This is a genomic window from Bradyrhizobium sp. SZCCHNR2028 (genome assembly GCF_032380995.1).
Lineage (GTDB): Bacteria > Pseudomonadota > Alphaproteobacteria > Rhizobiales > Xanthobacteraceae > Bradyrhizobium.
Map to the genome: position 1 here is coordinate 1 of NZ_JAUHJF010000022.1, position 80834 is coordinate 80834.

77 protein-coding genes are annotated in these 80834 nt (G+C 65.3%); 38 read left to right on the forward strand and 39 right to left on the reverse strand.

Going from position 1 to position 80834, the window contains the following annotated elements; genetic code table 11:
• Positions 1-285: 285 nt before the first annotated feature.
• Positions 286-2787, reverse strand: coding sequence for an outer membrane protein assembly factor BamA (gene bamA / locus QX121_RS26540; protein WP_315813438.1), 2502 nt, complete (start codon positions 2785-2787; stop codon positions 286-288).
• Between bamA and QX121_RS26545 the strand changes: the two genes are divergently transcribed.
• From QX121_RS26545 to QX121_RS26560, 4 genes are all read left to right on the forward strand, one after another.
• Complete coding sequence (locus tag QX121_RS26545) at positions 2738-2926, forward strand: hypothetical protein (protein ID WP_315716967.1); 189 nt, start codon at positions 2738-2740, stop codon at positions 2924-2926. The genes bamA and QX121_RS26545 overlap by 50 nt on opposite strands.
• Before the next feature lie 648 nt (positions 2927-3574).
• A complete protein-coding gene (locus QX121_RS26550; protein WP_315813439.1) occupies positions 3575-4789 on the forward strand; it encodes an aminotransferase class I/II-fold pyridoxal phosphate-dependent enzyme in 1215 nt (404 codons plus the stop codon).
• A gap of 11 nt (positions 4790-4800) precedes the next feature.
• Positions 4801-7275: a DNA translocase FtsK gene (locus QX121_RS26555; RefSeq protein ID WP_315813440.1), complete on the forward strand. Its 2475-nt coding sequence runs from the start codon at positions 4801-4803 to the stop codon at positions 7273-7275.
• Between the two features lie 123 nt (positions 7276-7398).
• Positions 7399-8232: an outer membrane lipoprotein carrier protein LolA gene (locus QX121_RS26560; RefSeq protein ID WP_409999129.1), complete on the forward strand. Its 834-nt coding sequence runs from the start codon at positions 7399-7401 to the stop codon at positions 8230-8232.
• Positions 8233-8251: 19 nt separating this feature from the next.
• Here QX121_RS26560 and QX121_RS26565 read toward each other — a convergent pair whose 3' ends face one another.
• Complete coding sequence (locus QX121_RS26565) at positions 8252-9322, reverse strand: DUF2336 domain-containing protein (RefSeq protein ID WP_315813441.1); 1071 nt, start codon at positions 9320-9322, stop codon at positions 8252-8254.
• 229 nt (positions 9323-9551) lie between these two features.
• Between QX121_RS26565 and QX121_RS26570 the strand changes: the two genes are divergently transcribed.
• On the forward strand, positions 9552-11093 hold the full coding sequence (locus QX121_RS26570) for a YifB family Mg chelatase-like AAA ATPase (RefSeq protein ID WP_315813442.1): 1542 nt from the start codon (positions 9552-9554) through the stop codon (positions 11091-11093).
• A gap of 514 nt (positions 11094-11607) precedes the next feature.
• On the opposite strand, the gene QX121_RS26575 is transcribed toward QX121_RS26570, so the two are convergent.
• The gene (locus QX121_RS26575) at positions 11608-12174 is read right to left on the reverse strand and encodes a Panacea domain-containing protein (RefSeq protein ID WP_315813443.1); all 567 of its coding nucleotides are present in this window, start codon (positions 12172-12174) and stop codon (positions 11608-11610) included.
• A 295-nt stretch (positions 12175-12469) separates the two neighbouring features.
• Between QX121_RS26575 and QX121_RS26580 the strand changes: the two genes are divergently transcribed.
• Positions 12470-12697: a hypothetical protein gene (locus QX121_RS26580; protein ID WP_315813444.1), complete on the forward strand. Its 228-nt coding sequence runs from the start codon at positions 12470-12472 to the stop codon at positions 12695-12697.
• A gap of 127 nt (positions 12698-12824) precedes the next feature.
• Positions 12825-15065: a PAS domain-containing hybrid sensor histidine kinase/response regulator gene (locus tag QX121_RS26585; protein ID WP_315813445.1), complete on the forward strand. Its 2241-nt coding sequence runs from the start codon at positions 12825-12827 to the stop codon at positions 15063-15065.
• Between the two features lie 48 nt (positions 15066-15113).
• Here QX121_RS26585 and coaA read toward each other — a convergent pair whose 3' ends face one another.
• From coaA to hisB, 7 genes are all read right to left on the reverse strand, one after another.
• Positions 15114-16070 carry a type I pantothenate kinase gene (gene coaA, locus QX121_RS26590; protein ID WP_315740433.1) on the reverse strand — a complete coding sequence of 319 codons (957 nt, stop codon included), beginning with the start codon at positions 16068-16070 and terminating at the stop codon, positions 15114-15116.
• A 33-nt stretch (positions 16071-16103) separates the two neighbouring features.
• The gene (locus QX121_RS26595; protein ID WP_257167618.1) at positions 16104-16427 is read right to left on the reverse strand and encodes a phosphoribosyl-ATP diphosphatase; all 324 of its coding nucleotides are present in this window, start codon (positions 16425-16427) and stop codon (positions 16104-16106) included.
• 78 nt (positions 16428-16505) lie between these two features.
• Positions 16506-17282 (reverse strand): imidazole glycerol phosphate synthase subunit HisF, encoded by a 777-nt coding sequence (hisF, locus tag QX121_RS26600; RefSeq protein WP_315813446.1) that lies wholly within the window; start codon positions 17280-17282, stop codon positions 16506-16508.
• A gap of 11 nt (positions 17283-17293) precedes the next feature.
• Positions 17294-18028 carry a 1-(5-phosphoribosyl)-5-[(5-phosphoribosylamino)methylideneamino]imidazole-4-carboxamide isomerase gene (gene hisA, locus QX121_RS26605; RefSeq protein ID WP_315813447.1) on the reverse strand — a complete coding sequence of 245 codons (735 nt, stop codon included), beginning with the start codon at positions 18026-18028 and terminating at the stop codon, positions 17294-17296.
• A gap of 60 nt (positions 18029-18088) precedes the next feature.
• A complete protein-coding gene (gene hisH, locus QX121_RS26610; RefSeq protein WP_315813448.1) occupies positions 18089-18739 on the reverse strand; it encodes an imidazole glycerol phosphate synthase subunit HisH in 651 nt (216 codons plus the stop codon).
• Positions 18736-19260 carry a DUF2628 domain-containing protein gene (locus QX121_RS26615; protein WP_315813449.1) on the reverse strand — a complete coding sequence of 175 codons (525 nt, stop codon included), beginning with the start codon at positions 19258-19260 and terminating at the stop codon, positions 18736-18738. Before QX121_RS26615 ends, hisH begins: the two co-directional genes overlap by 4 nt.
• A gap of 25 nt (positions 19261-19285) precedes the next feature.
• Positions 19286-19879, reverse strand: coding sequence for an imidazoleglycerol-phosphate dehydratase HisB (gene hisB, locus QX121_RS26620; protein WP_315813450.1), 594 nt, complete (start codon positions 19877-19879; stop codon positions 19286-19288).
• Between the two features lie 195 nt (positions 19880-20074).
• Here hisB and hslV point away from each other — a divergent pair, with 195 nt between their 5' ends.
• The 4 genes from hslV to QX121_RS26640 all read left to right on the forward strand — a co-directional run bounded on the left by hslV (position 20075) and on the right by QX121_RS26640 (position 23936).
• On the forward strand, positions 20075-20635 hold the full coding sequence (gene hslV, locus QX121_RS26625; protein ID WP_315813451.1) for an ATP-dependent protease subunit HslV: 561 nt from the start codon (positions 20075-20077) through the stop codon (positions 20633-20635).
• Between the two features lie 3 nt (positions 20636-20638).
• A complete protein-coding gene (locus tag QX121_RS26630; protein ID WP_315813452.1) occupies positions 20639-21238 on the forward strand; it encodes a DUF2585 domain-containing protein in 600 nt (199 codons plus the stop codon).
• Positions 21239-21289: 51 nt separating this feature from the next.
• On the forward strand, positions 21290-22594 hold the full coding sequence (gene hslU, locus QX121_RS26635) for an ATP-dependent protease ATPase subunit HslU (protein WP_315740425.1): 1305 nt from the start codon (positions 21290-21292) through the stop codon (positions 22592-22594).
• A gap of 220 nt (positions 22595-22814) precedes the next feature.
• Positions 22815-23936, forward strand: coding sequence for a hypothetical protein (locus tag QX121_RS26640; RefSeq protein WP_315813453.1), 1122 nt, complete (start codon positions 22815-22817; stop codon positions 23934-23936).
• A gap of 3 nt (positions 23937-23939) precedes the next feature.
• On the opposite strand, the gene QX121_RS26645 is transcribed toward QX121_RS26640, so the two are convergent.
• From QX121_RS26645 to QX121_RS26655, 3 genes are all read right to left on the reverse strand, one after another.
• On the reverse strand, positions 23940-24515 hold the full coding sequence (locus QX121_RS26645) for a Smr/MutS family protein (RefSeq protein WP_315759078.1): 576 nt from the start codon (positions 24513-24515) through the stop codon (positions 23940-23942).
• Positions 24516-24527: 12 nt separating this feature from the next.
• Positions 24528-26162 carry a murein transglycosylase A gene (locus QX121_RS26650; protein WP_315813454.1) on the reverse strand — a complete coding sequence of 545 codons (1635 nt, stop codon included), beginning with the start codon at positions 26160-26162 and terminating at the stop codon, positions 24528-24530.
• A 164-nt stretch (positions 26163-26326) separates the two neighbouring features.
• Entirely contained in the window at positions 26327-27028 is a 702-nt protein-coding gene (locus QX121_RS26655; RefSeq protein ID WP_315813455.1) for a Tim44/TimA family putative adaptor protein, read from the reverse strand.
• 385 nt (positions 27029-27413) lie between these two features.
• Between QX121_RS26655 and secB the strand changes: the two genes are divergently transcribed.
• Positions 27414-27902, forward strand: coding sequence for a protein-export chaperone SecB (secB, locus tag QX121_RS26660; RefSeq protein ID WP_315740420.1), 489 nt, complete (start codon positions 27414-27416; stop codon positions 27900-27902).
• 58 nt (positions 27903-27960) lie between these two features.
• Here the strand turns inward: secB and dnaQ are convergent, their stop codons facing one another.
• Genes dnaQ through QX121_RS26680 form a run of 4 tightly spaced genes read right to left on the reverse strand, consistent with a single transcriptional unit; the run spans position 27961 to position 30799 of the window.
• Complete coding sequence (dnaQ, locus tag QX121_RS26665) at positions 27961-28659, reverse strand: DNA polymerase III subunit epsilon (RefSeq protein WP_315759081.1); 699 nt, start codon at positions 28657-28659, stop codon at positions 27961-27963.
• Between the two features lie 42 nt (positions 28660-28701).
• Entirely contained in the window at positions 28702-29301 is a 600-nt protein-coding gene (coaE, locus tag QX121_RS26670; protein WP_315813456.1) for a dephospho-CoA kinase, read from the reverse strand.
• 38 nt (positions 29302-29339) lie between these two features.
• Positions 29340-29948: a Maf family protein gene (locus QX121_RS26675; RefSeq protein WP_315740417.1), complete on the reverse strand. Its 609-nt coding sequence runs from the start codon at positions 29946-29948 to the stop codon at positions 29340-29342.
• A gap of 11 nt (positions 29949-29959) precedes the next feature.
• Positions 29960-30799, reverse strand: a complete 840-nt coding sequence (locus QX121_RS26680) for a pyruvate, water dikinase regulatory protein (RefSeq protein WP_315740416.1) — start codon at positions 30797-30799, stop codon at positions 29960-29962.
• A gap of 414 nt (positions 30800-31213) precedes the next feature.
• Here QX121_RS26680 and hemJ point away from each other — a divergent pair, with 414 nt between their 5' ends.
• From hemJ to QX121_RS26715, 7 genes are all read left to right on the forward strand, one after another.
• Entirely contained in the window at positions 31214-31636 is a 423-nt protein-coding gene (gene hemJ, locus QX121_RS26685; protein ID WP_315740415.1) for a protoporphyrinogen oxidase HemJ, read from the forward strand.
• Positions 31637-31876: 240 nt separating this feature from the next.
• Entirely contained in the window at positions 31877-33142 is a 1266-nt protein-coding gene (gene rho / locus QX121_RS26690) for a transcription termination factor Rho (RefSeq protein WP_315740414.1), read from the forward strand.
• A 179-nt stretch (positions 33143-33321) separates the two neighbouring features.
• A complete protein-coding gene (gene mnmE, locus QX121_RS26695; protein ID WP_315813457.1) occupies positions 33322-34659 on the forward strand; it encodes a tRNA uridine-5-carboxymethylaminomethyl(34) synthesis GTPase MnmE in 1338 nt (445 codons plus the stop codon).
• 236 nt (positions 34660-34895) lie between these two features.
• Positions 34896-36773, forward strand: a complete 1878-nt coding sequence (gene mnmG, locus QX121_RS26700) for a tRNA uridine-5-carboxymethylaminomethyl(34) synthesis enzyme MnmG (protein ID WP_315813458.1) — start codon at positions 34896-34898, stop codon at positions 36771-36773.
• Between the two features lie 10 nt (positions 36774-36783).
• Complete coding sequence (gene rsmG / locus QX121_RS26705; RefSeq protein WP_409999376.1) at positions 36784-37452, forward strand: 16S rRNA (guanine(527)-N(7))-methyltransferase RsmG; 669 nt, start codon at positions 36784-36786, stop codon at positions 37450-37452.
• Between the two features lie 34 nt (positions 37453-37486).
• Entirely contained in the window at positions 37487-38338 is an 852-nt protein-coding gene (locus QX121_RS26710) for a ParA family protein (protein ID WP_315759087.1), read from the forward strand.
• A gap of 153 nt (positions 38339-38491) precedes the next feature.
• Positions 38492-39388, forward strand: coding sequence for a ParB/RepB/Spo0J family partition protein (locus QX121_RS26715; protein ID WP_315813482.1), 897 nt, complete (start codon positions 38492-38494; stop codon positions 39386-39388).
• Positions 39389-39774: 386 nt separating this feature from the next.
• Here the strand turns inward: QX121_RS26715 and holA are convergent, their stop codons facing one another.
• The 3 genes from holA to leuS are packed head-to-tail and all read right to left on the reverse strand — an operon-like array spanning position 39775 to position 43984.
• The gene (holA, locus tag QX121_RS26720; protein WP_315813459.1) at positions 39775-40803 is read right to left on the reverse strand and encodes a DNA polymerase III subunit delta; all 1029 of its coding nucleotides are present in this window, start codon (positions 40801-40803) and stop codon (positions 39775-39777) included.
• 18 nt (positions 40804-40821) lie between these two features.
• On the reverse strand, positions 40822-41373 hold the full coding sequence (gene lptE, locus QX121_RS26725; protein ID WP_315813460.1) for an LPS assembly lipoprotein LptE: 552 nt from the start codon (positions 41371-41373) through the stop codon (positions 40822-40824).
• Positions 41360-43984 carry a leucine--tRNA ligase gene (gene leuS, locus QX121_RS26730; RefSeq protein ID WP_315813461.1) on the reverse strand — a complete coding sequence of 875 codons (2625 nt, stop codon included), beginning with the start codon at positions 43982-43984 and terminating at the stop codon, positions 41360-41362. Before leuS ends, lptE begins: the two co-directional genes overlap by 14 nt.
• A 323-nt stretch (positions 43985-44307) precedes the next feature.
• On the opposite strand from leuS, the gene QX121_RS26735 reads away from it, so the two are divergent.
• A complete protein-coding gene (locus QX121_RS26735) occupies positions 44308-45294 on the forward strand; it encodes a GGDEF domain-containing protein (protein ID WP_315740505.1) in 987 nt (328 codons plus the stop codon).
• Between the two features lie 23 nt (positions 45295-45317).
• Here the strand turns inward: QX121_RS26735 and QX121_RS26740 are convergent, their stop codons facing one another.
• Positions 45318-47015: a diguanylate cyclase domain-containing protein gene (locus QX121_RS26740; RefSeq protein WP_315740406.1), complete on the reverse strand. Its 1698-nt coding sequence runs from the start codon at positions 47013-47015 to the stop codon at positions 45318-45320.
• 112 nt (positions 47016-47127) lie between these two features.
• Between QX121_RS26740 and QX121_RS26745 the strand changes: the two genes are divergently transcribed.
• Positions 47128-47811, forward strand: a complete 684-nt coding sequence (locus tag QX121_RS26745) for a YggS family pyridoxal phosphate-dependent enzyme (protein ID WP_315813462.1) — start codon at positions 47128-47130, stop codon at positions 47809-47811.
• A 25-nt stretch (positions 47812-47836) separates the two neighbouring features.
• Here the strand turns inward: QX121_RS26745 and QX121_RS26750 are convergent, their stop codons facing one another.
• Both QX121_RS26750 and QX121_RS26755 read right to left on the reverse strand, forming a co-directional pair.
• On the reverse strand, positions 47837-48622 hold the full coding sequence (locus QX121_RS26750; RefSeq protein WP_315813463.1) for a fumarylacetoacetate hydrolase family protein: 786 nt from the start codon (positions 48620-48622) through the stop codon (positions 47837-47839).
• Between the two features lie 20 nt (positions 48623-48642).
• A complete protein-coding gene (locus QX121_RS26755) occupies positions 48643-49164 on the reverse strand; it encodes a L,D-transpeptidase (protein WP_315813464.1) in 522 nt (173 codons plus the stop codon).
• Positions 49165-49438: 274 nt separating this feature from the next.
• Here QX121_RS26755 and QX121_RS26760 point away from each other — a divergent pair, with 274 nt between their 5' ends.
• On the forward strand, positions 49439-50125 hold the full coding sequence (locus tag QX121_RS26760) for a response regulator transcription factor (RefSeq protein ID WP_315716813.1): 687 nt from the start codon (positions 49439-49441) through the stop codon (positions 50123-50125).
• Between the two features lie 66 nt (positions 50126-50191).
• The gene (locus QX121_RS26765) at positions 50192-50635 is read left to right on the forward strand and encodes a cyclic nucleotide-binding domain-containing protein (RefSeq protein WP_315740402.1); all 444 of its coding nucleotides are present in this window, start codon (positions 50192-50194) and stop codon (positions 50633-50635) included.
• 33 nt (positions 50636-50668) lie between these two features.
• On the opposite strand, the gene QX121_RS26770 is transcribed toward QX121_RS26765, so the two are convergent.
• The 4 genes from QX121_RS26770 to rsmI all read right to left on the reverse strand — a co-directional run bounded on the left by QX121_RS26770 (position 50669) and on the right by rsmI (position 53934).
• Positions 50669-51487 carry an exodeoxyribonuclease III gene (locus QX121_RS26770; protein ID WP_315784980.1) on the reverse strand — a complete coding sequence of 273 codons (819 nt, stop codon included), beginning with the start codon at positions 51485-51487 and terminating at the stop codon, positions 50669-50671.
• A gap of 115 nt (positions 51488-51602) precedes the next feature.
• A complete protein-coding gene (gene gshB, locus QX121_RS26775) occupies positions 51603-52544 on the reverse strand; it encodes a glutathione synthase (RefSeq protein WP_315813465.1) in 942 nt (313 codons plus the stop codon).
• A 33-nt stretch (positions 52545-52577) separates the two neighbouring features.
• The gene (locus QX121_RS26780; protein WP_315740399.1) at positions 52578-52988 is read right to left on the reverse strand and encodes a YraN family protein; all 411 of its coding nucleotides are present in this window, start codon (positions 52986-52988) and stop codon (positions 52578-52580) included.
• Complete coding sequence (gene rsmI / locus QX121_RS26785) at positions 52975-53934, reverse strand: 16S rRNA (cytidine(1402)-2'-O)-methyltransferase (protein ID WP_315798586.1); 960 nt, start codon at positions 53932-53934, stop codon at positions 52975-52977. The genes QX121_RS26780 and rsmI overlap by 14 nt, the downstream gene beginning before the upstream one ends.
• 303 nt (positions 53935-54237) lie before the next feature.
• Between rsmI and QX121_RS26790 the strand changes: the two genes are divergently transcribed.
• The gene (locus tag QX121_RS26790; protein ID WP_315784974.1) at positions 54238-55446 is read left to right on the forward strand and encodes a penicillin-binding protein activator; all 1209 of its coding nucleotides are present in this window, start codon (positions 54238-54240) and stop codon (positions 55444-55446) included.
• A gap of 13 nt (positions 55447-55459) precedes the next feature.
• On the opposite strand, the gene hemW is transcribed toward QX121_RS26790, so the two are convergent.
• From hemW to rph, 3 genes are read right to left on the reverse strand one after another with little or no spacing between them, the layout of a single operon-like run.
• Complete coding sequence (gene hemW / locus QX121_RS26795; RefSeq protein WP_315813466.1) at positions 55460-56617, reverse strand: radical SAM family heme chaperone HemW; 1158 nt, start codon at positions 56615-56617, stop codon at positions 55460-55462.
• A complete protein-coding gene (rdgB, locus tag QX121_RS26800; RefSeq protein ID WP_315784968.1) occupies positions 56604-57248 on the reverse strand; it encodes an RdgB/HAM1 family non-canonical purine NTP pyrophosphatase in 645 nt (214 codons plus the stop codon). The genes hemW and rdgB overlap by 14 nt, the downstream gene beginning before the upstream one ends.
• Positions 57245-57958 carry a ribonuclease PH gene (gene rph / locus QX121_RS26805; RefSeq protein WP_315759102.1) on the reverse strand — a complete coding sequence of 238 codons (714 nt, stop codon included), beginning with the start codon at positions 57956-57958 and terminating at the stop codon, positions 57245-57247. Before rph ends, rdgB begins: the two co-directional genes overlap by 4 nt.
• A gap of 184 nt (positions 57959-58142) precedes the next feature.
• On the opposite strand from rph, the gene hrcA reads away from it, so the two are divergent.
• Both hrcA and grpE read left to right on the forward strand, forming a co-directional pair.
• Positions 58143-59231, forward strand: a complete 1089-nt coding sequence (gene hrcA, locus QX121_RS26810) for a heat-inducible transcriptional repressor HrcA (protein ID WP_315784965.1) — start codon at positions 58143-58145, stop codon at positions 59229-59231.
• Between the two features lie 132 nt (positions 59232-59363).
• Positions 59364-59984 (forward strand): nucleotide exchange factor GrpE, encoded by a 621-nt coding sequence (gene grpE / locus QX121_RS26815; RefSeq protein WP_315740392.1) that lies wholly within the window; start codon positions 59364-59366, stop codon positions 59982-59984.
• Between the two features lie 164 nt (positions 59985-60148).
• On the opposite strand, the gene QX121_RS26820 is transcribed toward grpE, so the two are convergent.
• Entirely contained in the window at positions 60149-61084 is a 936-nt protein-coding gene (locus QX121_RS26820; RefSeq protein ID WP_315778145.1) for a hypothetical protein, read from the reverse strand.
• 208 nt (positions 61085-61292) lie between these two features.
• Positions 61293-62801 carry a hypothetical protein gene (locus QX121_RS26825; protein ID WP_315813467.1) on the reverse strand — a complete coding sequence of 503 codons (1509 nt, stop codon included), beginning with the start codon at positions 62799-62801 and terminating at the stop codon, positions 61293-61295.
• Between the two features lie 421 nt (positions 62802-63222).
• On the opposite strand from QX121_RS26825, the gene dnaK reads away from it, so the two are divergent.
• The 8 genes from dnaK (at position 63223) to QX121_RS26865 (ending at position 70490) form a co-directional block, all read left to right on the forward strand.
• Positions 63223-65118 (forward strand): molecular chaperone DnaK, encoded by a 1896-nt coding sequence (gene dnaK, locus QX121_RS26830; RefSeq protein ID WP_315740389.1) that lies wholly within the window; start codon positions 63223-63225, stop codon positions 65116-65118.
• Positions 65119-65262: 144 nt separating this feature from the next.
• A complete protein-coding gene (gene dnaJ, locus QX121_RS26835; RefSeq protein ID WP_315813468.1) occupies positions 65263-66393 on the forward strand; it encodes a molecular chaperone DnaJ in 1131 nt (376 codons plus the stop codon).
• A gap of 236 nt (positions 66394-66629) precedes the next feature.
• Positions 66630-67232 (forward strand): class I SAM-dependent methyltransferase, encoded by a 603-nt coding sequence (locus QX121_RS26840; RefSeq protein ID WP_315740387.1) that lies wholly within the window; start codon positions 66630-66632, stop codon positions 67230-67232.
• A gap of 45 nt (positions 67233-67277) precedes the next feature.
• A complete protein-coding gene (locus QX121_RS26845) occupies positions 67278-67856 on the forward strand; it encodes an NAD(P)H-dependent oxidoreductase (protein ID WP_315813483.1) in 579 nt (192 codons plus the stop codon).
• A 6-nt stretch (positions 67857-67862) separates the two neighbouring features.
• On the forward strand, positions 67863-68594 hold the full coding sequence (pyrF, locus tag QX121_RS26850) for an orotidine-5'-phosphate decarboxylase (RefSeq protein ID WP_315813469.1): 732 nt from the start codon (positions 67863-67865) through the stop codon (positions 68592-68594).
• A gap of 32 nt (positions 68595-68626) precedes the next feature.
• Complete coding sequence (locus QX121_RS26855; RefSeq protein WP_315813470.1) at positions 68627-68929, forward strand: DUF1330 domain-containing protein; 303 nt, start codon at positions 68627-68629, stop codon at positions 68927-68929.
• Between the two features lie 94 nt (positions 68930-69023).
• Complete coding sequence (gene dapB, locus QX121_RS26860) at positions 69024-69842, forward strand: 4-hydroxy-tetrahydrodipicolinate reductase (RefSeq protein ID WP_315813471.1); 819 nt, start codon at positions 69024-69026, stop codon at positions 69840-69842.
• Positions 69843-69866: 24 nt separating this feature from the next.
• Positions 69867-70490, forward strand: coding sequence for a 2,3-bisphosphoglycerate-dependent phosphoglycerate mutase (locus QX121_RS26865; RefSeq protein ID WP_315778141.1), 624 nt, complete (start codon positions 69867-69869; stop codon positions 70488-70490).
• A 308-nt stretch (positions 70491-70798) separates the two neighbouring features.
• Here QX121_RS26865 and QX121_RS26870 read toward each other — a convergent pair whose 3' ends face one another.
• From QX121_RS26870 to QX121_RS26895, 6 genes are all read right to left on the reverse strand, one after another.
• Positions 70799-71182 carry a hypothetical protein gene (locus QX121_RS26870; RefSeq protein ID WP_315813472.1) on the reverse strand — a complete coding sequence of 128 codons (384 nt, stop codon included), beginning with the start codon at positions 71180-71182 and terminating at the stop codon, positions 70799-70801.
• A gap of 368 nt (positions 71183-71550) precedes the next feature.
• On the reverse strand, positions 71551-72393 hold the full coding sequence (locus QX121_RS26875) for a DUF3800 domain-containing protein (protein ID WP_315813473.1): 843 nt from the start codon (positions 72391-72393) through the stop codon (positions 71551-71553).
• Between the two features lie 176 nt (positions 72394-72569).
• Positions 72570-73286 carry a type VI toxin-antitoxin system SocB family DNA replication inhibitor toxin gene (gene socB, locus QX121_RS26880; RefSeq protein WP_315813474.1) on the reverse strand — a complete coding sequence of 239 codons (717 nt, stop codon included), beginning with the start codon at positions 73284-73286 and terminating at the stop codon, positions 72570-72572.
• Entirely contained in the window at positions 73264-73815 is a 552-nt protein-coding gene (gene socA / locus QX121_RS26885; RefSeq protein WP_315813475.1) for a type VI toxin-antitoxin system SocA family antitoxin, read from the reverse strand. The genes socB and socA overlap by 23 nt, the downstream gene beginning before the upstream one ends.
• Positions 73816-73993: 178 nt before the next feature.
• Complete coding sequence (locus QX121_RS26890; protein ID WP_315813476.1) at positions 73994-74893, reverse strand: bifunctional helix-turn-helix domain-containing protein/methylated-DNA--[protein]-cysteine S-methyltransferase; 900 nt, start codon at positions 74891-74893, stop codon at positions 73994-73996.
• Between the two features lie 320 nt (positions 74894-75213).
• Positions 75214-75747 carry a DUF2244 domain-containing protein gene (locus QX121_RS26895; RefSeq protein WP_315813477.1) on the reverse strand — a complete coding sequence of 178 codons (534 nt, stop codon included), beginning with the start codon at positions 75745-75747 and terminating at the stop codon, positions 75214-75216.
• Positions 75748-75769: 22 nt separating this feature from the next.
• Here QX121_RS26895 and nth point away from each other — a divergent pair, with 22 nt between their 5' ends.
• The 4 genes from nth to QX121_RS26915 all read left to right on the forward strand — a co-directional run bounded on the left by nth (position 75770) and on the right by QX121_RS26915 (position 79975).
• Positions 75770-76594 carry an endonuclease III gene (gene nth / locus QX121_RS26900; RefSeq protein ID WP_315813478.1) on the forward strand — a complete coding sequence of 275 codons (825 nt, stop codon included), beginning with the start codon at positions 75770-75772 and terminating at the stop codon, positions 76592-76594.
• A 209-nt stretch (positions 76595-76803) separates the two neighbouring features.
• Complete coding sequence (locus QX121_RS26905) at positions 76804-77856, forward strand: type III polyketide synthase (protein WP_315770652.1); 1053 nt, start codon at positions 76804-76806, stop codon at positions 77854-77856.
• Complete coding sequence (locus QX121_RS26910; protein WP_315813479.1) at positions 77853-78359, forward strand: isoprenylcysteine carboxyl methyltransferase family protein; 507 nt, start codon at positions 77853-77855, stop codon at positions 78357-78359. The genes QX121_RS26905 and QX121_RS26910 overlap by 4 nt, the downstream gene beginning before the upstream one ends.
• Positions 78356-79975, forward strand: a complete 1620-nt coding sequence (locus QX121_RS26915; protein WP_315813480.1) for a DHA2 family efflux MFS transporter permease subunit — start codon at positions 78356-78358, stop codon at positions 79973-79975. Before QX121_RS26910 ends, QX121_RS26915 begins: the two co-directional genes overlap by 4 nt.
• Here QX121_RS26915 and QX121_RS26920 read toward each other — a convergent pair.
• Complete coding sequence (locus QX121_RS26920; RefSeq protein ID WP_315740375.1) at positions 79913-80665, reverse strand: sulfate transporter family protein; 753 nt, start codon at positions 80663-80665, stop codon at positions 79913-79915. The genes QX121_RS26915 and QX121_RS26920 overlap by 63 nt on opposite strands.
• Positions 80666-80834 lie beyond the last annotated feature (169 nt).

The window sequence follows — 80834 nt, forward strand, 5'->3', positions numbered from 1 at the left end:
GAGACAACACAGCAGTGATCGAATAGTGTCAGGGATCAGCCCGGTCCAAAATGTCAGGGATCAACCCGGTCGGTCAGGGCGCTGACTTCAGTGGCGTGAACGCCGGGCGAACAGCAAGCGGCGCTATCGCCGATATCAGGGCATGGGCTTTGACTCTCATGTCGAGCATGATTCGTGGACCCCCACCCCCGACCCCTCCCCGCAAGGGGGAGGGGAGCGCACCGCCGCTGGCGTCAAGGCGAGATTCCAACGCTCGCAGATCAATCAAGCCTGCTTCATCCGCACTCAGAACGACGTGCCGCCGCCGAATCTGAACTCCTGGACGGTGTCGTATTTGCCCTTGGATAGCGGCACCGCGTAGTCGAAGCGGAGCGGGCCGAAGGGCGAGGCCCAGATCAGGCCGACGCCGACGGAGGAGCGCACCACCTTGCTGTCATCGTACAGCAGGCCGCATTTGCAGGTCGCGGTGTTGACCTCGCCGGTCGCCGCCCAGGAGGTCGGGCCCTGATAGCCCCACAGCGAACCGGCATCGGCATAGACGGCGCCCTTCAAGCCCACTTCCTTCGGCAGGAACCAGAACGGCATCTGCAGCTCCGCCGAGGCGCCCCAATATTTGGTGCCCCCGAGCGCGTCGCCGGTCGCGCCGAGGCTCGCATAAGTGATGTCGCGCGCCCCGATTCCGTTCGAGGCGAAGCCGCGCACCAGGCTCGGTCCCATCTGGAAGTGGTCGAGCATCCGCAGATCCTTGTCGCCGATCTTGTTCAGCATGCCGCCCTGCAGATGGATGATGCCGACGATGTCGGCCACCAGCGGCGAGTAATACTTCGCATCGACCGCCGACTTGAGGTAGCTGACGTTGCCGCCGACGCCGGCGAAATCCTGCTTCCAGTCGATCAGCAGACCATCCGTCGGGTTCTTGTTGTTGTCGAGCGTGTTGTAGCTGAGCGTGTAGCCGAGCGCGGAGGTCAGCGCGGCGCCGTCGCTCAGCTCCTTGCGGACCGGCAGGCTCGACTCACCATCGCCGTAGCAGCCCCAGCCATAATAGCCCGAGCTGGTCGAATTGGTCGGATCGACGCCGCCGAGCACGCTCTTGATGTACGCCGGGGTCGGGTTGAAGGCGAGCAGGCTGTTGGCGGTATTGTTGTTGCAGTTCTTATAGTAGGACGGCAGCGATATCTCCTGGCGATAGAGCGAGTATCGCAGCTGGAGCGAGAGGTCTTCGCGCAACTGGAAGCCGAGCCGCGGGCTGAAGCCGATCGTCGTCACGCCATAGCTCGTATAGCTGTTCGCCAGCTGCTGCTTGTAGTAGACATCCAGGCCGAGCGCGATCCGGTTGTCGAGCAGATAGGGCTCGACGAAGGACAGCGAGATGCCTCTGCTGTATTGGCCGTAGCTCACGGACGCCTTGGCGTACAGACCGCGGCCGAGGAAGTTGCGCTCCGAAATCGAGACCTCACCCAGCGCGCCATCGGTGGTCGAATAGCCGCCGGAAACGGAGAGGTCGCCGGTCGACTTCTCCTCCAGATTGACCACGAGGATGACGCGGTCGCTCGACGACCCCGGCTCCGCCGTGATCTTCACCTCCTTGAAGAAGTCCAGATTCTTCAGCCGGCGCTCGGCGCGGTCGACCAGCGCGCGGTTGTAGGCGTCGCCCTCGGACAGATCGAACTCGCGCCGGATCACGTAGTCGCGGGTGCGGGTGTTGCCGCGGATGGTGATGCGCTCGATATAGGTGCGCGGACCCTCGTCGACCTGGAACACGATCGCCACCGTGTGGGCTTCCAGATTGCGGTCGCCGCGCGGACGCACGACGGCGAAGGCAAAGCCGCGACGCGAGGCCTCGATCTGCATCTCCTCGACCGACTTCTCGAGCTGCTCGACGTTGTAGAGCGCGCCGACATTGACGCGCGAATAGCCGCGCAGCGTGTTGGCGTCGAGCGCCGCGACGCTCGACTGGAACTGCACCGAGCTGACGCGGTATTGCTGGCCCTCCTCGATCTGGAACGTGACCAGGAAGCCCTTCTGGTCCGGGTCATATTCGCTGAGCGCCGCGACGACCTGAACGTCGGCATAGCCGTTCTTCAGATAGAAGCGGCGGATGAGGTCGCGGTCGGCCTCGACGCGATCGGGGTCGTAGACGTCGTTGTTGCCGAGGAAGCTGAGCCAGTTCGTTGCGTGCGTCTTGATGACGTCGCGCAGGCGCGCGGCGGAATAGGTGTTGTTGCCGACGAAGCTGATCGACTTCACGCCCGTCTTGACGCCCTCTTCGATGGTGAAGACGAGGTCGACGCGGTTGTTGGGCTGCTCGATGATCTCCGGCGTGACGCGCACGTCGTAGCGGCCGGAGCGGCGATAGATCTCGGCGATGCGCTGCGCGTCCGACTGCACCATCGGACGGGACAGCGTGCCACGCGGCTTCGACTGCACTTCCGCCGTGAGCTGTTCGTCCTTGACCTTCTTGTTGCCCTCGAAGGCGACGCGGCCGATCACGGGATTCTCGACCACGCGCACGATCAGCCGGCCGCCCTGCCGGTCGATCTTCACGTCGGCGAACAGGCCGGTCTGGACCAGGGCCTTGAGGCCGTCGTCGACCTGGCCGGCATCGAGCGTGCCGGTGGGACCCGGCTTGAAATAGGAGCGGATGGTGTCGGATTCGACGCGCCTGTTACCCTCGACGGTGATCGCGCTGGCGACGGCGGGTGCCGCCGCGGCCATGCGGGGCAGCGAGGAAACGGGCATGGCCAGCAGCATCAGGGCAAGCACGCCCGGCAGTCTCAGACGCATCATCGACGCTCTTTCGAAAGTCAGAGTCCTCGGCGCGCAGACGTTCGTCGGCACGCCACCGGAATCGCTGATGCCCGTCAAAGATGGTCGCGATGCGCCGATCTCGTTTCGTGAAATGTCTGATGATGCTGGATGTGACTGAGTGTTTCCGGTCAGACAAGATTCTCGGGCCAACCGAGCGGCAGAGGGCATGAGCAGCTAATAAGTGCGTCGCCCGCGCTGCGACCGGAAAGCCACGGCCGAGACGGACATCTCCGTTAAGCAATCGGCCCGGCCGCGCCGCATTCGGTGGCTTCCGAAATCAAATTCTACAAATCTTCGGAAGTTGGCAATACGAGGGAAAACCGAGGGTGCTAATTGATCGTCATCCGAACTAAGCCCCCAAGTAGTTCGGCCAAGGCCCGGTGCGCGTAGATTCCCATTGATATTCCGGCGCACCGGGCCGCCCGTTTTCCCTCGCGCGCGAGCCGATGGCCCGTAGGATGGGCAGAAGCGCGGCGGTGCCGCGGCTCCATCCGAGGTCGCGGCAGCGCCATGCCCACGGTCTGACCGCGAATGCGCTGCTCGGCGGTCGCCTTGCCCTCCTACGGTTCCCGCCGCCCCACCCGAATCACCATAATGTCCGCCGCTGTTGCGAAATTGCCTCTGGATCGGGCCGGAAAAACCGATCAAAACGGGCGGCAGCGCCGATGGTTAATCGCGTCTTAACCTCGCCCCACCTATGGTGACCACAAAGGCACCGGTTCATGGGCGATCGGCGGCTTCCACTGGTTTGGCGCGCGTTTTACGTATGGCAATGACCGCTTCATCCCCCGCGCCCGCTGGCGCCAGCCATTCGGAGAGCGAACGCTCGCCGTTTGCGCGGCTGAACGAGCTGCTCGCCCCCTACAAGCCGGGCAAGCCGATGATCACGCTCGCCGTTGGCGAGCCGCAGCATCCGGTGCCGGACTTCGTCGGGCCTGTATTGGCCCAGCACATCGCCGAGTTCGGCCGCTACCCGGCCGCCAAGGGCATCGAGCCGTTCCGCAAGGCGGCCGCCGGCTGGCTGGCGCGGCGATTCGCACTGCCGCGCGCGATCGATCCCGAGCACGAGGTTCTCGTCCTGAACGGCAGCCGCGAGGGCCTGTTCTTCGCCGCCCATGCCGCGCTCCGCCATGTCGGCCCGCGCCGCGGACGGCCCGCGATCCTGATGCCGAACCCGTTCTATCCGGTGTATGGCGTCGGCGCCCGCACCGCCGGCTGCGACTCCATCTATCTGCCGACCACGCGCGACAACGGCTTCCTGCCCGATCTCGATGCGATCGACGAGACGACGCTTTCGCGCACTGTCGCGTTCTATCTCGCCACGCCCGCCAATCCGCAGGGCTCGGTGGCCAGCCCGGACTACATGCGCAAGCTGGTCCGGCTCGCCGACCGCTGGGGCTTTCTGATCTTCAGCGACGAGTGCTATTCGGAGATCTACACGCGACAGGCGCCCGGCAGCATGCTCGAGCATGCCGGGCCCGACTACACCAACGTCGTCGCGTTCCAATCGCTGTCGAAGCGCTCCAACGTGCCGGGCATGCGCATCGGCTTCGCCGCCGGCGACGGCAAATTCCTCGCCGCCTTCCACGAGCTGCGCAACGTCGCGGCGCCGCAAGTGCCGGTGCCGCTGCAGCACGTCGCGGTGGCCGCCTATGGCGACGAGGCACATGTCGAGGACAACCGGCGGCTGTACCGCGCCAAGTTCGACCTCGCCGACCAGATCATCGGCAACCGTTATGGCTACAGGCGGCCCGATGGCGGCTTTTGCGTCTGGCTCGACGTCGCCGATCGCGGCGGCGACGAGGAGGTGACGCTGCGGCTGTATCGCGACGCCGGCGTGCGGGTTGTGCCCGGCAGCTACCTGGCGCGGCCGCAAGCCGACGGCTTCAATCCAGGCGTCGGCTATATCCGGCTGGCGCTGGTGGCCGATGCCGACTCCACCGGTGAGGCGTTGCACCGGCTGGTCGAGGTCCTGGGATAGTCGCGGGGCTGATGCAGATGCCGGCGATCGAACGAGTCATTCCCCTGGTCAACCACCTGCCGACGTCGCTGCGCGACGCGCTGGTGCGGCGGCTGCGCGAGCTCGCGGGCCTCGCGCTGATCGGCCTGTCCGGCATCGCCGCGGCGGCGCTGATGACCTGGTCGGTGCAGGACCCGAGCCTGAGCCACGCCACCTCGCGCGCGATCCGCAACATCGTCGGCTATCCCGGCGCGATCGGCGCCGATCTCCTGATGCAGATCTTCGGCCTCGGCGCCATCATGGTCATCCTGCCGATCGCGATCCGCGGCTGGCGCATGATGACGCATCGGCCGTTCGATCGCGAGGCGCTGCGCTTCGGCGCCTGGGTGCTCGGCGCCGTCATCGCCGCCGGACTTGCCAGCTGCTGGCCGCGCTCGCACGCCTGGCCGCTGCCGACCGGTCTCGGCGGCGTGGTCGGCGACGCCCTGGTGCGCGCACCGGCCGTAGTGTTCGGGCCGCCCGGTGTGATCTATCGGCTGGTGCTCGGCGCCCTTCTTCTGGTTGCGATGATCGGCTGCCTGCTGGTGGCCGGCGGCATGGGCGCGAAGGAAGCCGATCCGAGCCTGCTCGCGGATGAGGACGACGACACGCCGCTGGCCGACCCCGAGGACGACGACGACCGCAAGGCGATCCGGCTCGGCTGGGTGTTCCACGCCATCATGAGCGCCAAGGCGCAGGTCGTCTGGTTCCTGAGCACGGCCTACCGCGCACTGGTGTCATCAGGCCCGCAGCCGCGCGCCGCCGCCGCAAGCCGGCAGGAGCCGAGCCTGGGCCGCGGCCAGGGCAAGCCGACGCTCGCGCCCGAGATGGACGAGCACGGCGGCGACGAGGACGAGGCCGACGAAGGCGAGGACGAAGAAGAGGAGGAGGAGCCCGCTCCCCGCGCCCGCAAGAAGCCCGCGGCCAAGACGCCGGCGCGCAAGTCCAACGACAAATACGACCTGCCCTCGGTCTCGATGCTGGCGGCGCCGAAATCCTCCGACCGCCAGCCGCTGTCGAAGAGCGAGCTGGAGGCCAATTCGCGCGCGCTGGAAGGCGTGCTGCAGGACTTCGGCGTGCGCGGCGAGATCGTCAAGGCGCATCCCGGCCCGGTCGTCACGCTGTACGAGCTGGAGCCGGCGCCGGGCATCAAATCGTCGCGCGTCATCGGTCTCGCCGACGACATCGCCCGCTCGATGAGCGCGCTGTCGGCGCGCGTCGCCGTCGTGCCCGGCCGCAATGCCATCGGCATCGAGCTGCCCAACGCGCATCGCGAGAAGGTGTACCTGCGCGAGTTGCTCGTCGCCAAGGAGGCCACCGAGAGCGTCGCCAAGCTGCCGCTGTGCCTCGGCAAGAACATCGGCGGCGAATCCATCATCATCGATCTCGCCCGCACCCCGCACATGCTGATCGCCGGCACCACCGGTTCGGGCAAGTCGGTCGCCATCAACACCATGATCCTGAGCCTGGTCTACCGGCTGCGGCCGGACCAGTGCCGGCTGATCATGGTCGATCCGAAGATGCTCGAATTGTCGGTCTATGACGGCATTCCGCATCTCCTCACGCCGGTCGTGACCGATCCGAAGAAGGCCGTCGTCGCGTTGAAATGGGCCGTGCGCGAGATGGAGGAGCGCTACAAGAAGATGGCCAAGCTCGGCGTGCGCAACATCGACGGCTACAATGCCCGTCTCGGCGAAGCGCGCGCCAAGGGCGAGGAGCTGACCCGCACCGTCCATACCGGCTTCGACAAGGAGACCGGCAAGGCGATCTACGAGGAGGAGAAGCTCGACCTCGATCCCCTGCCCTACATCGTCATCATCGTCGACGAGATGGCCGACCTGATGATGGTCGCCGGCAAGGACATCGAGGGCACGGTGCAGCGCCTCGCCCAGATGGCGCGCGCCGCCGGCCTGCACGTCATCCTGGCGACGCAGCGCCCGTCGGTCGACGTCATCACCGGCACCATCAAGGCGAACTTCCCGACCCGCATCTCCTTCCAGGTCACCTCCAAGATCGACAGCCGCACCATTCTCGGCGAGATGGGCGCCGAGCAGCTGCTCGGCCAGGGCGACATGCTCTACATGGCCGGCGGCGGCCGCATCAGCCGCGTGCACGGCCCGTTCTGCTCCGACGAGGAGGTCGAGAAGGTCGTCAAGCACCTGAAGACACAGGGCTCGCCGGAATATCTCGAGGCGGTCACCGCTGAGGAGCCGAGCGAGGAGGATGGTGCCGTGTTCGATGCCACCGGCATGGGCGGCGGCGGTGGCGACGACCTGTTCTCCCAGGCGGTCGCCGTGGTCAAGCGCGACCGCAAGGCCTCGACCAGCTACATTCAACGCCGGCTGCAGATCGGCTATAACAAGGCCGCTTCGCTGATGGAGCGGATGGAACAGGAAGGCATCGTCGGCCAGGCCAACCACGCCGGCAAGCGCGAGATCCTGGTGCCCGAGGAGGAAGGCGGATTCTGACGGCCCCGATGGCCGCAGAAACGCCGTTTCGGTGCCCGATCTTCACGCGATTACGATCACGCTGCCCGCCCGATCCGGGATAGAACGCGTAAAACTCAGGACGTCGTTTTGAAAAGCTCCTTGTTGAACAGCACGTTTTCGTATCACGCAGCTTCGCGCGGGCGCCGGATCTGCGCCTGGCTGGTCGCCTGCGCCGTGACGACATGCTCTGTCGCCGGTGCGTCCGGTCACGCCGCCGCGCAGGGCACGCCGGCTCCGAAATCAGGCCCGAAGAGCGGCTCCCAGCTCAGCGCCTCCGACCAGCAGCGCTCGGGCCAGAGCCCCTCGACCACCCAGACCGCCCCGCCCAACCCGATCATTCCCGATCCCCGGCGCAACGTGCCGGCCAGCATCTTCACCTCGTTCGACGCCAACCAGAAGGCGCAGGCGGCCAAGGTCAGCGCCTATCTGTCGTCGCTGCAGACGCTGGTCGGGAACTTCGTCCAGGTCGGCCCGGACGGCAGCAAGACCAAGGGCGATTTCTACATCCAGAAGCCGGGCAAGGTCCGCTTCGAATACGAGCCGCCGACGCCGATCGACATCATCGCCGACGGCTCCTCGCTGGTCGTGCGCGACCGCAAGCTCGCGACCCAGGACGTCTATCCGCTGTCGCAGACGCCGCTGCGCTATCTGCTGTCGGACCGCATCGACCTGCTCAAGGACACCAACGTGATCGCGGTCGCGGCCGACGACCTCTACGTCACGATCACGATCGAGGAGAAGCAGGCGCTGATCGGCACCAGCCGGCTGATGCTGATGCTCGGCGTCAAGGACGGCCAGCTCAAGCAGTGGACCGTGACCGATCCGCAGGGCTACGACACCACGATTGCCGTCTACAATCTCGATACGACCAAGAAGCTCGATCCGGCGATGTTCAAGATCGACTTCACGGCCTATCCGAGCACGCCGCCGGGCTGACGCCGCCTCTCGCGCTCGCTCAGCGCGATTCGAGCCCGCGCACCTTCCATTGCGCTTCGGACAATGCAAGCTTCTCGAAGCGCTTGCGCGCCTCCTCGAGGTCATCGGCCGGAAGCGCGTCGCAGCCGGGCCGGCCGCGCAGGATCATCGACGTCGTCGCCCAGCTCAACCGCGCCGCCTTGCAGGCCAGCAGCAGATCCGTGAGACGGTCCTCCTCCAGCAGCGCTTCGATCGTCTCGATGGTGACGACGCAGAGCAGCGCCAGCGCTGCGATCACGGCAGGGAAATCGCCGGTGGCGCAGAAGCGGTTGACGGCGGAGTCGCCGAGCTTTCCGGTGCGGCTGAGGGCGGCAACCTCGGCCTTGACCTGCTGATAGTCCCAGATCGCGCGCATTGCCGCGCCGGGCGAGCGGGTCGGCGTCGCCTGCAGGGTGGCGCGGGTCGCCGGCGGTGCGGCCTTGATGAAGCGGGCGCGGGCGCCCTCGCTCGCCGCGGCGACGAAGGCCCGCGACAGCTTGGCCGGCAGATCGGTGCGCAGCGCGAGCTTCTCGGCGAGATCCTCGTCGCGCTCGGCGATCTTGAACAGGCTGCGATAGCCATCCTCGGACAGCCGGGCGGAGAGGTTCTGTGCCAGCGCCATGCGCACCGCCGGAAAGCCGCGCGCGATCAGCTGCGTCGTGAGATTGTCGCCGATGCCGCGTCGGCTGGCGAGCGCGACGAGATGCGCCGGGCTGCCGGTGCGGATGAACTCGGCGAGGTCGCGCTCGGTCAGCACCGCCGCCTTGGCCAGCATCGGTCCGGCGACGCGCAATTCGGGGTGAACGGCGAGCAGCCGCGCGGTGGCGTAAGGCGCGCGCTCGACGCCGGCGAGCGCCATGCTCAGCTCGGCCAGCAGCTCGGTCGCGACCTGCGGCATCAGCCGGGCGAACATCTGGTCGTAGAGATCGAGCTGCTCGGCGGGCGCCGGCCGCGGACCGGCCAGGAACAGGCTGGTGGTCCGGCGCAGCAAGTCGGTGGCGAGCTCGGACACCGTCCGCGCATCACCGGCGGGCGTCTTGGCGGTCGGAGCTGCCGCAGGCGCTGGAGGCATCGCACGTCCCTCGTTGGGCGCCTCTCGGCCGTGACAGAGGCGCGGGTCGATCATCAATTGAGGAAGAATGCGAAGGCCGGACTAAAGGGGCGTTAAGCCCGGCGGACGGAGCTGCAACCCGCGCGGCTGTCGTTAATGGTTTGCAGCGGGGCGCGGCAACGACAGTGTTCCCGTATTGTTCTTGCGAACAATCCCTGCTTCCGCTAGCTTGGTCGCTGGGAGGGGCATCATGGTCCAGCGCGTTTCCACCGTCGCCTTCGAGGGGATCGAGGCCCGCGCGGTCGACGTGCAGGTCCAAGTCGCGCCCGGTCTGCCGGCCTTCGCGATCGTCGGCCTGCCGGACAAGGCGGTGTCGGAAGCGCGCGAGCGGGTGCGCTCGGCGCTGATCGCCTCCGGCCTGGCGCTGCCGGCGCGGCGCATCACCGTGAACCTCGCGCCGGCCGACGTGCCCAAGGAAGGCAGCCATTACGATCTGCCGATCGCGCTGGGGCTGATGGCCGCGATCGGCGCCATTCCGCCGGATGCGCTCGGCGGCTTCACCGTGCTGGGCGAGCTCGGCCTCGACGGCTCGATCGCGCCAGTCGCCGGCGTGCTGCCGGCGGCCATCGGCGCCAATGCGCGCGAGGAAGGATTGATCTGCCCGGCCGCCTGCGGCGCCGAGGCGGCATGGGCGAGCCCGGACTTGCAGATCATCGCGGCGAGCTCGCTGATCCAGATCGCCAACCATTTCAAGGGCACGCAGGTGCTGTCGCGGCCGCAGCCGAAGATCCAGGAGGCACCCGCAAGCCTGCTCGACCTGCGCGACATCAAGGGCCAGGAGAGCGGCAAGCGCGCGCTCGAGATCGCCGCTGCCGGCGGGCATCATCTGCTGATGATCGGCTCGCCCGGCGCCGGCAAGTCGATGCTGGCGGCGCGGCTGCCCTCGATCCTGCCGCCGCTGTCGCCGGCGGAGCTGCTGGAAGTCTCGATGATCGCCTCGGTCGCCGGCGAGATCGAGGGCGGCGCGCTGACGTCGCGCCGGCCGTTCCGCAGCCCGCATCATTCCGCCAGCATGGCGGCGCTGACCGGCGGCGGCCTGCGCGCCCGCCCCGGCGAGATCTCGCTGGCGCATCAGGGCGTGCTGTTCCTCGACGAGCTGCCGGAGTTCGATCCGCGCGTGCTGGATTCGCTGCGCCAGCCGCTGGAGAATGGCGAGGTCTCGATCTCGCGCGCCAACCACCGCGTCACCTACCCTGCCCGCTTCATGCTGGTCGCCGCGATGAATCCGTGCCGCTGCGGCAACGCCTTCGAGCCCGGCTACGCCTGCAAGCGCGGCCGCATCGACCGCTGCACCGCCGACTATCAGATGCGCATCTCCGGCCCGTTGATGGACCGCATCGACCTGCGCATCGAGGTGCCCGCGGTCACCGCCGCCGACCTGATCCTGCCGCCGTCCAAGGAAGGCTCGACCGAGGTCGCGGCCCGCGTCGCGGCCGCGCGCGACCTGCAGCGCGCCCGCTATGCCAAAGCCGGCCTGCCGCACATCCGGACCAACGCCGAGGCGCCGGCCGCCGTGCTCGACGAGATCGCCAGGCTCGATGCGCCCAGCCAGAAGCTGCTGCGCGAGGCCGCCGAGACGATGCGGCTGTCCGCCCGCGGCTATCACCGCGTGCTGCGCGTGGCGCGGACGCTCGCCGATCTCGATCATGCCGAGACCATCGGCCGGCTGCATCTGGCCGAGGCGCTGTCGTATCGCGCGCTGGCCGAGGACAGTCGCCATGCGGCCGCGTAGATTTACCGCTGAGCTCAAGACGCGATCAAGCTTACCCTGTCGCATCGATAGTCAGAGGAAACTCAATGGCAACCGAAGCGCCACTACAGGATATCCCGAATTGTGAGCGATTGTGCCGGAGTCAACAACCAGCGTAGTTTTTGACCTTTCGTGGCGTCTGGAGGGAAGCGCAGATTCCTTCTAGAATCTTTGCGACCAAAGCTTCCGAGGCTGGGTCACGTGGTACGAACAGGCCAGCAGCCACCCCGGCGGCAAGTGCCGCTCCACTCTCGATTCGAGCCTTTCGATAGAAAATGTAAGAATCCTTTGTGATGAACGGATGGTCCCCAACTCCAAGCCGTGTAGTTCCGTCGCACAGATGATTCTGCCATTCAGTTACGGAGACAATAATGTGATTACCAGCCTCGCACGCGTCCGTGCAGACTATGAAAAGGTGCTTTCGGTTGGGATCGTTGTAAGTGCCGGATGGTAACAGTAACGTCTGGCACCTGCAGGCAACGTACGTCGCCATGGCTCATCCACGAAGTGACTGAAAAACCTTGTCCAGATATCTGTTTTCCTCAATCAGTGAGGCTTGTACGTCCGCGTCCTTGAATCCAAGAGCAGTTAGTATGCGCTCTACCGGAATCGGCTTCGAACTCCCGTTAGGGTCCTCCCATTCGGGAATGTTGTTACGGTCATGGGTATAGTTGACCAGCTGCCATTTACCCATCTGCCCGAACTCATTCCATACCGCATCTAAGCACTGGATATCTGCATCGCTCAGCTCATCAAGCTCGCCAATATCAATTTGCTTCTTGGCTCCGATAAGATGATTGGCGCGGTCTTCCAAGAGTTCGGACCAGCCACAGGCCTCCAGATCATATTCACCATTTGCGTGGCTATACGTGGTGGAGTTTACGGGCCCATGCGGCATCGAAACTCGCGGCTCATCCAGTATCGGGAATCCGAATGCTTTTAGGCTTTGTCTATCAGACAGATAGACCAGCTTGATCGCCTTCAAAATGTTGAGGGCGTTCTGGCCATTTCTTGCAATAAAGAATGCGATGACCTGTGAGGCCTTTCTTGCATTAAAGGTCATAGGAAGAGCCCCTCTGCAAGAGGAAAAGAACGAAACAAGAACATAGTCTCTATGTAAACTATAGTTTTTCAGTGTCAACGGATATAGGCCGATTCTCCGTCAATAGTATTTTTGTCAATTTCTCGTTACTGTTGCGATTTTGCTACGGCGGCAGTGGCATCCGAGCGTACCGTTTCGTCTACTCGTTCAGGGGCCTCCGGACGCCCCCTCAACACTCTGGTAACGACTTCTCTTTACGCTCCGACAACCATAGGGTCCGCGTTCCGTCATCAGGCCTTCCGCGTCGGTGCGTATCATGTTGCGTTTCAAGGTCCTCGTTTCGGCCGTGCCGCTGATCGCGGCGGCGGTCATCGCCAGACTCGAACTGGCGCCCTCCCCGCAGCCCTGCATTGCCGTCGGTGCCGACGGCGTCTCGCTCGGCTCCGCGCCCTTTCACGCCGATCTCCATGTCGACTTCACCGACGATCCCGCGCGCGCAACCACGCCTCATCACCGACCGATCCGGTTCTGTGAGCCGGGCTAACGCCCGGTTCACCATCTCTGCACGGCAGAATCGCGCGTGCACGACCTTTCAAAGTCTCAGCAATACCGACGCCGCATGGTGCGGGCCGGCCATGACATTGGGATCGAAATCGTCGGGGGTGATCGAGATGGGACCGATTTTTCACGTCAGGCTGCGCCTGCGCCGGTTCATGCGCCGTCACCGCACCATCTTCGCGATCCTGCGCTCGCTGATGATCTTCTCCGCCGGCTTCGGCGGCGCGTACGGCTTCATCAAGGCCAGCATTTCCGACAACTCCGGCTATAACCCGCACACGTTCGCGATCGGCGCCAGCTTCCTGTTCGCGCTCGCCTGCGTCGGCCTGGCCACGCTCAGCATGCGGCTGCGCTTCGTCGCCAGGAAGATGCACAAGATTGCGCTCCACAACGAGGTGCTGGCGGACCGGAACTGGGAGCTGCAGGAAGCCGAGCAGCGCGCCCGCAATCTGTTCGAGCAGCAGGGCGACCTCATCGTCATGCGCGCGCGCGACGGCAGCATCATCTTCGTCAACGACGCCTATTGCCGGATGGCGGGCCTCGACCGCGACAACCTGCTCGGCAGCGCGTTCACCTTCGAGCTGATCGAGCAGGGCGACAGCGCGCTGGAGCCGAACGGCACGCGCGTCCACGACCAGCGCATCGAGAGCGCGATCGGGCCGCGCTGGATCGCGTGGCGCGAGGCACTGGTGCGTTCCGACGCCGGCCAGCCCGCCGTACTGCAATGTGTCGGCCGCGACGTCACCGACCGCACCGAGACCGAGCGCGCGCTGGCGGAGGCGCGCGACCAGGCCAATGCCGCGAACCGTGCCAAGTCGCGTTTCCTGGCAATGGCGAGCCACGAGATCCGCACGCCGCTGAACGGCATCCTCGGCATGAGCGGGCTGCTGCTCGAGACGCAGCTGACGCCGGAGCAGACCACCTACGCCAAGGCGGTTCGCACCTCGGGTGAAGCCTTGATGTCGCTGATCGACGAGCTGCTCGACTATTCCAAGATCGAGGCCGGCAAGCTCGCGCTGGAGGCGCAGCCATTCTCGCTGGCGACGCTGATCGAGGAGATCACCGAGCTGCTGGCGCCGCGGGCGCAGGCCAAGCAATTGGAGATCGCGGCCTATCTCGACGAGCGGCTGCCGACCTGGGTGACCGGCGACGCCGCGCGGCTGCGCCAGGTGCTGCTCAACCTCGCCGGCAACGCCATCAAGTTCACGGCTTCGGGCGGCGTCGCGCTGATCGCCGAGCCTGGGATCTGGCCGAACGAGATCAGCTTCCAGGTGCGTGACACCGGCATCGGCATTGCCGCCGACGCCCAGGAGCGCATCTTCCGCGAATTCGAGCAGGCCGACGACAGCGTGGCGCGCAGCTTCGGCGGCACCGGGCTTGGCCTGGCGATCTCCGACCGGATCGTCAAACGCATGGGCGGCCGCATCGCGCTGCAGAGCCAGCTCGGCGCCGGCTCGACCTTCGAGGTGTCGGTGCCGCTGCCGCCGGCGCTGGAGCGCGGCGAGCAGAACAGCTTCCGCGGCCCCGACCTCGCGGGACAGTCGGTCATGCTGGTCGCGCCGGCCGGGCTGCAGGCCGAGCTGATCGAACGGCGCCTGCAGAACTGGGGCGCGCAGACCTGCCTGGTCGCCGAGGCCGAGGTGGCGGAAGCCCTGCTGCCCGAACGCGCCTGGCACGCCGTGCTGGTCGACGACGCCATCGGCAGCGACGCGTCGCTCCGTCTGGGCGGGGCCGCGCAACATCACACGACACGGCTGATCGTGCTGGTCACGCCGGCGAGCCGCCACGAGCTGACCCCAGCGGCGCCGTTCAACGGCTATCTGGTCAAGCCGCTGCGGGCCGCCTCGCTCGCCGCGCGCGTGAGCTTCGACACCGATGGAACGGTCCCGGCACTCGCTGACGATCCAATCCCGACGATCGCGCCGCCGATTGCGGTTCAGGCCGGCGGGAGCCTGTCCATCCTCGTCGCCGAGGACAACGACATCAATGCGCTGCTGATGCGCTCGCTGCTGACCAAGCTCGGCCACCACGCCGACATCGCCGTGCATGGCGAAGCCGCGCTGGACTCCTGGCTCGCGGCGCGCTCGGCCGGCGCGCCCTATGATCTGATCCTGATGGATGTGCAGATGCCGAAGCTCGACGGCATTGCCGCCGCCAAGCGCATCCGCGCCATCGAGGCCAGCGAGCCGGGCCGGCGCACGCCGATCCTGGCGCTCACGGCCAATGCCCTGGTCGAGGACCGCTACGCCTGCTTCGAGGCCGGCATGGATGGCTTCCTGGTCAAGCCGATCGATCGCGACAAGCTGGACGAGGCGCTGGCGAATCTGGCAGCGGCGCGACAGGTGGCGGCGTAAGTAATTAGTTGGAGCGGATCAGTTCAGCGCTGCGCTCGCGGGCCACGTTCACAACCGCCTGAGCGCCACCGTCTCGACCTCGTGGTCCGCGCCCTTCTTCAGGATCAGCGTCGCGCGCGGCCTCGTCGGCAGGATGTTGTCCTCGAGATTGGCCAGGTTGGTGCGCTCCCAGATGGCGATCGCAGTGGCGATGGCCTCCTCGTCCGACAGCAGCGCGTAGCGGTTAAAGTAGGACCGGGGATCATGGAACGCCGTGTCGCGCAGCGACAGGAAGCGCTTGACGTACCATTTGCGCAGGATCGCCTCGTCGGCATCGATATAAACCGAGAAGTCGAAGAAGTCGGAGACGACCGGCACGGCCTTGCCGTCGCGCGGCAGCGGCCCGGTCTGCAGCACGTTGACGCCTTCGACGATGAGGATGTCCGGCTGGTCGATCTCGACCCACTGATGGGGGACGATGTCGTAGGTGAGATGCGAGTAGACCGGCGCGCGCACCTGATGCCGGCCGGCCTTGATGTCGGAGAGGAAGCCCAGCAGCCGCGGCAGGTCGTAGCTTTCCGGAAAGCCCTTCTTCTGCATCAGGCCCTGCCGCTCCAGGACCGCGTTCGGATAGAGGAAACCGTCGGTGGTGATGAGATCGACCTTCGGCCGCGGCGACCAGCGCGCCAGCAGGGCCTGCAGCACGCGCGCGGTGGTGGACTTGCCGACCGACACCGAGCCGGCAACGCCGATGATGTAGGGCATCTTGCGGTCGCGGATGCCGAGGAACTGGCGCTGCGCGTAGTACAGCCGCTGCGCCGCGTCGACATACATCGACAGCAGTCGCGACAACGGCAGATAGATGTCCTCGACCTCCTTGAGATCGAGGCGATCGTGCATCGAACGCAGCTTGGAGAACTCGCCGGGCTCCAAGGTCATCGGCGTGTCGTTGCGCAGCTCGGCCCATTGTTCGCGGGTGAAGACGCGGTACGGATTATATTGTTGTTCGGTGGTGCGCATATCCATGACGCTGCCCTTCGTTTCCCCGGCCGACGCGCCCTACTCCGTCTTGCGCGACGCCTTTTCTTCCAGCCCCGACTGACCGGTGCGCTTGCCGAGCGCCGCCTCGACCTCCTCGAGCCGGACGTCGCGCGACTTCAACAACACCAACAGATGAAACAGCAGATCGGCGCTTTCGGAGATCAGATGCTCACGGTCGGTGCCAACAGCGGCGATGACCGTCTCGACCGCCTCCTCGCCCATCTTCTTGGCGCATTGCGCCGGGCCCTTGTCGAGCAGCTTGCGCGTATACGACGCCTCGCCGCCCGCCGCGGCGCGCGCGTCGATGATGGCAGCGAGATCGTGAAGCGTGAAACGGGACATCAGCCGGTACTCGGAACGCCTGCCCGAACCACGGCGGCCGGACCAGCGTTCATCTAACATTTTTGCGGCGCAATGTCGTCAGGGATCGAGCCGCATCGGCAGGCCCTGGCGCGCCATGTGCTCCTTGGCCTGCCGGATGGTAAATTCCCCGAAATGGAAGATCGAGGCGGCCAGAACCGCAGTCGCGCGGCCCTCGCGGATGCCGTCGACCAGATGGTCGAGATTGCCGACGCCGCCGGAGGCGATCACCGGCACCGGGACGCTGTCGGAGACCGCCCGGGTCAGCGGCAGGTCAAAGCCCTGGCGCGTGCCGTCGCGGTCCATCGACGTCAGCAGGATCTCGCCGGCACCGAGCGCGACCACCTCCTGGGCGTATTCCAGCGCGTCGATGCCGGTCGATTTGCGTCCGCCATGGGTGAAGATCTCCCAGCGGCTGCCGCCGCCCGGCCGCGACACGGACTTGGCGTCGATCGCGACCACGATGCACTGCTCGCCGAACTTCTCGGCCGCCTCCTTGACGAATTCGCGCCTGCTCACCGCGGCCGAATTGATCGAGACCTTGTCGGCGCCGGAGCGCAGCAGGGTCTTGATGTCGTCGATGGTGCGCACGCCGCCGCCAACCGTGACCGGCATGAAGCAGGCCTCCGCCGTGCGCCGGACGACGTCCAGCATGATGCCGCGGTTCTCATGGGTGGCGGTGATGTCGAGGAAGCAGAGCTCGTCGGCGCCGGCGGCGTCATAGGCGATCGCGGCCTCGACCGGATCGCCGGCGTCGCGCAGATTGACGAAGTTGACACCCTTGACGACCCGTCCGTCCTTGACGTCGAGGCAGGGAATGACACGGACCTTGAACATCCTGTTCTCTCCTACGCGCGCGCCGCGCGGATCAGCGCCAGCGCCTCTGCCGGGTCGAGCCGGCCGTCATAGAGCGCGCGGCCGGCGATGGCGCCTTCGAGCTTTTTCGCACGCGGTGTCAGCATCGCCCTGACGTCCTCGATCGAGGCAAGGCCGCCGGAGGCGATCACGGGAATCGAGATGGCATCGCCGAGCGCGATCGTAGCGTCGAGGTTGAGGCCCTTGAGCAGGCCGTCGCGGGCGATGTCGGTGAAGATGATCGCGGCGACGCCGGCGTCCTCGAAGCGTTTGGCGATGTCGAGCGCGGTGACCTCGGACGTCTCCGCCCAGCCTTCGACCGCGACCTTGCCGTCGCGGGCATCGAGGCCGACGGCGACGCGGCCGGGAAAGGCCTTCGCAGCGGCCTTCACCAGCTCGGGATCGCGCACCGCTGCGGTGCCGATGATGACGCGGGTGACGCCTTTGCCGAGCCAGGCCTCGACCGTCTTGAGATCGCGAATGCCGCCGCCGAGCTGCACCGGCATCTTGACGACCTCCAGCATTGCCTCGACGGCTTGCGCGTTCATCGGCTTGCCGGCGAAGGCACCGTCGAGGTCGACGACGTGGAGATATTCAAAGCCCTGGTCGGCGAAGCTCTTGGCCTGCGCGGCGGGATCGAGGTTGAACACGGTGGCGCGCGCCATGTCGCCCTGCTCCAGGCGCACGCACTGGCCGTTCTTCAGATCGATGGCGGGAAACAGGATCATATCAGTTGTCTTTCACGAGCGCGCCCTGTCCGCCTCTTGCGGCGAACAGGACGGAAGCGCTCACGGCTTCCATTTCAGGAAGTTGGAAATGAGGGCGAGACCGAAACGCTGGCTCTTCTCGGGATGGAATTGGGTGCCGATCGCGGTGTCCTTGCCGACGATCGCCGTGATCGGACCGCCGTAATCGGCGCGCGCCAGCACATCGTTCTCGTTGACCGCATTCAAGTGATAGGAGTGCACGAAATAGGCGTGCAAGCCCTTCGGCCCGAGCGGCAGCCGCTCCAGGACCGGATGCTCCTGCACCAGGTCGAGCGTGTTCCAGCCCATGTGCGGGATCTTCAGGCTCTCGTCACGAGGGGCGATCTTCTCGACGTCGCCGGCGATCCAGTCGAAGCCGTCGGTGGCGACATGCTCCTTGCCGCGCGTTGCCATCAATTGCATGCCGACGCAGATGCCGAAGAACGGCCGCGCCTTGTGGCGGACGGCTTCGGTCATCGCCTCCAGCATGCCGTTGACGGAGTCGAGGCCGCGGCGGCAGTCGGCGAAGGCGCCGACGCCGGGCAGCACGATGCGGTCGGCGCGATACACGGTGTCGGGATCACGCGTGACGACGACCTTCTGCGGATCCGCCATGCCGCGCGCGGCGCGCTCGAACGCCTTGGCGGCGGAATGCAGATTGCCGGAGCCGTAATCGATGATTGCAACACTCATCGTCCACCTCCGGGTTCGGGAAACAAGCCAATGATGCTGGCGTGCGGCAGCGGCGGCGGGTGCAGGCCATTGCCGTTGTCGCGCGTCGGCGGCGCCGCGCCGCGATCGACGGTATGATTGTCGTAGCCGAGCGTGCTGCGCCGGGCGGCCCAGCGCTCGAAGAAGCGGCGCTCGGCGGCATCGAGATCGTCGGCGACGACGACGTCGATCTGGCGCCAATTGCCGCGCGAGTAGCTCCAGCGCTTCAGGCTCGAGGCTTCAAGCCCGAGCAGGATCGCGAACAACAAATCGACGCCGGCAATCGCACCGCCGTTGACGCCGACGCGCACCAGGATCACGTCGAGCGCGATCATCAGCACGGCCCAGACGAGCATCGCAAGCCAGAGGCGATGCCAGGCCAGCCAGACGGCGCCGAGCACCGCGGCCCAGAAATGGAAGCCGTCGCGGATGAAGACGAAGCGATCGGTCGAACGCAGATCGACCCCGGCGGCCAGGGGAGCGTGAACCGTATAGACAGGCATGTCGATGATCCCTTGAGGGAAGCGGTCAGCCGCCGAGCTGACCCTTGGTGGATGGCACTTCGCCCTGATTGCGCGGATCGATCGAAAGCGCTGTCCGCAGCGCCCGCGCCAGACCCTTGAAGCAGGATTCGGCGATATGATGGGCGTTCTCGCCGTACAGCGTCTCGACATGCAAGGTGATGCCGGCGTTCATGGCAAACGCATTGAACCACTCGCGCACCAGCTCGGTGTCGAACTCGCCGATCTTGTCGCGCCCGAAGGTCGTGCGGAACACCAGCATCGGCCGGCCCGACACGTCGATCACGACGCGCGTCAAGGTCTCGTCCATCGGCATGTGGATCGAGGCGTAGCGGGTGATGCCGGCCATGTCGCCGAGCGCCTGCCGCACCGCTTGGCCGAGCGCGATGCCGACATCCTCGGTGGTGTGGTGAAAGTCGATATGCAGGTCGCCGACCGCCTTGACCGTCATGTCGATGCGGGAATGCCGGGCAAGCAGATCCAGCATGTGATCGAAGAAGCCGATACCGGTCGCGATGTTCACGACGCCGGTCCCGTCGAGGTTCACGGACACCTCGATGTCGGTCTCTTTGGTCTTGCGCTTGATGGTCGCGCTACGCATCGGGTCAGCTTTCCCTTGAAAACGCGGCCCTTTTATCAGGCGGATGTCGGCTTAGCTACTGCGGGATAGCGCCCCGTACGCCTGATCTCGGGCCATGGTGAGCGGATTTCAAGACCGGGTCGGGCAGGGCAGGGACCCGGTAATTGTATCCCGACGCCTGAGCGCCTAAATCAGGGCATCAACCAGGGATCCCCCATGCACGCATCCTCGAACGAGCCCACCGTCTGGCACGGCACCACGATTCTGACCGTCCGCAAGGGGGGCAGGGTGGTGATCGGTGGCGACGGCCAGGTCTCGATCGGCCAGACCGTGATCAAGTCCAATGCCAGGAAGGTGCGCAAGCTCGGCAAGGGCGACGTTATCGGCGGCTTCGCCGGGGCCACCGCCGACGCCTTCACCCTGTTCGAGCGGCTGGAGAGCAAGCTGGAGCAGTATCCGGGGCAGCTGACCCGGGCGGCGGTCGAACTCGCCAAGGACTGGCGCACCGACCGCTATCTGCGGCGGCTCGAAGCCATGATGATCGTGGCCGACAAGGAGGTCTCGCTGGTGCTGACCGGGACGGGCGACGTCCTGGAACCGGAGTCCGGCGTGATGGCGATCGGCTCCGGCGGCAACTATGCGCTTGCGGCGGCGCGTGCGCTGATCGACACCGACAAGGACGCCGAGAGCATCGTCCGCCGCTCGCTCGACATCGCCGCCGACATCTGCGTCTACACCAACCGCAACATCACCATCGAAGCATTGTCGGCCGAGTAGACCATGACCGCGGACGAGATCGGCGCCCCGTCCCGGCAGTCGTCCGGACCCTGGCTCATCCCGGTGCTCTGTCTGCTTTCGCTGCAGGCCGCACTGTTGTTCGCGATGGGCCGGCTGCCGATCTGCGCCTGCGGCACCGTCAAGCTGTGGCATGGCGTGGTGCAGAGCTCGGAGAACTCCCAGCATCTCACCGACTGGTACACGTTCTCCCACATCATTCACGGCTTCTTGTTCTATGCGCTGACCATGCTGGTGGCGCCGCGGCTGCCCTGGCAGGGGCGGCTGATCCTGGCGATGCTGATCGAGGGCACCTGGGAGCTGGTCGAGAACTCCAGCTTCATCATCGAGCGCTATCGTGCCGCCACGATCTCGCTGGACTATTTCGGCGACAGCATCGTGAACTCCGTCGGCGATACGCTGGCGATGATGACCGGCTTCCTGCTGGCGCGGGTGCTGCCGTTCTGGCTGACCGTCGTGATTGCAGTCGCGCTCGAGATCGGGGTGGGCCTGCACATCCGTGACAACCTGACCCTGAACATCTTGATGCTGATCTATCCAACCGAGGCGATCCGGCAGTGGCAGGCCGGACCGCCGTTCCTGTGACGGCGGAAATCCGGCTTGCCCTCATCCCCGTCCGACCCTAGCTAGAGCCTCATGACAGACTTTTCACCCCGCGAAATCGTCTCCGAACTCGACCGCTACATCGTCGGCCAGGCCGACGCCAAGCGGGCGGTGTCCATTGCGTTGCGCAACCGCTGGCGCCGGTTGCAGCTCGATGCAGGCCTGCGCGAGGAGGTGCTGCCGAAGAACATCCTGATGATCGGGCCGACCGGCGTCGGCAAGACCGAGATCGCGCGGCGGCTGGCCAAGCTCGCGGGCGCGCCGTTCCTGAAGGTCGAGGCGACCAAGTTCACCGAGGTCGGCTATGTCGGCCGCGACGTCGAGCAGATCATCCGCGATCTCGTCGAGGTCGCGATCGTCCAGGTGCGCGAGCGCAAGCGCAAGGACGTCGCCGCCCGGGCCCAGCTTGCCGCCGAGGAGCGCGTGCTCGATGCGCTGGTCGGCGCCAGCTCCAGCGCCGCCACCCGCGACTCGTTCCGCCGCAAGCTGCGCGCCGGCGAGCTGAACGACAAGGAGATCGAGATCGAGACGCAGTCGTCCGGCGGCGGCCTTCCGATGTTCGAGATCCCGGGCATGCCGGGGGCGCAGATGGGCGCGATCTCCATCGGCGACATCTTCGGCAAACTCGGCGGCCGCACCAAGACGCGGCGCGTCACGGTCGAAGCCTCGCACGACATCCTGATCGCGGAAGAGTCCGACAAGCTGCTCGACAGCGACCAGCTGGTGCAGGAGGCGATCAGCGTGGTCGAGAACAACGGCATCGTGTTCCTCGACGAGATCGACAAGATCTGTGTGCGCGAGAACCGCGCAGGCGGCGACGTCTCCCGCGAGGGCGTGCAGCGCGACCTGCTGCCGCTGATCGAGGGCACGACGGTCTCGACCAAGCATGGCGCTGTGAAGACCGATCACATCCTGTTCATCGCGTCGGGCGCGTTCCACATCGCCAAGCCATCGGACCTCTTGCCGGAGTTGCAGGGCCGGCTGCCGATCCGCGTCGAGCTGCAGGCGCTGACGCGCGACGACATGCGCCGCATCCTGACCGAGCCGGAGGCGTCGCTGATCAAGCAATATGTCGCGCTGATGAAGACCGAGGGCGTGACGCTCGACATCACCGACGATGCGATCGACGCGCTCGCCGACATCGCGGTCGCGGTCAACTCCACGGTCGAGAACATCGGCGCGCGTCGGCTGCAGACCGTAATGGAGCGCGTCCTCGACGACATCTCCTTCACGGCCTCCGACCGCAGCGGCGAGACCATGCGGGTCGACGCCGCCTTCGTGCAGCAGCACATTGGCGATCTCGCCAAGAACACTGATCTCAGCCGGTTCATTTTGTAGCGGCCGCGCTTTGTCGCGACAGCCTTCGCGCCGGCGTAACGTCGCACTCCGCTGTCGTCCCCGCGAACGCGGGGACCCATAACCACCAAAGCTGATCGTGACTCAAGATGACGGCTCCAGCCTTGCCTCACCGCGGACAGCGGTGGTTATGGGTCCCGGCTCAAGGCCGGGACGACAATGCTGGATGTGACACGGACCTCCTGAACATCGCGGACGCCTCATGACCGGCGCCTACAACAAACACTGGCAGGCGATGCTCGCCGTCAACGCCGCCGTGATGCTCGGCGTCTTCCTGCACAAGCTCACGCTGCCGCCCTACATCCCCTACATCCACCTGCTGGTCGACTATCACCACGGCTTCATCAAGCGCGCGCTGGTCGGTGCCATCGTCGGACTGTTCACGGCGAAGGTGCCGGTGTGGCTGGTGTTCGCAATCGGCGGCAGCGTCTGGCTGATCACGCTCGCTCTGTACCTGCAGCTGTTCCGACGCACCTTTGGTTTTGATCGCGCGCAGCTGCCGCTGTTCGTCTTCACGGCTGGGTCGCCGTTCGTCTTCAAGAACTTCCTGTTCACGCTCGGTCATTTCGACATCTATGGCTGTCTCGGCGTCATCATCCTGTTGCTGGTCCCGGCGAGCTCACTCGGCTACGTCCTGCTCGCCACGCTCATCTCGGCGGTGCTGGTGCTGATCCATCACATCCATCTGCTGATGTATGTGCCCACCATCGTCGCCATCGTCGTGCTGCGCTACTATCTGGCCCGCCCCATCGCCCGGCTCGACCTTGCCGTGGGCGCAAGCGCGCTGCTCGGCCTCGGCATCCTGTTCCTGGCCGCGCAATTCCTCGGAACCATGCCGCTGCCCGAAGCCGATTTCGTAAGTTATTTGCAGACACGAATGGCCGATCCATCGCGCACCGAGCTGCTTCAGTTCGCCTATGTCTGGTACCAGCCGCTGTCCAAGGAAGTGCAGGACACCTGGGCGCGCATGCCGTCCAATCTGCTCGGCGTGCCCGTATATGCGCTGCTGCTCTGGCTGCATGCACCGCTATGGAGCTACTACAGCGATCTTGTCGGCGCATTGGAAGAGCGGCGTCATCGCCAGATCGTCATCGCCGCGCTGATCTTCATCAGCCTCGCCTACGTCGTGATGTTCGCGATGGTGTTCGACTATTCGCGCTGGATCTCGAGCTGGGTCGTTTGCATGGTGATGATGCTGCACGCGGTGAAGACGCTTCCCGCGACCAAGCCGATTGCACCGATTGATCCCGACGATCGCAGGACCACGATCCTGGGCTGGATCGTCACCGCCGTACCGCGCGTCGGCATCATCCGGCCGTTCTGAGCCTCAGCCTCTTGGGCGCCTGATACGGACGTAGAGCGCGCCGGCGCCGCCATGTCCGACATGGGCCTCCTCGAAGCCGACGATCAGCGAGCGGAATTCCGGCAGGCTCAGCCAATGTGGCACTTGGCGCCGGAGCACGCCGCGTTCAGGGTCCGCGCCGATGGTGCCCTTGCCGGTGATGACGAGCACGAAGGTCAGCCCATCATGCTGCGCGCGATGCAGGAAATGATGCAGCGCTTGGTGCGCCCGGCTCTGGGTCATGCCGTGCAGATCGAGCCGCGCATCGATCTCATTGCGGCCGCGCGACAGTTTCGAACGCTCCTTCCGGCCGAGCGAAACCAGCGGCGGAATCGCTGGCCGGACGGGTTTCGGCGCGGCAACCGGCGCGACCGGCCGCTGCGTCATCGCGGGTTTGTCCGGCTGCGGTTCGGACGTCGTCATCGGCGGATGCAGCCGCACCGGACGCTGTGTCTTGCGCAGCGGCTTGACCTGGCGCGCCACCGTCTCCCACAGCATGCGCTCGTCCTCAGAGAGGCCGCGCTTGCGACGGCCGCGGGGCGGCTCGGGATCATGCGACATGGAAACGGCTTATCATCGGCGGTTGCGGTGGCGTCTGCCATAACGCAATCGGCGGATATTGCGATCACTTTCGAGTCGCGGTCGGGCCTCGGGCAGGGGCACTGGCTGTGGGGCCACCACGTTCTGCGCCACCGTGGTCGCGGATTTTGCGACGGCGATCGCGGAGCTAGCCGCGACGGGAGCAGCGGCCTTTGAATCCTTGGCCGCGGAGGGCGCCGCCGCCGTCTTGGCCTGGTCCTGCTCCTTCGCTTGATCTTTGGCAGCCTCCTTCGCTGCCTGCTTCGGCAGCACTTGCGGAAACAGCTTGGCGATCTTCTCCGACGGACGCGCATCCGGCAGCGGCATCTTGCGGCCACGCGCGACCGGATCGAGGCTCTTCGGCACCAGCATCACGAACTGGATGCTGTGCTTGAGGCGGCCGGAGACCTTGCCAGCGTCCTGTCCCGCGCCGAAGTAGAGATCGGCGCGCGCAGGTCCGACGATCGCCGAGCCCGTATCCTGGGCGATCATCAGCCGGTGGAAAGCCGTCTTCGACTTCTCGGATTCGATCGGCAACTCGCCGGTGATGAAGAACGGCGTGCCATAGACGTGCAGCGACTTGTCGACCGCGATCGAGCGGCCCGGAGTCAGCGGGATGCCCTGGGCGCCGACGGCCTCGTCCTTCTCCGACAGTTGCACCTCGCGGAAGAAGATGTAGGAGCGGTTGGTCCGTCGCAGTTCGTTGGCACCTTCCGGGTTCTGCTCCATCCAGTCGCGGATGCGCTGCATCGACATCTGCTCGCGCGGAATGATGCCGCGCTCGATCAGGACACGGCCGACCGGCGTATAGGGATGACCATTATAGGCATCGTAGTTGATGCGGATGGTCGAGCCGTCGTCGAGACTGATGCGCGCGGAACCCTGGATCTGGGCAAACAGCAGGTCCGTCTGATTCCTGAGCCACGCGATCTCCAGGCCGCGGCCCTCGATGGCGCCGTCCTCGATCTCCGCGCGGTCGTAATAGGGGACCAGCTTGCGCCGTCCGATCTTCCGGTAGACGGGACCCTTGTTGGGCAGACTCGTCGCGTCCTGCTTGAAGCCGCGAACGAACAGATTGGAGGGGCGGCGATAGACCGGAACGTTGTAGACCTCGTTCTGGGTCCGCGAGCCGTCGATCACGGGTTCGTAGTAGCCGGTGACGAAGCCGTCGGCATCGCCGAGCTTGGAGATCTTCAGCGGCTCGAAGTGCCGTTCGAAGAACGCCCTTGCCGCGGCATTCTCGGCGAGATCGGCGGCCCGGGCGTCGCGGCAAGGATCACGCAGGGAATCGCCTAGCGCCTTGGCGTCCGGCGTGACATCCGTCTTGGCGGCGATCGGCTTGCAACTGGCGCGGAACGTCCGGTACGCCGCGAGCTGATCATCGTCGTTCCAGCCGGGCACGTCGTTCCAGGCCAATGGCAGGTACTGGCTGTTGTTGATTTCGAGCGGCCAGTCGAGCTGGGGGTAGGGCAGGTGGCGCACCGATGCCACCGGGGTCCGGTGGCGCGAGCGCACCGCCTCGGCCGCGTAAGGGGCGAGCGCCACGGCAACGACGCTCAAGGCGAGCGCCGATGTCCAGTACTTCACGCGATGAGCGGTGAAACCCCGCTTCCAAATTTCGCGAACCATGCTTGCACCATCAAAGTACCACTCAACGCGAAGTTCGGAAAAAACGGGATTCTAAAAAATCGACGTCACAATTCAAGAATGCGCCTCGTCGTCCTCCTGACGCAGCCGGCCGACACCGAGAGCGGTGCCCTCCAACGTAACGCCGGCGGCGGCAACCTATTCCATCAATGGCTGCCAGTGCCGACCAGCTTCCAGTTCGGATCGCGCGAGCCGGTGTCGCGGGCGAAAGTCCAGATGTCGGTGATGTCGGCCACCTTGTCCGGATTGCCGTCGACGATGTTGCCCATCTTGTCGCGCGTCACCGAGATCATCTGCGAGACGAAGCGGACCGTGACCTGCGCGGTGCGGTCGCGCAACTCGGCACCGACCAGCTCGGCGGTATCGATGGAGACGAAGCGGGTTTCGGTCTTCTGCTCCTGCTTCTCACGCTCCTTGATGACGGAGTCGAAGCTCTCATAGACCTCGGACGACAGCAGGTCGCGCAACGCGCGGCGATCGCCATTGGCAAACGCCAGCACGATCATCTCGTAGGCGCTGCGCGCACCGGTCAGGAAATGGCGCGGATCGAACGATGAGTCATCGGCGACGATCGCGTCGAGGCCACGCGCGAGCGGCGTGCCCGACTCGGCCAGGCCGCGCCAGCGATCGCCCGCCGCCGGCATCTCGCCGCCGGGGACCGAAGCCGAGGGGTCGACGGGCTTGTTGGGAACCGGCATGACGTGGTTGTCCGGCGCACCCTGGACCGCGTTTCTGGCGGCGTGATCGAACGGCGTCCGCTCGCTTCCGGTGCGCTGCCCGAGCACGGCGCGCAGGCGCACGAAGATGAAGACCGCCAACGCCAGGAAGATGATGGTATAAATGTCCACGTCGTGTTCGCTTTCTGACCTGTCGAGCCGAATGCGGAGCCCGGCCACCGGACACCCGTTCTACAGGATCCAGGTAAAGACCCGTGAATCCCTCGGTCGACCCGGATGTAGTCATCGAATTGGGCCCGGCCAATGGCACATTGTGGCGTAGCAATCCTAACCCTTTTCCTTCTCAAGGGGAAATCCGATCGACCCCTGATTGGAACGGGGTAGGCCGGTCGCTGGTTCCGCCCGGGGGCCGATGCGACAAATAGAGGCATGCCGGCCGGATCAATCCTTTGCCTCGGCCTTTTGCGGCGTCCGTGGCTCGTCCTTGTGGAACAAGCCGGCCCTATGGTAGCCACGCGCCGCAACGACCCGCCCTTTTTGCCTGGAGAACACTGCGATGACCAACGGTAACGGCGCCACTCCCGAGGCGGCTGCTCCTCCTCAACTGAACGTGCTGGCCCAATACATCAAGGATCTCTCGTTCGAGAATCCGAACGCGCCGCAGTCCCTGGCACCGCAGGGCCAGCCGCCGCAGATCAATATCCAGATCAATGTCGGCGCCAACGCGCTGAATGACACGGAATACGAGGTGACGCTGACGATCGAGGGCAAGGCCGAGAGCGGCAGCCAAGTGATGTTCAGCTTCGAGCTGGTCTATGGCGGCGTGTTCCGGCTGGTCAACATTCCGCGCGAGAACCTGTCGCCGATGCTGCTGATCGAATGCCCGCGCCTCTTGTTCCCGTTTGCCCGCGAGATCGTCGCCAACTCGGTGCGCGACGGCGGCTTCCCGCCGCTGATGCTGGACCCGGTCGATTTCGTTGGCCTGTACCGCCAGAACATGGAGCGCCAGGCAGCGGCCCAGGGCGGCCAGGTGCTGTCGAGCTGATCTGGTTCAGCTTTACGATTGATGTTTGCAGGGCGTGATCCGCTGCCGATCCGGCGGATCACGTGCCGGCGAGAAACTCCATCCAGATCGGCTTGTCGCCGAGGGTGGCGATGAAGGCGCGATGCGCCTCTCGCTCCGCATCGGTGACACGTGGCAGAAGCGGCTGCTCGCGCTGACGGCGCGGCGTATCGCCGGCCCCCCCGATGCGGATCTCCTGGCTGTCCTGGGTCAGGATCAGCTGCGACTGCCGCGCCCCGACGAGATCGACATAGACCTCCGCCAGCAGTTCGGCGTCGAGCAGCGCGCCGTGCTTGGTGCGGCGTGAGTTGTCGATCGCATAGCGTGAGCAGAGGTCGTCGAGGCGGTTCGACACGCCAGGATGCTTGCGACGTGCGAGCAGCAGCGTATCGACCAGACGATCCCTGGGAATGGCCGCGCGCTTGACCCGGTCGAGCTCGGCATTGATGAAGCCGATGTCGAACGAGGCGTTGTGGATCACCAGCGGGGCATCGCCGATGAATTCCAGGAATTCCTCCACGATCTCGTGAAACAGCGGCTTGTCCGCCAGGAACTCGCTCGACAGTCCGTGAACCGCGAACGCCTCCGCCGGCATGTCGCGTTCGGGATTGATGTAGCGGTGGTAGACTTGGCCGGTGGGCATGCGGTTGATGATCTCGACACAGCCGATCTCGACCAGGCGGTCGCCGCGCAGAGCGTCGAGGCCGGTGGTTTCGGTGTCGAGAACGATCTCACGCATCTGATCTGATCCGTCGAATTCCGCGCCGCCGACGTTCGCGAATCAGCCCCGGCGCTGCGGCATTCTAACGACCTCCGCCAGGATGTCGCGGATGCGTGCCCGCACCGGATCGAGCCCGTGCGAGGTATCCACGACGAAATCGGCGCGCTTGCGCTTCTCGGCATCCGGCATCTGCCGTGCGAGCAGCGCATCGAGCGCTTCTTCCGTCATCGTGCCGCGCGCCAGGATGCGTTGGCGCTGGATCTCGGGCGACGTCGACACCACCACCACGGCATCGACGCGCTTGTCACCGCCGGTCTCGAACAGCAAGGGGACATCGACGACCGCAACCGGCACGCCGGACTGCTCGGCGTCATCGAAAAACTTCTGGTGGTAGGAGCGCAGCATCGGATGCACGATCGCTTCGAGCCGGCGGATCGCGGCGGGATCGCCGACGACCTTGGCCGAGAGCCTGCCCCGATCCACCTTGCCGTTCACCGTGGTCCCAGGAAATTCGGCTTCGATCGCCGGCGCGGCTTCGCCTTCATAGACCTTATGAACGGTCGCGTCGGCGTCGTAGACCGGCACACCGGCTTCCGCGAACAGCTTTGCTGTCGTCGACTTGCCCATGCCCATCGAGCCGGTCAGACCCAGCACTCTCATCCGCGGTCACTCCCCCTCACGCGTGGCTGCGGTCGGCATCAGATCCTGAGCAGCTTCGCTTCGCGAAAATAGGCGAGCAGCGGCAACAGCGGCAGGCCGAGTATGGTGAAGTGATCGCCGTCGATCCGGTCGAACAGGTGCACACCGAGCCCTTCCAGCTGATAGGCGCCGACGCTGGATGTGACGGCTTCGCCGGCGACATCGAGATAGGCTGCGATCTCGGTTTCGGTGAGGGCGCGCATCGTCATCCAGGCAATTGCGACGTGCGAGAACAGCACCTCACCGTTGCGGACCACGGCAATGGCCGAGTGCAGCGCATGGGTGCGCCCGCCCAGCGCCAACAGTTGCTGCATGGCATGCTGGCGGCCGGCTGGCTTGTTGAACATGCGCTCACCCAATGCGAGCGTCTGATCCGCGCCCACCACATATGAATTGGGCCTGCTTGCCGAGACCGCAGCGGCCTTTGCGTTGGCAAGGTGTAACGCGATCTCGTAGGGCGCCACCAGGCCGGCTTCGGCCTGCACCGCGCGTTCGTCGATATCGGCCGGAAGGGCCTCGCACGCGAGGCCTGCGTTCGCGAGCAGCATCCGCCGCGCGCGGCTTTGCGATGCCAGAATGAGAGGCTCGTCACTGCACCAGATGGACATTGATCCACTCACTAGTCCGGAAGCCGCTGCCGCTGCCGGTCGGTATAGAGTTTCAGGATCGCGGCGGCCGTCTCCTCGATCGAGCGCCGCGTCACGTCGAGCATGACCCAGTTGAACTTCGCACTCAGCTTGCGTGCATAGGCGACCTCGTCCGTCACCGACTGCTTGTCGACATAATTCTCATTGCCGGATTCCGCACCCATGCTGAGCAGGCGATTCTGCCGTACCTGGATCAGCCGCTCCGGGGTCGCATGCAGGCTGACGACCAGCGGCTTCTTCAATGTCTCGAGCTGATGCGGGATCGGAATGCCCGGGACCAGCGGCACGTTGGCGGTGCGCACGCCGCGGTTGGCGAGATAGATCGAGGTCGGAGTCTTCGACGTCCGGCTGACGCCCACCAGCACCACTTCGGCGTCTTCGAGGCCGTCGACCATCTGCCCGTCATCGTGGAGCATCGTGTAGTTCAGCGCATCGATGCGGGCGAAATATTCGGCATTGAGCACATGCTGCGCACCGACGCGGCCGGCGGTCGATGCGCCGAGATAGGCCTCAAACAGCTGCATCACCGGACCGATGATCGACAGGCTCGGGATGTTGATCTGCTGGCACTTGCCTTCGAGCCGGCTGACCAGGTCCTTCTCGAGCAGGGTGAACAGCACGATGCCGGGGGCTTCCTCGATCTCGTCGAGCACACGGTCGAGCTGCTTCTGGCTGCGAACCAGCGGGTACACGTGCTCGACGGGGGTCACGTTGGTGTACTGCGCGGCGACCGCTCGCGCGACCGTGATCAAGGTTTCGCCCGTCGAATCGGAAACCAGATGCAGGTGAAAGTAATTGCCGGTGGTGGGCATCAAATCCTTAACGATCTGTGAATCCCTGTGAAGGATGGGACCAAAAAGCGGCCTCGGACCGCTCCCTTTGTATAACCCCGATAGTTCTGCACATGGTCGCCGTCCGGGACGGCGCCAGGCAGCAGCGCGATGATATCGGGACGAGGTCGGTTTGTCTCTGGATAAGCTGTCGAAGGATTTCGGCAAGCGTTTGAATCACATTGAACTCTGCGGCGATCCGGCGCGTGCAGCTCACATGTTGAGGGATGTGAACAAGCTGCGGGCACACTGCGGATGACATTGCATGAGTCCAATCCACCGCTACCTAGACTCAAACCTTAAGATTCTAAAATTATTTGGTTTGGAGGGGACTGAGCGAGCGGATATGTCTCGGCACGCAAGCTGATCACCAGCCGAGAGGATCACGCGTCTCCGATGTATGAGTGGATCAAGGCCCTGCACGTCATCGCCGTCATCGCGTGGATGGCCGGCATGCTGTATCTGCCGCGGCTGTTCGTCTATCATTGCGACGCCGAGATCGGCTCGAAGCAGTCCGAGACGTTCAAGGTCATGGAGCGGCGCCTGCTCAAGGCGATCATCAATCCGGCGATGACCGTGACGTGGCTTGCCGGGCTCTATCTGGTCTGGGCCGGCCACTGGTATACCAGCGGTTGGTTTCATGCCAAATTTCTGCTGGTGCTGATCATGTCCGGAGTCCACGGACTGTTTACCCGCTGGGTCAGGGAATTCGGCGCCGACAAGAACACCCGCAGCCAGAAATTCTACCGCTATATCAATGAGGTACCAACGGTACTGATGATAGGCATCGTGATTCTCGTGATCGTCAAGCCGTTCTGACCGTTTCCCTCGGAATACCGCTGCGCTGCAGACGCCTTGCAGACGCCGGCGCGATTTTCTATATTGTAGATATCCCACCCCACGCAGGCGGATGTGGTTGCGTTCCGGCTTGACCGGCCGCCGCATCAGGTCTGGTGCCTCATCGGCGCCAACCTTGCTCAGACCTGCGGACCTCATTTTCGTCCGCCTTCCCACAGCCACCTCGCATCCCTCCCAAGTCGCTTCCACAGGACCACCCCAATGCGGGAAATCAAACTACAGGACCTCAAGTCAAAGACGCCGGCCGAGCTCGTCTCCTTCGCGGAGGAAAACGGGGTCGAGAACGCCAGCACGATGCGCAAGCAGGAGCTGATGTTCGCCATCCTCAAACAGCTCGCGATCCAGGAAATCGACATCATCGGCGAGGGCGTCGTCGAGGTGCTCTCCGATGGCTTCGGCTTCCTCCGCTCGCCCGATGCCAACTACCTGCCGGGTCCCGATGACATCTACGTCTCGCCCTCGCAGATCCGCCGCTTCGGGCTGCGCACCGGTGACACCATCGAGGGACACATCCGCAGCCCGAAAGAGGGCGAGCGCTATTTCGCGCTGCTCAAGGTCAACACGCTGAACTTCGAGGATCCCGAGAAGTCCAAGCACAAGGTCAATTTCGACAACCTCACGCCGCTGTTTCCGGACGAGCGCTTCCGGCTCGAGCTCGAGGATCCGACCCGCAAGGATCTGTCGCCACGCGTGATCGACATCGTCGCGCCAATCGGCAAGGGCCAGCGTGCGCTGATCGTCGCGCCGCCGCGCACCGGCAAGACGGTGCTGATGCAGAACATCGCGCACTCGATCACGGCCAATCATCCCGAGTGCTATCTGATCGTGCTGCTGATCGACGAGCGTCCGGAAGAAGTCACGGACATGCAGCGCTCGGTGAAGGGCGAGGTGGTGTCCTCGACCTTCGACGAGCCGGCGGCGCGTCACGTCCAGGTCGCGGAGATGGTGATCGAGAAGGCCAAGCGCCTGGTCGAGCACGGCCGCGACGTCGTCATTCTGCTGGACTCGATCACCCGTCTCGGCCGCGCCTACAACACCGTCGTGCCGTCATCCGGTAAAGTGCTGACCGGCGGTGTGGACGCCAACGCGTTGCAGCGGCCGAAGCGCTTCTTCGGCGCCGCCCGCAACATCGAGGAAGGCGGCTCGCTGACGATCATCGCGACCGCTCTGGTCGATACCGGCAGCCGCATGGACGAGGTCATCTTCGAAGAGTTCAAGGGCACCGGCAACTCCGAGCTCATCCTTGACCGCAAGGTCGCGGACAAGCGGACCTTCCCGGCGATCGACATCGCCCGCTCCGGCACCCGCAAGGAAGAGCTCATCACCGAGCCGCAGAACCTCAAGAAGATGTACGTGCTCCGCCGCATCCTCAATCCGATGGGCACGATGGACGCGATCGACTTCCTGCTCGACAAGCTCCGCAGCACCAAGAGCAATGCCGAGTTCTTCGAATCCATGAACACCTGATCGCGCCACGGTCTCGATTTGGAAAGGGCGCTCTTTGGAGCGCCCTTTTTGTTTGACTTGTTTGTCGCTGCGCCCGGCGAGAAGTCCTCGATGCTTATCCGCCCGCCATGGTTCGTCGGCGTAAAGCATGCCGCTGCAAACCGATTGTCTTTCGCTGCCGGTGAGCCCAACTGAGGATCATGCATCCTCACGACCAGACCATCTTCGCGCTGTCCTCCGGACGCCTGCCGAGTGCGATTGCGATCGTCAGACTCTCCGGGTCTCACGCCGGTATCGCCCTTCAGATGCTTGCGGGGAAACTGCCGCTGCCGAGGATGGCGACGCGCGCCTTGCTGCGGGATGGCAATGGCGAACCAATCGACGATGCCGTCGTGCTGTGGTTTCCCGGCCCGGCCAGTGCCACCGGCGAAGATGTTGCCGAGCTGCATGTCCATGGCAGCCGCGCCGTCATCGCGGCGGTGTTCTCGGTCCTGTCGGCGATGCCGCAGATGCGCCCTGCCGAGCCGGGCGAGTTCACGCGGCGCGCGTTCGAGAATGGCAAGATCGATCTGACCGAAGCCGAGGGGCTCGACGATCTCATTCATGCCGACACGGATCGGCAGCGGCGCCAGGCGTTGCGCCAGCTCAAGGGCCTGCTTGGTGACAAGGCGCGGGGCTGGCGTGAGCAGATCATCGAAGCTACGGCGCTGATCGAAGCCGGGATCGATTTTGCCGATGAAGGCGACGTGCCAACCGAGCTGATGGCGCCGGCGCTATCGCGGATTGAACAGCTCCTGGCGCAGATCGAGGCCGTGTTGTCGGCGCAGGGCCGGGCCGAGCGGCTGCGCGATGGCCTGACGGTCGTCATCGCCGGACCTCCAAACGCCGGCAAGTCGACCTTGATGAACCAGCTGGCCCGACGTGAGGTGGCGATCGTCTCGCCTCATGCCGGCACCACGCGCGACGTCATCGAGATCCAGCTCGATCTCCAAGGTTATCCCGTCACGGTGATCGATACCGCGGGGATCCGGGAGACGGACGACCCCGTGGAGCAGGAGGGTGTGCGCCGGGCCCGGGATCGGGCTGCGCAGGCCGATCTCGTGCTGTGGCTGTCCGAGGATAATCAGCCGGAGGCAGAGCGTCGAAGCGAGGTGCCTGTCTGGCTGGTCCGGAACAAGATCGATCTGCCGAGACCGCAGGAGACAGCCACGGCGACGGTGCAGGGTGATGCTCCCGTCTTTGCGATCTCGGCCAGAACCGGAGCAGGGGTGGCCGGCCTGCTGGAGGCTCTGATAGGCTTCGCCCGTGATTTCTTCGGATCGACCGAGAATGGCCTGATCACCCGGGAGCGGCAACGAGCCCTGCTCAATGAGACCGTGGCGGCGCTTCGTCGGAGCGTTACGGCTGTTGATCTCGGTGAGGAGCTCGCCGCGGAGGAGCTGCGGATCGCCGCACTGGCGCTTGGGCGTCTGTTGGGGCGGGTCGATGTCGAGGATGTGCTGGACGTGATCTTCCGCGAGTTCTGTATCGGAAAGTAGCAGCGTCAAGAACCTCGGCGGACGCAGATATGCTTAATGAAATGTTGCTTGGTTAACTGATCGTCAATCGTTTCACGTGAAACAGGGTAGAGCCCTCGTTGGACGTTTCACGTGAAACAAGTCCCAGATGGCACCGATGCTGTTTCACGTGAAACATCTCCCTGCCTGCCCGACGGTGGCGAATGTTTCACGTGAAACGTCTTCCGAGCGTTGTCCGCACACGCTAGATAAGCCTCATGAGCGAGCATCTGACATCCTACGACGTCATCGTCATCGGTGGCGGCCACGCTGGCTGTGAAGCTGCGGCGGGCGCGGCGCGCATGGGTGCCCGAGCCGCCCTGATCACGCATCAGTTCACGACCATCGGCGCCATGTCCTGCAATCCGGCCATAGGTGGGCTGGGGAAGGGACATCTGGTTCGCGAGGTTGATGCTCTCGATGGGCTGATGGGTCGCGTCGCCGATGCCGGCGGTATCCAGTTTCGGGTTCTGAATCGCCGGAAGGGGCCGGCCGTTCGAGGTCCACGCGCCCAGGCCGACCGCAAGCTCTACGCTGCCGCGATGCAGTCGGCGATCCGGGAGACCGCGAACCTCGCCGTCATTGAAGGCGAGGCGGACGAACTGATCGTTGCCGGCGGGCGGGTGGCGGGGTTGCGGCTGGCTGACGGCCGGACCTTCATCTCTGGCGCTGTCGTCATCACGACCGGTACGTTCCTGCGTGGTCTGATCCACCTGGGTGAGAGGACCTGGCCAGCCGGCCGGGTCGGCGAAGCGCCGGCGCTGGGGCTGTCCCGGTCTCTCGAAGCCATCGGATTTCGGCTCGGCCGGCTCAAGACCGGCACGCCGCCGCGCCTGGATGGATCGACGATCGACTGGACAGCGGTCGAGATGCAGCCCGGCGACGATCCGCCGGAGCCGTTCTCCGTCCTGACCGACAGGATCACCACCCCGCAGATCCAGTGCGGGATTACCCGAACGACGACCGCGACCCATGAGGTGATCCGCGCCAACGTCCATCGCTCGCCGATGTACTCCGGCCAGATCAAGTCGACCGGGCCGCGCTACTGTCCGTCGGTTGAGGACAAGATCGTACGCTTCGGTGATCGCGACGGTCACCAGATTTTCCTGGAGCCGGAAGGGCTCGACGACACCACCGTCTACCCGAACGGTATCTCGACCTCGTTGCCCGAGGAGGTCCAGCTCGCGCTGCTGCCGACCATCCCGGGCCTCGAGCGCGTCCGGATGATCCGACCGGGCTATGCGATCGAGTACGACCACGTCGATCCACGCGAGCTGGAGCCAACGCTCCAGACCAAGCGGATGAGGGGCCTGTTCCTGGCGGGTCAGATCAACGGCACGACCGGCTACGAAGAGGCTGCCGCCCAGGGTCTGGTAGCCGGGCTCAATGCGGCGCTCGCGGCGGGCGGCGGCGAGTCGATCGTGTTCGATCGTGCCGACGGCTATCTCGGCGTGATGATTGATGACCTCGTCACGCGCGGGATCACCGAGCCCTACCGCATGTTCACCTCGCGCGCCGAGTATCGTCTCACGCTGCGGGCGGACAACGCCGATCAGCGTCTCACCGACAAGGGCATTGCGCTCGGCTGCGTCGGTGGCGATCGCGCGCGTTTCCATCGAACCAAGATGGATGGGTTGGAGGCTGCCCGTTCGATGGCGAGGTCGCTGACGATCACGCCCAACGAGGCGGCGAAGCATGGCCTCACGCTCAACAAGGATGGCCAGCGCCGCTCGGCCTTCGAGCTGATGGCCTATCCGGAGATCAGCTTCTCCGACATCAGAGCGATCTGGCCCGAGCTTGGCTCGATCGATCCGGCCATCGCCGTCCATCTGGAGATCGACGCCAAATATGATGTCTATGTCCGCCGCCAGAGCGAGGACGTGGATGCCTTCCGGCGCGATGAGGGCCTGGTGCTCGGTGGGGTCGATTATGCGCTCGTCCCGGGTCTTTCGAATGAGGCGCGGGCGAAGCTGACGGCAGCCAAGCCGTGGACGATCGGACAGGCGGGCCGGATCGATGGCATGACGCCGGCGGCGCTCGGGATCCTTGCGGCCTATCTCCGTCGGGAAGCGCGTCGCAGCAAGGCCACCGGCTGAGGCGTTTCACGTGAAACAGGCATCGCCAGCGGTGGCATCCAAGATGATCGAATCGGACAAGGCGGCAGCGCTCGCGCTGACTCCCGTTTCACGTGAAACGGAGCAACGCCTCGATCGCTATGTCGCATTGCTGCTGGAATGGCAGGCGAAGACCAATCTGGTCGCGCCGTCGACCTTGCCCAATCTCTGGACGCGCCACATCGCCGACTCGTTGCAGCTTCTCGATCTCGCGCCCGACGCCAGGATCTGGATTGATCTGGGCAGCGGCGGCGGCTTTCCCGGCGTCGTGCTTGCTTGCGCTTTGGCCGATCGGCCGGGTGCACAGATTCACCTGGTCGAGCGCAACGCCAAGAAGGCAGCGTTCCTGCGCGAAGCAATTCGCGTCACCGGCGCTCCGGGGATCGTGCATTTGTCAGAGATCGGGGATATCGTGGAGAAGTGGAGCGGGCGAGTCGATTGCGTGACCGCACGCGCGCTGGCTCCGCTACATCAGCTCATCGGCTTTGCGGAGCCCTTGGTGAAAAAAGGCGCGAAAGCGCTGTTTCTCAAGGGTCAAGATGTAGAAGCGGAATTGACCGAATCTACTAAGTATTGGAAAATTGAGTCGAAACTTCACTCCAGCCGGACGGGCGGGCAGGGCTGGATCGTCGCAATCGATTGCATCGAGCGACAGAGCTGAATTCCGTCAAGACGACAACCAATGGCGATCGCGCATGGCCGTAATTGATCAGATTTATCAAGAAGATAGAGCCCCGCACCCGGAGGGGCATCCGCGCATCCTGGCGCTCGCCAATCAGAAGGGCGGGGTCGGCAAGACCACGACCGCGATCAACCTCGGCACGGCGCTGGCAGCGATCGGCGAGCGGGTGCTGATCGTCGACCTCGATCCGCAGGGCAACGCCTCGACCGGGCTCGGCATTGACCGCGGCAGCCGTAACTGCTCGACCTATGATGTGCTGATCGGCGAGGCCTCGCTGCGCGACGCCATCGTTGCGACGGCCGTGCCGCGGCTGCACATCGCCTCCTCGACGATGGACTTGTCGGGTCTCGAGCTCGAGCTCGGTTCCACCGCCAACCGCGCCTTCCGTCTGCGCGATGCGATCGCCGGCCTCAACAACAACGTCTCGCCGGAGAACGACTACACCTACGTGCTGGTCGATTGTCCGCCGTCGCTGAACCTGCTGACGGTCAATGCAATGGCCGCGTCCGACGCGATCCTGGTGCCGCTGCAGTGCGAGTTCTTCGCGCTCGAAGGTCTGTCGCAGCTGCTGCAGACCGTGGAGCAGGTGCGCTCGACCCTGAACCCGAACCTCTCGATCCACGGCATCGTGCTGACGATGTTCGACTCGCGCAACAACCTGTCGAACCAGGTCGTCGCCGACGTCCGCCAGTTCATGGGATCGAAGGTCTACAACACGATGATCCCGCGCAACGTGCGCATCTCGGAAGCGCCGTCCTACGGCAAGCCGGTGCTGGTCTACGACTTGAAGTGCGTCGGCAGCGAGGCCTATCTCAAGCTTGCGACCGAAGTCATTCAGCGCGAGCGTGACCTGCGCACGAACTGACTTTGCCTCTGCTCCGGGGGACCTCGTCGCCCGGATCTCATTCGAGGACGGCAGCGGATTCCGAAATGAATCCGTTCCCTCGTTCATTGTGCCGACGGGACCGATCGGCAGCAGACGCAAGCGGAGCGTGACGTGAATCCAAAGGAGAAGGCGATGGCCGACGAGTCGCGATCGCGATTGGGCCGGGGTCTCGCAAGTCTGATCGGTGACGTCGGCCGCGAGGCCGGCGCGCCGCCGGAGCGGCCGCGCAATCAGCGCAAGGTGCCGATCGAATTCCTCAAGCCGAATCCGCGCAATCCGCGCAAGACGTTTTCCGACGGCGAGCTCGCCGAGCTCTCGGCCTCGATCAAGCAGCACGGCGTGATCCAGCCGATCGTGGTGCGTCCGGTGAAGGGCCAGCACGACCGCTACGAGATCATCGCCGGCGAGCGGCGCTGGCGCGCCTCGCAGGCCGCCGGCCTGCACGAGGTGCCGATCGTTCCGGTCGATGTCAGCGACAGCGATGCCCTGGAGCTCGCGATCATCGAGAACGTGCAGCGCGAGGATCTCAATCCGATGGAGGAGGCGCAGGGCTATCACGCGCTCGCCAACGAGTTCAAACGCAACCAGGAAGACATCGCCAAGATCGTCGGCAAGAGCCGCAGCCACGTCGCCAACATGATGCGGCTGACCAAGCTGCCGGCCGAGGTGCAGGGCTTCATCGCGACCGGACAGATCTCGGCCGGTCATGCGCGTGCGCTGATCAACCTGCCGGATCCGATGTCGGCGGCGAAGAAGATCATCGCGGAAGGATTGAACGTCCGCCAGACCGAGGCGCTCGCGCACGAGGAGGGCGTGCCGGAACGCAAGCCGCAGAAGCCACGCAGCTCTGGGGGCATTGCGCCGGCGGAGAAGAAGGACGCCGACACCATCGCGCTGGAGAAGCGCGTTGGCGATGCGCTCGGCCTTTCGGTGTCGATCAGCCACCGCGACCCCGGCGGCACGGTGCAGATCACCTACCGCAGCCTCGAGCAGCTCGACGAGGTGATGCGGCGGCTGGAGCAGGGTTAGGCTGTTAGGTCGTAATTGCTGTCCCGTTGTCGAGATACTTTCTACGAACTCCCGTCAGCTTTGTTGTGACGTCCTCACCACATCGTCATGGCCGGGCTTGACCCGGTCATCCATCTTTTGATGGTACTCGCTCCAAGAGGATGGCTGCCCGGGTCAAGCCCGGGCACGACGAGTTACTCATTAGGCGAGGGGTACGACCAGTGCTTCCTGGTCACGGTTGCCTCTGGTGATCTCGAAACTCTCCTCCGTCATTCCGGGGAGTGCGCGGCACGAACCCGGAATCCATCTCTCGGCAGATCGCTTGGCCCGATGGATTCCGGGCTCGCCGCGCCGGCGCGCGTCGCCCCGGAATGACGTCGGAGATTGGAGCAAGGCCTCGGGCCCACTCATCCCTTGCGCCGCGCGTTCACTGCGATCGACAGCAGCGTTCGCTGCGCGATGGCTGCGGCGAGGCCCGGCTGCTTGCGCATGTCGAGGGCGGCGGTGGCGAGCTGGTCGATGATCGGCAGCAGCCGCGCCGGAGAGAAATTGCGCAGCGCCGTCTCGGCGCTCGGCTTTCGTGAGAAATGCAGCCGCGGAAAACCGCCTTCGAGAATGGCCGACACGGGCGTGCCGGATGCGACGGCAAGGGCCGACTTGTGCAGCCATGCCGCATGTCGCTGCGCAGCGGAGATGATGACACCGGGATAGGTGCCGGCGATCATGGCCTTGCCGAACTCGGTCTCGACCATTTCGGGCCTGCCGCCGAAGGCGCCGTCGACGATCGGGTCGAGCTTCATCTCCGAGGCGTCGGCGACCACCGCCATCACATGGTCGAGCGTCACCTCGCCCTCGCCATGAGCGAACAAGGTCAGCTTGCGCAGCTCGTTGCGCGAGGCCTGGCGGTCGCCGCCCAGCAGGGCCATCAGCGAGGCGCGAGCGTCGGGCGCGATGCGCAGGGCCGCGATGCGCAGTTCGTCGTCGATCAGCTTGGCGAGATCGCGCTCGGTGTCCGGGTAGCAGCCGATCGCGACGGCCGTTTTGGCCTTCTCGCAAATCTTGCGCAGTGGCGAATCGGGGCGGATGTCGCCGGCCTCGATGACGATGCGGCAGTCCCGGACATTCATCTCGCTGAGCGTCTCGACGCCGCTGGCGAAATTGCGCGAGCCGGCGCGCACCCGGATGGCTCGCCGGCCGCCGAACAGCGGCACCGTCATGGCTTCGTCGACGAGGCGCGACGGTTCCGCGGAGAGCTCGTCACCGTCGAGCCTGACCACGGAGAAGGGATCATCGGGATTGTCGACGGCCGACGCGATAAGGGCCTCGGCACGCTCGCGGACCAGGCCCGTATCCGGGCCGTACAACAGGATCAGCGGCCGGGCGGCGTCCGGTTTGGCCAGGAAGGCATCGATGTCTCGTCCGCGCAACGCGACCACGGCGATGTCAGCCGTGCGTCAGGTGCCGGCGGTGAAATAGGCCGCGAGCCGCGTCTTGATCTTCTCGGCGACTTCCTCGGAGGCGCGATCCTCGGCATCACGGAAGGCGCGCTGGCGGGCGAAGCGCTGGTACGAGCCGGGGATGTCGTAGGAGGTACGCGCGAAGGTCGTACCGGTCATGACCGATTTGTTGGTCGCCAGCTCGACCAGATTGTACTGCACGTCGACGCCGACATTCTCGGTGGTCGGCAGGCCGGTCGTCTGCGAGACGATCAGCGAGGACCGGCTGGTCTGCAACCGCAGCACCAGCTTGTGGGTCGGGGCCGCACCGGTCGCGGTGCCGTAGAGCTTGAATGCGAGCGCGTTGCGGATACCGACGCCAATGCGCGCCTCGGGGGAGGCGTTCGGCTTGTCGACCGGCGGCAGCTCGATGCCCATCAGCTTGTCGCGCAGGGCAGGGGTGCCGTCAGCGTGCTCCGCGTACATCGGCTGGAAGCAGCCGGCCGTCAGCCCGGCCAAGGCGGCCACGGCAACGAGGCGTGCAGCGATCCGAAACCTAGCCGACGACATTCACGATCCTCTTGGGAACAATGATCACCTTGCGAACGGCCTTGCCGTCCAGTGCTAGTTTTACTGCATCGAGGGCCAAAACGGCAGACTCAATTTCCGGATTCTGCGCGTTGCTGGCGACTGTGACTTCTCCGCGCTTCTTGCCGTTGACCTGGACGACCAGGGTCATGCTGTCCTCAACCAGCAAATCGCGTTCGATTTGCGGCCAGGAGGCCTCCGAGATCAGGCCAGTCTGGCCCAGCACCTGCCAGCATTCCTCGGCCAGATGCGGCATCATCGGCGAGATCAGCTGCACTAGGATGCCGGCGGCCTCGCGAATCGCCCAGGCCAGGTCCGGCGCCGGAGTCGCCGGCCGGCCCAGCACCTCGGCCAGCGCGTTGGCGAATTCGCGGATGTGCGCCAGGCAGACGTTGAAATGCAGCCGCTCGATGCCGCCGGTCACCTTGTCGAGAGCGCCATGCGCGGCCTTGCGCAGCGCCAGCGCGTCTGCGCCGAAGTCGGAGGGACGGGAGGAGGGGGCCTCCTGGCTTGCTGCGACCGATTCGTTGACCAGCCGCCACAGCCGCTGGACGAAGCGGGCCGCGCCCTGCACCCGTTCGTCGCTCCAGATCACGTCGCGATCCGGCGGTGAGTCCGACAGCATGAACCAGCGCGCGACGTCGGCGCCGTAGCTCTCGATGATGTCGTCGGGATCGACGGTGTTCTTCTTCGACTTCGACATCTTCTCGATCGGGCCGATCGTGATGTCCTCGCCGGTGGCGGCCAGCACCGCGCGGCGGCCGTTGCCGCCGACCTCGATCTTGACCTCGGCGGGATTGACGTAGGTGCCATCGGCCTTCTGGTAAGTCTCGTGGACCACCATGCCCTGCGTGAACATGCCGGCGAACGGCTCGTCCATGGCGACGTGGCCGGTGGCCTTCATCGCGCGGGTGAAGAATCGGCTGTAGAGCAGATGCAGGATCGCGTGCTCGACGCCGCCGATATACTGATCCACCGGCATCATCCGGTTGGCGACCGCAGGTGTCGTCGGCGAGGTCTCGTTCCACGGATCGGTGAAGCGCGCGAAGTACCAGGACGAATCGACGAAGGTGTCCATCGTGTCGGTTTCGCGGGTCGCCTTGGCCCCGCATGTCGGGCAGGTGACGTGCCTCCAGCTCGGATGGTGGTCGAGTGCGTTGCCGGGCTTGTCGAAGGTGACGTCATCAGGCAGCACGACCGGCAGGTCCTGCGCCGGCACCGGCACGACATCGCATTTGGGGCAGTGGATCACCGGGATCGGGCAGCCCCAATAGCGCTGGCGCGAGATGCCCCAGTCGCGCAGGCGGAAATTGACCTGGCGCTCGCCGACCGGCGCGCCGCCGCGCGGCTCGCTCTCGAGCCGCCTGGCGACCTCGTCCTTGGCCTGCGCGATCGTCATGCCGTCGAGGAAACGCGAATTGATCAGGCGGCCGTCGCCGTCGAAGGCGGTATCGGTGATGACGAAGCTCGCTGGGTCCTGGCCCTCGGGGCAGACCACCGGGACATTGCCGAGGCCGTATTTGTTGACGAAGTCGAGGTCGCGCTGGTCATGCGCCGGGCAGCCGAAGATGGCGCCGGTGCCGTACTCCATCAGCACGAAATTGGCGACATAGACCGGCAAGGTCCAGCTCGGATCGAACGGGTGCACGGCGCGGATGCCGGTGTCGAAGCCCTGCTTCTCCGCGGTGTCGATCGCCTCCTGCGCGGTGCCGATCCGCTTGATCTCGGCGATGAACGCGGCGAGCTCCGGGTTCTTCGCCGCCGCGGCCTGGGTCAGCGGATGGTCGGCCGAGATCGCCATGAACTTGGCGCCGAACAGCGTGTCCGGCCGGGTCGTGAAGATCTTCAATTCGGTCTCGCCGGCCGGCGTCGTCGCCGGATCCAGCGCAAAACGGATCAGCAGGCCTTCCGAGCGGCCGATCCAGTTGCGCTGCATCAGCCGTACCTTGTCGGGCCAGCGGTCGAGACCATCGAGCGCGTCCAGCAGCTCCTGCGAGTACTTCGTGATCTTGAACACCCACTGGTTCATCTCACGCTGTTCGACCACCGCACCGGAGCGCCAGCCGCGACCGTCGATGACCTGCTCGTTGGCGAGCACGGTCATGTCGACCGGATCCCAGTTCACCTTGCGCTTCTCGCGCTCGACCAGCCCCGCCTGCATGAAGTCGAGGAACATCTTCTGCTGGTGCTTGTAGTAGGACGGATCGCAGGTGGCGAACTCGCGCGCCCAGTCGAGCGACAGCCCGATCGAGCGCAGCTGCTTCTTCATCGCGGCGATGTTGTCGTAGGTCCACGCCTTCGGCGCCACCTTGCGCTCGATCGCGGCGTTCTCCGCCGGCAGGCCGAACGCATCCCAGCCCATCGGGTGCAGGACGTTGAAACCCTTGGCGCGCATAAAGCGGGCCAGCACGTCACCGAGCGTATAATTACGGACGTGGCCGATATGGATGCGTCCCGACGGATAGGGAAACATCTCGAGCACGTAGTATTTCGGACGCGGATCGTCGTTCTTCGTGGCGAAGATCGCCTTCTCGTCCCACTGGCGCTGCCAGCGCGGCTCGGCTTCACGGGCGTTGTAGCGTTCGGATGTCATGGAATCGCTTATAATTTTCGAGGATTCGCGTCGTTTGAAGACGGCGGACTAGGCCACAAAAGCGGCAGCCCGGTCAATGGGGCGACAGATGATGATACCATTTTGGGCATCTGCTAAGCGACGGTAATCGTGAGTTTTTTGCGGGCTCTGCCGGCAGTGTCGAAGGTCCGATTGAGGCACGGTTAAGACTTGAATGGGAGACTGAGTGCATACATCCAGGCATCCGCCCGCATCTGGGGTCACTCCACATCGTGTCCGGCGCTACGTTCGACGAGCTTGACTTCGAGTACGCGACGACGGTCGCGGAAAAGGCCATGAAATCCATGGCTCAACAGCGCGTGCCACCGACGCCTAACAACTTCCATCTGTGGTTCAAGTACTCCCTGGGCTCGGCGTCGGACCTCAAGCGCGCCGTCGACATCCTGGTCAGCAACAAGCGCAAGTTCGACAAGACCACCAACCAGGCGCTGTTCGACACGTACATCGGCCAGCAGGGTACGGAAGCGGCCGTCGTCCACAAAGTCTCGCAGCAGTTGCATGGCGTGATGGACTCCGCCAAAAGTTATCTGACCGCCGCGATCGCCGACAACCGCACGCACATGGCGGCGATCGATGGCGTTGCCGAACGCAGCGAGCAGGGCGTCGATCCGAAGATCCTGATCGAGAACCTGGTCAGCGAGCTCGCCCAGGCGACCGCGCGTGCTGCGAAACTCGAAGTGAGCTTTGCCGAAAAGTCACGCGAGCTCGACACCATCAGGGACTCGCTCAACAAGTCCGAGCAGCGCGCGCGCACCGACACGCTGACCGGATTGCCGAACCGCCGCGCGCTCGAAGAGTTCTTCCGCCACGCGCAGATCGAGGCGATGGAGCGCGACGAGCCGCTCAGCATTCTCCTGATCGACGTCGACCACTTCAAGAAGTTCAACGACAATTACGGCCATGGCGTCGGCGATCAGGTGCTTCGCCTTGTCGCCAAAGCCTTGCGCGAGCGCGTCCGCGACAACGATCTTCCGGCGCGCTATGGCGGCGAGGAACTGATCGCGGTGCTGCCGCAGACCGACCTCGAAGGTTGCACTGTCATCGCGGAGCGGATCCGACGCACCATCGCCGACTGTCAGTTCACGCGTCGCTCGACCGGCGAGGTGTTGCCGCAGATCACGGTGTCGATCGGCGTCGGCCAGTTCCAGTTCGGCGAATCGATGGCTGATCTCATCGACCGTTGCGACCGCGCGCTGTATCTCGCCAAGAAGCTCGGTCGCAACCGCGTCGTCACCGAGCTCGAGCTCGACCGCAAGCTCGCGGTCGGCTGATTGCGGGCCGCGGCCGCAGCGCCCTATCCGGCGCGCACCACGCCGCTCCTGTCGTCAGCGAAATCCGCGAAGCCATGTGCAACCACCGTGTTGCGGCCGCGATGCTTGGCCGCATAGAGCGCGGCGTCGGCGGCTTCGATCAGGTCGGAGGGCATCAGCGATTCGTTCGGCCGCGTCGAGGCGACGCCGACGCTCACGGTGACGCATTGATGCGCCGAGGTCGCATGCGGCAGCTCGAGCTCCAGCACCGCGGCGCGCACCTGCTCGCCGATCGCGAGCGCCTCTCTGGCACCCATGCCCGGCAACAACAGGCAGAACTCCTCACCGCCATAGCGGCCGGCGAAAGCCGTCATCGCGCCGGCGATCTGCGACAGCGTCTCGCCGAGACGTGACAGGCAGGCGTCACCCTCGGGGTGACCATAGGTGTCGTTGTAGAGCTTGAAGTGGTCGACATCGATCATCAGCAGCGACAGCTCGGTGCCGGCCTGCTGCGCGCGGCTCCATTCGACGTCGATGCGGTTCTGGAAGCCGCGGCGGTTGGCGAGGCCTGAGAGCATGTCGATCGACGCCATCACCGTCAGCCGGTCATTCGCGGCGACCAGCTCGCGCTCGCGCTGGCCAAGCTTGGCGGCCATCGCATTGAAGGACTTTGCCAGCGGCACGAACTCCGACGGCAGATGCTTGGTGGTGACGCGCGCCGACCAGTGGCCATGGCCGAAGCGCTTGGCGGTCGCGGCGAGCATGCTGACGGGCTTCACGATCAGCTTCTCGGCGGCGATCAGCGCGCCGAGCAGCACGATCAGGCACACGAGGCCGGCCTGCAGATAGGCGTTGCGGATCTCGCGGTCGATGGCGGCGGTGACGCGGGTCTCATCGATGCTGACGATCAGCCGCGATCCGGTGTCGGCGATCCGGGTGAAGGTGATCGCGCGCTTGGATCCATCCGCCGCCGTGAAGCCCATCGTCTCGGTCGGCTTCCCCGAACTCAGCGCGGTCTCGGCAACGGCCGACAACAACGGCACGCTGTCGAGCGGCCGGCCGATCAGCTCGGTGCGGTCGACGGGCGCTGCCAGCACGGTTCCTTCGCTGTCGACCAGCACCGCCGTGATGCCGGGGCGGCCGCCAAGATTGTTCATGATCTTGGACATCCATTCCAGGTTCACGCTCGCCAGCATCACCGCGTCCGGCTCGCCGGTGATGGCGCCGACCGGATAGGCGGCCATGACGATCGGCACGTGCGACGGTTTCGACAGCAGGTAGTCGCTGAACACGAAATCGCGTGATTCCTGGGCGCCACGGAAATACGGCCGGTCGCTGAAATCGAGCCCGACATATTGGTTGTTGGTCGAGCACTGGATGCGGCCGTCGCGGCCGGCGATCATCAGGGTGCGGATCCAGGGCAGGGTCGCCGGCAGGCTGGCGCGCATCATGTCGCAACTGCGGCTCACGCCGGTGCTCGACGCCCGGACATAGGCGGTCGACTTCAGCACCGTCTCCACCGACATGATGACCTCGCGCTGCATGTCGGCGCTTTGCCGGGCGAGGCCGAAGAATTCCTCCGATGCGAGCGCGATCTGCCTCGTCCTGGCGCTTTCCAGGGAGCGCGCGCGTTCCAGCATCAGCGGCGCCACCAGGATCAGGGCGAGCAGCGCCAGCCGGGCGCGGATCCCCATCAGCCGGTTCAGCTTCACTCTATTGCGATTGAAGCGGATGCTTGGCATTTCTTTCCCCTACCCCGGCCGTGCAGGGTAAGGAGAAGGGCTCAAGAACCCTTTCTCGAACTCTGTAAAATTGCAGCCAAACCCGCAAATCTAACGACCGACGGACGCCATCGTGCCTGAATTGAACGCCTCATCCCCGTCCTCGCCGTCTGCGCTCGCCGCCGTCGAGCAGGAGATTCTGCGCGCCTGCCGCGATGCCGAGCGCGATCGCGCCTCGGTCACGCTGATCGCCGTGTCGAAGACCTTCGATGCCGAGGCAATCGAGCCGGTGATCGCGGCCGGACAGCGCGTGTTCGGTGAAAATCGCGTTCAGGAAGCCAAAGCCAAGTGGCCGCCACTGATGGCCGCGCATCCGGGACTCGCACTGCACCTGATCGGGCCGCTACAATCCAACAAGGCCAAGGAGGCGGTGGCGCTGTTCGAGGCCATCCATTCGGTGGACCGGCCAAGCCTGTGCGCGGCGCTCGCCAAGGAGATTTCCGCCCAGGGCCGTCATCCGCAGCTGTTCGTCCAGATCAATACCGGCGAGGAACCGCAGAAGGCGGGAATCGCGCCCGGCGACGCCGACGCCTTCATCGCCGCCTGCCGCAAGGACTACGGGCTCGTGATTTCAGGGCTGATGTGCATTCCGCCGGTAGAGGACGCGCCCGGTCCGCATTTCGCGCTGACCGCCAAGATCGCCGCCCGCAATGGCCTTGCGCATCTGTCGATGGGCATGAGCGCCGATTTCGCCACCGCCATCCAGTTCGGCGCCACGCATGTCCGTGTTGGCTCGGCGATCTTCGGGCATCGCTGAAGGGGGGCGCAATCGCGGTCGGCCCCTACTCGAACCGCACCGATACCTGCCCCAGATCGCCGAAATCGGCCTCCATGTGGTCCCCGCTGCCGATCGGCAGCGGCGCATGACAGGTGCCGGTCGTGACCACCTGCCCTGCCCGCGCGGGCACGCCAAGCGCGCTGAGCTCGTTGACCAGCCAGGCCAGCGCTATCAGCGGATCACCAAGCACGTTGCGGCCGTGGCCGATGAAGGTCTCGCCACGCAGCGCGATGCGCGGCCGCTCCGCGATCAGGTCGCGGCTGCGCCAGTCGGCGGTGGTGGCCTCGCCCAGCACGAACAGATGCGCGCAGGCATTGTCGGCGATCAGTTGCGCCTCGCCGGCGCTGACGAAGTCGGCGAACCGCGAATCCGGGATCTCGATCGCGGGATGCAGGGTGTCGACCGCGGCCAGCACCTCTGCGACGTCATAGGGTGTCGGCCGCGGCAGCAGGTCCGCTCCCAGGCGGAACGCGAACTCCGGCTCCGCGACCCGCATCGCGTTACCGGCCATCGCTGCGGTGCCACCCGCCGGCAACACCGTCTCGGCCAGGATCCGCCCGGCCATCGGACCGGCGACATTGATATGGCGCTGGCCGGCCTCGCTGGTCGCCGCAATTTTCCAGCCAAATAGTGGCTTGGGCGAGTGGCGCTCGAGTTCGGCCTGGATGGCATAGCCCTCGGCGCGGTCCCTTGGACGCAACTCCGGCGGCAGCGCCGCCAGCTTCCGGCCTTCGTTCCAATGCTGACGCAGAAGGCCCGCGGCGCTGGCTGGCTGATCCGGTGCGCGCATGCCGTCCTCCCCTTCTCTTGTTATTGGATGACGATCCTGGTCCGCGGGCCGATCCTTTGCAACAGACGCAGCATCGCTGGGCGGGTCATGGCCACGCAGCCTGCGGTCGGGCCGAAGTTCGGCCGCGCCAGATGCAGGAACACGGCACTGCCGCGGCCCGCGATCCGCGGCCGCGTGTTGTGGTCGATCTCGATGATGAAATCGTACAGATGGTCCTGGCGCGCCAGCCGGTCTCCGGGCCGGTCGCCGCGCAGCCGGATCGCCTGGTTGTAATGCCGGTCGGCCGGGTCCTCGCACCAGGCATCCTCCGGACCGATCGGCCGAACCGGCAGGACCGTGTGTGGGCGGGGGTGACGGTCGGCCCGCCACCACAGCCGCCGCGGCCGGAACACGCCTCGTGGCGTACCACCATCGCCTTCGCGCTTGTTGGCCAGGATGCCGCCGCGGCCGAGCGCCACCGGGATGACCTGGCCCCAGACATGGAGCCAGCCGCGCTGCCGCAACCCGGCTTTGGTGCGAATCGAGATCCGCGATGCTGGCATGCCAAGCTTCACCTTCGATAACGACATGAAACAACGTGCCTTTTCATTGCCATGGATTGCCCGGTAATTGCCTTAATGTCGGCAAATGGTCCGCCGCGAGGGTCGAACAGGACAATCATCTCAATCCCTGCCCAATTCTGAAGTAGAGTCCGGGCGCTTGTGAATCGGTAACAGCCCCCTACTTCAAGACGGAACAGGGCTGATGAGCCTGTTTGCCCACCGTTTGACGGCGCCACCCATCCGATCCCGCCGGCGCCACCTAGAGGATTGTACAATGGCCAATGCCCGCAAGATCCTGATCGTGGATGACGACACCGATCTGCGCGATGCCCTGATGGAGCAGCTCTCGCTGCATGACGAGTTCGAAGCCCAGGCCGTCGATACCGGCGCCAAAGGCGCCACCGCCGCAAAGGCCAATTCACCCGACCTGGTTCTGATGGACGTTGGCCTGCCCGACACCGATGGCCGCGAAGTGGTGCGGTCCCTGCGCAAGGGCGGCTTCAAGGCGCCGATCATCATGCTGACCGGGCACGATACCGATTCCGATACGATTCTCGGGCTCGAATCCGGCGCCAACGACTATGTCGCCAAGCCCTTCCGCTTCGCCGTGCTGCTGGCCCGCATCCGCGCCCAGCTTCGCCAGCACGAGGCCAGCGAGGACGCGGTGTTCTCGGTCGGCCCCTACAGCTTCCGGCCGGGCTCGAAGATGCTGACGGGCGCCAACGCCCGCAAGGTCCGCCTGACGGAGAAGGAAACGGCGATCCTGCGCTTCCTGTACCGCGCCGGCCAGCAGCCGGTGTCACGCGAGACCCTGCTCCAGGAGGTCTGGGGCTACAATTCCGGCGTCACCACCCACACGCTGGAAACGCACATTTACCGTCTGCGGCAGAAGATCGAGAAAGATGCCGCGAATCCAGAGATTCTGGTGACGGAGGCCGGTGGCTACAAGTTGGTACCGTGATAGGTTCGGGGATGGCGGTTTCGCCATTTATGATATTGGTTCCATTCCGCCTTCCCCGGGCCCTTGATGTCGATCGAAGACGATATTGCGCTATTGGAGCGCGTCCCAACATTGCGCCTGCTGGGAAGCGACTCGCTTCGCATGATCGCCATCGGCTCCGAGCAGCGTAACATCCAGAGCGGCGAGACCCTGTTCCGCGAAGGTGACACCGCCGATTGCGGCTATGTCGTCCAGCGTGGGTCATTGCGCATCAGCGACGAGGTCGGTGCCGAGATCGTCGCCACGCCGACCATGCTGATCGGCGAGCTGGCGCTGCTGGTCGAGATGCGGCGCCCGGCGACCGCGACGGCCCTGGAATATTCGACCGTGGTGCGGATTTCGCGCAGCCTGTTTCAGCGTGTGCTCGAGAGCGACGCCATGGCTGCGCGCCGGCTGCGCGACGAGTTCGCCCACCGCGCCAGCCGAATCGCCAATGACATCATGGCGGCCGGGACCAAGCTGACGTCGTGATCTTCGTGACCGGGCGGGTCAGCTTCGCTTTCGCTACGACACGTCCAGCGTCACCGTGACCGGCACATGATCCGACGGCCGCTCCCAGCTGCGGGCGTCGCGCAGGATCCTGAAGTCGCTGACCCGGTCCTTCAGTGCGCGTGACACCCAGATGTGGTCGAGCCTTCGGCCGCGATCACCGACGGTCCAGTCGGCGGCACGATAGCTCCACCAGGTGTAGACCTTCTCCGACATCGGGATGCGCTCGCGGGCGACGTCGACCCATTCGCCATGGGCCTGCGCCGCCAACAGCTTCTCGCATTCGACCGGCGTGTGCGACACCACCTTCAGGAGCTGTTTGTGCGACCAGACATCGTGTTCATGCGGCGCGACGTTGAGATCGCCGACCAGGATGTGCCGGTCGTCGCCGCGCGGATGCAGCGGCTCGCACGCCTTCATCTCGTCGAGGAATTGCAGCTTGTGCTCGAATTTCGGGTTGAGCGCGGGGTCGGGAATGTCGCCGCCTGCGGGCACGTAGAAATTGTGCAGCACCAGCGGCTGCGCGAGCTGCGCCTTCTCGCCGAACGCCACCGTGATGTGGCGCGAATCCACCTTGTCGCAGAAGGTGCGGACGTTGGTCTCCTCGAACGGCCATTTCGAGATCACGGCGACGCCGTGATAGCCCTTCTGCCCGTTCAGCGCGACGTGCTCATAGCCGAGCCGCTTGAAACGCTTCAGCGGGAAGGCGTCGTCGATGCACTTGGTCTCCTGCAGGCACAGCACATCGGGCCTGACCTGCTTGATGAGCTTGGCGACGAGGTCGATGCGCAGGCGCACCGAATTGATGTTCCAGGTGGTCAGGACGAGACGCATGAGACCCGCGTCATATCATGAAATGCGTTGATGTCGGCGATTCCGCTCCGCTTCTGACGCATCGGAATGACCGCGTTGGCTGGCCTTATCCCCAGCCATGTCGGACGGTGCCTGATCAGCGCCGCTTGCTCTCGATGACGTCCCATACGCGGGCGGCGATGTCGGGGCCCCCGAGCCGCGAGATCGCGCGGATGCCGGTCGGCGACGTCACGTTGATCTCGGTGAGGTTGCCATCGATGACGTCGATGCCGACCAGCAGCAGGCCGCGCGCGCGCAATTCAGGACCCAGCGTGTCGCAGATCTCGCGCTCACGGGCGCTGAGATCGGTGGCCTGCGCGGCGCCGCCGCGCACCATGTTGGAGCGCAGATCGTCCGCCGCCGGCACGCGGTTGACGGCGCCGGCGAACTCGCCGTCGACCAGGATGATGCGCTTGTCGCCATGCTTCACCTCGGGGAGGAAGCGCTGGATCACCCAGGGCTCCTTGAACGTCACCGAGAACATGTCGAACAGCGAGCCGAAATTCATGTCCTGCGGCATGACGCGGAACACTGCCGCGCCGCCATGGCCATGCAGCGGCTTCATCACGACAGCGCCGTGCTGATCGCGGAAGGCGTTGATCTCGTCGAGATCGCGCGAGATCAAGGTCGGCGGCATCAATTGCGGGAAATTCATCACGAACAGCTTTTCCGGCGCGTTGCGCACGCTGGCGGGATCGTTGATCACGAGCGTCTTCGGATGGATGCGCTCGAGGAAATGCGTCGAGGTGATGTAGGCGAGATCGAACGGCGGATCCTGGCGCAGCAGCACGACGTCGAACGAGGTCAGCGCCGTCGGCTTGGGCTCGCCGAGCGTGAAGTGGTCGCCGACCTGGTCGCGCACGGTCAGCGCCTGCACCGGCGCGTACAGCTCCTCGCCGCGCAGCGACAGCTTGTCGGGCGTGTAGTAGCACAGGCCATGTCCGCGCCGCTGTGCTTCGAGCAGCATCGCAAAGGTCGAGTCGCCGCGGATGTTGATGCGCGCGATCGGATCCATCTGGACGGCGACATTCAGTTTCATGGGCAGGTCCCTGCTCTCTGCAGTCAGTTCATGTCAGGTGCTGGCGTCGAAGGCCGCCATCAGATGGCGCGGCAGGCTGCGCGGCGCAACCAGAATCGCATCGAAGCGCAGCTCGAATTCGGCATGGTCCGGATGCGCCATCAACCAGGCCTGCGCGGCATCGATGATGCGCTGCTGCTGGCGAGGCGTCACGGCATAGGCCGCATCGTCGAGCGAGGCGCGCGCCTTGACCTCGACGAAGGCGACCAGGCTGCGCTTGCGTACTATGATGTCGATCTCGCCATGGGGCGTGCGGAAGCGTTTGGCGAGGATGCGGTAGCCCTTGGCGATCAGCAGCGCTGCGGCACGGGCTTCCGCCGACAATCCAGTGCGGAAGGCGGCGACGCGCTCGGGTGCCGCCGTCTTCGCCGGCTTGTCTGGGGAGGCACGCTCAGTCTTTGCCATCGGCCTCCCCCGACCGCGCGCCCTTCGAGAGCTCGAGCGCGCGCGCATACACCTCGCGTCGCGGCCGGCGCGACAGCTCGACGGCATGCATCACGGCGTCCTTGACGCTCGATCGCTGCAACAGATCCCTGAGCACGGCGTCCAGTGCGTCCTGGGTCAGCACCTCGGCATCGCGCGGCGGTGGACCGATCACCAGCACGAATTCGCCGCGCGTTTCGAGATCGCCGGCCCGTGCAGCGAGATCGCCGATTGCTCCGCGCAGCACCTCCTCGTGCAGCTTGGTGAGCTCGCGGCAGATCGCGGCCTGACGCCCAGCCATGGCATCGGCGAGATCGGCCAGCGTCTCCTGCACCCGGCTGCCCGCCTCGAACAGAACCAGCGTCGCCTCGATCCGCGCGAGCTCGGACAGCCGCGTGCGCCGCGCCTGCTGCTTGGCCGGCAGGAATCCCTCGAAGAAGAAGCGGTCGGTCGGCAACGCCGCCACGCTCAGCGCCGCGAGCACGGCGGAAGGTCCCGGCAGCGCGGTGACGGCGTGTCCGGCCTCACAGGCCTCGCGCACCAGCTTGTAGCCGGGATCGGAGATCAGCGGCGTGCCGGCGTCCGACACCAGCGCGATGGCTGCCCCTCTGGCCAGACGTTGCAGGATCCGCGGCCTGACCGCTTCGGCATTGTGCTCATGATAGGCTGCGAGTTCCGCGCCCAGGCCGTAGCGCTCGGTCAGGCGCCGCGTGATTCGCGTGTCCTCGCAGAAGATGATGTCGGCGCCGGCCAGGGTTTCCAGTGCACGCAGCGTGATGTCGCCGAGATTGCCGATCGGCGTTGCCACCAGATGCAATCCAGGCCGTGCCTTGGGTGCCACGACGATTTGACCCGCCACCAGGTAGGTCGACGTGGTGGAAGATTTGCCGTCGTCTGGCGACGTCTTGGGGATTGCCTTCGCGCCCATCGAGGTAATTTAAAGGGCATGCCGCGGGATTGCCACAGGGGAACAGCCGCGCAGCAATTTTGAAGTTCCGATCGGCATGGGCGCGTGGCCGTTCATCGAACCTTCAAGTCCGAAACTGCACGTCAATGGGGATGTGTACGAGCAGGGGATAGGCCGTGCAAAACGTCGAATTGATCGGCTTTGTGGCGGTGACAGCCTTTTGTTTTGCTTAACTATTCGTCGACAATATGAGTGAATCAGCACGGCTTGGCGGACGTGCGTTTGGGGAACTTCTGGCCGGTCTTGGCCGAACGAAGAGATGCCATGGTGGGCCCGCGTCATCCCAACTCTCTCGGTCCGGGACCCCATGGGGTCGCCCGGCGAACGGCGCTGGGCCTGATCGTCGGCGCGCCGCTGCTGTCGGCGTGCTCCAACGTCCAGCAGGGCTTCAATCCGTTCGAGCAGCCGACGGCGCCGGCGGGACCGCCGCAGCAGCCGGCGGTTGCCGGTAACGGCCAGGTGAAGGTCGGGCTGATTCTGCCGCTGTCGGCGTCGGGCAATGCCGGCGTGGCTGCGCAATCGATGAAGAACGCGGCCGAGATGGCGCTCGCCGAGTTTCAGAACCCCAACATCCAGCTCCTGATCAAGGACGACGCCGGCAGCCCGCAAGGGGCGCAGCAGGGTGCGCAACAGGCCTGCGATGAAGGCGCCGAGATCATTCTCGGCCCGCTGTTCGCGGGCTCGGTACCGGCGACCGCCCAGGTGGCGCGCGCGCGCAACATCTCGGTCATCGCCTTCTCGACCGATTCGAGCGTGGCGGGGCGCGGCGTCTATCTGCTCAGCTTCCTGCCGGAGTCCGACGCCAGCCGCATCGTCGAATATTCCGCCAGCGTCGGCAAACGCTCGTTCGCGGCGCTGCTGCCCGACAATGCCTATGGAACCGTCGTCGAGGGTGCGTTCAAGACCGCGGTCAGCCGCCGCGGCGGACGCATCGTGGCGTTCGAGAAATATTCCGGCGACCGCGCCGGGTCTGCGCGCACGGTGGCGCAGGCGCTCGGCGGTGCCGATGCGCTGCTGCTGGCCGACGACGGCGAATCGGTCGCGGCAACCGCCGATGCGCTGACCGCGGCCGGCGCCAATCTGCGCAACATTCAGTTGCTCGGCACCGGGTTGTGGGACAATCCGCGCGTCTATGCCAGCGCCAGCCTGCAGGGTGGCCTCTATGCTGCGCCGGATCCCTCCGGCTTCCGCGCCTTCGCCGGTCGCTACCGGACGCGGTTCGGCGGCGATCCCGTGCGCACGGCAACCCTCGCCTACGATGCGGTGGCGCTCGTGGCCGCGTTGGCGCGCACCCAGGGCAACCAGCGCTTCGCGCCCGATGTCCTGACCAATGCATCGGGCTTTGCCGGCATCGATGGGCTGTTCCGGTTCCGCAGCGACGGCACCAATGAGCGCGGGCTTGCCGTGATGCGCGTCGGTTCGGGTGGCGGACAGACGGTCGCCGGCGCGCCGAAGAGCTTCAGCGCGACGTGAGTCGCAGCATCCTTCAGGCGGCGAGATCGGCGACGACCGCGTCGAGCACCGGAAAGCCATCCTGAGTCACGCGCAGCCGTCCATCCGGATCGACCGCGATGGCGCCCTCCTCGCGCAGCAGCGCGATGCGGCGCGGATCGAGCGCACGGCCGGAGATCGCGGCATACCGCCTGGGGTCGATGCCTTCGGCCAAACGCAGCCCCATCAGCAGGAATTCGTCGGCGCGCTCCTCGCGGTTGAGCTCGTCGTCGGTCATCACACCATGACCGTTGGACTCCACCCGCATCAGCCAGGCCTCCGGCCGCTTGTCGGTCGCGGTCGCATGCCTGATGCCGCCGATGTCGAGACGACCATGGGCGCCGGGGCCGATGCCGGCATATTCGTGGCCGCGCCAATAGATCAGATTGTGCCGGCACTCCGCGCCCGGGCGGGCATGATTGGAGATCTCATAGGCCGGCAGTCCGTGACGGCCACAGATCTCCTGCGTGACGTCGTACAAGGTGCGGGCCAGGCCTTCATCCGGCGTCGTCAGCTTGCCTGCGGCGTGCAGGCCGAAGAACGGCGTGCCTTCCTCGATCGTCAGTTGATACAGCGACAGGTGCTCAGCCGCCTCACCGATCGCGCGCGTCAGCTCCTCGGTCCACATCGCCGGCGTCTGGTCGGGCCGGGCGTAGATCAGATCGAACGAATAACGCTCGAACGCATTGCGCGCGATCGCCACCGCCTTCATCGCCTCCTCGGCGGTGTGCAGGCGTCCCAGCATCTTGAGCGACGCATCGTCCATCGCCTGGACGCCGAGCGAGACCCGGTTGACGCCGGCGGCGCGGTAGCCGGCAAAGCGTGTCGCCTCGACGCTGGTCGGATTGGCTTCGAGTGACACCTCGACATTGCCAGCGACGTGCCAGTGCTTGCCGATCGCGTCGAGAATGGCGCCGACCGTCTGCGGCTGCATCAGCGACGGCGTGCCGCCGCCGAGAAAGATCGACGTGACGGTGCGCGGCCCGATGCGGGCGGCCGTGGTCGCGATCTCCTGCGCAAAGGCGCGGGCGAAGCGGTCCTGATCGATGGCGGCATGCCGGACATGGCTGTTGAAGTCGCAATACGGACATTTCGACAGGCAGAACGGCCAGTGCACATAGACGCCGAACGCTTCGCTGTCAGCGCTGGTCAAGGCAGATCTCCGCGAGCTTCACGAAGGCGCGCGCCCGGTGCGACAGGCCGAGCCCGAGCGGCGGCAGGCCATGCTTCTCGATGCTGGTCATCTCGCCGAAGGTCCGGTCGTGGCCCTCGGGCAGGAACATCGGGTCGTAGCCGAAGCCCGCCGTGCCGCGCGGCGGCCAGACCAGGGTGCCGTCGACCCGCGCCTCGACCTCCTCGACATGACCGTCCGGCCACGCCACGCACAGCGCCGAGACGAAATGCGCGGTGCGCTTGTCGGCACTCATCGCGCCCCGCTCCTGCAGCAGGCGCTCGATCCGCGCCATCGCGCTGGTGAAATCCTTGTCCGGTCCGGCCCAGCGCGCCGAATAGATCCCCGGCGCCCCATCGAGCGCATGAACCACGATACCGGAATCGTCGGCAAAGGCAGGAAGCTGCGCGGCCTTGGCCGCGGCGACCGCCTTGATGCGGGCGTTGGCCTGGAAGGTCTCGCCGGTCTCGTCCGGCTCGTCCAGGCCGAGATCGCCGGCCGACACCGCCTCGACGCCATGGGGGGCGAGCAGCTCGCGCATCTCGGCAAGCTTGCCGGGATTGTGGGTCGCGATGACGAGGCGCCCCGTGAGCTTGCGATGACCGCTACTCACGCGACCGCCATCTTCTGCAGGTCGACCAGTCGCGCCACGCCCTTGCGGGCCAGTGCCATCAGCGCCAGGAGCTCGGCCTCGGTGAACGGCGTCTTCTCCGCCGTGCCCTGCACCTCGATGATGCGGCCGTCGCCGGTCATGACGAAATTGGCGTCGGTCTCCGCCTCGGAATCCTCGGCGTAGTCGAGATCCAGCACCGGCGTGCCGTTGTAGATGCCGCAGGAGATCGCGGCGACGTTGGCGCGCAGCACCTCGGTCTTGATCATGTTGCGCGACTTCATCCACTTGATGCAGTCAGCCAGCGCCACCCAGGCGCCGGTGATCGACGCCGTGCGCGTGCCGCCGTCGGCCTGCAGCACGTCGCAATCGACCGTGATCTGGCGCTCGCCGAGCGCTTCCAGGTCGATCGCGGTGCGCAGCGAGCGGCCGATCAGACGCTGGATCTCGACGGTGCGACCGGTCTGCTTGCCGGCGGAGGCCTCGCGCCGGGTCCGTTCCAGCGTGGCGCGCGGCAGCATGCCGTATTCAGCCGTGATCCAGCCGCGCCCCTGGCCCTTGAGCCAGGGCGGCAGCCGGTCCTCCAGCGTGGCGGTGACCAGCACATGGGTGTCGCCGAACTTCACCAGGCAGGAGCCCTCGGCGTATTTGACGACGCCGCGTTCCAGGCTCACGGCCCGCAGTTCATCCGGTGCACGGCGGCTCGGCCGCATGATTCTCTCCGTGAAAGCGCGCGAAAGACCGACTTTGACCGGCCTTGTAGGAGCCGCGACCGGCAGCGGCAAGGGCTTATCAAGGGATTATCATGGCCTCGTCGCGCCCGAGAGCACGCGACGACCGGCTTGCCACCGAGCCGCCGCATGGACACATTATAGGCAGCTGCGAGGAGAGCATCTGGTGGCCCACCACGATCCGATCAACCTGATGACACCGCCGGCCGGTCTGGCGCAGCTCAACGAGCGCTCGCGCGAGATCTTCCGGCAGATCGTCGAAAGCTATCTGGCGACCGGCGAGCCGGTCGGCTCGCGCAACATTTCGCGGCTGATCGCGGTTCCGCTGTCGCCGGCCTCGGTGCGCAACGTCATGGCCGATCTCGAGCAGCTCGGCCTGATCTACGCGCCGCACACCTCGGCCGGCCGGCTGCCGACCGAGGCCGGCCTGCGTTTCTTCGTGGACGCCCTGATGCAGGTCGGCGACATGACCGAGGCTGAGCAGCAATCGATCCAGAGCCAGCTCGCCGCGGTCGGGCGGGCGCAATCGGTCGAGGCCGCTCTGGACGAGGCGCTGACCCGGCTGTCGGGTCTGACCCGTGCCGCTGCCGTGGTGCTGACCGCAAAATCCAACACTCGGCTGAAGCACATCGAGTTCGTGCGGCTCGAGCCCGAGCGTGCGCTGGTCGTGCTGGTGGGCGAGGACGGGCAGGTCGAGAACCGGGTTCTGGTTCTGCCGCCGGGCGTGCCGTCCTCGGCGCTGACCGAGGCGTCGAATTTCCTCAATGCCCGCATCAGAGGCCGGACGCTGGCGGAAGCACGGCTCGAGCTCGAGACGGCGCTGGCGCATGATCGCGCCGAGCTCGACCTGCTGACGCAGAAGGTGATCGCCGCCGGTGTCGCGAGCTGGTCCGGAGGGGACAGCGACGAGCGGCAGCTCATCGTGCGCGGCCACGCCAACCTGCTCGAGGACCTGCATGCGCTCGAAGATCTCGAGCGCGTGCGGCGGCTGTTCGACGATCTCGAGACCAAGCGCGGCGTCGTCGATCTGCTTGGACGGGCAGAGAACGCGGAAGGTGTCCGCATCTTCATCGGCTCGGAGAACAAGCTGTTCTCGCTGTCGGGCTCGTCGACGATCGTATCGCCCTATTCCGACGCCACGGGTCGCATCGTCGGCGTGCTTGGCGTCATCGGTCCGACCCGGCTCAACTATGCCCGGGTGATCCCGACGGTCGATTATGCCGCGCGTCTGGTCAGCCGGCTGCTGGGTGGCTGACGCGTGACATGATTAACCCGCGGACAGCGCCTCCGGGCGCGATGGTCAGGCTGCGCTTGATTTTCGACGCTCAAAGCACGATATCCCGCCCCATACCCCCAAAACCCGTCAGCCGAACTTGCGAGTCTGTCCATGACCGATCCCGACCTGCATAAGAATGATCCGGAAAACCCGGCGCAGGCCAGCGACCCCGTCGTCTCCAAGCCCTACATCATGCCCGACGATCCTGAGACCGGCTCGGCCGAGGCCCTTGCCAAGGAGGCGGCCGACGCGCGCGACAAGATGCTGCGCACGCTGGCGGAGATGGAGAACCTGCGCAAGCGGACGGCCCGTGAAGTCGCCGATGCACGCATGTACGGCATTACCGGCTTCGCGCGCGACGTGCTCGACATCGCCGACAATCTGCAGCGCGCGCTCGATGCCGTGCCGGCCGAGACACGCGCCAATGCCGATGCAGGCCTCAAATCGTTGATCGAGGGCGTCGAGCTCACCGAGCGCTCGCTGCTCAACACGCTGGAGAAGAACGGCGTCAAGAAGTTCGATCCGACGGGACAGAAGTTCGACCCCAACTTCCAGCAGGCGATGTACGAGGTCCCGGATTCGTCGGTGCCGTCGGGCACCGTGGTGCAGGTCGTGCAGGCCGGCTTCATGATCGGCGAGCGCATCCTGCGTCCCGCGCTGGTCGGCGTGTCCAAGGGTGGCGCGAAGGCGGCGCCCGCGCCGAGCAACGATCAGTCGAACAGCGCCGCGTGACGGCGAGCATAGGCAGGTCTTCTCCTGCCGTCCTGTCAGTCCAACGAAGAAGCCACGGGCGGTGATGCCCGTGGCTTCTTGTTTGTCGGCGCGAGTTTGTAGTTCGTGTCGCGGCAAGTGGACCGCGGCCGATGAGACCGCGGCGTCCGGATACCGAGTTGGGCTCAGCCTCTCGGCTGGATGCCGTCGCGGACGGCGCGGAAGCGCGGGAAGGCTACCGACCACTGATCGCGCGGCGCGCTGCCGATGATCCGCAGTGTATTCGGCCCGCCGAAGCGCAGCCATTGCACCACGGTCACCGGCGTATTGTCCTTGCCGCTGGTGGCTTCGAGCCGGGTCTCGTAGGCCGGCTGGCCGTCGATGCGGATCGGCTCGGACATCGTGATGCGCGCTTCGCGGACGCCCGGAATGGTGGTGGCCGCCTGCTGGGCGACACGCGCGCGGTCGCCCGCCTCCGGGGCCACCCCGGCCACGAGCCCGATCACCACGAAGGGCGCGGCTTCGAAGCCCTTGTCCTCTTCGCCGTCGGCCAGGATCAAGGCACCCGGCCCGAGCGTGCGGATGGTCTTGAACCCGGAGAGCTCGGTCACCTTGAACGGCATCATCGCGAGCTGCTCGTCGACGGGAACGTCCTTGCGGACGACGGCGGAGGCGAACATCTGACGCACGGCATCGTCGGTGTAGATCCGGCTCGCGGTCTCCGGGATCTGCACGGCCACGTAGCCGGAGAAGCCGTTGCCGGGCAGGATCATCGAGTAGCGCCGCACCGGCGTGGCGCCATCCCGACCGTTCTCAACCGTGTAGTAGGCGGTGCCGGCGGCGGTCTCGATGCTCTCCGGCTTGACGCTGCCGGTCCCGGCGGGATTGGCGGTAAACGCATTCTTCACCTCGCCATAGGCGGCCGCCGGCAGTTCGGTCAGCAGCACCTTGACGCTCTGGTCCTCGGTTTCGAAGCCGGAAAACGTCTTGGCCTTGGCGAGCCCCACCAGCGGCGCGAGCCCGATGCGGACGCCGGGCGGAAATATGGCTTCGGCGGCCATGGCGGAGTGCAGCAGCGACATCAGCAGGGTAGCCGCGGCGAAGAATCGAACGATCATCATCAAACATTGCCTCGTTGACCGAGGCCTCGCGCCGAGGCGGTCGGGGGTCCTCGCCAGCGTGGTCTTCGGCGGCACGCTTTTAGCGGCTTTGCGCCCCCCGCAACAGGCCGGGCGCGCGGTTTTGATCGCCTGCGGCGATCAGCGCGCCCTGCGGGTCGCATTTCCCAGGTCATTTCGCCTCGAAAGGCGGGCTGATGACGGTGCCGTGCTAGCCGCGCTTCAGGATTTCGACGCCATCGACGGTCTGCACCAGCACATAGGGCGCGAGCAGAGCCCTGATCTCGGGGTCGGAACGCGCCCAGTCGCCCCAGTCGCTGTTCTGATTGTCGATCAGGACGACGTCGGGCGGTTGCCTCCGGAAGTCGGCGATGATCCCGGCGCGTTCACGTTCCACATAGGGCGCGAGCCTCTGCGCAGTTTGTGAATCGATGGTTCCGTCTTGTTGCGACCGGCGAACGATTTCCCGGACCCAGAACGCCTCCTGGCGCGAGATCCAGGTGCCATCAAGGGTCCGCACCATGGGGTGCCCGATGACCGCCGCCGCGCTGAGCACCAGCATGCTCGGGCGCGGCCCGAGCCGGGCCACCTGGGCTTCGATCTGCTGGACGTCGACACTACCATTGAACCAGAAGCAGGTCTGCACGAAGAGCACGGCGCCGGCGAGAGCGGTGGCGACACGCGGCCAGCGTCGCGCGTCGCGGCTGGCGTCGATCGCCGACACGGCAAGGCCGGCGGCAAGCAGCGCCAGCGCCACCATCGGATAGGCATGGTAGCCCCAGCCCTTTTGCTGCGCGACGAATGACACCAGGAACCCGAGTGATGCGGCCAATGTGGTGAACGATGCGGCGTCGCGCTCGTGCTGCGCGCGCTGAAGAATGAGGATGATGACTGCTGCAGCCAGCCACAGGCCCATCGGCAGGGTCACGAGGATGGTCGGCACGGGCGCCTTCAGAAGCAGATAGACGTCGCGGACCAGCGGATAGATGACCGTGAAATATTCGGGAAAGAACAGGTAGATGCACGCCGCGTTGATCAGCACCAGGGCCGCGGCGATCCAGTTCTCCAGCGCGAACAGCACGCGCCAGTCGCGCGCCTGAGCCGCGGCGGCGAGTATGCAGAAGCCGACGCTGAAGGCGAAATAAGGCTTGAAGCTCATCGTGAGGCCGGCACTGAGCCCGGCGATGAGCATGGCCGCCGGGGCCACCCGCTCGCGCCTGGCGCGCAGGATGTACACCGCGATCGCCGGCAATATCGTGATCAGGGCCAGATGTTCCCGCTGGCCGAAATCATACATCGGCGCGATCAGAAGCAGGGCGGTCGTCCACGCCGCCAGCCTGCCGTCGGCGAGACGATGGCGCAGGGCCGATGTCCGCAGCAGCAGCCATACCAGCGTCAGGGATGCCGCGGTCAGCACGAAGATCAGGATATTCGTCGCCAGCTCGGGCCTGAGATGGATCGCACGCGCCAGCGCGACGGCCAGCAGATAGACCAACCCAGCCATCGGCGGGTTCGTCTCGAGGATGTCGACGTAGAGCCGCTGTCCATCGAGCATGCGCTCGCTGACGAGGAGCCACCAGCTGACATCGACATTGAGGGGAAGGACGTACCGCAGCCACGCCGCTGCAACCACGATGGCACAGATCAGCAGTCCTGGGAACGTGGCTTGGCCGGCTTCGCGCGCGCGCTGCGGAAAGCCCCAATCGGAGTCGATGACCATGCCTCATTCCCGTCCCAGGAGTGCGGCAGGCTAGGGCCCGTGGGTTAACAACGCATTTCGGTCATTGGGGCAGATCAGCGGTACCGGATTTGTCGCACTTGCCCGCGATCGCACCCTCCTATTTCGCACGGGGCCATTCGACGTGCCGGCAGGTGGATTCGCGCAGTCGTCTCCGGTCCGAGCCGCCGTTTCGCGTCGCCGCCAATTCCGATGGGCCGCTCTGATGTCTCCATGAGGTCGTTCGGCGACGGCCGTGATTTTCGTTGGGTCGAACCCCTGGTCCGGTCCTTGCGGGCCAGTCCCCCCCTCCTATATGACGCTCATCGTCGCAATATCGCGAGCATTTGATCTGAGGGGGTTTTGGATGGGGGCGCCGTCAGGGCCCCACCCAACCTGCCGCAAAAAGAAGGAATATGAGACCATGGGAAAGGTCATCGGGATCGATCTCGGCACCACGAATTCGTGCGTGGCCGTCATGGACGGCAAATCGTCGAAAGTCATCGAGAACGCCGAGGGCATGCGCACGACGCCGTCGATCGTCGCGTTCAGTGACGATGGCGAACGCCTGGTCGGCCAGCCGGCCAAGCGCCAGGCCGTGACCAACCCCGAACGCACCTTCTTCGCGGTCAAGCGACTGATCGGCCGCCGCTACGACGACCCGATGGTCGAGAAGGACAAGAAGCTCGTCCCCTACAAGATCGTCAAAGCCGGCAACGGCGACGCCTGGGTCGAGGCCGACGGCAAGACCTATTCGCCCTCGCAGGTCTCCGCCTTCATCCTGCAGAAGATGAAGGAGACCGCGGAAGCCCATCTCGGCCAGAAGGTCGACCAGGCCGTCATCACCGTCCCCGCCTACTTCAACGACGCCCAGCGCCAGGCCACCAAGGACGCGGGCAAGATCGCGGGCCTTGAGGTTCTGCGCATCATCAACGAGCCGACCGCGGCTGCGCTCGCCTACGGCCTCGACAAGACGAAGGCCGGCACCATCGCCGTGTACGACCTCGGCGGCGGCACCTTCGACGTCTCGATCCTGGAGATCGGCGACGGCGTGTTCGAGGTGAAGTCGACCAACGGCGACACCTTCCTCGGCGGTGAAGACTTCGACATGCGTCTGGTCAGCTACCTCGCCGACGAATTCCAGAAGGAGCAGGGCATCAACCTGCGCAACGACAAGCTCGCCCTGCAGCGCCTCAAGGAAGCTGCCGAGAAGGCCAAGATCGAGCTGTCGTCGACCACGCAGACCGAGATCAACCTGCCCTTCATCACCGCGGACCAGTCCGGTCCGAAGCATCTGACGATGAAGCTGACCCGCGCCAAGTTCGAGGCGCTGGTGGCCGACCTCGTCGAGAAGACCATCGAGCCGTGCCGCAAGGCGCTGAAGGATGCCGGCCTGACCGCCGGCGAGATCGGCGAAGTGGTGCTGGTCGGCGGCATGACCCGCATGCCGAAGATCCAGGAGATGGTGAAGCAGTTCTTCGGCAAGGAGCCGCATAAGGGCGTCAACCCCGACGAGGTGGTGGCGATCGGTGCGGCGATTCAGGCCGGCGTGCTGCAGGGCGACGTCAAGGACGTGCTGCTGCTCGACGTGACGCCGCTGTCCCTCGGCATCGAAACCTTGGGCGGCGTGTTCACCCGCATCATCGACCGCAACACCACGATCCCGACCAAGAAGAGCCAGGTGTTCTCGACCGCCGAGGACAATCAGAACGCGGTCACCATCCGGGTCTTCCAGGGTGAGCGCGAGATGGCGGCCGACAACAAGATGCTCGGTCAGTTCGACCTGATGGGCATTCCGCCGGCCCCGCGCGGCATGCCGCAGATCGAGGTGACGTTCGACATCGACGCGAACGGCATCGTCAACGTCTCGGCCAAGGACAAGGCCACCGGCAAGGAGCAGCAGATCCGCATTCAGGCCTCGGGTGGTCTGTCGGAAGCCGACATCGACAAGATGGTCAAGGACGCCGAGGCCAATGCCGCGGCGGACAAGAAGCGCCGCGAGGCGGTCGACGCCAAGAACCATGCGGACGCGCTGGTGCACTCCACCGAGAAGGCGCTGGCCGAGCATGGCTCGAAGGTCGCCGACACCGAGCGCCGCGCCATCGAGGATGCCGTCAGCGATCTCAAGGAAGCGCTGAAGGGCGACGATGCCGAGGCGATCAAGGCCAAGACCAACACGCTGGCCCAGGCGTCGATGAAGCTCGGCGAGGCCATGTACAAGCAGCAGGCCGAGACCGATGCGGCCCGCGACGCCGCCAAGGATGACGTGGTCGACGCGGAGTTCACCGAGGTCGACGACGACAAGAAGAAATCTGCTTAACTGAGGCAGAGGTAGTGACCATGACCCCCATGCCAAAGAGCGCACTTTGCGGCTCGTTGGATGGGGGTCATTTTCATTGACCGGAACGCGCGCGGCGATCGCGCCAGCCGTTCCTATTGGGCGAAGTTCGGGCGGGTTTGATTGATGTCCACCAAGCGCTGCTACTACGAGACCCTGGAAGTCGAGCGCGACGCCGACGAGACCAAGCTCAAGGCCGCCTTCCGCAAGCTGGCCATGAAGTGGCATCCGGACAAGAATCCGGGCGATGCCTCCAGCGAAGTGAAATTCAAGGAAATCAACGAGGCCTACGAGGTGCTGCGCGACGCCGACAAGCGCGCCGCCTACGACCGCTATGGCCACGCCGCCTTCGAGCAGGGCGGCATGGGCGGCGCGCACGGCTTCGGCGCCGGCTTTGCCTCCTCGTTCTCTGACATCTTCGAGGACCTGTTCGGCATGGCCGGGCAGCGACGCGGCGGCACCGGGCGCGAGCGCGGCGCCGATCTGCGCTACAACATGGAAATCACCTTGGAAGAGGCGTTCCAGGGCAAGACGGCGCAGATCGAGATTCCGGTCTCGGTGACCTGCGAATCCTGCTCCGGCACCGGCGCCAAGGCCGGCACCAAGCCGAAGACCTGCTCGATGTGCGGCGGCGCCGGCCGCGTGCGGCAGGCGCAGGGCTTCTTCACCCTGGAGCGGACCTGCCCCGGCTGTCACGGCCGCGGCCAGATGATCGAGGACCCCTGTCCGTCCTGCTCCGGCTCCGGACGCGTCACCCGTGACCGCACGCTGTCCGTCAACATTCCCCAGGGCGTCGAGGACGGCACCCGCATTCGTCTTGCCGGCGAGGGCGAGGCGGGGTTGCGCGGCGGACCGCCCGGCGATCTCTACATCTTCCTGTCGCTGACCCAGCACGAGTTCTTCCAGCGCGACGGCGCCGACCTGCATTGTCGGGTGCCGATCTCGATGGTGACGGCGGCGATTGGCGGCGAGTTCGAGGTGCCGACGATCGACAAGGGCAAGACCAAGGTGAGGATTCCCGCCGGCGCGCAGTCCGGGCGCCGGTTTCGGATCGCGGCCAAGGGCATGCCGGTGCTGCGCTCGCGCCAGACCGGCGACATGTATGTCCAGATCGTGGTCGAGACGCCGCAGAACCTGACCAAGAAGCAGCAAGAGCTGCTTGCCGAGTTCGAGAAGCTGTCCTCGGGAGCGACCCAGCCCGAGGCGGCTGGCTTCTTCACCAAGGTCAAGGATTTCTTCGGCAAGGCGGCGAACTGAGCCGTGCGTTCAAGCAAGCACGGCCAGGTAGCCTCGCCGAATGACTTCGGGATTCATGTGTCGAGCGAATTTGCTGCTTTGCACATGCAAAAAATTATCGAATGCAACTGTAAGAGCGCGGACCCGCCAGCCTTAATCGTACGTTACGGTTCGGCTTGACCGCCCCGCCTGCGCCCTATACGTCTTTGTGACTCTTTTCTGACATCGCCGTGAAGACGGTCCCGTCTGGTACTGAGATGCCCTTGCAAACGTCCGTGCGTGCGTCGAAAAAGCCTCTCCGTCTGGACGACGAAGTGCGCTTCCTCCGCTCATGGATCGAAAAGCCGCTGCACATGGGCGCCGTCATGCCGTCGAGTCGGCTGCTGGCCCGCACGATGGCGCAGTACGTCGATCCGCACGGGACAGGCCCCGTCATCGAGCTCGGACCGGGCACCGGCGCGATCACCAATGCGCTGGTCGAACATGGGATCGATCAGAAGCGGCTGGTGCTGGTCGAGTACAATCCGAGTTTCTGCGCCCTGCTGCGCGATCGCTACCCGCAGGCCAAGGTGGTCCAGGGCGACGCCTATCGCCTTCGCGACACGCTCTGGAACGTGCTGGGCGCCCCGGCCTCCGCCGTCGTCTCCGGCCTGCCGCTCGTGACCAAGCCGATGCTGACCCGCATGAAGCTGATCCGCGATGCGTTCGCGGCGATGTCGCCGAATGCGCCGTTCGTGCAGTTCACCTATTCCGTCGTGCCGCCGATTCCGAAGTCGCTGCCCGGCGTCACCACGCAGGCGTCCGAGCGCATCTGGATGAACCTTCCGCCGGCGCGCGTCTGGGTGTATCGCAAGCCCTGACCGGCGGCCGCGATCCTTCGTGGCGGGTCGTTGACCGACCTCACGATGTCCGCGCTGAAGATCCTCATCATCCCCGGTTCGACGCGGGTCGGCTCGCACAACGCGAAGCTCGCCGCGGCAGCGGCCTATCAGTTCGTGCAGGCCGGCGCCGAAATCACCCGCATCTCGCTCGCCGACTTCCCGCTGCCGATCTACGACGCCGACCTCGAGGCGCAATCGGGCATTCCATTTCACGCCGTGAATCTGACGCGCATGATCGGCGTTCATCATGCCGTGCTGCTGGTGACGCCGGAATACAACGCCTCGGTGCCGCCGCTGCTGAGCAACGCCATCACCTGGATCTCGCGCGTCGACGAGCCGCCGGGCAGCCGCGGCGCGGTGTTCCGCAGCAGGCCGTTTGCGATCGCCGCCGCCTCCGAGAATCGCTTCGGCGGCGTGCGTGCACTCTCGGCGTTGCGGCTGATGCTGACTGCCTGCAACGCGACGGTGATCCCGAGCCAGCTTGCGCTGGCCTGCGCCGACAAGGCCTACAACGACATGGACCGGCTCAAACTGCCCGCCGACATCACGGCGCTCGACGCCCTGGTGCGGGAGCTGATCGTTGTCGCGCAACATACGATGTGAGGTGACATGCCGACCGAGATTGCTCCCCGCGACCGCCTGATCGTGGCGCTCGATTTGCCGAGCGTGGCGGATGCCGAAGCCATGATCATCAGGCTCGGCGACGCCGTGACATTCTACAAGATCGGCATGGAGCTGACCTATGCCGGCGGCCTCGGCCTCGCCGAACGGCTCGCGGCCGAGGGCAAGCACGTGTTCATGGACCTCAAGCTGCACGACATCCCGACCACCGTCGAGCGCGCCACCCGCCAGATCGCCAGGCTCGGCGCCCGCTTCCTCACCGTGCACGGCTTCTCCCAGAGCATGAAGGCCGCGCTCGCCGGCGCTGCCGGCTCCAGCCTCGAGCTGCTCGCCGTCACCGTCATGACCTCCTATGACGATGCCGACCTCGCCGCCGCCGGCTACGCCATGGGCGTGAAGGAGCTCGTCGCCCGGCGCGCCGTGCAGGCGAAAGAGATCGGCATCCACGGCCTGATCCTGTCGCCCGAGGAGACCGAGCTGGTGCGCCCGCTGGTCGGCCCTGACATGCAGCTCGTCACCCCCGGGATCCGCCCGGCGGGATCAGACGTTGGCGACCAGAAGCGCATCATGACCCCGGCGCTGGCGATCGCTGGCGGCGCCGACCGCCTCGTCGTCGGCCGTCCGGTGACCGGCGCCGCCGATCCGGCGGCGGCCGCCGAGAGCATCGTCGCCGACATCGCCAGCGCCGTCGCGCTGGTCGGCAAGACCAACCGAGCTTGAGCAAGGCGACCGAGAGCAAGGAGACGACAGGGATGCCCAAGGCCTATTGGATCGCGCGGATCGACGTGCACAACATGGACGGCTACAAGGACTACGTCGCGCAGAACGGCGCGGTGTTCCACCAGTACGGCGCCAGGTTCCTAGTCCGTGGCGGCCAGTACGAGACCAAGGAAGGCACCTCGCGCTCGCGCAACGTCGTGATCGAGTTCAAGGACTACGCCACCGCGCTGGCGTGTTACAATTCTGCCGAATACCAGCGGCTGGTGGCGATGCGCGCGCCGCATTCGCAAGGCGACCTGGTGATCATCGAGGGCTATGACGGCCCGCAGCCCTGATCGCCGCCCGCCCCGGCCACCCGCGACTTGGCCTCGCTCGGTTGCCGCCGCTATCAGCCCCGGCTATAGCCCTTGAAGGGGCGGAGGAGTTGACATGTCAAAGATGCGCTTGATCGTTGCCGGAGCCGGCGGCCGCATGGGCCGCGCCCTGGTGCGCGCGATCGCCGAGACCGACGGCGCCGTGCTGGCGGGCGCGCTCGAAGCTCCGGGCTCGGAGCTGATCGGCAAGGACGCCGGCGTTCTCGCCGGCCTGCCCGCCAACGGCATCACACTGTCGGGCGACCTCTGGACCATGTCCGCCGAGGCCGACGGCATCCTCGACTTCACCGTCCCGGCCGCGACCATCGCCAACGTCGCGATCGCCGCCGAGCGCGGCATCGTCCACGTCGTCGGCACGACCGGCCTGTCATCGTCGGACGACGCCGTCATCAAGAGCGTCACCAAGCGCGCCGTCGTCGTGCAGTCCGGCAATATGAGCCTCGGCGTCAACCTGCTGGCGGCGCTGGTCAAGCAGGTGGCGAAGTCGCTCGACGCCGGCTTCGACATCGAGATCCTCGAGATGCATCACAAGCACAAGGTCGACGCGCCCTCCGGCACCGCGCTGATGCTCGGCCGCGCCGCGGCCGAGGGCCGCGGCATCGCGCTCGACGAGCATTCCGCCCGTGGCCGCGACGGCATCACCGGCGAGCGCCGCAGCGGCGACATCGGCTTCGCCTCGCTGCGCGGCGGCACGGCGGCGGGCGATCACAGCGTCATCTTCGCCGGTCCCTCGGAGCGGCTGGTGCTGTCGCACCAGGCCGAGGACCGCATGATCTTCGCCCATGGCGCGCTGAAGGCGGCGCTGTGGGCGCATGGCAAGCCGCCGGGCTACTACACGATGGACGACGTGCTCGGCCTCAAGGACCTTTTCTAGTTCAACGTCGATGGAAGCGAACTGATGAGCGAACGTCTCCTGGTGCTGGTGCGCCACGGCCAGAGCGAGTGGAATCTGAAGAACCTGTTCACCGGCTGGAAGGATCCGGACCTGACCGAGCAGGGCGTGGCCGAGGCCAAGGAGGCCGGGCGCAAGCTGAAGGCGCAGGGGCTGGTCTTCGACGTCGCCTTCACCTCGGTGCTGACGCGCGCCCAGCACACGCTCGATCTGATCCTGACCGAGCTCGGCCAGACCGGCCTGCCGACCAGCAAAAACCTCGCGCTCAACGAGCGCGACTATGGCGACCTCTCCGGCCTCAACAAGGACGACGCCCGCGCCAAATGGGGCGAGGAGCAGGTCCACGTCTGGCGCCGCTCCTACGACGTCCCCCCGCCCGGCGGCGAGAGCCTCAAGGATACGCTGGCCCGCGCGCTGCCCTACTACGTCCAGGAAATTCTCCCCGGCGTCCTGCGTGGCCAGCGCACATTGGTCGCCGCCCACGGCAACTCGCTCCGCGCCCTGATCATGGTGCTGGAAAAGCTCACGCCGGAGGGCATTCTGAAGCGCGAACTGGCGACGGGCGTGCCGATCATCTACCGGCTGAATGCGGACTCCACGGTGGAGTCGAAGCTGGATCTGGCGGGCTGATCGCGCGCCCAAAGCGTTCCGTCTCCGATGCTCCCGCATCGCCTTGAGAACCATGAGGCCAAGGTCCGGGCCTCGCCCTTCGAGACGCCCGCCTGCGGCGGGCTCCTCAGGGTGAGGGGCGTAAGTTGCTCCGGAGCTCGCCCCTTCCATGAGCACGCTGCTCATCGTCAATTCGCAGCTCCGAATGCGAAGCCGCCCCTCATGGTGAGGAGCGTCGCCCTTGCGACGCGTCTCGAACCATGAGGCCCGCGACGACGCGGAGGGAATCGGCCAGTGCGATCACCGGCACGCCGATCTTTCTCCCCGATTCACATCTCAAACAGCCCCGCCCACGGCTCCACGATCTCGCGGCGCATCTCGCCCGAGTCCTGCTGCAACCATGTCCCTCCGAAATCCGAGAGGGCGCGGGGAATGCCGGATGCTGGCCGCACCCATGGCCCGCCTGCAGAAAAAAAGCAGGCGGCAGTCACCACAGGTTCAGCCGGAACAACCGGCATTCCCCGCGCGACGGTCTTAACGCTTATACGCAGTCTCCCTGGTGCGCCGGGCTTGTTGGCCACCATCCCCACGCGAAGCGAAGCTTCGTCGTGAGTTGATACCAGCATCGGGGTATCAAGACCCTGCGACTTCACGTCCGCAGTCCAGCCGTTCGTCGGCGCGCCCGAAGACACGCTGCGGCAAACCGCGGCCATCGCTCCCCGCCCCGCGTGTCGTGACGATCGCGCGCAACGCCCCTCTCGTCGAGGCGGGATGGGAGGATAAAATCATAAATTCGGATAATACGCAAGAAGATTATGTTTCAGAGAAGTCATTACAAGATAGCGCGCACGCTTCTCAGTCGACTGCGGTCGAAGATATCTCCTCCGAGACCTAGCGCTTGCCTTTAAAGGCTGGCACCTCGACGCAAGAGCCGGGGAAAACCCCGGATAGCGGTGGAAAGCGTTAAGAGAACGATATATATCTTGACTCGTATAGAATCGAGTTCGGCGATGGCCGCGAATCGTTGGGGGCCCTGTACGTCTCGAAGCCTTAAGTTCCACTTGGGGTATTGACGTAGGGACTATGGGGTCCCCTTCTTCTTCCGCTTACTGTTCGGGATATAAATTCGTTCTTTCGGAACGAAGAGCCAGTGGCGATAAGGATGATCCCATGCCGCGGTTGCGGTGGGCCGCGCAGTGGAAACACCAATGTTGAAGTTAGGATAGATCGCTCGTACACGCGTATTAATGTGATTGTAGACGCGCTCTTTCGCCTTTGTCCTTTTGCCGCGCTTGCGGGGCGCAACTTTCTCTTTGTGCATGTCGTTCAACCGAAACCACATCGCACCGGTAACAATGTCGAGACACTGAAGAATGACGTGCTCATGTGAGCGGACGTCCGTAACATTCTCAGGTCTTATTGAGATTTTGCGTTGCCTGAAACTAGGGCTTTTCTCCAGAGCAACAAGGTACGACCTAAACTGCGCGGCCTTCTCTGCCGTATCTGGTAGTTGATCCGGATAGATCCGTAGATCAACGCCGGTAGTCAGCGGTGAGCAGTTCAAACCGAATGCATGCTTCAAGAACTGATAGTAAAGAATGAAATACTTTTCATCGATATGTCTACGCGACAGGTTCTTCGGTACATTCACGTTCTGAGTAAACATAACGCGGACTTTGATCTTAACTGCAGCTACCAGATCAAAAAATGTGTCAAGAAGGTCGATGTATTTCTGTGCGTAATTCTCGGTGATTTTGGTCCACTTGACCTCGCCATGGAGGTTGAGCGCGAGCTTCTTCTCTTCGAGAGCTTCGCGAACCGGCTCAAGGTCTTTGGAGGTGACCAACGCTCCGCCGTAGAAGTTTGAGAAGTAGCGCCCCCCTTCCTCGGACTCGTCGCAGTAGATGATATATTCAAGCGCCATGAGTTTCGGTTGATTACAGTCGCTGATACAGCGTCCGGCTTCCGAACCGGCTTACTCAGTTCTCCGAAAAAATTCCCATTCCGTCTTTCACCGAAGGACATAGCGTAGTAGGTCCGCAACGGATTTCATATTGCTCCGCCACCGACAGCCGGCTGCGTCATCAGCTTTATTTCCACCTAGAGAAAGCCGGTGCCCGTGGCGCGGCGTGGCGGTTGTGTCTTAGCTCGGCGCGTATAGATCTCGCCCCATATCTCATAGGTTTCCTGCACCATCGCCTCGATCTGCTCGAAGCTAAAGAGCGGGACACCGATTTCTTCATGCGCGAACGCAACCCTAGGTCCTTTTTTCGGCGCGGTAAATTGCCAGATGGCGAACGTAACGTCGGCGTAGTCAGGGTCTGCCGCGCGAATACGCTCGTGCATAATCGAGAAGACGAACTGTCGTGCTACGCGCGTCAACTGGGTTGTCGAGCGCCGGGGGTCGAAAAAGGGGATTACCGGGCGGCCATCTCGGATAACTAGAAGAGAATGCCAGAAAACCAGCTTGCTGCCGGCGCCAACTTGAAGCGGAAACAACTCCAGACTTCGGCCCTCAATGAGGTTCGCCTCGGCATAGTCGTATAGCGATTTCGCGACTTGGAGATTTGCCGCAAGCTCATCTGCTGACCACGATTCGGATTGGATCGTTCGCTCAATGTGTTTGAACGGAACTCGACCGCCAGTCGCTAAGAAACCGGTTTGAATGTTTAGAATGTCTGGCAGCGCTTTGCGGAACGGCACGTACCGGTATGGCGGGTGCGAGACCCGGAAGGCTTCGAGGGCTCGACGCTTTAGGTGAACCGAGAGCGGAGCGATGCGAGCGAGGTCGGTATCAGGTAGGGGGGGAATCTTCACGGGGCTCTCCGGTCGAAACCACGCTGTCAACGGTCACCTTATGGAACTTAAAGCGACTCACGATGATATCGTTGCTGATCCGAAGGCCCAGAGCTAGTCCTGTTCGTGGTTTGTCTACCACAAAGTGCCAGGGCGCCCCCTTAGCATGAGATATGTTCACTAACTGGCTGGGCGTCATAGACCCATATTGGGATACTATACGCACTACGTGGGATACTACTTCGGGCTCAGTTAGCACGGGAATGGGGCTAGCAATCCCCGTCACGATATCCCGCTGACAGGCTCGAAAGGTGATTGGCTTGTCTTTCGCAACTTTGAACGCCTGATAAACTGCCGGATGTACCGGACCATATTCCCATGCCTCGAAGTAACCCGACACGAGAGGACGTTTTCGCTCGATCAAGAAAAGGGCGTGGGCGAAATATAGCAGTTTTTGCAAGGCGAGGTTAGTGATCCCCCGCCCAAGCCTATCCCCCTCATCGAGCATGAGATTCGCAATTGCGCGGGGATCTAGGGGGTGTTCTGCCACGGCCTGTTCTAACCTAAACGATTCCTGGCCACCAATCCGCGACTCAGCACCGGGCTCCGTTGTCCCGGGAATTTGTTAACGCCTCGTTATAGAACGAATCAAGAACAAACGATGCTTTGCCGCCAGTTCGTCCAGCGCCGCCTTACGTTTATCCACATCCGGCATCACAGACCTCATTTTACCCCATCCCCACCTGCCCCGCTTCCCACCCAAGCATCGCCTGCTTGCGTGTCAGCCCCCAGTGATAGCCCGTCAGCGCTCCGCTCTTGCCGAGCGCGCGATGGCACGGCACGACGAACGAGATCGGGTTCTTGCCGACCGCGGCGCCCACGGCGCGCGAGGCCTTTGGCGACTCCAGCCGCGTTGCGATGTCCGAGTAGCAGACGGCGCGGCCCATGGGGATCTTGAGCAGGGTTTCCCAGACGCGGACCTCGAAATCGGTGCCGATCAGCACGACGCGGAGCGGCTGGTCGGGGCGCCACAGGGTCTTGTCGAAGATGCGCTGGGCGAGGCCGGCGGTGCCGGGGACGTCCTCGACGTAAGTGGCGCGGGGCCAGCGGCTCTTCATGTCGGCGAGCGCTCCAGCCTCCTCGCCGGGATCGGCGAAGGCGAGGCCGGCGAGGCCGCGCGGGGTGGCCATCACCAGCGCGATGCCGAACGGACAGGGGTGGAAGCCGTAGCGCAAGGTAGTGCCGGCGCCGCCGGTCTTCCATTCGCCGGGCGACATCGCTTCATGGGTGACGAACAGATCGTGCAGGCGGCCGGGGCCTGATAGCCCCGAGTCGAGTGCGGCGTCGAGCACGCTGGCCGAGCCCTTCAGCAGGCCCTTGGCGTGGTCGAGCGTCAGCGCCTGCATGAACGCCTTCGGCGTCAGCCCGGCCCAGCGCCGGAACAGATGGTGCAGCTCGTCCGGCGTCAGGCTGGCGGCGTCGGCCATGTCCTCGATGGTCGGCTGCCGCCGCCAATGCTCGGAGATGAACGCGATCGCGCGGCGCACCGCATCGTAGTCGCGCAAAGCTGCCGATTGCTGCGGGCCCGGCTTGGCCAGGGCGGAATCGTGAATGGCAAGGGTCATCATGGGTCCCGATGTAGGGCGGCCGGGAAGGGGACTCCACCCGATTTCTGATTGGAGGGCTAGGGCGTTGCGATCGGCTTCGGCTTGAAACAGGATTTTCCTGGCTTGCTCCGTCATTCCGGGGCGTCGCGCAGCGATGAGCCCGGAATCCATAACCACGAGAAGAAGTGTGAGGCGAGACGCCCACTACTCGTGTGCCCTACACAAGGCCCTGTGAGTATGGGTTCCGGGCTCGCGCTGCGCGCGCCCCGGAACGACGCCGGCGGGTGTTAGCGGCGCTTTCGCCTGGGTAGAGCTGCCCGCAGTCCGTGCCCTTGGACACGCTACAGCGGGTTGTACACCGGCCCGCGCTTCGCGGCCTGCAGCCCGGCCGTCAGCGCCTTGGCGAAGCTCGCCTTTTCCTCCGGCCCGAGGAAGCTCGCGATCGCGACGCGCTGGCCGCGGGCGACCAGATACAGGCGCTCGATGCCGAACTCCTCGTGGGTTTCCTGGTCGAGCCGCACCCAGAGCGGGTTGAAGCGCCATTCCATGACGTGGCCCTTGTGGCTGATGCGGCGCAGGCGCAGCTCCGTCAGGGTGATCGAGACGTCCTCATAGGCGTTGGCGCGGCGGAAGTTGACCTTGAAGGCCCAGTAGATCGCCAGCGCATCCAGGCCGAAGAAGCCGAGCACCGGCCAGGCGCCCATCATGAGCGAGGCGAGGCCGCCGATGAAGCTGATGGCGCAGACCACCACCATCAGCACCAGAAAGCCGGTGCGGCTGAGCGAGCGATGCGGCGTCAGCCGGGCTGCGAACAGCTCGGGATCAGCGGCGTCGGTGTCGGTCTCCTGATACGCAAAAGCGTTGCCTGGCGTCATGGGGCCTCAGTATACCCAGATCATGGCCAAAATCACCCGCCCCCAACGCGCCAAGCCGGCGCCGGTTCGCAGCCCCTTGAACAAGGCCGCTCCCAAGGCCGCTCCCAAGTCAGCCCCTAAGGCCGCCTCGAAACGGGCCGTCAAGAAGGCTCCGACGGCCAAGCCGAAGAGCCCTGCCCGACCGGTCAAGAGAGCGTTGAGCGCGGCCAGGCCCTGGACCCCGGCCGAGATCCGCGAGGCCTTCAGCCGCTTCGCTCAGGCCAATCCGGAGCCGAAGGGCGAGCTCGAGCACCTCAACCCCTACACCCTGCTGGTCGCCGTGGTGCTGTCGGCGCAGGCGACCGACGCCGGCGTCAACAAGGCGACGCGGCCGCTGTTCGCCGTCGCCGACACGCCGCAGAAGATGATCGCGCTCGGCGAGGACAAACTCCGCGACACCATCAAGACCGTCGGCCTCTACCGCACCAAGGCCAGGAACGTGATCGCGCTGTCGCAGAAGCTGATCAGCGAATTCGGCGGCGAGGTGCCGCGCACGCGCGCCGAATTGGAATCGCTGCCCGGCGCCGGCCGCAAGACCGCGAACGTCGTGCTCAACATGGCGTTCGGCGAGCACACGATGGCGGTCGACACCCATGTGTTCCGCGTCGGCAACCGCACCGGCTTGGCCCCTGGCAAGACGCCGCTGGAGGTCGAGCTCGGGTTAGAGAAGGTGATCCCGGCCGAGTTCATGCTGCACGCGCATCACTGGCTGATCCTGCACGGCCGCTACACGTGCCTGGCGCGCAAGCCGCGCTGCGAGCTGTGCCTGATCAAGGACCTCTGCCGCTGGCCCGAGAAGACCGCCTGATACGTTGTGCGTGACGAACGGTTTCGCCTGAGAACGCGTTTGACAGTCACTATTGTGTCACGGCGCGACGCCGTCTCACCATGGCCGGGCCACATCGCCGCCCGCATTGGACATAAGATGACACCCATAATCCGGGGCGATGTGAGCGGCGCGTGACGATTCCCGCGTTCTCGGACCTTTCTGCGCCGGGACGTTGAAGGATCAGCCGCATGGACCATACCGCCGCACTCGTGTCGCTCGCGACCTCGGTGCCACCGCATCAGTTCCGCCAGAACGAGGTGATGGAGGCCGCACGCGTGGTGCTGTCGCCGCGCTTTCCGCAGTTCGACACGATGGCGAGCCTGTTCGCCAACACCGGCATCCGCCAGCGCTACGGCGTCAAGCCGATCGAATGGTACATGGAGCGCCGCGGCTGGCCCGAGCGCACCGAGGCCTATCTCGAAGGCGCCGAGGCGCTGTTCATCGATGCGACCAACAAGGCGCTCGCGCAGGCCGATCTCGCAGCCGCCGACATCGATACCATCGTCACCGTGAGCTCGACGGGCATCGCGACGCCGACACTGGAAGCGCGCGTCGCCGGGCGCCTGGGCTTTCGCGCGGACGTATCGCGCGTGCCGGTGTTCGGCCTTGGCTGCGCCGGCGGCGTCTCGGGCCTGTCGATCGCCGCGCGGCTGGCGCAGGCCCGGCCCGGCACCAATGTGCTGTTGGTGACCTTCGAATTGTGCACGCTGGCCGTGCGCCATGATGAGTTGACGAAAGCCAACATCGTCGCGCTGAGCCTGTTCGGCGATGGTGCCGCAGCGGCGATCCTGCGCGCCGGCGATGGCGGCGCTATCAGGGTCGAGGCGACCGGCGAGAAGCTGTGGCCGGATACGCTCGATATCATGGGCTGGAGCGTCGATCCCGAAGGCTTCGGCGTGATCTTCCAGCGCACCATTCCGGACTTCGTCACCGAGAACATGGGCCCGGCCGTCAACGAGATCCTGGACCGGATGAAGCTCGCGCCTGCCGACGTCGACCGCTTCGTCTGCCATCCCGGCGGCGCCAAGGTGATAACGGCGCTGGAGCGCGCGCTGTCGCTCGGCCAGGGCACGCTGGATCATGAGCGCGAGATCATCGCCGACTACGGCAACATGTCCGCGCCGACGGTGCTGTTCGTGCTGGAGCGCGCCCGCGCCCGGGGCTTGCCGCCGCGCTCGGTGCTGACTGCGCTCGGACCTGGGTTCACCGCAAGCTGCGTATCGTTGAGGAACGCCGCATGACCTTCGCCGCCTTCGTCCTCGCCCTCGTCACCATGCAACGGCTCGGCGAGCTCGTGCTCGCCCGCCACAACACCAAGCGCCTGCGCGCCATGGGCGCGATCGAGGTCGGGGCGGATCATTATCCGCTGATGATCTCGATGCATGCGGCCTGGCTGGTGTCGCTGTGGCTGCTCGGTGCCGACCAGGATGTCGACCCGTGGCTGCTGTCGGGCTTCGTGCTGCTGCAGGGTCTGCGCTGGTGGGTGCTTGCGACGCTCGGCCCGCGCTGGACGACGCGCATCATCATCCTGCCCGGTGCGCCGCTGGTGACCGATGGTCCCTATCGCTACATCTCGCATCCGAACTATCTGGTGGTCGCAGCCGAGATCGCGCTGCTGCCGCTGGCGCTGCATCTGCCGCTGATCGCGTTGATCTTCTCAGGCCTGAATGCGGCGGTGCTGTTCATCCGCATCCGCGCCGAATCGGAAGCACTCACCGGCATCGGCGGCGGCCAGACCGCATGAGCGCATCGGCCGCGCCGCAGGATCGTCCGAGCCTCGCCACCTGGCTCGGCTTCATCCTGATGTGCGTCGGCATGTTCATGGCGATCCTCGACATCCAGGTGGTGGCGACGTCGCTGCCGACCATCCAGGAGGCGCTCGGCATCACGCCGGACGCGATGAGCTGGATCCAGACGGCGTATCTGATCGCCGAGATCATCGCCATTCCGCTCACCGGGCTGCTCACGCGGGTGTTCACGTTGCGCTGGCTGTTCGTTGGCGCCGTCGGCATCTTCACCGCGGCCTCGCTCGGCTGCGCGTTCAGCGGCGATTTTCATACGCTGCTGGCGTTCCGCGTGCTGCAGGGCTTCTTCGGGGGTCTCCTGATCCCCGTCGTGTTCTCCGCCGTGTTCCTGCTGTTTCCACCGCGCCTGCACGCGGTCGCGACGACGATCGGCGGCGTGGTCGCGGTGCTCGCACCGACCATCGGCCCGGTCGTCGGCGGCTTCATCACCAACACCTGGTCGTGGCCCTGGCTGTTCCTGATCAACATCGTGCCCGGCATCATCGCCGCGTTGATGACGCCAAGCCTGCTGCCGAAGCAGCGCATGGATCTCGCGGAGCTCGACAAGCTCGACCTGTTTGCGCTGTTGCTGCTCGCGGTGTCCCTGGCCAGCCTCGAGCTCGGGCTGAAGGAGGCCCCAAAGGGCGGCTGGCTGTCGTCGAACTGCATTGCGTTCCTGGTGCTGAGCGCGTCATGCCTCACTTTGCTGATCCAGCGCCTGCTGGCCTCGCCGCATCCGATCCTGCGGCTCGGCAGCTTTCAGCGGCGGTCGTTCACGCTCGGCTGCCTGTCGAGCTTCTGTCTGGGCATCGGGCTGTTCGGCTCGGTCTATCTGATGCCGGTGTTCCTCGCCTTCGTGCGCGGCCACGATGCGTTCGAGATCGGCAAGATCATGCTGGTCACCGGCGTAGCGCAACTGATCGCCGCTCCGCTGGTGACGGCGCTGGACGGCAAGGTGGACGCGCGTCTCCTGACGGCGTTCGGCTTCGTGCTGTTCGGCTTCGGTCTGGCAGCGAGCGCGTTCCAGCCGCCGACCGCGGACTATCAGGAGATGTTCTGGCCGCAGGTGGTGCGCGGCGTCGGCATCATGTTCTGCCTGCTGCCGCCGACGCGGATCGCGCTCGGCGACCTGCCGCAGGCCGAGGTCGCCGATGCCAGCGGGCTGTTCAACCTGATGCGCAATCTCGGCGGCGCCATCGGCATCGCGCTGATCGACACCATCATCTATGGCCGCGTCGCCATGCATGCCCAGGCGTTTCGCGACCGCCTGCTGGCCGGCGATACCGCGGCGGCCAAGGCGATCGGGCTCGCGCCGGAGCTGCTGCGCAACCGGCCGCGCGGCGTCTCGGAGGAGCAGGCGATCGCCTATGTCCGGCCGCTGGTGGAGAAGGCCTCGCTGGCGCTGTGCGTCAACGAGGCCTGGTCGCTGCTCGCCGGTGTCGCGCTGCTCGGCTTCCTGCTGATCCCCTTCGCCCGCGCCAAGGCGGCGAGCCTGTCGCCGCGGATGATGGCGCTAGAGGCTGCGCAGCCGGCGCTCCGGCGACGGCTCGATCAGTTCGGGCCGCGGTCCGGATAGGCGCTTGTGCAGGTGGACCATGAAGGCCATGCCGAACAGCGGCGTCGCCAGGTTCACGATCGGGATGGTGACGAAGGCCGCGATGATCAGCCCCGCGGTGAACACGGTCACCGCATTGTCGCGCCGCATCGCCTTGGCCTCCGCCGGCGGCCGGAAGCGCATCGCGGCCAGCTCGAAATATTCGCGGCCGAGCAGCCAGGCCGTGGCGAGGAAGAAGATCACGAAGCCGGCCCCGGCCAGGAACACGAAGGGCAGGGCGACCAGATAGATCAGGATGGTGAGGCCGGCGGCCTTGAGGCCCTCGATGATGGCGACGCCGAAGGGCAGGGCGACGCCGGGGCGCTCGGCTGGATAATGCTCGCGCTCGACGAGGTCCGCGACGTCGTCGACGAACAGGCTCGCGATCACCGAGGTGATCGCCGGCATCAGCATGATGCCGCCGAACACGACGCCGAAGCCGGCGGCGATCGAGATGATCCAAGTGAGCACTTCGAGGGTGCCGTGCGAGTTCGGCCCGAGCATGGCCTCCGCCCAGCCCTCGCCGGCGGTCGCGAGCCAGGTCAAGAGCCGCTGCAGCCCGATCGCCAGCACCGTGACCAGCACCAGCGCAAGCCCGATCGCGCGCCACAGGATCGAGCGCATCGGCGGCGACAAAATCTGCGAAATCGCCTTGATGGCGGCGTCGATCATGATCGTAGAACCTCTCTGCCAGACACGCGAGAGGAGGTAGACATGCAAGCGGGCTTCGGCAAGCCCGGCATCCCCACAGCACGCAAATGCGCCAAAACTGCTTCCTTCGTCATTGCGAGCGCAGCGAAGCAATCCAGGGTGGTGGGCGGGACTCTGGATTGCTTCGCTG

What these genes read in the sequence shown, in the direction of transcription:
- QX121_RS26545 (WP_315716967.1), top strand. Translation starts at nt 2,738, where the DNA reads ATGGCCAGCAGCATCAGGGCAAGCACGCCCGGCAGTCTCAGACGCATC.
- bamA (WP_315813438.1), bottom strand. Translation starts at nt 2,787, where the DNA reads ATGATGCGTCTGAGACTGCCGGGCGTGCTTGCCCTGATGCTGCTGGCC.
- QX121_RS26550 (WP_315813439.1), top strand. Translation starts at nt 3,575, where the DNA reads ATGGCAATGACCGCTTCATCCCCCGCGCCCGCTGGCGCCAGCCATTCG.
- QX121_RS26555 (WP_315813440.1), top strand. Translation starts at nt 4,801, where the DNA reads ATGCAGATGCCGGCGATCGAACGAGTCATTCCCCTGGTCAACCACCTG.
- QX121_RS26565 (WP_315813441.1), bottom strand. Translation starts at nt 9,322, where the DNA reads ATGCCTCCAGCGCCTGCGGCAGCTCCGACCGCCAAGACGCCCGCCGGT.
- QX121_RS26570 (WP_315813442.1), top strand. Translation starts at nt 9,552, where the DNA reads ATGGTCCAGCGCGTTTCCACCGTCGCCTTCGAGGGGATCGAGGCCCGC.
- QX121_RS26575 (WP_315813443.1), bottom strand. Translation starts at nt 12,174, where the DNA reads ATGACCTTTAATGCAAGAAAGGCCTCACAGGTCATCGCATTCTTTATT.
- QX121_RS26580 (WP_315813444.1), top strand. Translation starts at nt 12,470, where the DNA reads ATGTTGCGTTTCAAGGTCCTCGTTTCGGCCGTGCCGCTGATCGCGGCG.
- QX121_RS26585 (WP_315813445.1), top strand. Translation starts at nt 12,825, where the DNA reads ATGGGACCGATTTTTCACGTCAGGCTGCGCCTGCGCCGGTTCATGCGC.
- coaA (WP_315740433.1), bottom strand. Translation starts at nt 16,070, where the DNA reads ATGGATATGCGCACCACCGAACAACAATATAATCCGTACCGCGTCTTC.
- QX121_RS26595 (WP_257167618.1), bottom strand. Translation starts at nt 16,427, where the DNA reads ATGTCCCGTTTCACGCTTCACGATCTCGCTGCCATCATCGACGCGCGC.
- hisF (WP_315813446.1), bottom strand. Translation starts at nt 17,282, where the DNA reads ATGTTCAAGGTCCGTGTCATTCCCTGCCTCGACGTCAAGGACGGACGG.
- hisA (WP_315813447.1), bottom strand. Translation starts at nt 18,028, where the DNA reads ATGATCCTGTTTCCCGCCATCGATCTGAAGAACGGCCAGTGCGTGCGC.
- hisH (WP_315813448.1), bottom strand. Translation starts at nt 18,739, where the DNA reads ATGAGTGTTGCAATCATCGATTACGGCTCCGGCAATCTGCATTCCGCC.
- QX121_RS26615 (WP_315813449.1), bottom strand. Translation starts at nt 19,260, where the DNA reads ATGCCTGTCTATACGGTTCACGCTCCCCTGGCCGCCGGGGTCGATCTG.
- hisB (WP_315813450.1), bottom strand. Translation starts at nt 19,879, where the DNA reads ATGCGTAGCGCGACCATCAAGCGCAAGACCAAAGAGACCGACATCGAG.
- hslV (WP_315813451.1), top strand. Translation starts at nt 20,075, where the DNA reads ATGCACGCATCCTCGAACGAGCCCACCGTCTGGCACGGCACCACGATT.
- QX121_RS26630 (WP_315813452.1), top strand. Translation starts at nt 20,639, where the DNA reads ATGACCGCGGACGAGATCGGCGCCCCGTCCCGGCAGTCGTCCGGACCC.
- hslU (WP_315740425.1), top strand. Translation starts at nt 21,290, where the DNA reads ATGACAGACTTTTCACCCCGCGAAATCGTCTCCGAACTCGACCGCTAC.
- QX121_RS26640 (WP_315813453.1), top strand. Translation starts at nt 22,815, where the DNA reads ATGACCGGCGCCTACAACAAACACTGGCAGGCGATGCTCGCCGTCAAC.
- QX121_RS26645 (WP_315759078.1), bottom strand. Translation starts at nt 24,515, where the DNA reads ATGTCGCATGATCCCGAGCCGCCCCGCGGCCGTCGCAAGCGCGGCCTC.
- QX121_RS26650 (WP_315813454.1), bottom strand. Translation starts at nt 26,162, where the DNA reads ATGGTTCGCGAAATTTGGAAGCGGGGTTTCACCGCTCATCGCGTGAAG.
- secB (WP_315740420.1), top strand. Translation starts at nt 27,414, where the DNA reads ATGACCAACGGTAACGGCGCCACTCCCGAGGCGGCTGCTCCTCCTCAA.
- dnaQ (WP_315759081.1), bottom strand. Translation starts at nt 28,659, where the DNA reads ATGCGTGAGATCGTTCTCGACACCGAAACCACCGGCCTCGACGCTCTG.
- coaE (WP_315813456.1), bottom strand. Translation starts at nt 29,301, where the DNA reads ATGAGAGTGCTGGGTCTGACCGGCTCGATGGGCATGGGCAAGTCGACG.
- QX121_RS26675 (WP_315740417.1), bottom strand. Translation starts at nt 29,948, where the DNA reads ATGTCCATCTGGTGCAGTGACGAGCCTCTCATTCTGGCATCGCAAAGC.
- QX121_RS26680 (WP_315740416.1), bottom strand. Translation starts at nt 30,799, where the DNA reads ATGCCCACCACCGGCAATTACTTTCACCTGCATCTGGTTTCCGATTCG.
- hemJ (WP_315740415.1), top strand. Translation starts at nt 31,214, where the DNA reads ATGTATGAGTGGATCAAGGCCCTGCACGTCATCGCCGTCATCGCGTGG.
- rho (WP_315740414.1), top strand. Translation starts at nt 31,877, where the DNA reads ATGCGGGAAATCAAACTACAGGACCTCAAGTCAAAGACGCCGGCCGAG.
- mnmE (WP_315813457.1), top strand. Translation starts at nt 33,322, where the DNA reads ATGCATCCTCACGACCAGACCATCTTCGCGCTGTCCTCCGGACGCCTG.
- mnmG (WP_315813458.1), top strand. Translation starts at nt 34,896, where the DNA reads ATGAGCGAGCATCTGACATCCTACGACGTCATCGTCATCGGTGGCGGC.
- QX121_RS26710 (WP_315759087.1), top strand. Translation starts at nt 37,487, where the DNA reads ATGGCCGTAATTGATCAGATTTATCAAGAAGATAGAGCCCCGCACCCG.
- QX121_RS26715 (WP_315813482.1), top strand. Translation starts at nt 38,492, where the DNA reads ATGGCCGACGAGTCGCGATCGCGATTGGGCCGGGGTCTCGCAAGTCTG.
- lptE (WP_315813460.1), bottom strand. Translation starts at nt 41,373, where the DNA reads ATGTCGTCGGCTAGGTTTCGGATCGCTGCACGCCTCGTTGCCGTGGCC.
- leuS (WP_315813461.1), bottom strand. Translation starts at nt 43,984, where the DNA reads ATGACATCCGAACGCTACAACGCCCGTGAAGCCGAGCCGCGCTGGCAG.
- QX121_RS26735 (WP_315740505.1), top strand. Translation starts at nt 44,308, where the DNA reads ATGGCTCAACAGCGCGTGCCACCGACGCCTAACAACTTCCATCTGTGG.
- QX121_RS26740 (WP_315740406.1), bottom strand. Translation starts at nt 47,015, where the DNA reads ATGCCAAGCATCCGCTTCAATCGCAATAGAGTGAAGCTGAACCGGCTG.
- QX121_RS26750 (WP_315813463.1), bottom strand. Translation starts at nt 48,622, where the DNA reads ATGCGCGCACCGGATCAGCCAGCCAGCGCCGCGGGCCTTCTGCGTCAG.
- QX121_RS26755 (WP_315813464.1), bottom strand. Translation starts at nt 49,164, where the DNA reads ATGCCAGCATCGCGGATCTCGATTCGCACCAAAGCCGGGTTGCGGCAG.
- QX121_RS26760 (WP_315716813.1), top strand. Translation starts at nt 49,439, where the DNA reads ATGGCCAATGCCCGCAAGATCCTGATCGTGGATGACGACACCGATCTG.
- QX121_RS26765 (WP_315740402.1), top strand. Translation starts at nt 50,192, where the DNA reads ATGTCGATCGAAGACGATATTGCGCTATTGGAGCGCGTCCCAACATTG.
- QX121_RS26770 (WP_315784980.1), bottom strand. Translation starts at nt 51,487, where the DNA reads ATGCGTCTCGTCCTGACCACCTGGAACATCAATTCGGTGCGCCTGCGC.
- gshB (WP_315813465.1), bottom strand. Translation starts at nt 52,544, where the DNA reads ATGAAACTGAATGTCGCCGTCCAGATGGATCCGATCGCGCGCATCAAC.
- QX121_RS26780 (WP_315740399.1), bottom strand. Translation starts at nt 52,988, where the DNA reads ATGGCAAAGACTGAGCGTGCCTCCCCAGACAAGCCGGCGAAGACGGCG.
- rsmI (WP_315798586.1), bottom strand. Translation starts at nt 53,934, where the DNA reads ATGGGCGCGAAGGCAATCCCCAAGACGTCGCCAGACGACGGCAAATCT.
- QX121_RS26790 (WP_315784974.1), top strand. Translation starts at nt 54,238, where the DNA reads ATGGTGGGCCCGCGTCATCCCAACTCTCTCGGTCCGGGACCCCATGGG.
- rph (WP_315759102.1), bottom strand. Translation starts at nt 57,958, where the DNA reads ATGCGGCCGAGCCGCCGTGCACCGGATGAACTGCGGGCCGTGAGCCTG.
- grpE (WP_315740392.1), top strand. Translation starts at nt 59,364, where the DNA reads ATGACCGATCCCGACCTGCATAAGAATGATCCGGAAAACCCGGCGCAG.
- QX121_RS26820 (WP_315778145.1), bottom strand. Translation starts at nt 61,084, where the DNA reads ATGATGATCGTTCGATTCTTCGCCGCGGCTACCCTGCTGATGTCGCTG.
- QX121_RS26825 (WP_315813467.1), bottom strand. Translation starts at nt 62,801, where the DNA reads ATGGTCATCGACTCCGATTGGGGCTTTCCGCAGCGCGCGCGCGAAGCC.
- dnaK (WP_315740389.1), top strand. Translation starts at nt 63,223, where the DNA reads ATGGGAAAGGTCATCGGGATCGATCTCGGCACCACGAATTCGTGCGTG.
- dnaJ (WP_315813468.1), top strand. Translation starts at nt 65,263, where the DNA reads ATGTCCACCAAGCGCTGCTACTACGAGACCCTGGAAGTCGAGCGCGAC.
- QX121_RS26840 (WP_315740387.1), top strand. Translation starts at nt 66,630, where the DNA reads ATGCCCTTGCAAACGTCCGTGCGTGCGTCGAAAAAGCCTCTCCGTCTG.
- QX121_RS26845 (WP_315813483.1), top strand. Translation starts at nt 67,278, where the DNA reads ATGTCCGCGCTGAAGATCCTCATCATCCCCGGTTCGACGCGGGTCGGC.
- pyrF (WP_315813469.1), top strand. Translation starts at nt 67,863, where the DNA reads ATGCCGACCGAGATTGCTCCCCGCGACCGCCTGATCGTGGCGCTCGAT.
- QX121_RS26855 (WP_315813470.1), top strand. Translation starts at nt 68,627, where the DNA reads ATGCCCAAGGCCTATTGGATCGCGCGGATCGACGTGCACAACATGGAC.
- dapB (WP_315813471.1), top strand. Translation starts at nt 69,024, where the DNA reads ATGTCAAAGATGCGCTTGATCGTTGCCGGAGCCGGCGGCCGCATGGGC.
- QX121_RS26865 (WP_315778141.1), top strand. Translation starts at nt 69,867, where the DNA reads ATGAGCGAACGTCTCCTGGTGCTGGTGCGCCACGGCCAGAGCGAGTGG.
- QX121_RS26870 (WP_315813472.1), bottom strand. Translation starts at nt 71,182, where the DNA reads ATGGCCGCGGTTTGCCGCAGCGTGTCTTCGGGCGCGCCGACGAACGGC.
- QX121_RS26875 (WP_315813473.1), bottom strand. Translation starts at nt 72,393, where the DNA reads ATGGCGCTTGAATATATCATCTACTGCGACGAGTCCGAGGAAGGGGGG.
- QX121_RS26890 (WP_315813476.1), bottom strand. Translation starts at nt 74,893, where the DNA reads ATGATGACCCTTGCCATTCACGATTCCGCCCTGGCCAAGCCGGGCCCG.
- QX121_RS26895 (WP_315813477.1), bottom strand. Translation starts at nt 75,747, where the DNA reads ATGACGCCAGGCAACGCTTTTGCGTATCAGGAGACCGACACCGACGCC.
- nth (WP_315813478.1), top strand. Translation starts at nt 75,770, where the DNA reads ATGGCCAAAATCACCCGCCCCCAACGCGCCAAGCCGGCGCCGGTTCGC.
- QX121_RS26905 (WP_315770652.1), top strand. Translation starts at nt 76,804, where the DNA reads ATGGACCATACCGCCGCACTCGTGTCGCTCGCGACCTCGGTGCCACCG.
- QX121_RS26910 (WP_315813479.1), top strand. Translation starts at nt 77,853, where the DNA reads ATGACCTTCGCCGCCTTCGTCCTCGCCCTCGTCACCATGCAACGGCTC.
- QX121_RS26915 (WP_315813480.1), top strand. Translation starts at nt 78,356, where the DNA reads ATGAGCGCATCGGCCGCGCCGCAGGATCGTCCGAGCCTCGCCACCTGG.
- QX121_RS26920 (WP_315740375.1), bottom strand. Translation starts at nt 80,665, where the DNA reads ATGATCGACGCCGCCATCAAGGCGATTTCGCAGATTTTGTCGCCGCCG.